Genomic DNA, 115,343 nt, shown 5'->3' on the forward strand with positions numbered 1-115,343 from the left:
CGCCCGCATGGCACACACGCTGACCCGGCGGGCGGCGCTCACCGCCGCCGGGCTCGCCGGGGTCGGCCTGGTCGGCGGCCTGGCCGCCCGGCAACTGTCCGGCCCCCGACCGGGTCCGGCACCGGCCCTGCCGGACGCGCCCGCCGGTGACGAGCGGATGATCCGCATCGCCTCCGCCGCCCGCGGCCGCGAGGTGGACTTCTGGACGGCGGTGCCCGACGGGTACGGCGACGGCCGCGGCCTGCCCGTCTGCCTGGTGCTGCACGGCGCGTCGGCCACCCCGCGCGACTACGGCCGGTTCGGGCTGGCCCGCTTCCTCACCGACGCGGTACGCCGGGGCGCCCCACCGTTCGCGCTCGCCGGCGCCACCGGCGGGCGGCTGTCCTGGCGTGCCTCGGGCGACGACGACCCGCAGCGGATGGTGCGCGAGGAGGTGCCCACCTGGTGCGCCCGGCGCGGCTTCGACAGCAGCCGGCTGGCCGTGTGGGGCTGGTCGATGGGCGGCTTCGGCGCGTTGCTGCTCGCCGAGGCGTACCCGAAGTGGCTGCGGATGGCGGCGGCCTTCTCCCCCGCGGTGAGCCCCGGCGACGCGGTCTTCACCGGCGTCGGGAAGGTGCGCGGCACCCCGGTCGGGCTGTGGTGCGGGCGGCAGGACAACTTCCTCAAGGATGTCCGGGCGCTGGCCCGGGCGCTGCCCGAGGAGCCGGTACGCGCCGCCTGGGCCGACGGGCGGCACAACTTCGGCTACTGGGGCACCGTCATCCCGGACGCGTTCGCGCTGCTCGGCGCCGCGCTCAGCCCGCCCCGGACGTGAACCGCCCCCGGCCGCGCGGGCCGGGGGCGGGACGGCCCGGTCAGTACGAGTAGAAGCCCTGGCCGGTCTTGCGGCCCAGGTCGCCGGCGGTGGCCATGCGCTGCAGCAGCTCCGGCGGGAAGAACTTCTCGTCGGCGGTGTCGGTGTAGATGTTGCGGGTCGCGTTCAGGAGCACGTCCACGCCGGTCAGGTCGACGGTGGCCAGCGGGCCCATGGCGTGGCCGAAGCCCAGCTTGCAGGCGGTGTCCAGGTCCTCGGCGGAGATCACGCCGGACTCGACGAGCTTGACCGCCTCCATCGCCAGCGCGCAGATCAGCCGGGTGGTGACGAAACCGGCGATGTCCCGGTTGACCACCACCACCGTCTTGCCGATCTCCTCGGCGAACGACTTGACGGTGTCCATCGTCGCGTCGCTGGTCTTGTAGCCGCGTACCAGCTCGCAGAGCTTCATCATCGGCACCGGCGAGAAGAAGTGCGTGCCGACGACCGACTCCGGGCGCTCGGTGGCGGTGGCGATCTGGGTCACCGGGATGGCCGAGGTGTTGGTGGCCAGCACCGCGTCCGCCTTGCAGATCTTGTCCAGCGCGCGGAACACCTCGTGCTTGATCTCGATCTTCTCGAAGACCGCCTCGACCACGATGTCCGCGTCGGCGGCCGCCTCCAGGTCGGTGGTCGGGGTGATCCGGCCCAGCGTCGCCTCGACGTCGGACGCCTCGATCTTGCCCTTCTCGGCGAACTTCGTCAGCGACTTCCGGATGCCGTCCACGCCCCGCTTCGTGGCCGCGTCGTCGATGTCGCGCAGCGTCACCTGCCAGCCCGCCTGCGCCGCCACCTGGGCGATGCCCGAGCCCATCAGCCCGGCACCGACGACCGCGAGTCGACCCGCCATCTGCTTCTCCCTCGCCGTGTTCTGCAACGTCTGCCAGAACCCTACTTAACGACGGATAAGCACCGGCTGTCAGATGGCCAGGTCCGGCTCCTCCGGCGCGGTGCCGCGTTCCACCTCGACGCCGAGCGCCCGCAGGTCCGCCACGAAGTCCGGGTAGCCCCGGTCGACGTGGTGCACGTGCGAGACCTCGGTCAGCCCGTCCGCGCAGAGCCCGGCGATGATCAGGCCGGCGCCGGCCCGGATGTCGGTCGCGCGTACCGGGGCGCCGGACAGCCGCTCCCGGCCGCACACCAGCGCGTGGTGGCCGTCGGTACGGATCTCCGCGCCCAGCCGCATCATCTCGTTGGCGAACATGAACCGGCCGTCGAAGATGTTCTCGGTGATCAGCGAGCCGCCCTCGCTGACCGCCGCCAGCCCGATCGCCATCGGCAGCAGGTCGGTGGCGAAGCCCGGGTACGGCAGCGTCACCACGTCCACCGCCCGGGGGCGGTCGTCCATCCGTACCCGGAAGGCGTCGCCCCGGGTCTCCACCAGGCCGCCGGCCGCGACAAGCTTGTCCAGCGCGACCTCCAGGTACGCCGGGTCCAGGCCGGTCACCGTCACGTCGCCGCGGGTCATCGCGGCGGCGAACGCCCAGGTGCCGGCCACGATCCGGTCCCCCACCGTGGCGTGCCGGACCGGCCGCAGCTCGGGTACGCCGACGATGTGCAGCGTCGACGTGCCGGCCCCTTCGATCCGGGCGCCCATGTTGTTCAGCATCGTGCAGATGTCGACGATCTCCGGCTCCCGGGCCGCGTTGTCGATCGTCGTGGCGCCCCGGGCCAGCACCGCCGCCATGACCAGGTTCTCGGTCGCGCCCACGCTCGGGAAGTCCAGCAGGATGTCGGCGCCGTGCAGCCCGTCCGGGGCCTCGGCGATGACGAAGCCGTGCTCACCGGAGATCTCCGCGCCCATCCGGGCCAGCCCGGCGATGTGCATGTCCAGGCCGCGTGAGCCGATCGCGTCGCCGCCCGGGTGGGCCACCCGGACGTACCCCCGGCGGGCCAACAGCGGGCCGAGCACGCAGATCGACGCGCGCAGCCGCCGCACCAGGTCGTAGTCGGCCTCCGCGCCCGGCCGTTCCGGCACGTCGATGAGCACCGAGCGGGACCGCTCCACACCGCCGTGGGCCACCATCGGGTCGACCGGGTCGTCCGGGCCGAAACGTACGCCGCAGCCGAGCCGCCGCAGCACCTCGCCCATGATCGCGATGTCGGTGATCCGGGGCACGTTGGTGATCAGGCTGCGGCCGGGCGCGAGCAACGCGGCGGCCATCAGCTTCAGCGCGGAGTTCTTCGCACCCACCACGTGCACGGCACCGGCGAGCCGGGCGTCACCGCGTACCCGGATGACGTCGACGTCGTTGAGGGCCGGATCTCCCGCGTCCCCCGGCCCTACCGGGCTCGGCCGGGCCGGGATGGTCAGGTCGGGTATCCGTAGGCTGTGCGTCATGGCCGTCCACCTCACGCGCATCTACACCAAGGCCGGCGACGCCGGCATGACCAGGCTGAGCAACAACGAGCAGGTGCCGAAGACCGATCCGCGCATCGCCGCGTACGCGGACGTGGACGAGTGCAACGCCTCGATCGGCGTCGCGCTCGCCCTGGGGCAGCTCTCCGACGAGCTGCGAGCTGTGCTGGAATCCGTGCAGAACGACATGTTCGACGTCGGCGCGGACCTGGCGACGCCGGTGGAGCCGGACCCGAAGTACCCGCCGCTGCGGGTGACCGAGGAGTACGTCGAGTGCCTCGAGGGCTGGTGCGACGAGTACAACGCGCGCCTGAGCAAGCTCGACTCCTTCATCCTCCCCGGCGGCACCGCGGGCGCGGCACTGCTGCACGTGGCACGGACGACCGCCCGGCGCGCCGAGCGTGCGGCATGGGCGCTGGTCGCACACGACCCCGATCGGACCAGTCCCCTGCCGGCCAAGTATCTCAACCGGCTCTCCGATTTGCTCTTTATCCTGTCAAGAACGGCAAATCCGGACGGCGACGTGCTATGGGTTCCGGGCGGGAAGCGCTGATCATCCGCATCACGTGGAGGGCTGGGTACCCGGCCTGACGCCGGCCAGTCCTTCGCGGGGCCGGCTTCTCGCCGAGCTTTTGGATACGTGAAAGGCCGGCACCCCGTCTTGGGGGTGCCGGCCTTTCACGTGTGTCTGTTACTTGTTCCAGTGTGCGGCGACGAGGTCGGCGGCCTGCTGCTCCCACTGGGCGTAGTGGTCGGGGTAGGCGGAGACCTGGACGGTCTGGGCGGCCTTGGTCAGTGGCATGTCCTGCCAGCCGTCGACCTGCTTCAGACCCTTCAGGAACGCGGTGGTGGAGTATTCGGGGTCGGTGATCTGCTCGACCGTGCCCCACCCGCTGGAGGGGCGCTGCTGGAACAGGCCCTGCGAGTCGTGGTCGTTGCGGTCACCGAGGTGGCCGAGGTTCTCCAGCTTCGACTCCTGCAACGCGGTGGCGATGGAGACGACGGCGGCGCGTTCGTCCATGCCGGCCTTCTTCGTGGCCGCGATGATCGCCTTCACATTCGCGGTCTGCTCGTCGTTCAACTCGATGCGCGACTGGTTGCCCTGCACACCGTGCGGGATCAGCTTGTCCGACTGGACGGTGGCCGTGACCGGCTTGGCGTTGGCCGTGGTGTCAGCCGCGTGCGCGGCGACCGGGCCGGCGAACACGCCACCGGTGAAGGCCAGACCAGCAATACCCAGGACGCTCTTACGCAGAATCGTGTTCATGATGGGGCTCCATTCGGGGGATCGACGCCCACACCGACAGGGGGTTCGGCGCGGGTGCGAGCACCGTCAGGCGCTCAACAGAAGTCTTCGCGGGGGATCTCGGCTGCTCGCGGGGCGCGGGGGGCCTCGGCGCGGCGCCGGAAGGATGTCCAACGACCGGCGGCCCGGCGTCATTCCCGGGCACCTCGCGCCACCGGCGGGGCGGCGCGGGTTCACGTCGTCGGAACCATGCTCAACGACCGACCGGGCGAGATGATTCCCGGCTTGCGGATGCCGCCTCGCTCGGGGAGCGAGCCGTTGCTCGGTCGTTCACCCGGTTACAACGCCCCGCACCTGCCCACGATTCCGCCACCAGAGTGCCGCCCACCACCCCCCGAACCGGACACCCACCCCACACACGCCAGATCTTCACCGCGCCCAGCCGGGCACCTCACTCTGCGCTCCGTGATCAAGGAGATTGCGGCACCTCCAGCGACCACGAGGGCCACAAACTCCTTGATCACCCCTGAAGAGGCCCTCTCCCGGCACCCACCACAGGGTTGATCATGAGGTTAGCGGCGACAAAACGGACACCGAGCGCCGCCAAGTTCATGATCAACCCGGCCGGGCGAGAGCAGGTCGGGGCGTAGCGGGCATCGGGAGCCACCCGAGCCTTCCGATCCCGTGGCGACTCAACGATCTTGGAGTTGTGGCACCTCGCGAACCTCGCTAAACCGGCATCGCGGGCGCCACAACTCCAAGATCGACGCTCAGAAGAGGGCTGCCCAGCACGCGCAGCCGAACTGGACGGGACCCGGGCAGCGGGTCCAACCGAGGATCAAAAGCTCGCCAGGCCCCACCAAGGTGTGGGAGCGCCGCCACTTCGGGGAGGTAGGCGTATCCCAGGCGCTGCGACACCGCCACTTCGGCGAGGTGGAGTCGATCAAGGAGCGGGGACCGCGGGGAGCCCGGCGACTCAGGGCCGAACGACGGCCAGGCGAACAGGCGAAAGCGTGAGGCCAGGGTCAGGCGGCGGGCCAGTCCTGGGAGGCCAGACGCGGCGAGGCCGCCCCGGGTGGGGCGGCCTCGAGCCAGGACAGGAATCCGGTGACCGTGGAACGCGCCATGGCGATCTCGACCGGCGCGTGGTGGCTGGTACAGCGCAGGATCACCCACTCGGCGGGCATCGACATGCGCTCCTGGCCCTCGGGCAGCCGGCGTCGCTCGACCGCCAACCCTTCGCGGGAGAGCACCCGCTTGGGGCGCAGCGCGAAGCTGAACATGCGGTACCAGCGAAGTTCGTCGCCGACGAAGCGACCGAACCCGGGCGACCAGCCACGACCGTCGAGCATCGTGGAGACGCGGACGCTCAGCCGGATGGTGCCACCACTACGGGTGAACAGTGCCCGCCGGATGAAGAGGATCAGAATGGCGACGACGATTACCGCTACGCCGATTCCGAACCCTTCGACGATCTCCATCGGCGGGTCGGCTCAGCGGGCCGGAGTGGCGGGGGTCGCGCTCTCGGCGAGCACCGTGACGCCCTCGCCGGTCACCGACAGGAAGCCGCCGGGTACGTCGTAGACGACCTGCTGGCCACCGGCCTGCTTGATGCGTACCTGGCTGGGCTCCGCGAGCTGGCCGAGCAGCGGTGCGTGCCCCGGCAGCACACCGAGCTCACCCTCGGTCGTCCGCGCGACGACCATTTCGGCCTCGCCGGTCCAGACCTTCTCCTCGACGGCTACGAGCTCGACGTGAAGCTGCTGTGCCACGCTGTCTCCTTGCTGCGGCGGCGGATTGCCGAAAGTCTAGTCGCGCCCCCGCGGCCCACCCAACGCGGGTGGTGAGACCCGGACCACCACGGCCCCGCACCCGCTCAGGCTACTTGGTCTTCTGAATGAAGTCGGGGTGCTCCAGGAGGAAAGCGTCGAGCTGTTCGGTACGCAGAGCGGTGAAGAAGTCCTCCGCCGGTTCGAGCAGCTGCTCACCCCGGTACGCGTTGCCGGTGCCGATCGACCCACCCGGCAGCTTGATCGTCTCGATCGCGTTGGGGCGGATGTCCTTGAGCGCCAGCCCGAAGTCCACCACGCTGTTGCCGCGCCCGTTGAAGACCAGCGACTTGCCGGCCGCCCGCAACACCCGGTCGAGCTTGACCGGGTTGGTCACCACGTCGGCGCTGAACGCCTGGCTCGCCATCGCCTTGACGAACTGCTGCTGGTGCCGCTGCCGGCCGTAGTCGCCGTCGGGCACGCCGTTCTTCGGGTAGCGCTGCCGGACGTAGTCCAGCGCCTGCCAGCCTTCGAGGTGGGCGTTGCCCTTCTTGTACACCGCCTGCGGCCCGAGGTAGCCGCCGCCACCGGGCCTGAGCTGGCGGGGCGTGCCGTCCGGCTGGAGGTGTTCGGAGCGCACCTCCCGCTCGATGTACATGTCGACGCCGCCCATGGCGTCGACGATCTTCTTGAAGCCACTGAAGTTGATGATCGCGCCGGCGTCGAAGCGCTTGATGCCGGTGACCCCCTGCACGGTCTTGCCGAGCAGCTCGAAGCCCTGCGCGGTGCTCGGGTTCTGCCCCGGCACGTTGCTGCCGTGCGACATGGCGGCGTTGAGCCGGTCGTTGCCGCCGGAGTAGTCGGCCTTCGGGAAGGCCGGGATGTCCACCCGCAGGTCGCGCGGGAGCGAGAAGAGGTAACCCCGGTCCATGCTGGTTGGCACGTGCAGCACCATGATCGAGTCGGCGAGCGGCCGGGCGGTCGACGTACGCGGGTCGACGCCGACGAGCAGGATGTTGAGCGGGCCCTTGATGTTGCTCTTCTTCTCGTTGGCGCCGGCGGCCTGGTCGCCGAAGAGGTCAGCCTTGCCGACCGATCCCTCGTAGCGGGCGACCAGGGCGCGGGAGCCGATCAGCACGGAGCCGCTGAGCACCACCATGACGATGCCCAGGATCGTGCAGACGCGGGCCCACCGGGGCACGCCGCGCCATCGGGACCGCTTGCCGCGGTCAGTGCCGCCCTTACCGCCCACGAGCATCTCCAATCGTCGCGCCCACGGGTAAGAGACGGGCGCGGGGGTCCGTTTGGTTGCAGAGATCAACGGCCGGGATGTGAAGTCGTGTCAGGAACGGTACCGCGCGATCCGGCGAACCGCTTGCCGGAGAACCGGGCATCTGGTAGTGCAGTGGCCCGAAACGGCGAGGGCCGCCCCGGCTTTCGCCGGGACGGCCCTCGCCTGTGTGAGCGGGCTCTCAGCCCTCCTCACCCATCAGCTCCTTGGCCTTGGCCTTGAGGTCTTCCAGGCCGCCGCACATGAAGAACGCCTGCTCCGGGAAGTGGTCGAACTCCCCCTCGCTGATCCGGCGGAAGGCGTCGATGGTCTCGGAGATCGGGACCGTCGAGCCGGGCACGCCGGTGAACTGCTCCGCCGCGTACGTGTTCTGCGAGAGGAACCGCTCGATCCGGCGGGCGCGGCCGACGGTGAGCTTGTCCTCCTCGGAGAGCTCCTCGATACCGAGGATGGCGATGATGTCCTGCAGGTCCTTGTAGCGCTGCAGGATCCGCTTCACCTCGGTCGCGACGGCGAAGTGCTCCTCGCCGACGAACTCCGGGGCGAGAATCCGGGACGAGGACGCCAGCGGGTCCACGGCCGGGTAGATGCCCTTGTCGGAGATCGACCGCTCCAGGTTGGTGGTCGCGTCGAGGTGGGCGAACGTGGTGGCCGGCGCCGGGTCGGTGTAGTCGTCGGCGGGCACGTAGATCGCCTGCATCGAGGTGATGGCCTGGCCCCGGACGGAGGTGATCCGCTCCTGGAGCTGGCCCATCTCGTCGGCCAGGGTCGGCTGGTAACCCACGGCGCTCGGCATACGGCCGAGCAGCGTGGACACCTCGGAACCGGCCTGGGTGAAGCGGAAGATGTTGTCGATGAAGAGCAGCACCTCCTGCTTCTTCACGTCGCGGAAGTACTCCGCCATGGTGAGTGCGGAGAGCGCGACCCGCAGACGGGTGCCCGGCGGCTCGTCCATCTGGCCGTAGACGAGCGCGGTCTTGTCGATGACGCCCGACTCGGTCATCTCGGCGATGAGGTCGTTGCCCTCGCGGGTGCGCTCACCCACGCCGGCGAAGACCGAGGTACCACCGAAGTTCCGGGCCACCCGGGTGATCATCTCCTGGATGAGCACCGTCTTGCCCACGCCCGCGCCGCCGAACAGGCCGATCTTGCCGCCCTTGACGTACGGGGCGAGCAGGTCGATGACCTTGATGCCGGTCTCCAGCATCTCGGTCTTCGGCTCCAGGTCCGCGAAGGCCGGGGCCTTGCGGTGGATGCCCCACCGGTCGTCGGCCTCGATCGTCTCGCCCTCGGCGAGGTTGAGGCACTCGCCGATCGCGTTGAAGACGTGGCCCTTGACCGCGTCACCCACCGGCACGCTGATCGGCGCCCCGGTGTCACGCACGTCGGTGCCGCGGACCAGACCGTCGGTCGGCTGCATCGAGATCGCGCGGACCAGGTTGTCGCCCAGGTGCTGGGCGACCTCCAGGGTCAGCGTCTTCTCACCACCGGAGAGGGTCACGTCGACGTGCAGAGCGTTGAACAGCTCCGGCATGGCGTCGCGCGGGAACTCGGCGTCGACGACCGGGCCGATGACCCGGACCACGCGACCCGTGGCCGTCTTGGTCTCAACTGCGGATACAGTCATCACACTTCACTTCCCGACGCGGCCAGCGCGTTCGCGCCGCCGACGATCTCACTGATCTCCTGGGTGATCCCGGCCTGACGGGCCGAGTTCATCTCGCGCGTGTACTTCTCGATCATCTCTTCGGCGTTGTCGGTGGCGCTCTTCATCGCCCGCCGACGGGCGGCCGACTCGCTCGCCGCCGACTCCAGCAACGCCGCGAAGATCCGCGTGTTGATGTATTTCGGCAGCAGGGCGTCGAGCAGCGACTCCGGCTCCGGCTCGAACTCGTACGCCGGCAGCGCGCCCTCGGTCCGCGGCCGGTCCTCGACCTGCATCGGACCGATGATCCGGGTCACCGGGTTCTGCGTCATCAGGGACTTGAACTCGGTGTAGACGATGTGCAACTCGTCCACGCCGAGGATCCCGTCGGCACCGGCATCCCCGTCCACGTCGTCCGCGCCGGCGGTGAACGCCTTGATCAGCGTGTCACCGACCTCGCGGGCATCGGCGAACGTCGGCTGCTCCGAGAAGCCGGTCCAGCTTCCGGCGATCTGCCGGCTGCGGAACCGGTAGTACGCCACGCCCTTGCGGCCGATGACGTAGAGCACCGGCTCCTTGCCGTCGGCGCGCAGCCGGGCGATCAGCGACTCGGCGGTCCGGATCGCGTTCGAGCTGTACCCACCGGCCAGACCCCGGTCGGCCGTCACCAGCAGGACGCCCGCCCGCCGCACCCGCTCGCGCGGGGTGAGCAGCGGGTGGTCGATCCGCGCGTTCGAGGCCAGCGCCGTCAGCACGCCGGTGATCGCCTCGGCGTACGGCAGCGAGGCCGCCACCTTGGCCTGGGCCTTGGCGATGCGGCTCGTCGCGACGAGCTCCATCGCCTTGGTGATCTTCTTCATCCCCTTGGCGGAACGAATCCGCTGCCGGAGAACGCGTACCTGGGCGGCCATCGGATCAGCTCTCGGCCGGGCGGTCGACGCCGTCGCGCAGGCGGGTCACCGTCTCGCGGGACTGCTCACCCTCCAACGGCTTGGCCGGCGCCTCGTTGATCCGGACCTCGTCCTCCTTGCCCAGGAAGAGCTGCTTGAACTCGGCGATGGCCGAGTCGAGCGAGGCGATGATGTCGTCGCCCCACTTGTGGTCGGCGATCGAGGCCAGGACGCCCTCGTGCTTGTGCCGCAGGTACTGCAGGAACTCCGACTCGAAGCGGCGGACCTCGCCGACCGGGACGTCGTCCAGCTTGCCCTCGGTGCCGGCCCAGACGGAGACGACCTGCTCCTGCACCGGGTACGGCGAGTAGTTCGGCTGCTTGAGCAGCTCGACCAGCCGGGAACCGCGGTCCAGCTGGGCCCGGGAGGCCCGGTCCAGGTCGGAGGCGAAGGCGGCGAACGCCTCCAGCTCGCGGTACTGGGCCAGGTTCAGCCGCAGCGAGCCGGCGACCTTCTTCATCGGCTTCACCTGCGCGGCGCCACCGACCCGGGAGACCGAGGTGCCGACGTTGATGGCCGGCCGGACGCCCTGGTTGAACAGGTCGGTCTCGAGGAAGATCTGGCCGTCGGTGATGGAGATGACGTTGGTCGGGATGAACGCCGAGATGTCGTTCGCCTTGGTCTCGATGATCGGCAGGCCGGTCATCGAGCCGCCACCCAGCTCGTCGGAGAGCTTGGCGCAGCGCTCCAGCAGACGCGAGTGCAGGTAGAAGACGTCACCCGGGTAGGCCTCACGGCCCGGCGGGCGGCGCAGCAGCAGCGACACGGCCCGGTACGCCTCGGCCTGCTTGCTCAGGTCGTCGAAGACGATCAGGACGTGCTTGCCGCCGTACATCCAGTGCTGCCCGATGGACGAGCCGGTGTACGGGGCGAGGTACTTGAAGCCGGCCGGGTCGGAGGCCGGGGAGGCGACGATGGTGGTGTACTCCATCGCGCCCGCCGCCTCCAGCGTCCCCTTGATGGAGGCGATGGTGGAGGCCTTCTGGCCGATCGCGACGTAGATGCAGCGGACCTGCTTCTTCGGGTCGCCGGAGCGCCAGTTCTCGCGCTGGTTGAGGATCGTGTCCAGCGCGACAGTGGTCTTGCCGGTCTTCCGGTCACCGATGATCAGCTGACGCTGGCCGCGGCCGATCGGGGTCATCGCGTCGATGGCCTTGATGCCGGTCTGCAGCGGCTCGTCGACCGACTTGCGGGACATCACGTTCGGGGCCTGGAGTTCCAGCTCGCGGTAGCCCTCGTTGGCGATGTCACCGATGCCGTCGATGGGCTCGCCGAGCGCGTTGACCACGCGGCCGAGGAACGCGTCACCGACCGGCACGGAGAGCACCCGGCCGGTGCGCTTGACGCGCTGACCCTCTTCGATCCCGCCGAAGTCACCGAGGACGACGACACCGATCTCCCGGACGTCGAGGTTCAGCGCCACACCGAGCGTGCCGTCCTCGAACTCCAGGAGCTCGTTGGTCATGGTCGAGGGGAGCCCCTCGACGTGGGCAATGCCGTCGCCGGCATCGGCGACGGTGCCGACCTCCTCGCGGGAGACGTCGGCCGTGTAGGAGGAGACGTAGCGCTCCAGGGCGCCGCGGATCTCCTCCGTCGAGATGGTCAGCTCGGCCATCCTCTGCTTCCTTAAGTATCAGGGGCCCGGGATACCTAGTACCGACCGGTCCGATGGCGTCGAATCAGGGCTGCTAAGACGCTGGTCAGCGCTTCGCGAGCGCGTTGCGGGTCTCGTTGATGCGGCGCAGGACGGTGCCGTCGTACAGGTCGGAGCCGACCTGTACGCGCGCTCCGCCGAGCACGTCGGGGTCGACCGTCTGCTTGACGGAGACCTCCCGACCGTACATCTCCGAGAGGCGGGCACCGAGGCGTCGCTCCTCGTCCTCGGTCAGCGCGGCCGCCACGGTCACGTACGCGACCTGACGGTCCCGCCGGTCGGCGGCCAGCTCGACGAGCCGGGTGAGCGCACCGGTGAAGGAACGTCCCCCGAAACCGGCGAGCGCGGCCTCGACGAGGCTGACGGTGACCGGCTGGGCCTTGCCGGAGAGCAACTGCCGGGCCAGTTCGGCCCGGCGCTCGACCGAGGCCATCGGGTCGGAGAGCGCGTTCGACAGCTCGGCGGAACCACCGACGACCTGCCCGAAGCGGAACAGCTCGTCCTCCACCTCGCCCAGGTCTCCGGACAGGTCCGCGCTGGCGAGCAGCGCTTCCACGCCGAGGCGCTCGACACCGTCGAGCAGCTCGGACGGGACCGACCAGCGGCCGGAGACCAGCGTGGCGAGCAGGTCGAGCGCTTCCGCGCCGATCCGGCCGCGCAGCATGTCACCGAGCAGGCCGGACCGGTCGGCGCCGGTCCGGGCCGGGTCGGAGAGCGCCCGGCGCAGCCGCGGCTCACGCCGCAGCAGGGTGGCGACGGAGAGGATGTCGTCGGCGGTGGAGGCCACCGCCGACGGCTCCGCGCCGCGGACGTACGCGTCGAGGCGCTCGGCCCCGGCCCGGTACGACTCCCGGCTGGCGGCCTGCATCAGCGGGCCCCCGTGCTCTCGAGATCGCTCAGGAACCGGTCGACGGTGCCCTTGCGACGCGCCTCGTCGGCGAGCGACTCACCGACGATCTTGCTGGCCAGGTCCACCGCGATGGTGCCCACCTCGGTGCGCAGCTCGCGCACGATGGTGGCCCGCTCGGCGGCGAGCTGCTCCTTGCCGGCGGCGATGATCCGGTCGGACTCCTCACGCGCCTTGGCGAGGATGTCCTGCCGGATGCCGTCGGCGTCGGCCCGCGCGTCGTCGCGGATCTTGGCGGCGTCGGTACGCGCCTCCGCGAGCTGGGCCCGGTACTGCTCGAGCAGCTGGTTCGCCTCGGCCTGGGCCGCCTCGGCGCGCTTGATGCCACCCTCGATCGCGTCGACCCGCGCCTGGTACATCGCCTCCATACGGGGCATGACGAACTTCAGCAGGACGAAGACGAGCAGGGCGAAGGAGATCGTTCCGACGACCATCTCCTGCCAGATCGGCAAGATCGGATTGTGCGCGCCTTCGGCGGCGAGATACATGTCAGACCTCCGGGTCGGGAGAGCTCGCGTCAGCTAACGGCGAAGGCGAGCACCAGGCCGAACAGCGCCAGCGCCTCGACCAGGGCGAAGCCCAGCACCAGCCAGGTGCGGTTGTAGCCGGCCGACTCGGGCTGGCGGGCGCTCGACTGGATGTAGGCCGCGAAGACCAGAGCCACACCGATACCGGGGCCGATGGCGGCGAGGCCGTAGCCGATGGTGTTGACGTTGCCACCGATCTCGGCAAGAACGTTCATTGCGGGTATTCCTCCTAGTTCACACGTGAGGGCTCACGTGTACGCGGTCGGTACCAGATGCTTGGCCGGGCCGGGTGCCCGCCGAGCCGGATCTCAGTGCTCGTCGGCCAGCGACGTGCCGATGTAGTTGGCGCTCAGCGTGACGAAGACGTATGCCTGCAGCACCGCCACCAGCGCCTCGAAGAAGGCCATCACGATCGCCATCGCGAAGGAGAAGACCGAGGTCGCCTGGACGAAGATGCTGCTCGACCCGAGCATCACGAAGCCGCCGACGGTGAAGACCAGCAGGAGCAGGTGGCCGGCGAACATGTTGGCGAAGAGCCGCAGTGCCAGGGTGACCGGGCGGACGACGAAGTTCTGCAGGAACTCGATCGGAATCAGCAGGAAGTGCATCGGCCACGGCACGCCGGGCAGGATGAGGCTCTGCTTGAGGTACTTGCCGAGGCCGTGCTTGCGGATGCCGACGTAGTTGTACATGACGTACGAGATGGCGGCGAGCACGATCGGGAACGCGATGTGCGAGTTCGGCGAGATCTGCAGGCCGGGCACGATGCTGAAGATGTTGGTCAGCAGGATGAAGCTGAACAGCACGGTGAGGTAGGGCGCGAAGCGGATGCCAGCGTTGCCCATCTGCTCACGGGCGATGTTGTCCCGGACGAGCCCGTAGACCGCCTCCGCGGCCCACTGGCCCTTGCCCGGCACCAGCTTCGGCTTCCGGTACGCGGTCACGAAGAAGACGATCAGCAGCGCGACGGCGATCCAGATCATGATGCTGAACTTGGTGACCCAGGGGCCGGCCACGTCCGGCGGGTAGAAATCCCCGACGCTGGGGGGCCAGGGAAGGTCCTGGGCGACGACCAGCTGTCCGCTCACCGTGTCATCCTCCGCACTCAACAGACCCGCGCGTGCCGGAACTCAGGCACTGAGCCTCTTCATGATCAGGTAGATCGCCCCGGCCGCGCCGAGCATCATGCCGACGGCGACCCCGATGCCGGCTGGCAGACCGAGGAACTGTTCCGCCAACCAGCCGAGGCCACCCCACATCAGAATGCCGGCGAGCAGGTAACCCACGACGGCACCTGCCACACCCTCCGACGAGTGCTCGTCGGACTTGCGGGAGTGGGGGTCATCGGCCATGACGTGGCGAACAATATCAGCAGGGGCGCGCGGGGATGTGCGGCACCCCCCACACTGCGGACAGCGTGCGGGCCGTACTGCGGGCGCGTCAACCTCACGCCACGGTACTCCTGTCGCGCCCGTCAGGGCACCCGCCGTACCGGACACGATTCAGCAAAGTCACTCGCTGTCGTCGCGGCGCTCGAATGTGGGCAGCGGGGACCTCATCGCCCAGGTCAGGTGGGCGCCGGTCCACACCACCACGGCCGCGATGATCGCCACGCCCATGTCCGGCAGGCCGGGCCAGCCGGTGGCCGCCACGGCGGCCATCACCACGCCCAGGATCACGATCTTGGTGGCGTAGGTGACCAGGCCCACCGACATGATCATCCGAGGGTGGATGGCGTCCGCCCAGGCCACCGAGAGGCTGGAGATCAGGTAGCTGACGATCACCAGCGCCACCCCGGCCGCAAAGCCGGCCGCCCCGGTCGCGCCGCGCAGCAACGCCGCCGCCGGCACCCCCACCACCGCGAGTGCCGCGCATGCCAGCAACGGTAGCCGCAGATGGTCCAGCCGGGCCCGGATCGCGCCGGGCTCACCCGCCCGTGGCGCCGTCATCGGGGGTACGCCGGGAAGGCGGCGACCAGCTCGGTGACCTCGCGGGCCACCCCGGCCAGCGTGTCGACGCCACCGGGAGCGCCGGGATCGGTGCGTACCGCGCGCGCGATCAGCCCGGCGATCCGTCCCATCTCCCCCTCGCGCATGCCCTGGGTGGTCACGCTCGGCGTACCCACCCGGATGCCGGAGGCGACGAGCGGCGGCTGCGGGTCGTACGGGATGGCGTTCTTGTTGAGCGCGATGCCGGCGGCCTCGCAGCGGGCCTCGGCCTCGGCGCCGGTCACGCCCGTCTCGCGCAGGTCGAGCAGCGCCAGGTGGGTGTCGGTGCCACCGGAGACCGGCCGCAGGCCCTCCGCGGCCAGACCGTCGGCGAGCGCCCGCGCGTTCGTCACCACCTGGGCGGCGTACGTGCGGAACTCCGGCTGCGCGGCCTCGCGCAGCGCGACCGCCTTGGCCGCCACCGCGTGCATCAGCGGGCCGCCCTGGGTGAACGGGAAGACCGCCTTGTCGATCCGCGCGGCCAGCGGCTCCCGGCACAGGATCATGCCGCCGCGCGGGCCGCGCAGCACCTTGTGCGTGGTCGCGGTGACCACGTCGGCGTGCGGCACCGGGGACGGGATCGCGCCGCCGGCCACCAGGCCGACGAAGTGGGCGGCGTCCACCATCAGGTACGCGCCGACCTCGTCGGCGATCTCGCGGAACCGGGCGAAGTCGATGAGCCGGGGGTACGCGGTCGCGCCACAGATGATCAGCTTCGGCCGGTGCGCCCGGGCCAGGTCACGCACCTCGTCGTAGTCGATCGTCTCGGTGTCCGGCCGGACGGTGTAGCCGACCGGGTGGAACCACTTGCCGGAGAAGTTCACCCGGCTGCCGTGCGTCAGGTGCCCGCCGTGCGGCAGGTCCATGGCCAGCACCGTGTCGCCCGGCTGCGCCAGGGCGGCGTACGCGGCCAGGTTGGCGCTCGCGCCGGAGTGCGGCTGGAGGTTGGCGTGCTCGGCGCCGAACAGGTCCTTGGCCCGGGCGATGCCCAGCTCCTCGGCGCGGTCCACCTCGGCACAGCCGCCGTAGTAGCGCCGGCCCGGGTAGCCCTCGGCGTACTTGTTGGTGAGGGTGGAGCCGAGCGCGGCCAGCACCGCGGGCGAGGTGAGGTTCTCGCTGGCGATCAGTTGCAGGCCGCCGCGCAGCCGGTCCAGCTCCCCCAGCACCACCTCGGCGATCTCCGGGTCGACGGTACTGAGCTGCTGGAAGTCCGGCCCCCAGAAGGTGTCCCTCGCGTTCTCCACAGCGAAGGAGTCTACGGAGCCGCAGACTGGAGACCGTGAGATGCCTCGTCACCGGCGCGACCGGCTACATCGGCGGGCGCCTCGCGCCCCGGCTGCTGGCCGAGGGCCACACCGTACGCTGCCTGGCCCGCACGGCCGGGCGGCTGCGGGACGTGCCCTGGGCGGCCGACGCGGAGGTCGTCGAGGGCGACCTGCGCCGCCCGGAGACGCTGCCGTCCGCGTTCGAGGGCGTGGAGGTCGCGTACTACCTGGTCCACTCGCTCGGGCAGCGCGGCTTCGAGGCGGCCGACCGGGAGGCGGCGACCAACTTCGCCGAGGCGGCGCGCGCCGCGGGCGTACGCCGGATCGTGTACCTCGGCGGGCCGGAGCCGGCGGAGCGCGACGGCCTGCCGTCGGCGCACCTGCGCTCCCGGGCGGAGGTCGCGCGGATCCTGCTGGACAGCGGCGTGCCGACGGCGGTGCTGCGCGCCGCGGTGATCATCGGATCCGGCTCGGCCTCGTTCGAGATGCTGCGGTACCTGACCGAGCGGCTGCCGGCGATGGTCACACCACGCTGGGTACGCAACCGGATCCAGCCGATCGCGGTCCGGGACGTGCTGCGCTACCTGGCCGGATGCGCGCACCTGCCGCCGGAGGTGAACCGGGCCTTCGACATCGGCGGCCCGGACGTGCTGACCTTCACCGAGATGATGCAGCGCTACGCCCGGGTGGCCGGGCTGCGGCACCGGGTCATCCTGCCGGTACGCCCGCTCACGCCGTCGCTCTCCTCGCACTGGGTCGGCCTGATCACGCCGGTGCCGAACGCGATCGCCCGGCCGCTGGTGGAGAGCCTGGTGCACGAGGCGGTGGCGCACGAGCACGACATCGCGGCGTACGTGCCGGACCCGCCCGAGGGGCTGACCGGCTTCGACCAGGCGGTCGCGCTGGCGCTGACGAAGGTACGCGACGCGCAGGTGGAGACGCGCTGGTCGAACGCGAGCGGCCCGGACGCGCCCGCCGAGCCGCTGCCCTCGGACCCGCGCTGGTCCGGTGGCACCGCCTACACCGACCTGCGGGAGCGGGCGGTGGACGCGCCACCGGAGGCGCTGTGGCGGGTCATCGAGGGCGTCGGCGGCGAGAACGGCTGGTACTCGTTCCCGCTCGCCTGGTCGGTGCGCGGCTGGATGGACCGGCTGATCGGCGGCGTCGGGCTGCGCCGGGGCCGGCGCGACCCGCACCGGCTCCAGGTCGGCGAGGCGCTGGACTTCTGGCGGGTCGAGGAGATCGTCCCGGGCGAACTGCTCCGGCTGCGCGCCGAGATGCGACTGCCCGGCCGGGCCTGGCTGGAGATGCGCGCCGAGCCGGACGGGGACGGCGGCAGCCGCTACGTCCAGCGCGCCGTGTTCCTTCCGCGCGGCCTGCCCGGCCATCTCTACTGGGCCTCGGTGGCGCCGTTCCACGCCGTCGTCTTCGGCGGCATGGCCCGCAACATCGCCCGGGGGGCCGAAAACCCTGGCAGTTAGGAAGGAGAGCCGTTCTGCAGCGCGGGGCCGAGGAGCAGTCCCCCGTCGATGACGTACTCGGCGCCGGTGATGAAGGCCGCGTCCGGCGACGTGAGGAACAACAACAGCGCGGTGATGTCGGCGGGCTGCCCGAGTCGCGGGACGGCGAACGGCTCGGGCGAGTAGAAGTCGGCGATCGGGGTGTCGCTGCCGGCCGCCGGCTCGGTGATGAACGGCGTGGCGATCACGCCCGGGTGGATCGCGTTGACGCGGATGTTGTCGCGGCCCAGCTCAAGGGCGGCGGTCCGGGTGAGCCCCCGAACCGCCCACTTGCTGGCCACATAGGGCGCGTAGAAGGCGGTACCGCCCATGCCCATTGTGGAGCCGATGTTGACGATCGCTCCTCCCCCCGCCCGCCGCAGCGCCGGGGCGGCTGCCTTGATGCCGAGGAACGTGCCGGTGAGGTTGACGTCGAGGATGCGAGCCCACGTGGCCCGGTCGGTGGACTCGATGAGGGCCGGCGGGTTCTGCACCCCGGCGTTGTTGACCAGGATCGTGAGCGCACCGAATGCCTTCTCGGTCTCCGCGACGGCGGCGGCCCACGACTCCTCCCGGGAGACGTCCAGGCGGACGAACCGTGCCCGGGGTCCCAACTCGGCGGCCAGGTCGGCGCCACGCTCGGCACTTGTGGCGCCGATGACCACATTGGCGCCTTCGGCGTGCAGGGCGCGTACGTGGCTGGCCCCCTGCCCGCCGGTGCCGCCGGTCACGAGAACGGTCTGATTGGCGAAGCGGGACATCGGATCCTCCGGTAGGTGCGAGACGACAACCCGGGGACCGGGTGGTGAGTCAGGCGACTCACCACGTCGAAGCTACGCCTCCCGCAAGTGGTGAGTCAACCCACTCACCTCGCTATGATGGCCGCATGACCCCAGCGCCGTCGGCCTATCACCAGCGCGTGGCGGAGGAAAAGCGCGCGCTGATCGTGCAGGCCGCCACCGAGCTCTTCCTGGAGTTGGGCTACGACCGGGCATCACTGGCGCGCGTCGCCGCCGGTGCCGGCGTGTCGAAGGCAACGCTGTTCAAGCAGTTTCCGACGAAGGCAGCACTGTTCGATGCCATCGTCATCGACTCGTGGGCCAGGAACGACGTGGCCGACGTGCCGCCCCCCGGTGACCTGGCGGCGGGCTTGACGGTTCTCGGGCGGCGCTACGCGACGCTGTTGAGCCAGCCGGAGATGACCGACCTGTTCCGCATCGTGATCGCCGAACTGCCACGCTTTCCCGAACTGGCCAGAGCGCATTTCTCCCAGGGCAAACTGCCGTACTTCGAGTCCGTCCGGCTCTACCTCGTGACCGAGCACGAGGCGGGAGCCGCGGACATCGCCGACCCGGAGATGGCCGCCACGCAGTTCCTCGGGATGATCTCCAATTACCTGCTCTGGCCGCGCCTGGTCCTCCCGGACTGGACGGTCACCGCTGACCGCACGACAGCGGTCGTCGACGAAGCCGTCCGAACCATGGTTGCGCGGTACGGCAGGTCGACGAGCTGACTCTCAGTCGCCGGTGCGAGGGCTGGTGTGCTGGAAGGCGACGGCCTCGCCGGGCGGGACGAAGTCGCGTACCGGCTCGTCGCGCAGCGCCCACGCGAGGATGCGGCCCACCGCGGCGATCTGCCGCTTCTGCACGCCGCCGCCGACCGCGTCCCGGGGGTCGTCCGGGTTCGCGGCGATCGTCGCCACCGAGAGCTGCGGGGTGAACGCGACAACCGTCTCCGTGGCGTTCCGCTCCGAGCTGCCGGTCTTGCCGGCCACCGGACGGCGCAGGCCCGGGGCCAACTCCTCGGCCGTGCCGCCGTCGCAGCGCCGGTACATGGACTGGTCGCCGACCGGGCAGCGGCTGGCGTCGGCCGCCGCGCGGGCGACCTCGGTGTCGAGCACCTGCCGGCAGTCGGTGTTCCCGGCGGCGATCTTCCGGCCGGACGGGTCGGCGATGGAGGTGACCGGCGTGGGCCGGCACCAGGTGCCCTCGGCGGCCACCGCGGCGTACGCGCCGGCCAGGTCGAGCGGCGTGGTGGCGGAGACGCCGAGCGTGAACGGCCCCCAGCTCTTGGCGCCCTCGCGGGCCATCCGCTCGTCCTGCGGGGCGCGGAACACGATGCCCAGCCGCTGGGCCATCTCGACCACCCGGTCCGCGCCGACCCGCTCGGTCAGCCAGGCGAAGTACGTGTTCACCGACCGGCCGAACGCGTCCCACATGTCCCGGTCGCCGTCCATCCAGTAGGTGTTGGCGTTCGCCGGGCACCACCGGCCGCCACAGCTGGCAGGGCCGGCGCCGACCGGGTACTGGGTGACGTAGACGCGCGGCGCGTCGAACACGGTGTCCAGCGGCAGCCCGGACTCCAGCGCGGCCAGCAGGGCGAACAGCTTGAACGTCGAGCCCGCCTGGTAGCCGGTGATGCCGCCACCGCCGGCCACCAGCTGGTTGACAGTGTTCGGGTAGTTCTGCTGCCCGTCCGGGTTCGCGGCCACGCCGTACGTGCGGTTCACCGCCATGGCCAGCACCCGTCCGGTGCCCGGTTGCACCACAGCGGTCGGCGCGGCGCGCGCGATCGTCTCCGGGTAGACCTCCCGCACCTGCTCACTCGCCTTGGCCTGCACGTCCGGGTCGAGTGAGGACACGATCGACCAGCCGCCGCGGCGCAGCGTGCGCTGCCGCTCGTCCACGGTCTTGCCGAACGCCGGCTGGGCGTTCCACCACTGGGTGAACCAGTCGCAGAAGAATCCCCAGTCGTTGTGGTCGGCGGGCACCGCGGCGCAGTCGTTCGGGGTGGTGTTGGGCTTGAGGGCCAGCTCCGTCGCCTTCGCCGCCTCGGCGTCGGCCGCGCTCGCCCGGCCGGTCTCCACCATCCGGTCCAGCACGTACGCCCGCCGTTGCACCGCCGAGTCGGCGTCGCCGTTGATCGGGTCGTCCGCCGGGGACCGGACCAGCCCGGCGAGCAGGGCGGCCTGGGCCAGCGTGAGCCGGTCCGGCGTCGTGGCGAAGTAGCGCTTGCTGGCGGCGGCGATGCCGTACGCCCCGGCGCCGAAGTACGCGATGTTCAGGTAGCGCCCGAGGATCTCGTCCTTGCCGACCTGCCGTTCCAGCGTCAGCGCGTACCGCATCTCGCGGATCTTGCGTCCGACGGTGATCTCGGTGGCGGCGGCGCGCTGCTCCTCGGTCAGCCGGGGGTCCCCGGCCAGCGCGTTGCGCACGTACTGCATGGTCAGCGTGGAGGCGCCCTGGCGGGTGCCCTCGCGGCGGTTGGCGGTGAACGCCCGCGCGACGCCGCGCACGTCGACGCCGTGGTGCTCGTAGAAGCGCACGTCCTCGGCGGCCACGATGGCGTCGCGCATCACCGGCGCCACCTCGGCGACCGGCACGTCCACCCGGTCCTCGACGTAGAACGAGGTGATGAGCGTGCGGCCGTCGTTGGCGTACAGGTTGGAGCGCTGCGCCGGCTGTGGCGCCTTGAGCGCCTCCGGCAGCGCGGTGTACGGCATCAGGTTCTTCAGGCCCAGCCCGAAGACCAGCGCGGCCGGCAGCGCCGCGACGGCCAGGACCAGCCCGGCGAGCACGCCGGCGAGCACAACGGTGAACAGCTTGTTGAGATAGGCCCGGTTCATCAGCTCTCCCCGCAGGAGCCGGCCGTACGGACCTGTTCAGAATGACCGGAATGTTCGCTTTTACCGCCACCTTCCGAGAAAGGCGCAGGAAGTTCGCGAGGAAGGATGAATCTCAGGGCAACAGCGCGGCAGCCAGCGGCTGCACCGTCTCCTCGATCTCGTCCGCGACCCGGCTGAAGCACTGGTCGCCCCGGCCCCACGGGTCGTCCAGATCGTCGGTGGGCAGCGCGGAGGCGTTCTGCCGGGCCGCGTCGGCGGCCGCCACCAGCGCGACGCCGCGCGCGTACACGGCGTCCGGCGTGGGCTCGGCCGGCGGCAGGGCGGACCGGTCCAGCCCGCCGAGCAGGCGGCCGAACTCACCCAGCACGAACGTGCGCGCGGCGGCGTCCGGCCGCAACGCCACCACGTACTCCTGCTGGTCGGCGGTGGCGGTGAGCACCAGGTCGGCGGCGTCGATCAGGTCGGAACGCAGCCGCCGGGCGGCGAACCCCTCGGTGTCGCCGCCGCGCGAGATCACCTGGCGGGCGGCCGGCGGATTCATCTCCTCCCCCGCGTGCCAGCCGCCGGTGCCGGCGCTGTGGCTGTGCACGAGGGCGTCCGACCCGGCCGGTTCGACGTCGAGGCGGGCCAGCCGCTCCCGGACCGCGAGCAGCAGCAGCCGCTCGGCCATCGGCGACCGGCAGATGTTGCCCATGCAGACGTGCAGGACGGTGAAGGGCGGCACTCAGACCCCCCGCTCGTCGAGGATGTCCGGCACGACCTCCCGCAGCTTCGCCAGCGTCACCGCGCCCTCGCGCAGCACCCGCGGCACGTCGCCGGTCAGGTCGACGATGGTGCTCGGCACCGGGTCCACCGCCGGCCCGGCCTCCAGATAGGCCCGGACGCCGTAGCCCAGCTGGTCACGCGCCTCCTCGGCGGTGAGCGCGGCCGGCTGGCCGACCTTGTTGGCCGACGCCACTGCCATCGGCCCGGTCTCCCGCAGCACCTCCAGCGCCACCGGGTGCAGCGGCATCCGTACCGCCACCGTGCCGCTGCTGTCGCCCAGATCCCAGGCCAGGCTCGGCGAGTGCTCCACCACGATCGTCAGCGCGCCCGGCCAGAACGCCTCGACCAGGTCGCGGGCCGCGCCGGGCAGCGAGAACACCAGGCCGTCGAGCGTGTGCCGGGAGCCGATGAGCACCGGGGGCGCCTGCCGGGCGCCGCCCTTGGTGTCCGCCAGGGCCTTCACCGCGTACGGCGTGAACGCGTCCGCCCCGATGCCGTAGACCGTGTCGGTCGGCAGGACGACGAGTTCCCCGTTCTTGACCGCCTCGATGGCAGCGGCGATGCCGCGGTCCCGGTCGGCGGGCGACCGACAGTCGTAGAGCATCACGAGGAGTCAGTCTGCCACGCCCGGGCGGTCTCGGCGTGGGTGCCGTCCGCCCGCCGGGACGCGCTCGCCCAGCGGGGCCGCCCGGCCAGGTCCCGGTGCTCCTCGACGCGGTCGTAGCGGCCGTCGCCGCGCAGCAGCGCGGGCACCGCCGTCGCGTGCGTGTCGTCGTGCTCGATCCCGATCTCGCCGCCCGGGCGCAGCAGCGCGGCGGCCCGGCGCACCACCGGGCGGATCACGTCCAGCCCGTCCGCGCCGCCGAAGACCGCCTCGTCCGGGTCGTGTCCGGCCACCTCCGGCGGCACCGTCACCGACCTCGGCACGTACGGCGGGTTGCAGAGCAGCACGTCGACCCGCCCGGTCAGGTCGGCCAGCAGCTCCGGACCGGTCACGTCGGCGGCCACCACCTCGACCGGCCGGTCCCCCGCGGCGGCCCGGTCGGCCGCGTTGCGCCGCAGCCACGCCAGCGCGGCCGGGGACCGTTCCACAGCCACCACCCGGGCCGAGGGCACCTCCTGCGCCACGGCCAGGGCGATCGCGCCGGAGCCGCTGCACAGGTCGACCACGAGCGGCGCCCGACGCTCCCGGGCCCGCTCGATCCCCCAGCCGGCCAGCAGTTCGGTCTCCGGGCGGGGCACGAACACGCCCGGCCCGACCGCCAGCTCCAGCAGCCGGAAGCCCGCCGTGCCGATCAGGTGCTGCAACGGCTCCCGGGTCACCCGCCGTCCGACCAGCGCGTCCAGGCGGTCGCGCTGCGCCGGGGTGAAGCCGTCGGCCAGCGCCAGCCGGCCGCGCGGCACCTGGAGGACGTACGCGGCCAGCTGCTCGGCCTCGGCGCGCGGCGCCTCGACGCCCGCCGCCGCGAGCGCCCGGGCCACCCGGGCGATCACCAGCGAGGGCCGTTCGCGTTCTGTCCCTTCGGACGGGTGTTGCGGGAGTGCTGTCACGCAATAATCATGAAGCGTCGCGGCCCACCTCACGAGCGGGTGCGTCCGGGCGCACACGGCAGGGAGGTCGCGAGTGGGCTGGCTCGACCAGGTCGAGGACCAGGTTGACGCTCTCCGACGCGCTCGGTCACTGCAGGAGGCCAGCCGGTCAGCGGAGGCCTGCGCCCTGCTCGACCGCGTCATCCGCACCACCGACGACCCGTACGCCCGCGCCGACGCGCTCGTGCAGCGGCTGTCCGCGCTGATCAATCTCGGCCGGACCGCCGAGTTCACCCGCGCCGTCGAGGACGCCTCCGCCGCCGTACGCGACCTCGCCGAGCCCTACCTGCACGGGCACCTCAACGCGCTCGCCGCGCTCGCCGCCCACCACCAGGGCGCGCTGGACCGGTGCGTGATGCACCTGGTCCGGGCCGCCCGCGCGCTGGGCGCCGACGACACGCCGGACCGGGACACCGCCTGGGGCTGGCACGACCTCGCGATGGCGTACTCGTACCTGAGTTTCCACGGCCACGCGCTGGGCGCGATCGAGCGCGCCCGCGAGGTGGGGCTCAGCGCCGGCATTCCGGAGGAGACGTTCGCCGCGCCGGGGATCCGGCTGCGCAACGCGGTGGCGCTCGACCACAACGGCGACAGCGACGGCTGCCTGCGGGTGCTGCGCGACGTCGCCGGTGACCTGGCCCGGTTCCTGCGCGGCGGGCGGGCCGGCAACCTGCGCCCCAGCAGCCTCGCCGCGTACGGCTACGCCGCCGCCCGGCGGGCCGCGCTCGGCGACCGGGTGGAGTCCGCCGGGGACGCCGACCCGAAACGGCTGCTCGGCCACGGCGGCGACAGCGCCCGCGCCCGCGACCTGCGCCAGCTCGGTCAGGTCTGCCTGGCCGTCGCCGCCGACCGCCCGATCGAGGCGGTCACCCGGCTGGACGCGCTCCAGGTCTCCGACGAGACACTCGGCGCGGCCGAGGCGCCCCGGCTGCGCAGCGTCGCGCTGGCCCGGGCCGGCGACCACGCGGGCGCGCACCGGGCCGACCGGCACGCGTTCCGGCTGGCCGCGCGGCGCAGCGACCGGCTGCGGGACGTCTACATCGACGGCATCGCCGCCCGGATCGACCACGAGGAGATGCGCCGCGAGGCGGCCCGGTACGAGGGCGAGGCGCTCACCGACCCGCTCACCGGCCTGCCCAACCGGCGCCGGCTGGAGCGCTACCTGGGCGCTGTGGTGTCCCGGGGCGAGCGGGTGGTGATCGGCGTCTGCGACCTCGACGGGTTCAAGGCGGTGAACACCCGCCACGGCCACCACTCCGGCGACCTGGTGCTGCAACGGGTGGCCGGGGTGATCAACCGGGTGATGCGGCGCGGCGACTTCGTGGCCCGCTACGGCGGCGACGAGTTCGTCGTGGTGCTGCCCGACACCGTCATGCCGGAGGCGGTCGAGGTGGCCCGGCGGATCGAGGCGGCCGTCCGCACCGAGGACTGGGAGTCCCTGGTGCCGGGCACCCCGGTCGGGGTGACCATCGGTTTCGCCGAGGTCGACGGCAGCACCACTGTGAGCGTGCGGGAGGCGCTCGGCACCGCGTTCGAGCTGGCCGACCGGGAGATGCTGCGCGCCAAGGCGCGACCGCGCGCGAGCTGAGCGGTAAGGAGGGGCCCCCTGTTAACGCCTCCGGTAGAGGAGGGGCCCCCGCTCAACACCCCAGCGGTCAGCGGCGGGACAGCTCGGTCTCGCCGGCCAGGCGGGCTGCGCGGTCCGCCTCGGCCAGCGCGTCGAGCACCCCGTCCAGCTCGCCGGCCAGCGCCAGGTCCAGGTTGTACGCGGTGTAGCCGATGCGGTGGTCGGTGATCCGGTTCTGCGGGAAGTTGTAGGTGCGGATCCGCTCGGAGCGGTCCACGGTGCGGACCTGCGCCTTACGGGCGTCCGACGCCGCCGCGTCGGCCTGCTCCTGGGCCGCGGCGAGCAGCCGGGCACGCAGGATGCGCATGGCCTGCTCGCGGTTCTGCAGCTGCGACTTCTCGTTCTGGCAGGAGACCACGATGCCGGTCGGCACGTGGGTGATCCGTACCGCCGAGTCGGTGGTGTTCACCGACTGGCCACCGGGGCCGGACGAGCGGAACACGTCGATGCGCAGCTCGTTCGGGTCGATGGTGACGTCGACGTCCTCCGCCTCGGGCAGCACCAGCACGCCCGCCGCGCTGGTGTGGATCCGGCCCTGCGACTCGGTCACCGGGACGCGCTGCACCCGGTGCACGCCGCCCTCCCACTTGAGCCGGGACCAGACCCCGTTCCCGCCCTCCGGAACGCCCTTGCTCTTGATCGCCAGCGAGACGTCCTTGACACCACCCAGGTCGGAGTCCTGGGCGTCGATCACCTCGGTGACCCAGCCGTGCCGTTCGGCGTACCTGGTGTACATCCGCAGAAGGTCCCCGGCGAACAGCGCGGACTCCTCGCCGCCCTCGCCGGCCTTGATCTCGACGATCACGTCCTTGGCGTCGTGCGGGTCGCGCGGGATGAGCAGTTCCGCGAGCCGTTCCTCCAGCGCCGGCAGGGAGGCGGCGATGGCCTCCGCCTCGGTGGCGAACGTCGCGTCCTCAGCGGCCAGCTCGCGCGCGGCGGCCAGGTCGGCGCGGGCCTGCTCCAGCTCGCCGGCCGCCTTGTGCAGCGGGACCAGTTCGGCGTACCGACGGCCGACCCGCCGGGCGGTGCCCTGGTCGGCGTGGAGGGCCGGGTCGGCCAGCCGCCGCTCCAGCTCGGCGTACTCGTCGAGGAGGGCGGCCAGGCGCTCACTGCTCATGCTGCGGATGCTCCTTGGGGATTAAACCGGCGCAAACGGACGAACGCCCGTGTCCGGCGGGAGCCGGACACGGGCGTCGTCGACGGAGCTACTTGGCCTTCTTGGCCTGAACCTTGGCGTACTTCTGCTGGAACTTCGCGACCCGGCCGGCGGTGTCCAGCACGCGCTGCTTACCGGTGTAGAACGGGTGGCAGGCGCTGCAGGTCTCGACGCTGATGGCGCCGCCCTTGGCGGTGCTGCGGGTCGTGAAGGAGTTGCCGCAGGAGCAGCGGACCTCGGTGGTCGCGTACTCCGGGTGGATGTTGGGCTTCATGTCGCCTCGGTCCTTTCGTCGGTGGTCGCCGGGTCGCCGTCGGTGCTCCCCGTCGTCCGCGACGGGCTCGGGCGTGAACCGGAACCGGTGGCCGATTGACCAGTGTGCCATGGGGCTCGCCCACCCGGCACAGGAGGTCCGCCACCCGTAACGCCCGCCCACACTCCGGCATTCCCACACCCACCCCACCCACACCCACCCTCCTCGCTCGCCCTCACCCGCCCCCACCCGCCCCCACCCGCCCTCAGCCCGGCGATCATGAACTTGGCGGCAATTCCTGTCGCTTTTGTCCAGGCCAACTTCATGATCAGCGGAGCAAGGCGGGCGGGGAGGGCGGGCGGCGGGGGGTGCGGGGGCGGGGCTCCTCCCCCAGGATGAGGAGCCCCGGCCCCGGGTCAGGCCGCGGGGGCGCGGACCGCTGCGGCGGTGGTCACCGTCGTCTCGGCCTTCACGCCGTTGACTGTCACCGCCAGCAGGATCTGCGCGCCGGGACGCAGCGCGGTCAGCCGGCCGGTGGCCGGGTCGAACCGGGCCACGTGCCAGGGCCGTACGCCCGCGGCACCCCCGATGTGCAGGTTCGGCGAGCCGGACCAGTCGGCGCTGACCGGCGCGGCCACCGGCACCTGCCGGCCGCTGGGCTGGGTGAGCGTGGCAGTGACGTCCACGGGCGAGCCCTGGCGCGCCTGCGCGGGCGCGGTCAGCGCGAGCCGGTCGACGTGGGCGTGCATCTCCGCGCCCACCCACCGCGGCCCTTCGGCCAGCGGGTCACGCCGGGCCCGCTCGGCCTCGCCGGGCGTCACCGGGTCCACCCCGAACTCGGTCCAGCCGGTGAACCCGCCGAGCGCGGCCGGGGTGGACGGGTCCTTGCCCGAGTTGCCGTTGATCACGTACGGCACGCCGTCCACCCGGTCGGCGTGGAACGTGCCGACGTGGCCGTTGACCATCAGCGCGCCCTTGCCGGTGCGGTGCTGGAAGTCGGCCAGCCACTGCTCGACCAGCGCCGCTTCCTTCCGGTCGCCGAGCTGGCTGGCCTTGGCCGGGCTCGGGTCGCGCGGCGGGTGGTGGAACAGCACCGCCACCGAGCCCACCGAGCGGTCGGCGGCGGCCTGGTCGAGCGTCCGGCGCAGCAGCTCCACCTGGTCGAACCCGCCGCCGCGCAGCGACCCGGTGGCGGTGCTCAGCGTGAGGAACCGGGTGCCCCGGTGGTCGAAGACGCGCGAGGTGTCCCCGAAGACGCTGCGGAAGTTGTCGATCGGCGCGCCCATGATCTCGTGGTTGCCCGGTACGTAGTGGTACGGCACCTCGCCGCCCAGTTCCTCGTCCAGGATGCGCTTGGCCAGCGCGAAGTCCGCCGGGTAGGCGGTGTCCACGAAGTCACCGTTGATGATCAGGAAGTCCGGCCGGGCGGCGCGGACCTCGCGCAGCGTACGGCGGGCCTGGGCGACCAGGTCGCTGTCCGGGTTCGCGGCGACGAACTGGGCGTCGGAGAGCACCGCGAAGCGCCAGGGCGCCCCGTCCACGGTGCCGTCGCGCACCACCACCCGGTCGGTGCGGTTCGGCTCCGGCGGCGCCTGCACGTCCGGCGGCACCCGGGCGACCAGGTCGTCGAGGACCACCTCGCTGCGGTACTGCTTGGCCGGGTCGGTCTCGGCCACGTAGAACCGGCGCACCCGCACCGGGTACTGCACGCCGGGCGGTACGGCGAACTCGACGTACTTCCAGCCGGTCCAGTCCAGGTACGGGCCGCGGAGCACGAACTGGGTGTCCTGCGCGTCGTGCAGGTGCAGGCTGGGCCACTCGCCGGTGCCGTTGGCCTTGATCCACATACCGAACGCCTGCGGCTGGCCGGGCACGTCGATCCAGGCCGGCGGGTCGGCGTACGCGGCCCGGGTGCCGGTGGACTGGCCGAAGTCGTACGACATCCGCAGCCCGGTGCCGGTGTGCCCCTCGGCCGGCGCGACCGCACCGGAGGCGCGGGCCTGGCTGAACTTCCACGACGCGGCGTCGTCGAAGCCGGCCACCGGCACGTCGGTGAGCCCGACAGTCACCGGCAGGACCGTGCTGTGGTTGCCGACCCGCGCGGTGACCAGCGCCGAGCCGGTCTCGCGGAGCGCCTCGACGGACAGGTTGCCGTCGGCGGTGGGGGTGACCGAGAGCAGGTCGCTGTCGTACTCCAGCTTCAGGTCGGCCGGCTCGATCGGCGCGGTGTTGCCCTCGGCGTCGTAGCCGACCACGCCGAACAGGCCGCTGTCGCCGGCCCGGTCCAGGCCGACCCGGTCGACGGTGCCGTCGATCCGCGCCAGCGGACCGAGCACTGTCAGCTCGATCGTGCCCCGGGCGCGTCCGCGCGCCGCGGTGACAGTGCTCCGGCCGGGGACGGCGGCCCGGAACACCCCGTCGCCGTCCACCCGTCCGTGGGTGGCGTGCCAGCGCGGCTCGCCGGCGGCCGGGCCGTACGTCTCGTCGTAACCGGCGGCGGTGAGCCGGCGGGTGAGGCCGGGAAAGACCCGGTCCGGTCGGCCGCCGCGCACCGGCGCCACGCCCGGCGCGGCGGTCGGGTCGCTGGCGGTCTCCAGCCAGTAGCCGGTGAGCCGGCCGCTGCCCTTCGGGGCGTAGACGGCGAGCCCGTTGGGCACCGGCCGCTCGCTGCCGTCGGACGGGCTGTTCTCCACCTGGACCGTGGCCGCGCCCGGCTCCCGGGCCAGCAGCGTGGACGAGCCGCCGCCGTCGAGGTTGAGCGCGTTCGCGGCGCCCAGCTCGGCCATCATGCGGCCCATCTCGGTCTGGGTGACGCCACGGCTGTCCACCTGCCGACCGTCCACCGTCAGCATGATCATCTTGCGTCCGTCGGCAGAGAAGCCGACAGCGGTACGCGGAGCCAGCGACTGGTCGGCGATGGCCTGCACCACGCCGTCGCGGACCAGCACGTTGCCGCCGCCCACCGCGGCGCGCAGGTCACCGCCGTCGGAGGTCCGCGGCCGCCAGGACACGTCCACCTCGTCGCCGGGACGCAGCGCGGCGAGCGCGTCGGCGCCGGCCTCGCGGCCGAGCAGCACGGTGCTGCCGGCCGGGATCGGACCCTCGCCCGCCGTGGCGGCCACGCTCGCCACCCGGCCGCCGGTCAGCGTCACCTCGACCGTCCGGGCCGCGCCCTCCACGGCCCGCTTGCGGGTGTACGAGCCCCAGAGCGGCGTGAAGACGCCCACGCCGTCGCGCTGCACCATGTTGTTGAACTGGGTGAGCGGCACCGGCCCGGTGGGCAGCGTCGCGGCGCCCTCGAAGCCGACCTCGACGACCCGGCCGATGCCCTGGGCGCTGACGCCCACCGCGTTGGGGTGCCCGGCGATCGGCGACTGCACCAGCTCGCCGGAGCGGATGCCGACGCCCTGGGCGGCGCCGGAGGCGTTGATGTCGAAGAAGTCGCCGTTCACCGCCGCTACCGCGCGGGACCGGTCCACCGCGGCGCGCAGCGGCTCGTCCCGCGTCACCTCGCCCGAGTTCACGTAGTCCACGGTCAGCCCACCGCTCAGATCCGCGGTGAGCGCATCGGCGCGCAGCCAGCCGGCCGCGTCGTACCTGTCGAAGGAGGTCAGGTTCAGGCCGGGCGCGACCGGCCGGGTGCTCTTGGCGGTCTCCAGGCCGCCGGCCGGCTCCACACCGGCCAGCGCGACGGCGGGGTCGGGACGGGACGAGGCGCGTGGCGCGTCCTCGGCGGCGGTGGCGGCCGGCGGCGCGACGGGCGACGGCCCGGCGGCCGTCGCGGCGGACGGCGTCGGCGCGGTGATGGTCAGCAACGGCGTCAGCAGCAGGACGCCGGCGAGGCGGGCGGGTCGACTGCGGGTTCGCATGGACGACAGTCAACCCGACGATGAACAGAAGTTTCAATACCTCTCGGCTGAACCGAAGGAAAACTTCACCGTGGGCGGTGCCGGGAACGCGACGAGGGGCACGGCCGCATTCGGCCGTGCCCCTCGTTCGCCGTCCGGCAGCTCACTCGCCCGGAGTGGACTTCGCGATCTGCATCAGGAACTCGATGTTGGTACGGGACTGCTTGAGCCGGTCCAGCAGGAGGTCGAGCGCCGCCTGCGAGTCCAGCGAGTGCAGCACCTTGCGGAGCTTGTGGATGATCGCCAGCTCCTCCGGCGCGAGCAGGACCTCCTCCTTGCGGGTGCCGGAGGGGTTGATGTCGATCGCCGGGAAGACCCGCTTGTCGGCGATCTTCCGGTCCAGCTTCAGCTCGGCGTTACCGGTGCCCTTGAACTCCTCGAAGATGACCGTGTCCGCCATGGACCCGGTCTCCACCAGCGCGGTGGCGAGAATGGTCAGCGAGCCGCCGTTCTCGATGTTGCGCGCCGCGCCGAGGAACCGCTTGGGCGGGTAGAGCGCGGTGGAGTCGATACCACCCGACATGATCCGGCCGCTGGCCGGCGCCGCCAGGTTGTACGACCGGCCGAGCCGGGTCACCGAGTCGAGCAGCACGACCACGTCGTGCCCCAGCTCGACCAGGCGCTTCGCCCGCTCGATCGCCAGCTCCGCCACCGTGGTGTGGTCCTGCGGCGGACGGTCGAACGTGGCCGCGATGACCTCGCCCTTCACCGAGCGCTGCATGTCGGTGACCTCTTCGGGCCGCTCGTCGACCAGCACCACCATCAGGTGGCACTCCGGGTTGTTGCGGGTGATCGCGTTCGCGATCGCCTGCAGCACCATCGTCTTACCGGCCTTCGGCGGCGACACGATGAGCGCCCGCTGGCCCTTGCCGATCGGCATGACCAGGTCGATCACCCGGGTGGTGAGGATGTGCGGCTCGGTCTCCAGCCGCAGGCGCTCCTGCGGGTAGAGCGGGGTGAGCTTGTAGAACTCCGGCCGGCGCTTCGCCTCGTCCGGCTCCATCCCGTTGATGGTGTCCAGCCGGACGAGCGGGTTGTACTTGTCGCGCCGCTGCTCGCCGTCCCGCGCGGCCCGCACGGCGCCGGTGATCGCGTCACCGCGGCGCAGGCCGTACTTCTTGATCTGGGACATCGAGACGTACACGTCGTTCGGGCCGGCCAGGTAGCCGGTGGTCCGGACGAAGGCGTAGTTGTCGAGCACGTCGATGATGCCGGCGACCGGGACGAGCACGTCGTCCTCGCCGACCTGCGGCTCGCGGCCGCCACCGCCACCGCTGTCGCCCTCGCCCCGCTCGCCACGGCCGCGACGGCGGTCCCGGAACCGGCTGCGCCGGCCCCGCCGGCCGCCGCCCTCGTCGTCGTCGCCGTCGTTGTCCCGCTCGGCGCGCTGACCCCGGTCGTTGCGGTCGTTGCGGTCGCCCCGATCGTTGCGGTCGTTGCGGTCGTTGCGGTCGTTGCGGTCGTTGCGCTCCGCACGCTCGCCCCGGTCGGCACGCTCGTTGCGGTCGCCACCGCGCTCGGCCCGGTCACCACGGTCGCCGCGCTCAGCCCGGTCACCACGGTCGTTGCGCTCGGCACGCTCGCCGCCGCGCTCGGTCCGCTCGGCACGCTCGCCGCCGCGCTCGGTCCGCTCGGCACGCTCGCCGCCGCGCTCGGTCCGCTCGGCACGCTCACGACCCCGGCCCTCGGCGCGCTCGCCGGTCTCGGCGGGAGCCTCCTCGGCGCGGGTCTCGGCCGGCCGCGCCTCGGCCGCCGGCGTCTCGGCCGGCCGGGCCTCGGTGGTCGCGGCGGCGGCCCGGCTGCGGCGGCCACGGGTACGACCCTCGGTCGCCTCGGCGGGCGCCTGCTCGGCGGGGCGCGCCTCGGCCCGCTCCTCACGGACCTCCGCGTGCACCTCCTCACGGGCGGGAGCAGCAGCCGCGGCCGCTACCTCGGCGCGCGGTCGAGGGGTCCCGGCGGCGGCGCCGCCCTGCTGCCGCTCGGTGATGGCACTGATCAGCTCGCCCTTGCGCATGCGGGCCGTACCAGAGATGCCGAGCGACGCGGCCAGGCTCTGCAGCTCCGGCAGCAGCATCGCCGACAGGCCGGTGCCGCTCCGGCGGCGACGCGTGGGGGCGGCGGTGGTGGCATCGCCAGCGACGTTGGAAACATCCGACGTCACGTCGGTGGTGTCGCTCAATGGATTCCTTCCCTCGATAGGCCGGAGCTGCCCGGAGTCGTGGAACCAGGTGGCCGGGCGGCCTCGGTGCACCCGCCTCGCATGGACGCGTCGCGGGAGTCTGTGACACAGCAGCCGGTGGTTTCCCGACTCACCACCATCGGTGAGCAGGTCTCGCCGCCTGCGGCGACCTGTGGAAACTGCGGTGCGGCGTGGGCCTTGGGCAGGGGTGACGGGCTGACCGCCGAGAGCTTCGGGGGTGCGCCGAACCGCAGGAAGATCGCATGCTTCGCGGCTGTGCTAGGTCTAGAGCGTAATCAACTCTTCCGACCTGCGGCAACAGGGCCCCGCTCGGCGTGTCAAAGTCTACCCCGGATGACCCGGGCACCGCTGACATCTATCGGCAACTCCCACCGGCGCCAATCTGTTCCCGCCTCGAATCCCACCGGGACCTGGGAAAGTGCCAGCACCGTCGGGCCCGCCCCACTGACCACAGCCGCCACACCCGACGCACGCAGCGCGCCGACCAGCGCCGCGGTGGCGGGCATCCCCGGCGCCCGCTGCTCCTGGTGCAGCCGGTCGACGGTGGCCGGCAGCAGCAGCGCCGGATCGGCCGTCAGCGCGTGCACCAGCAGGGCCGCCCGGCCCGCGTTGAGCGCCGCGTCCGCGTGCGGCACGGTGGCCGGCAGCGCGGCCCGGGCCACCGAGGTCAGGCCCCGCTCGGCGGGCACGAAGACGGTCGGGTGCACGGCCGGCGCCACCGGCAGCGAGACCGCCCGAGCGCCACCCGGCTCCGTCCAGGCGATCGTGAAGCCCCCGAGCAGGCAGGGCGCGACGTTGTCCGGGTGCCCTTCCAGTTCGGCGGCCAGCCGCAGCGCGGCGTCGTCGTCCATCCGCTGCTCGCCGTCGGCCACCAGCGCGCGGGCCGCCAGCACCCCGGCCACGATCGCGGCCGAGGACGAGCCGAGCCCGCGGGCCTGGGGGATGCGGTTCTCGCACTCCAACGCCAGGCCGGCCGGCTGCGCGCCGAGCGCGTCGAAGGTGGCCCGCATAGCGGTCACGATCAGGTGCCGCTCGTCCGCCGGCAGCTCACCGGCGCCCTCGCCGGTCACCGACACCTGCACGCCGCCGCCGGTCACCTCGGCCGTGACGTCGTCGTGGCGGCCGAGCGCCAGGCCGAGCGCGTCGAAGCCAGGGCCCAGGTTGGCGCTGGTCGCGGGCACCCGGACCTGGACCGGGCCGGGGATGAAGGTCGTCGGCACCGGCTCATGCTAGGGCGTCCGACCGACAAGCCGGCCGTACCGCCCGGAGCGTGAGACCGACGTGTCATCCCGCCCGGTCCGGCACCGGCGCGTCCACCGGGTCGGTGAGCGAGAGCCGCCGGGTCGCGAACCGCCAGCCGAGCGCGTAGACGACGGTGACCAGGCCGCAACCGGCCAGCACGGTGCGCTCGTCCACCCGGTCCACCACGAGCGCCACGACCAGCTGGCTCACCGCGATGGCGAGTGTGGCCAGCATCATGTCGGTGGCGAAGACCCGGCCGCGCAGCCGGTCCGGCACCTCGCCCTGCAGCGCGTAGTTGGACAGCACCCAGTTGCTGCCGCCGCCCAGGTGGGCCAGGAAGACCAGGACCAGCACCAACGGGAACCAGGACACCGCCGAGGCGCCCAGGTAGGCCAGGCCGTACAGCGACATGGACAGCGCCAGGCCGGTGAGCAGCCAGGCCCGGTTGCTCAGCACCCGGCGCATCAGGATCGGGCCGACCAGGGCCCCGGCGCCCCGGGCGGCGAAGAGCAGGCCCGCGCCGACCGCGCCGACGCCGTACACGCCGGCGAGCAGCGGGAAGACGGTCAGCACCCCGTTGCCCAGGCCGACCGCCGACTTCACGGTGACCAGCGCGAGCACACGCGGGCGCTGGACGATGTAGCGCAGCGCCTCCCGGATCGCCGCCCAGGTGCGCGGCACGGCCGCCGCCGGGTCGCGCGGCGCCTGCAACGGCCGGCGGATCGACGCGGCCAGGAAGAAGGCGGCGAGCAGGCCCGCGGCGGCCACCCAGAAGCTGACGTACGGGCCGGACGCGGCGCTCAGGATGCCGCCGAGCGAGGCGCCGACCACTGTCATCGTGCCCCAGGCCGAGCCGGCGACCGCGTTCGCCGCCGCCAGGTCCGCCGGGTCGACCACGTTCGGCAGCGCGGCCTGGGCGGCCGGCGAGTAGAATGCCTTCGCCACCGCCACCAGCGCGATCGCCGCCAGCGCCAGCCAGGCCGTCGCGGAGCTGCGCACACCGAGCAGCAGCAGGACACCGGCCAGGGCGGCGACGTTCGCCCCCATCATCACCTTGCGGCGGTCGAACCGGTCGGCCACGGTCCCGGCGTACGGCAGCAGCAACGCGGTGGTGCCGGTGTCCACGGCCAGCACCAGCGCGCCCCACACCCCGCTGCCGGTCAGTTCCGGCAGCAGCACCAGCAGTGGCACCATGACGAACCAGTCCGCGCCGAACACCACCAGCTCAGCGATGAACAAATGGCGGAAGTCGCGGTTGCGGACGAGGACGGAGAGGGTGGGCGACACGCGGGCACCCTATCGGGCCGCTCCCCCGCCGGCAGCTCGGCGCAGCAGGTCGGAGACCGTGACGAAGGTGTATCCCCGGGCCCGCAACCCGTCGATCATGTCGGGTAGGCCGCGGAGCGCGACAAGCCGCCGGTCGTCGCCCACGTCGTGCCCGAGCACGATCGTGCCGGGGCGCACGTCGGCCACGATCCGCCGGGCGTGCCCGGCCGGGTCGTGCGGGAACTCGCTCTCGACCATCTGCAGCGTCCAGAGCACCAGCCGGTAGTCCAGCCGGGCCGACGCGTACAGCACCGCCCCGCCCAGGTGCCCCCAGGGCGGGCGGAGCAGGCGCGGGGGCGATCCGGTGGCCGCCGCGATCGCGTCGTGGCTGCGGCGCAGGTCGTCGTAGACCGTCGCGGCGTCCATCCGGGCCAGGTCGCGGTGCGCCCAACTGTGGTTGCCGACCTCGTGGCCGTCCATCCGGCCCCGGACCAGCGGGGCGTGCCGGCGCGCCCGCTCACCGACCAGGAAGAAGGTGGCCGGCACCCGGTGCTCGGCCAGCGTGTCCAGCACCATCGGCGTCCACTGTGGGCGGGGGCCGTCGTCGAAGGTGAGCGCCACCAGGGGTTCGTCGGTGCGTACGCCCCAGAGGACCTGGACCCCGCCGCGACCGACGTCCTGGTGGCCGTTGCCGAGCGTGGCGCTGGCCGGCCCGCCCGCCAGCGGGAGCCGGCGGTCGGCCACCCAGGTGCTCTCGACGGTGGCGGCGGAGCCGACTGCGGCGCCGCCGAGCAGCAGCGCGGACCGGCGCAGCACGGTGCGCCGATTCCACCGGCCCGCGACCCCCATCGCGCCCCCGCACCCCACGTAGGAATCAGATCACCGAGCGTACCGCCGGACGGGGGTCCGGTGTGCCCCGTGCGCCGAGGTGTCGGGAGGGGCCACGCGGGCCCCTCCCGACCCCGTCACTCGGTGGGGGGAAGCGGGGAACGACGCGTCTTGGGCAGGCGGAGCACCTCGAACTGGTCCGTACCGTCGATCAGCGCGCCCGACGGGCGGGCCTGCGGCGGCGCGGCCCCGGCCCGCTCCTCGGCCCGCTCCTCGCCGCCGCCGACCGGCACCGGCACCGGATCGGCCGCCGGCTCCGGATCGACCGGCTCCGCGGCACCCCGGCGCCGGGCCCGGAACGAGCCCTTGGTGTGCTCCACCATCGTGTAGAGCGTCGGCACCAGCACCAGCGTCAGCAACGTCGAGCTGAGCAGGCCGCCGATCACCACGATCGCCAGCGGCTTGGAGATGAAGCCGCCCTCGCCGGTCAGCCCCAGCGCCATCGGCAGCAACGCGAAGATGGTGGCGACGGCTGTCATCAGGATCGGCCGGAGCCGGCGGCGACCACCCTCGACCACGGCCTCGGTCACGTCCATGCCCTGGGCCCGGTACTGGTTGATCAGGTCCAGCAGCACGATCGCGTTCGTCACCACGATGCCGACGAGCATGAGCACGCCGATCAGCGCCGGCACGCCCAGCGGCGTGCCGGTGACCAGCAGCAGCCCGATCGCCCCGGTCGCCGCGAACGGCACCGAGATCAGCAGGATCAGCGCCTGGGTCAGGCTGCGGAACGTGGCCACCATGATCAGGAAGACGATCGCGATGGCGGCCAGCACCGCGAGACCGAGGTCCGCGAACGCGTCCGCCTGGTCGGCGCTGACGCCGCCGATCTCGTACGTGGCGCCCGGCACGTCCAGCGCGTCCAGCCGCTTCTGCAGCTCCTGCGTGGTGGCGCCGAGGTTCGAGCCGGTCGCCGTACCGGTGACCGAGACGCTGCGCTCGCCGTCGATCCGGGTCACCTGCTGCGGGCCCTCGACCTGGTTGACGTCCGCGATCGCGTCCAGCGGCACCGCGCCGACCGGCAGCGCCCGCAGCTCCTCCACCGTCAGCGGCGGCCGGGCGCCGCTGCTCAGCACCACGGTCTGGGCCGTGCCGTCGAGCGTGACCTGGCCGAGCGGCGCACCCCGGTACGTCTGCGCGACGAGCTGCCCGACGGCCGCCTCGGTGAGCCCGGCGCGGGCCGCGGCCAGCCGGTCCACCGTCACTTCGACGCGCGGCACCTGGGTGGCCAGGCTGGTGGTCACGTCCTCCACGCCCGGCGTCTCGGCCATCGCGGCCCGTACCGCCTCGGCGGCCCGGGTCAGCGTCTCCTGGTCGGCGGCCTGCACCACCACCTCGACCTGGTTGGCGGAGGCGTTCTGCCCGCCGCCGAACGTCAACTCGCCGACCTCCGGGCCGAGCGCGTCGAACTCCTTGCGCAGGCCCTGGCGTACCGTCGCGGCGTCCGTGTCGTCGGAGAGCGACAGCGACCAGGTGGCCCGGTCGCTGCCGCCGCCGGCGAACGGATTGTCGCCACCACCGGCGCTGACCTGGTAGGTCTCCACCCCGCGGGTACGCCGCAGCACCTCCTCGATCCGCGCGGCGGCCCGGTCGGTGCCGGCGAGCGAGGTGCCGGCCGGCATGTCCTGCCGGATGGCGAGCGTGTCCTGGCCCGAGTCGTCCAGGAAGTTCGTCTCCAGCTTCTGCGCCAGCCCGAACGTGCCCAGCAGCACCAGCAGGCCCAGGCCGACGGTCGCCCACCGGGTCTTCCGGGAGCGGGTGGCGAAGTCGATCACCGGCAGGTACGCCCGCTGCAACGGGTTGCGCAGCTCCTTCTCCTCGGCGGCCCGCCGGGCGGCGGCGTCGTCAGCGCCGCCGCGCGGCCGCAGGAACCAGTACGCCAGCACCGGGATGACGGTCAGCGACACCAGCAGCGAGGCGAGCAGCGCCACCGTCACGGTGATCGCGAACGGGGCGAAGAGCTGCCCGACGAAGCCGCCCACCAGGGCGATCGGCGCGAACACGGCCACCGTGGTGAGCGTGGAGGCGGTCACCGCGCCGGCCACCTCGCGTACCGCGGTGAGGATGGCGTCCCGCTTCGGCTCGCCGTACTCCAGGTGCCGTTTGATGTTCTCCAGCACCACGATGGAGTCGTCCACCACCCGCCCGACCGCGATGGTCAGCGCGCCCAGGGTGAGCAGGTTCAGCGAGTAGTCGCCGGCCCAGAGCACGATCAGCGCGACCAGCACGGACAGCGGGATGGAGACCGCGGTGACCACCGTGGAGCGCACCGACAGCAGGAAGACCAGGATCACCACCACCGCCATGACCAGGCCCAACAGGCCCTCGGTGGTCAGGCTCTCGATGGACTTCTCGACGAACGGGGCCTGGTCGAAGACCACTGTCAGCTCGGCGTCCGCGGCGGCGCCCAGCTCGTCCAGCCGGTCCCGGATCTCGTGCGAGATCTCCACCGCGTTGCCGTCCGGAGCGGCGGTCACCGCGATGCCGAGGCTGGGCTTGCCGTTGGTACGGGTCAACGAGGTCGCCGGCGCGAGCTGCTGCTCCACCGCCGCGACGTCGCCGAGGCGTACCGGGGCGGCGGGCGCCGTGGTGAGCACGATGCCGCGCAGGTCGTCGAGCGTACGGATCGGCGTGCCCACCTGCACCGGCAGCGACCGGTCACCGTCGGCGAGCGCGCCCGCCGGCACCGCCACGCCGTTGCTCTTGAGCGCCGACGCGATGGCTGTCGGCGCCACCCTGGCGGCGGCGAGCTTCGCCGCGTCGGGGGTGATCGTCACGACCTGGTTCCGGGCGCCGGTGACGTCCACCGAGCGGACGCCGTCCAGCGCCTCCAGCTCCGGCACGACGGCGGTGCGCAGCTTCTCCGCCAGCGCCCGCTCGTCACCGTCACCGGTCGCGGCGACCACCACGGCGGGCAGATCGTCGGTGCTGCCGGCGATCACCTGCGGATCGACGCCCTCGGGGAGCTGGGCGTCGATCCGGTTGAGCGCCGTCTCCATCTTGTTCACGACGTCGTCCAGGTCGGTGCCGAACTCGTACTGCACCTGGACCGTGGCCGAGCCCTCGCGCGAGGTCGAGGTGACCTTGTCCAGGCCCGGGATGCCCTTGAGGCTGTTCTCGATCGGCTCGGCGACCTGGGACTCGACGATCTCCGGCGCGGCGCCCGGGTACGTCGCCACGATGAACGCGGCGGGAAACTCCAGCGACGGCAGGAGCTGCTGCTTCAGCGACGGCACGGCGAACAGGCCGAACGCCGTCGTCACCAACGCGACGAGGGCGATCAGGCCCCGGTTGGCGAGACTGAATCTGGCGAGCAGCGACATCGGCGTTATTCACTCCTGAAGAGGGGTTTGCGGGGCCCTGAGTCTGCCGCACGCCCCGACACTCCCGGCATCCGCCCCAGCCGATGACATTGCCGCCCTCGGGGGTCGCCCGTGCCCGCCTTGATCGAATCCACCTCGCCGGGGTGGCTGCATCCCACCCGCTCCGACCTCGCCACCACCCCGAAGTGGAGTGGATCAAGGTTCGACCCGGAAGCGCGGACACGCGAGGCGGGCGGGGATGCCCTCGGGCCGACCCAGCCCCACCCGGCCCTCAGGTGGTGGCCACCCCGCCCCACCTCAACCGGCCCGCCGGGCACTCGGCCCTCGGCCACCACCCCCACCCTTGATCCACTCCACCTCGCCGAAGTGGCTGCATCCCACCCGCTCCGATCCCACCACCACCCCGAAGTGGAGTGGATCAAGCTCGGGGATGCCACCACCTCCCCGAGCTGGTGTCGGGAGAGCACGCCTGCCAGGGCGAGGGGCGCCATGCGCTGTTGCATGCCGGTTTTGGAAGCACGGGAGCGAGGCGAAGTGCGGGCGCGGGAGGCGGGTCGGATGCCACAGTCGGGTCGGCCCGCCACCACTCGGCACCTGATGCGGCGGCACGGCCACCCCACCCACCTCGATCGGCCCGCCCGCCCGAGCACATCACTTCCGGCCACGAGCCCACCCTTGATCGACTCCACCCCGCCGAAGTGGCTGCATCCCACCCACGCCGATGCCACCACCTCCCCGAAGTGGAGAGGATCAAGGAAGGGGATACCACCACCACCCCGAAGTGGAGAGGATCAAGGAAGGGGGTACCACCACCTCCCGGAACTGGTGTCGATCAAGCGCGGAGGATGCCGCCACGTGCCCCGAAGTGGCGTGGATCAGGAAGGAGGAAGCCGCCACGTGCGCCGAAGAGGCGTGGATCAGGGAGGTGGGATGCCGCCACCTCCCCGAAGTGGCGGCGATCAGGGCGGAGAAGGCCCTCGAAGTGAGGTCCGGGAGGGATGCGCGGAGCCCTCGTGAGGTCCAGCAGAGTGTGCGTCGGCAAAGGGCCCCGGAAGGTGTGAATCGGGCCGGGGAAGCCGCCGGGACGGAGAGATCAGGCCAGGTCGAGGGAACGCGCGGCGGCCAGCGCGTCGTTGGCGATGGTCACCGGCGCGGGCGCGGTCGAGATGGCCCACTCCGGGTCCTTCAGACCGTGCCCGGTGACCGTGCACACCACCCGCGAACCGGCCGGCACCTTGCCGGCGGCAGCCTGCTGGAGCAGGCCGGCGATGCTCGCCGCGCTGCCCAGCTCCACGAAGACGCCCACCTCGCGGGCCAGCAGACGGTACGCCGAAAGGATCTCCCGGTCGGTGACCGCGGAGATCAGTCCGCCGGAGGCGTCCCGCGCGTCGATGGCCTTCGTCCAGCTCGCCGGGTTGCCGATCCGGATGGCGGTGGCGATCGTCGACGGCTCCGGCACCACCTGGCCGGTGACGATGGGGGCCGCGCCGGCGGCCTGGAAGCCGTACATCCGGGGGGCCTTCGTGGCGTTGCCGTCGCGCAGGTCCTCGGAGTAGCCCATCCAGTACGCGGTGATGTTGCCGGCGTTGCCGACCGGCAGGCAGTGAATGTCTGGCGCGTCGCCGAGCGCCTCGACGATCTCGAAGGCGGCGGTCTTCTGCCCGTGCAGCCGGTCGATGTTGACGGAGTTGACCAGCGCGACCGGGTAGTCCTGGGCGAGCTTGCCGGCCAGCCCGAGGCAGTCGTCGAAGTTGCCCTGCACCTGGAGCAGCTTCGCGCCGTGCACGAGCGCCTGAGCCAGCTTGCCCAGCGCGATCTTGCCCTGCGGCACCAGCACCGCGCAGGTGATCCCGGCGCGGGCCGCGTACGCGGCGGCGGAGGCGCTGGTGTTGCCGGTGGACGCGCAGATGATCGCCTTGTCACCGGCCTCGACGGCCTTGGAGACGGCGACCGTCATGCCCCGGTCCTTGAACGAGCCGGTCGGGTTGGCTCCCTCGACCTTGAGCCAGACGTCCGCGCCGACCCGGGCGGAGAGCACCGGCGCCGGCAGCAGCGGCGTGTTGCCCTCGTGCAGGGTGACGACGGGAGTCGCGTCGGTGACCGGCAGCCGGTCCCGGTACGCCTCGATCAGTCCCCGCCACATGTCGCGCTCCTCGCCTCTGTCGCCCCGCTCCGGGGCCTGCCAACAGCGTGGACCAGCCTGCCCGGCCGGCCACCGGCACACCCTGCCTTAACCATCAGGCGGGACGCCCGGGTTACGCGCCGCCCTCCACCCGCAGCACGCTCGTCACCGAGCGGACGATGTCCAGTCCGCGCAGCTCCCGGACGGTGGCCGCGAGCGCAGCGTCGGGCGCGACGTGGGTGACGATAACCAGTTCCGCGTCGCCGCCGGCCGGGCCCTGCCGGACCGTGGCGATGGACACCTCGTGCCGGGCGAAGACACCCGCCACCCCGGCCAGCACGCCCGGGCGGTCGGTCACGTCGAGGCTGATGTGGTAGCGGGTGAGCGCCTCGCCCATCGGCCGCACCGGCAGGTCGGCGTACGCCGACTCGCTCGCCGCGCGTACCCCGGCGAGGCGGTTGCGGGCCACCGCCACCACGTCGCCGAGCACCGCGCTGGCGGTCGGCGCGCCACCGGCGCCCCGGCCGTAGAACATGAGCTGCCCGGCCGCGTCGGCCTCGACGAACACCGCGTTGAACGCGTCGCCCACGCTGGCGAGCGGGTGCGTCAGCGGGATCATCGCCGGGTGCACCCGGACGTTCACCGTCTCCCGGCCGCCCGGGTCGACGCCCCGGGCGGCGATGCAGAGCAGCTTGATCGTGCAGCCCATGGCCTTGGCGCTGGCCACGTCGGCGGCGGTCACCTCGGTGATGCCCTCGCGGTGCACGTCGGCGGCGGTCACCCGGGTGTGGAACGCCAGCGAGGCGAGGATGGCGGCCTTGGCGGCGGCGTCGAAGCCCTCCACGTCGGCCGTCGGGTCGGCCTCCGCGTACCCCAGCTCGGTGGCCTCCTCCAGCGCCTCGGCGAAGCCGGCACCGGTGGCGTCCATGGCGGAGAGGATGAAGTTGGTGGTGCCGTTCACGATGCCGGTGACCCGGGTGATCCGGTCGCCGTGCAGCGACTCGCGCAGGGGGCGCAGCAGCGGGATCGCCCCGGCGACGCTCGCCTCGTAGTAGAGGTCGGCGCCACCCTCGGCGGCGGCGTCGTGCAGCGTCGCGCCGTCCTCGGCGAGCAGCGCCTTGTTGGCGGTGACCACGCTCTTGCCCGCGCGCAGCGCCTCGACCAGCCACCCGCGGGCCGGGTCGATGCCGCCGACAACCTCGACCACCACGTCCACGTCGTCGCGTTTGACAAGCCCGAGCGCGTCGGTGGTGAACAGGGCCGGGTCGACCGGCAGGTCACCGCGGTCACGGCCGAGCCGGCGTACGGCGATCCCGGCGATCTCCAGCGGGGCGCCGATCCGGGCGGCGAGGTCGGCCGACTGCTCGTGCAGCAGCCGGACCACGTCGCTACCGACCGTGCCACAGCCGAGCAGCGCCAAGCGAACCGGTGAGGTCATCCCACATCCAATGCCAGCAGGTCGTCTTCGGTCTCCCGGCGGACGATCAGCCGCGCCCGACCGTCACGGACGGCGACGACCGGGGGCCGCGGGACATGGTTGTAGTTGCTGGCCATGCTCCGGCAGTACGCCCCGGTGCCGGGCACCGCAACAAGATCTCCGGGCTGCACGTCGGCGGGCAGGAATTCATCCTTCACCACGATGTCCCCGGACTCACAATGCTTTCCCACCACGCGGGCGAGCATCGGCTGCGCGGACGACGTGCGATTCGCCATCGTCGCCGAGTACGAGGCGTCGTAGAGCGCGGTACGGATGTTGTCGCTCATCCCGCCGTCCACGCTCACGTACGTGCGCAGGCCGTCCACGTCCTTGACGGTTCCGACCCCGTAGAGCGTGAACACGGCCGGGCCGACGATCGCCCGGCCCGGCTCGACCGACAGATGCGGCACGGCCAGGTTCTCCGCCGCGCACTCCCCGTCGACGATCTTGCGCAGCCGCTTCGCCAGCTCGTGCGGCGACGCCGGGTCGTCCTGGGTGGTGTACGCGATGCCGAAGCCGCCGCCCAGGTCCAGCTCGGGCAGCTCCACGCCCCGGGCGTCGCGGATCTGCGACTGCAGGGCGAGCACCCGGCGGGCGGAGACCTCGAAGCCGCTGGCGTCGAAGATCTGCGAGCCGATGTGCGAGTGCAGGCCGCGCAGCTCCAGCACGTCCTCGTCGAGGATCTTGAACGCGGCCGCGGCGGCGGCCCCGCCCGCGAGCGAAAAGCCGAACTTCTGGTCCTCGTGCGCGGTGGCGATGAACTCGTGGGTGTGTGCCTCCACGCCCACGGTGACCCGGACCAGCACCTTCGGGCGTACCCCGCGCTCGCGGGCCAGCTCGGAGAGCCGGTCGATCTCGGTGAACGAGTCGACGATGATCCGGCCCACCCCGGCGTCGACCGCCCGGGTCAGCTCCGCCACCGACTTGTTGTTGCCGTGGAAGCCCATCCGCTCCGGCGGCATCCCGGCCGACAACGCCGTGGCCAGCTCGCCGCCCGTGCAGACGTCGAGGAACAGGCCCTCCTCGGCGATCATCCGGACCACCGCGCGGCAGAGGAACGCCTTGCCGGCGTAGTAGACGTCCGCGTCCGGGAAGGCCGCGCGGAACTCGCGGCAGCGCTCGCGCAGGTCGTCCTCGTCCAGCACGTACGCCGGGGTGCCGTACTCGGCGGCCAGGTCGCGGACGTCCAGGCCCGCGACGGTGAGCGCGCCGGCCGGGCCGCGCGCGACGTTGCGCGGCCACAGCTGCGGCACCAGGGCGTTGACGTCGACCGGGGGACGCAGCCAGGCCGGCCCCCGGCTGCCGATCTCGCCGTGCAGCGCTCCTGCCTCGTGTGCCCGCATGCCGTTACATCCGCTCCGGCGCGGACACCCCGAGCAGGCGCAGACCGTTGGCGATGACCACCCGGGTGGCGTCGTTGAGCCAGAGCCGGGCCCGGTGGGTGTCGGTGATCTCCTCGTCGCCCTGCGGGGCGATCCGGCAGTTGTCGTAGAACCGGTGGTACGCCTGCGCGACGCTCTCCTCCAGGTAGCGCGCCACCCGGTGCGGCTCGCGCAGCTCGGCGGCGGTGGCCACCACCGCGGGGAACTCCGCGAGCGCCTTGAGCAGCTCGTTCTCCTTGTCGTGGCCGAGCAGCTCGGGCTGGAACGCGGCGGCGTCACCCCGGGTCAGCCCGATCTCGGCCGCGTTGCGGGCCACCCCGGCGGTCCGGGCGGCGACGTACTGGACGTAGTAGACCGGGTTGTCGTTCTTGGCCCGCGTCCACAGCTCCACGTCGATGTCGATGGGCGAGTCGGCCGAGTAGCGGGCCAGCGCGTACCGGGCCGCGTCCACGCCGATCGCGTCGACCAGGTCCTCCAGCGTGACCACGGTGCCGGCCCGCTTGCTCATCCGCACCGGGGCGCCGTCACGGACCAGGTTGACCAGCTGGCCGATGAGGATCTCCAGGTTGCGCGCCGGGTCGTCGCCGAAGCAGGCCGACATCGCCTTCATCCGGCCGATGTAGCCGTGGTGGTCCGCGCCCAGCATGATCACGACACGGTCGAAGCCGCGCTCCCGCTTGTTCAGGTAGTAGGCGCAGTCGGCGGCGAAGTACGTCCACTCGCCGTTGGACTTGCGCAGCACCCGGTCCTTGTCGTCGCCGAACTCGGTGGTGCGCAGCCAGGTCGCGCCCTCGGACTCGAAGACGTGACCCTGCTCCCGCAGCCGGGCCAGCGCCGCGTCCAGCGCGCCCTGGTCGTGCAGGTCCTTCTCGTTGAAGTAGGTGTCGAACTCCACCCCGAAGTCGCGCAGCGAGGACTTGATCTCGGCGAACATGAGCTGGACGCCCTCGGTCCGGAACACCGCCTCGGCGGCGTCCGGGGCGAGGTCGAGCACGTCCGGCCGGCGGCGGACCACCTCGGCGGCGATCTCGGCGATGTACGCGCCGCCGTAGCCGTCCTCCGGCGCGGGCTCGCCCTGCGCGGCGGCCAGCAGCGAGCGGGCGAACCTGTCGATCTGGGAGCCGGCGTCGTTGAAGTAGTACTCCGTGCCGACGTCGGCGCCGGTGGCGCGCAGCAGACGGCTGAGCGCGTCGCCGACCGCCGCCCAGCGGACCCCGCCGATGTGCACCGGGCCGGTCGGGTTCGCCGAGACGAACTCCAGGTTGATCCGCTGCCCGGCGAGGGTGTCGCTGCTCCCGTACGCCGGGCCGGCCTCGACGATGACCTTGGCGAGCTGGCCGGCGGCGGCCGCGTCGAGGCGGACGTTCAGGAAGCCCGGCCCGGCGATCTCCACCGATTTGATCCCCGGCGCCTTGGCCAGCTCGTCGGCCAGCGCGGTGGCCAGCTCCCGCGGCGGTACGCCGACCTTCTTGCTGAGCTGCAGCGCCAGCGTCGAGGCGTAGTCGCCGTGATCGGGATTACGGGGTCGCTCGACGGTGGTCTGCGCGGGCAGCGCGGCGCGGTCCAGCCCTCGCTCGTCGAAGACGGCGTGGGCTGCGGCGAGGACGACCTCGGCGAGTTCTGCGGGAGTCACTGATCCATGTTATCGGGGGTAGACTCGGGCACCGCGGGAGCGACCCAGCATGTGAACCGGCCCCGCGGTCCCCCTGACCGACCGACCTGACGAGGCACGATGAGCATCAGCACCCCGGGCGGCCCGGAGCGCCGTCCCACCGTGGTCAGCACCGGCAAGAAGCCGGCGGCCGGCCGGCCCGCGGCTGCCGACAAGCCCGCCGACAAGCCCGCCGCGAAGGCCGGCGCGGGCAAGGCCGGGGGTGGCAAGGGCACGCCACGGCCCGGTGCCGGCGGCAAGGGCCGCAAGCCGATCGCCCCGGTGAAGGTCAGCCAGGGTCGCTCGTGGGGCCCGATCGCCCTCTTCGTCGCGGTCGGCGTGCTGGCCGTGGGCATCGTCGGCGCCGGCGCCTGGGCGGTCTACCAGGGCGGCCAGCCGTGGGAGAAGCGGGCCCAGGCGATCGACGGCATCGTGGACTACCGCGAGAAGGACAAGGACCTGGTCAAGGGCGGCAACCACCAGCCCGGCGCGATCAAGTACGACGTCCTCCCGCCGGTCGGCGGCCCGCACAACCAGGCCTGGCAGAACTGCATGGGTGACGTCTACGACGCCCCGATCGCCAACGAGCACGCGGTGCACAGCCTGGAGCACGGCACGGTCTGGGTCACCTACCGCCCGGACCTGCCCGCCGACCAGGTGGAGAAGCTCAAGAGCAAGGTGCAGGGCAAGGAGAAGCTGATGCTCAGCCCGTTCGAAGGGCTGGACAAGCCGATCTCGCTGCAGGCCTGGGGCTACCAGCTCAAGGTCGACAACGCCGACGACGGCCGCATCGACGACTTCATCAAGACGCTGCGGGTGAACGCCTCGATCGAGGGCCCGAACGCGCTCTGCGACCAGGGCATCACGGCCACCGGCACCTCGCCGCGCGACAACCTGCAGAACACCATGCCCCAGCAGCCCACCCAGTAAGGACGACACCGCGATGACCGCTCCGGTGACCACCGACAGCGAGCTGGACGAGGCTCCGGCCGCCGACCAGGGCGGCCGGGGGGCGATGCGCCGCTACGGCCTGCCGGCGGTGGTCGCCGCCCTCGTGGTCGGGCTGCTCCTCGGGTACGCCGGCGGTCTGCTCACCCCGACGCTGACCCGGCCCGGTGAGAACTCGGCGGAGGCCGGGTTCGCCCGGGACATGACCGCCCACCACAACCAGGCCGTGGCCATGGGCCTGCTGGCGTTCAACCAGGGCCAGGACCCGGAGGTACGCCAGGTCGGCGTCGACATCGCCACCGGCCAGCAGGGCGAGATCGGCACCATGCAGACCTGGCTACGGTCCTGGAAGCTGGACCCGACCGGTGAGCAGGCGCCGATGGCGTGGATGTCGGACGGCGGCGGGCTGGTGAAGAACGGCCTGATGCCGGGCATGGCCACCCCGGAGGAGATGGCGAAGCTGCGCGCCGCGAGCGGCCGCGAGTTCGACGTGCTCTTCCTCCAGATGATGATCCGCCACCACATCGGCGGGGTGCACATGATCGACGGCATCCTCGACCAGGGGCGCGACGACGACGTGCTGGCGGTCGCGCAGATCATGAAGAACACCCAGCAGAACGACCTGACCAACCTGAGCGCGGCGCTGAAGCGCCTGGGCGGCACCCCGTAACACCCGCCGCCCCGCCCAATCCCCGAGGCCCGGTCCCCCTTCCCAGGGGCACCGGGCCTCACCCGTCCCGCCCCGCCCCGCCCCGGCCCGGCCCGGCCCGGCCCGGCGATCTTGCAGTTACTGCCCCGACCATGCCGGATTCGCCCCGTTACGCGGGGGCCGCAAGTGCAAGATCGCGGGAGGATGGGCGAGGACGGCCCGGGGGTCGGCCCGACAGGGCATCCCCGCCCGCCTCTCGCGTCCGCGCTCCCGGGTCCGTGCTTGATCGACACCTGTTCGGGGAGGTGGCGGTATCCCCATTCTTGATCCACGCCAGCTCGGGGAGGTGGCGCGGTCAGGGTGGGCGGGATGCAGCCACTTCGGCGAGGTGGAGTCGATCAAGAACGGGGTGATGTGTTCGGGCGGGCGGGCCGATCGAGGTGGGACGGAATGGCCGCGTCGAGGGTGGGGTGATGCGGGATGAGGGGTTTGTAACGGTTTGGGGTTAACGGGTCATTGTGGGGGTTGGAGAGTTTTCTACCCACATATCGTGACCAGTTGCGATTCGGGCTCGTTGCCCAAGACGTGGGGGTTGCACTCAGAGACGCAGGGCGGTCGGTGACCAGCTGGTGCCGACGCCACACCATCGGCGGTGACGGAGCGGTGGCAGCCGTCCGTCGCGGACTGCGGCAGGGCGAGCCGGGAACGCTCAGCCGCGAACAGGAACTCGAACTGATCGACGTGCTCCGGGGCGTCCACCCCGACGAGTTCGGCCTCGACGAGGAGCTCTGGACACGGCAGAGCCTGACCGACCTCATCGAGCGCCGGTTCGGGCTGACGATGGACGCCGGCACCGTCGGGGCGTACCTGCGGGCCTGGGGGCTCGGGCCGCGCGAGCCGCGCGAGCGGGCCTGCGGCCTGTGCGTCAGCGCGGTCGAGCGCTGGGTACGCAGCGAGTACCCGGCGATCACGCGGGCGGCCCAGGAGCACGCCGCCGAGGTCTACTGGATCGGCCGGGTACGCCTGCGCGGCACCATGCCCGCTGCCGACGTGGTCTCGGCGGTCTCCTCGCGGGGACGGGTGCGGTTCATGGTCACCACGCCGTCGGTGGACCCGCCGCTGCCCCGGGACTTCGTGCTGCGGCTCAGCGGCGCCGAGGAACGCACGGTGCACCTGATAGTGGACGGCTCGTGGCCGCGCAACGAGTGGCCCCGCCGGCTGCCCCGGCGCGTCGTGCTGCACCCGCTGCCGAGCTGCGGTCGCGCCGTCGCCGCCGCCTGATCCGACGAAGATCGACTCGCGGGATACCGATTCGGTGATCCGGGAGGGGGTTTGCTACTCTTCTCGGGTCGCTGAGCCCCCGTAGCTCAGGGGATAGAGCACCGCCCTCCGGAGGCGGGAGCGCAGGTTCGAATCCTGCCGGGGGCACCAGATCGGATCACCGCAAGGCCCTTGACCAGCCCGGTCGAGGGCCTTCGTCGTCTCCGGGGTGTGTTGAGCAGTTGTCCCCGAATTCGGGAATGTACAGGTCACAAGCTGGCTAACCTCGCGGTGAACGGGTCGAACCCCAGCACCTGCGAAGGCGAGCCAGTTGCCCGAGACTCCGTTGACCAACCGCCCCAAGATGCACACGGGCGTTCCCTCCTCCCTGACCACCGCGCAACGGTGGGTCCTGCGCGGCACCGCCGTCGCCGACGCCCCCTGCGGGCTGTGGTTCCTCGAAGCGGTGGCCGGCCGTACCGGCACCACGCCGGACGAGCCGATCGACGCGACGGTGGAGGAGCTGATCTCGCGCGGCTTCCTCGTCGACACCGCCGCCGGGCTGCGGCTGGCCTCGATCGCGCTGCGCGACGACGTACTGCGGGACACCCCGCCCTCGGTACGTCAGGCGCTGCGCGAGGCGGCGGCCGAGGTGCTCGCCGACGCCGGGCGCCCGGCCCAGGCCGCCCGGCAGCTCCTGCGGGTCCTGCCCGCGGTGAGCCGGTCCGCCCGGGCGCTGGCCGCGCGGCTGGCGGTCGACCCGGCGGTCGGTCCCAGCCTCGCCGCGGATCTGCTGCTGGCCACCCCGGCGCCCGGAGCGGCCGACGCGCGCCTGACCTGGCTGGTCGACGTCGCCGACAACCTCTACCTGGCCGGCCGGGTGGACGAGACGCTGCGCATGCTGCACCGGGAGGTCGCCGCCGACCGGTACGGGCCACTTCAGCGGGCGATGCTGCTCGGGCGGCTCGGCGCCTACTACGCGACCCAGCGCCCCTCGCTGTCCCTGACGTACCTCGGGCGGGCGCTGAACCAGGAGCTGGACGTCGCGGGGCGGAGCTGGACGCTCACCATGCTGGCGTCGCTGGCGGCCCGGTTCGGGCACCCCGACGCCGCCGAGCTGGTGGCGGCGGCGGAGCGGGCGCACGAGCGCAGCCCCTCCCCCGGCGGCGCCATCCGGCTGGCCCTGGCGAACGCGGCCCGGGCCACCGCCACCGGCGACCTGCACCGCGCCGCGCGGATCCTGCGGGAGGTGGACGCGGGCGAGCCGGCCGCCCGTACCCAGGCGATCTTCCTGCGCGTCGACCGGGTGGCGAACCAGATCGCGCTCGGCCGGCACGTCGACGCGACGACCGCGCTGGACAGCGTCGCCGCGGAGATCGACATGCTCGGCGCGGTGGCGCAGCCGCTGGTGACGGCGCTGGACTGCGTCCTGCGGCTGACCACCGGCGAGCTGGCCGAGGCGGAGGCCCGGGCCCGCCTCGCCCTGACCGGACGCGGTGCGGCCCTGCCGGCGCAGGCCCGGGCGGACCTGCTCGCCACTGTCGTGGAGGTGCTGCTGCGCCGCGGTGAGGTGGCCGCGGCCCGGGAGCTGCTGGCGCGGGAACGCCCCGCGGTGGGCTGGCCCGACGACATGCAGTGGTTCCGGCTCGGCTGCGCCGCCGCCGGCGACCCGGACCCGGGCCGGCACGCCGCGCTCCTGGGCGCCGCCTTCGCCGTGCCGGACCGCTCGATGGCGCCGGTGCTGCTGGTACCGCACCACGGTCCGCGACTGGTCCGCGCGGCGCTGGCGCTCGGCGACCGGCGCCGCGCCGAGACTCTCGCCGATCACCTGAAGCGAGCCGCCGGCATGGCGAACAACGCGCTCTGGCGTGGGGTGGCGCACCAGGTCGACGGGCTGCTGACCGGCGATCCGGCGGCGCTGCGCGCGGCGGTGCGGCTGCTCCGCACCACCTCCGCCCGGCCGGCCCTGGCCGACGCGCTGCACGACCTGGCGCGGTCGCCCGGGCTGCCGCCCGCGGAGGCGCCCGGCCTGCTCGCCGAGGCCGCCGCGATGTACACCCGGATGGGCGCCGCGGGCGGCGGGGACGGGACCCGGGACCAGGACGGCACGGCCGCGACCACTGCGGGCGACGACGCCGGCCGCCCGGCCGTGGCCGCGCTGACCCCCGCCGAGGTACGGGTGGCCGAGCTGCTCGCGATCGGCATGACGAAGCAGGAGGCGGCCCGGGACCTGTTCGTCTCGTTCCACACCGTCGACACCCACCTGCGCTCGATCTACGCCAAGCTCGGCGTCCACAACCGGGTGGAGCTGGCGCTGGTCTGGGAGTCCCGGGACAACGGCTGAGCGCGGACGCCACCGGGTCGTGGCGTCCGCGCCCAGCCGCGTTCTCAGTGCCGCTGCAGCGGGCTCTTCGTCTTCGGAAGCGCCTCGATCAGCTCGCGTGGCACGTTGATCGTGTCCGCGACCACCTCCGGCGGGACGTTCGCCAGCCACTGGGCGAGCGACACGTCCTCGAACTTCGCGGTCCGGAACAGCTCCAGGTAGACGAAGGGCTTGTCGCCGATGTTCTCGATGTAGTGGCCCATCGAGATCGGCACGTAGCCCACGTCGCCGGTCTCCATGTTGAAGGTGCGTGCGGTGCCGTGGTTGGCGAAGACGCCCATGCGTCCCTTGCCCGAGATCACGTACTGCATCTCCGCGCCGTTCGGGTGCCAGTGCAGTTCCCGCATCGCGCCGGGCTCGATCTCCACCATGGCGACGGTGGTGGTGATCGCCGCGGCGAAGTTGCTCGAGTCGGCGATCCGTACGCTGCCGCCCTCGAACTTCTCCGGCGTCTGGGCGAGCAGGCTGTGCTTGAACGTTCGGGGTACGTCGCCGGTGGGGCTGAAGACCCGGTCCTCGGCCAGCGGCGGCGGACTCTGGCCCGGGAAGATGTACCGCTCGGACTCGGCCGGGAAGTTGGCCATCTGCTGCATCGTCCAGCCGAAGTTCTTGGCGATGACCTCCCTCGGCACGTGCGAGAAGAAGTCGGTCACCTGAAACGTCGCGTCCTCGGAGTAGCAGCCGTCGTCGAAGACGAGCAGGAACTCCACGCCCTCGTCGTGCGCCTGGATGTGGTGCGGGATGCCGGCCGGGAAGTACCAGAGGTCACCCGCCTTGACGTCCTCCAGGAAGTTGCGGCCCTCCTGGTCCACGGCGGCGATCCGGCAGCTGCCGGTGAGGACGAAGGCCCACTCGGACTGGATGTGCCAGTGCAGTTCCCGGTACGCGCCGGGGTTGAGCTTCATGTTCACGATCGCCAGGTCGTGGGCGATCGGCAGGAGACGGTTGGTGACCTCCCGGGTCCAGCCGCCGCTCTCCTGGCGGGTGTGCGACAGCGAGAACGGAAACACCAGGTTGGGCATGAGCCCGTTGTCGGTCGACGGCGGATTCACCAGGTCCGGATGTGACTTGTCGATCGCCGGATTGCGCGGGACCGTTCCGACCATCTGGTGGTCCTTGGGCGATCCCATTCTGCGGCCGTCAGTGGAACTGGGCATGACGAATTTCCTTCCGGGTGTGGGCTGCCTCGTCGGCGGCCCGGGACGGGACGAACAACGCCCGCAGGTGCTCTGGGCTCTGAAAGGCCACCGCGAGCGGAATCGCGACACAGAGGAACAGCGACGCCGCAATGCTCCAGACCGGAGCATCCGTGGCGACTCCGGCGACGGCCAGCGTCGCGATCGAATAGAACGTGACGCGGAGTCTGGCGACGGGGAGCACGAACATGCGCTCGGCCTCCTTCGGCTTCGAGTCTTGCCGCCGAGACGCAATTGCGATGCTGCCGAATCGGATACGAATGGTGAATAACGCGATCGCGCTATTCACCGGAAACGACAGGAAACACTTTTCCCGGCACTTCCGCGCATCGCGCGCACCAGCGGTTTCACGGGCGCAGCCAGGGGTAGGGAGGGCGATGTCCAACAACGCTGAGGATCGCTGGCGGGTGGGGGAATACGACTTCCACGTACCGTTTCTGGCGCTTGCGCTCGCCACCGGCCTCGCCGGTGTGGTCGACGCATTCTCATTCCTCAAGTACAAGGTGTTCGTGGGTATTCAGACCGGCAACGTGGCGTTCGTCGGAATGGGTGCCGCCGATCACTTTCCGCCCTGGCCGGCAGCGGTGGCGTCACTTGTCGCGTTCGGCCTCGGTGGCCTGCTCGGCGCCGGGATCCGCCGCCTGCGCCCGGCCGGCCCGCTGACTCCGCCGGGCATGGAACTGCTCGCCATGCTGGCGCTGCTGGTGCTCTGGGGGCTGGTGGACCGGTCCCTCGACTCGGGTCGCGACTCGCTGACCGAGCGCACCGTCCTGGCCGCGCTGCTGGCGTTCCCGGTCGGCATCCTCGGCGGGCTCATCGTCCGCACGTTCGGCGTGCAGACCGCCACGTCGTACCAGACCGGAACCGTGCTGCGCACCACGAAGGGCATCGCCGACTGGGTGTTCGAGCCGGAGGGCCGGGCCGCGGCCGGGCGGCTCGCCGCGACCGGCCTGCTCTGCCTGGTCAGCTACGCGATCGGCGGGTTCGTGGGTGCGGCCACCGAGACCCGCCCGATCTGGACCATGATCGTCACCTGGGGCCTGGCCGTCGTGCTCATCGCGTCCACCTGGGGCAAGCACCCGCCGGCGGCGGTGACCCGGCGGCGCTGACGCGCACCGGGCTCACCCGGCCTCGCGCCGGGCCTTGGCGCGCCGCTTGCCCTCGTGCATCGCCTGTACCCGGGCCACCGGAATGGTCCGCCCCTGCTCGACCAGATCCGCCGGCAGCCGCTGCGGCGCGGGCAGCGCCTGCGCCCAGGGATCCCGGTCGCCCAGCAGCGCGGGCACGCTCCGCACGGTGAAGTCGGCCGGGCTCGCGCTCTCCAGGTCGGTCCAGCCCACCGGGTACGACACCGGGGCGCCGGGCCGGATCCGCGGGCTGTAGGCGGCCACCACTGTCGCCCCGTACGCCCGGGTGGAGTCGACGAAGACGCGGCCGCCGCGGTCGGCGACGATGAACGCGGTGGTCGCGGCCGCCGGGTCGAGCCGTTCGGTACGGACGGCGAGCGCCCGCGTCGCGGCGGCGGCCTCCTCCGCCGTGGTGGCCGGGTCGACCGGCACGATCACGTGCAGCCCCTTCGCCCCGCTCGTCTTCACCGCGCCGACCAGCCCGGCGTCGGCGAGCGCCTGCCGGACCAGCAGCGCGACCCGCACGGCGGCCGGGAACGAGTCCCCCTCCGGCGGGTCCAGGTCGAGCACCAGGTGGGTCGGGTGCTCGGGCTGCCCGGCGCGGCCGAGCGTCGGGTGGTACTCGACCGCCCGCTGGTTGGCGAACCAGAGCAGCGTCCGCCGGTCGTCGCAGAGGGCGTACGAGATCCGCCGGTGCGACGCCTCGGCCCACACCTCGGTGCGGCGGACCCACTCGGGCGTGTACTTCGGCAGGTTCTTCTGCATGAACGGCTCCTGGCCGGGCCGCACGCGCAGCACCGACAGCGGCCGGTCGCGCAGTTCCGGCAGGATCCGGTCGCACATCGCGTCGAGGTAGTCGACCAGGTCGCGTTTGGTCGCGCCGGCACCGTCGAACAGCGGCTGGTCGAGGTTGGTCAGCGACACTCCGGCCCGGGTCTCGTCGGCTGCGCCCATCGGACCACCTTCCCGGGCCGGGCCCGGCTCGGCAACCCCGACACGGTGCCCGGCGCACTTCGGCGGCCGGCACCTGCGACGATCGGGGCGTGGGCGAGGAAGAGGCGAACCGGTGCGGGTCCGGCCCGGCGGAGCAGGCGAGCGCCTGCACGGTGCGGGAGGCGCTGGACCGGGTGGGCGGGAAGTGGGCCATCGGCATCCTGATCGCCGCCTCGGCCGGCCCGGTCCGCTTCACCGAGCTGGAGCGCCGGGTGGAGGGGATCAGCCGCCGGATGCTCACGCTGACGCTGCGCAACCTGGAACGGGACGGGCTGCTGCACCGGCACGTCCACCCCTGTGTGCCGCCGAAGGTCGAGTACACGGCCACCCCGATGGCCCGCGAGCTGCACGACTCTCTGGTGGCGCTGACCAGTTGGGCCGAGCGGCACCGGGAGGCGATCAGCGCGGCCCGGGCCGAGTACGACAGCAGGCACGGCCGCCCACCGGCCTGACTCAGTCCCGTACCCGCGTCGCCCAGTCGATGTGGTGGTCGAACAGCCAGGCCTGGGCGGCGCCGCCGTCGCGCGCCAGGTAGCGGGCGGCGAGCGGCATGCCCAGGTCCCGGACCAGCCGTCCGACAGGGCCGGCGACCTTCGTGGTGCTGGTCCGCCGCCCCTGCGCGACGACCCGCTCCACCCGGTCACGACGCAGCCGCTCGTAGGCCCGGAACGCGGCCGGCACGTCCGGCAGGTCGCGCAGGCAGCGGGCGAGCTGGACGGCGTCCTCGAAGGCCATCGCCGCGCCCTGCCCGGAGGAGGGGGCGGCGGTGTGCGCCGCGTCGCCGATCACGATCATGCGATCGCGGTGCCAGACCGGCACCGAGGGCAGGTCGTACGTCGGCCAGCCGTACTCGATCCGCGCGGTGTGGTCGAGGATCCGCGCCGCCGGTCCCGGATCGGCTGCGAGCAGCGCGCGCAGCCGGGACCGGGCCTCGTCCGGGCCGATCGCGGCGAGCTGCTCCCGGCTCGGCTCGACCGGCTGCGGCGGGTTGGCGAACCACCAGACCTCGTCCTCCCCCACCACGATCCAGCAGAAGAAGCAGCGCCGGCCGAACATCATCTGCATCACGCCGCGCTCGTCGGGCAGGCGCAGCCCTCGGGCGAAGCCACCGGCGTTCAGCAGCGGCACGTAGCGCGGCGCGGGCGCGGCCGGGTCGATCAGCGCGCGGACCCGGGAGCGCAGCCCGTCGGCGCCGACGAGCAGGTCACCGTGGGCGGTCCGGCCGTCGGCGAACCGGGCGGTCACCCCGCCGCCGGTCGTCTCGGCACCGGTCAGCCGCGCGCCGTGGACGAACTCGACGCCCCGGCGCAGCGCCTCGTCGCGCAGTGCCCGGTAGAGGTCGGAACGGCCGACGGTACGGCTGCCGGGGGCGCCGAACTCGGCGAGCCGGCGCCCTCTGTGGTTGTGCATGAGCATCCGGGGTGTCGGGTGTCCGAGCCCGGCCACCAGGTCGTCGAGGTCGATCGCGCGCAGCGCGTCGAGCCCGTTGGCCGAGAGCGTGAGGAACGCGCCCACCCCGACCGCGTCACGCGGGTACGCCTCGTACACCGAGGCATCGATGCCGGCGCGCCGCAGCGCCATGGCGGCGACCGGGCCGGCCAGCCCGGCGCCGACGACGACAACATTAGTCATGTAATGACTATACATAGAATGACTATGCCGCGACAGGGGGCACCTAGGGTGGGGCCATGACGGTTCGTCGCTCGCCGCTGGCGATGATGGTGCTGGCCCTCCTGGTCGAGGAGCCGATGCACGCGTACCGGATGCAGCAGCTCATCCGGGAGCGGGAGAAGCAGGACGTGGTGAACGTCGCGCAGCGCAACAGCATCTACCAGACCATCGAGCGGCTGCGCCGGGACGAGCTGATCCGGGTCGCCGAGACCAGGCGCGAGGAGGGACGGCCGGAGCGCACCGTGTACGCGCTCACGCCAGCCGGCCGCCGCACGCTCGACGGGTGGCTCGCCGACGCGCTCGCCACCCCCGCCCGGGAGTTCCCGGAGTTCCCCGCCGCGCTGTCGTTCCTGCCGATCCTGCCGCCCGAGGAGGCGGCCCGGCGGCTCGACCAGCGGGCCGCCGCCATCGAGGCACGGTTGCGCGAGCGTGAGGCGGCACTGGCCGGGGTACGACTGCCCCGGCTCTTCCTGATCGAGGACGAATACCAGCTCACAGTGCTCCGCGCCGAACTGGACTGGGTACGCGGGCTCGTCGCCGACCTGCGCTCCGGCACGCTCACCTGGTCGGGCGAGTGGCTGGCGGACTGGACCGGCACATCGTCCTGATCCTGCGGAAACGGGCCTTTGTGGCGAACACCACGCCCCTGATCTGACCGATCGGTCAGCACCTGACCGATCGGTCAGGCATGCTGGAGGACATGGCGCGCCCGACCCCGGCCACCCACGACGAGCTGCTCACCGCGGCGGCTCGCCGGTTCGCCGTCACCGGCTACAAGGGCACCTCGCTCCAGGACATCGCCCGCGAGGTCGGCTGCTCCAAAGCCACAGTGCTCTACCACTTCGCCAGCAAGGACGCGCTGCTCGGTGAGCTGATGGCCCCGGCCATCGCGATGCTGGAGGAACTCGACGCCCGGATCGCCGAGCACACCGGCGCGGACGCCCAACGCGTCGCGGCGGAAGGCTTCGTCGACCTGGCGGTCCGCTTCCGCCGCGAGATCGCGCTGCTGCGGGGCGAGTTCTCCGACCTGCTCCAGCAGCCCACGTTCATGCACATCCAGCAGATCTCCGAACGGCTGGTCGCGGCGTTCGCCGGCTTCTCCGACCGGCCCGAGGCCCGCGTCGCGGCGCTCGTCGTGCTCGCCGGCATCGCCGAGACCTGCGGCGAATTCCTGGACATCCCGGACGAACAGCTCCGTCCCGCGCTGCTCGCCGTGGCGTACCGCGCGCTCGAAGTCTCCAACTGATCCGAACCCCGAGGACAAGGAAGGTCCATGGCGACCCTGCTGTACCGGCTCGGCCGGGCATCTCTGCGCCGACGGCGACTCGTCGCCGTCATCTGGCTCGTCGTACTCGTCGGCCTCGGCCTGGCCGCGGCCACGCTGCGGGGCCCGACGGCGAGCAACTTCACCATGCCGGGCACCGAGTCGCAGAAGGCGATCGACCTGCTCGCCGACCGCTTCCCGGCCGCCAGTGGCGCCACCGGCACGATCGCGATCAAGGCGCCACAGGACGGCGCCCTCACCACACCCGCCGGTCAGGCGGTGGTCAAGCAGGTCACCGAGGAGGCGGCCACGCTGCCCGGCGTGGTCGGCGCGGTCGACCCGTACCAGGCGCAGGCGCTCACCCCGGACGGCCGGTACGCGCTGATCCAGGTGCAGTTCGCCGGCGGGGCCGACGAGGTCACCGACGAGCAGCGCGAGGCCTACGAGAAGGTCGGCGAGCAGGCCGAGGCGCAGGGCTGGCAGATCGCCCCCGGCGGCGAGGTGCTCAACGGTGAGCCGGAGGTCGGCTCGACCGAGGCGATCGGCGTGCTGGTCGCGGCGATCGTCCTGGTCATCACGTTCGGCTCGCTCGTGGCGGCCGGCATGACCATGCTGAACGCGCTGATCGGCGTGGGCGTCGGCATGGCCGGCCTGTACGCGCTCAGCGGCGCGATCGAGCTGACCAGCACCGCGCCCATCCTGGCGCTCATGCTCGGCCTCGCGGTCGGCATCGACTACTCGCTGTTCATCACCTCCCGGCACCGGCAGAACCTGCTCGACGGGCACTCCCCCGAGGAGGCGGTCGGCCGGGCGGTCGGCACCGCCGGCTCGGCGGTGGTCTTCGCCGGCGCCACGGTGGTGGTGGCGCTCGCCGGCCTGGCCGTGGTCGGCATCCCGTTCCTCACCGTGATGGGCCTGGCCGCGGCCGGCACCGTGACAGTGGCCGTGCTGGTGGCGATCACGCTGGCCCCGGCGCTGCTCGGCTTCGCCGGCAACAGGGCGCTCCCGCGCAAGCTGCGTGACCGCAAGGCGGTCGAGGACCCGGCCACCGGCTCGGAGGACCGCTCCGGCTTCGGCTTCCGCTGGGCGAACTGGGTCACGAAGCTGCGCATCCCGGTCATCCTGGTCGGGCTGCTCGGCCTCGGCCTGCTCGCGATCCCGGCCCAGGACATGCGCCTGGCGCTGCCGGACGCCTCCGCCGCCGCCGAGGGCACCCCGGCCCGGGTCAGCAGCGACCTGATCCGGGAGGGCTTCGGCCCCGGCTTCACCGGCCGGCTCGCGGTCGTGGTGACCGCCGACTCGCCGCAGGACACCCAGGCCGCCCTGCCGCAGGTCACCGCGCTGATCCAGAAGACCGACGGGGTGCTCGCGGTGGCTCCGCCGCAGGTCGACCCGTCGGGGCGTACCGCGCTGCTCGGCGTGATCCCGGAGACCGGGCCGACCGACGAGGCCACCGAGACGGTCGTGCACGACATCCGCAAGCAGGTCGCCGGCATCCAGAACGCCGACGTGCTGCTCACCGGCGTCACCGCGGTCGGCATCGACGTGTCCGAGAAGCTCTCCGACGCGCTGCCGGTCTACCTGCTGCTGGTGGTGGGCCTGTCGATCCTGCTGCTGATGCTGGTGTTCCGGTCGATCCTGGTGCCGGTCAAGGCGGCGCTGGGCTTCCTGCTCACCGTGGCGGCCACGTTCGGCATCACCGTCGCGGTGTTCCAGCAGGGCCACCTGGCCGACCTGGTCGGCCTGGACACCCCGGCCCCGCTGGTCAGCTTCCTGCCCATCCTGCTGATCGGCATCCTGTTCGGGCTGGCCATGGACTACGAGGTCTTCCTGGTCTCCCGGATGCGCGAGGACTTCGTGCACGGCGACACCGCGCAGCAGGCCACCATCAACGGCATGGGGCACGGCGCCCGGGTGGTCACCGCCGCCGCGCTCATCATGATCTCGGTGTTTGGCGGCTTCGTCTTCCTGGAGGACCCGATCATCAAGTCGATGGGCTTCGCGCTCGCGATCGGTGTCGCCATCGACGCGTTCGTGGTCCGGATGACCATCGTGCCGGCGGTCATGTCGCTGCTGAACAACGCGGCCTGGTGGCTGCCGCGCTGGCTCAACAAGATCCTGCCGAACGTGGACGTCGAGGGTGAGGGCCTGCGCGCCCACCTCGCCGACAAGCAGCACGCCGAGGTGTGAGCCGTACCGGGTGGGGTCCGACGGGGCCCCACCCGGTCACACCCCCGCCGGGTACGTCTCCATCTCGCCCGGCGTCACGTGCGCCGGCAGCGGGTGCAGCGCCGTGGTCTCGTCGCACCAGACGAGCGCGTCGTAGCGCTCGCCCAGCCGGGTCGGCACGTAGTTGCCCCAGGACTCGAAGCTCGGGTCGTACACCACCCCGATGGCCCGGTGGTCCGCCTCGCCGGTCACCCACTCCGGCTGGTCGTCGCCGCCGAAGACCAGCACCGCCCGGTCCGGCATCAGCTCGTGCAGCCGGTGCTCCACCGAGCCCTCCCGGGCCGGCGGCACCACCATCGCCTCGGCCGGGGAACCCCAGCGCGGTGCGGCTATCACGCTGCCGCGCCAGCTGCCGAAGCCGACGAGCGCCACTGCTTCCCGGCCGTGCCGTTCCCGGCCGAGCTGCCCGATGTTGACCATCCCGTCCGCCGCCATGTCGGTGGCCCGCGCGTCGCCGACGTGCGTGTTGTGCGCCCACACGATGCCCCGCGAGCCCGGCCCGTACCGGTCGAGCAGCCGGTCGAGCGTGTCGGCCATGTGGATGTCCCGGACGTTCCACGACTCGGGGCCGCCGCCGACCATGGCCCGGTAGTACCGCTCCGCGCCGGCCACCACCTCCGCGTTCTGCCAGGCCGAGAAGCGGTCCGGGCCGTCCGCGGCGGCCTGTTCCCGGGTACGCGCCAGCAGCCGGACCACCTCCTCCTCACACCGGGCGGAGACGAACCGGCTGGCCATCCCGTACTCCTCGACGCGCTTGCCGTACGGCTCGAAGCAGCGGTACGCCTCCTGGGCCGCCTCCAGCGAGGCCGGGTCCTCCTCGCCCAGGTAGTCGAAGATGGCCTGCATCGACTCCCAGAGGGAATACACGTCCAAGCCGTGGAAGCCGGCCCGCTCCCGCTCCGGGCGTTCCAGGTTCCACGCCCGCAGCCAGCGGCAGAAGCGGGCCACCTCGGCGTTCGCCCACATCCAGGTCGGCCAGCGTTCGAACCGTTCCAGCGCGGCCAGCGGATCGGCCGACCCTCCGGGGGCTCCCACCACCGACCGGTGCACCCGGTCGCAGTCCGGCCAGTCCCCCTCCACCGCGACGAAGTCGAAACCCTGTTCGGCGATGAGCCGCCGGGTCAACTGCTCCCGCAGCCGGTAGTAGTCGTAGCTGCCGTGCGTCGCCTCGCCGATCATCACCACGCGGGCGTCCCGCACGCGCTCCAGCAAGGGATCGAAGTCGCTCGGCGCGCCGAGCCGCTGTACCAGCATGTTCGCGGCTACCCCGGCCCTGCCGGGACAAACCGCAGCCCGGACCCGGCGGCGGGCATGCCGCCGGGCCCAGCGGGTAGCCGGGCGGCATGACAGTCACCGGCGCGCAGTTGCAGGAGTTCCTGGCCGGGCTGGACTACCCGGTCTCCCGGGAGGACCTGGTCCGCTGGGGCCAGGAGAACGGCGCCAGCACCGACGCGCTCCAGGCGCTGCGGACGTTGCCGGCCGAGGAGTTCGAGACCCCGGCCGAGCTGGGCGAGGCGATAGTCACGCTCGCCGGCTGAGCGGCGCGTGCAGCAGCCGGAACAGCACCAGCCACTGTTCCGGCCAGACCAGCCCGACCGGGGTGTCCGGCGCGATCCGCGCGGCCCGCAACGCGCCGTCGACCCGCGGCCGGGGGTGGCCCGCGCGCAGCGAGGCCGCGAGCGAGCCGCCGACTCCGCCGAAGCCCAGCTCCACCATCCGCCGGTACGCGGGCAGCGCCGCCGGTGCCACGAGTGGCGTCGTCCGGCGCTCCAGCCGCAGGATGCCCCCGTCCACCCCCGGCACCGGCCGGAACGCGGCCCGGGGCACCCGCCCGGCCAGCCGCCAGTGGTATTCCGGCCAGGTGAGCACCGCGAGCCGGCTCCACCGGCCGTGGTCGCCGGTGCGCTTGCGGGCGTAGTCGAGCTGGGTGAGCAGCGTCGCGGTACGCAGCCCTGGTGCGGCCAGGCACCAGCGGACCACCGCTGCGGTGAGCGACCAGGGGATGTTGCCCGCCACCGAGAACGGCCCGGCGGGCGGGGGCGCGGCCAGGAAGTCGGCCGCCCGTACCTCGACGTTCGGCAGCGGCGCGCAGGCCGCTGTCAGCTCGGGCAGCACGGCCGGGTCGACCTCGTACGCGATCAGCCGCCCGCACCGCGCGGCGAGCGGCCGGGTCAGCCGGCCGCGCCCGGCGCCGACCTCCAGCAGCAGGTCGTCCGGGTCGGGCCGGACCGCGCGGATCATCCGCGCGACGGCGGCCGGGTCGGCGAGGAAGTTCTGGGACAGTACGCGACGGGACCGGTCGCGTGCGGTGGTTCGGCGGGGCGCCACGGGTTCGTCCTGTCTGTCGCCGGACGGCGACGGGTACGGACCGCTGCGCGGGTGTCCCCCGCCGTCGAGGCGGCGTGGGGCGGATCGGGCGGGCGGTCCGAGCGGATCGGGACTCGGACGACCCTGGGGAGTGGCCGGGACGCGGCGCATGCTTGAGACGGCCACCTCAACGAGGTGGCGTGGTCGAACCACGGGTACCGCCACCTCGGCGAGATGGCACGACCGGCGCCCCTCGGGGCGGGTCGGGAACCGGCGGTCAGGTCAGACGCGGGCGGCGTACCGGCCGGCCAGGGCCGGGCGCCGGAACCGCGGACGGGCGTCCAGGAGGAGCCCACACGCGGCCGGCGCGGCGGCCACGCGGATCAGGGCATGCGTGAACATGCCGCCACGCTAACGACCGGGTCCCGCCCGGGCGACCGCTTTTCTACAGGTCGACGGTGCGTCCCTGCGCCCGGGCGGTCTGGGCGGCGTCGAGCACCGCCACCACCTCGCGGCCGAACCGCACGTCGCAGCGGTGGTCGCGGGTGCCCGCGTCGACCTCCTCCAGCAACTGGTCGAGCGCGGCGCCGAACGCCTGGAGCGCGCTGCCGTCGCCGGGCGGCACCGTCTCGGTGCCGTTCTCGCCGAAGAAGACGAAGTCCCGGGTGACCGCCTCGGACGGCGCGTCCAGGGTGAGCGACAGCGAGCTGGTGGCGCCGCCGTCGTGAGTGAGCAGCAGGTGCACCAGGCCGCTCGGGCCGTCCATCGCGGCGACCCGGGTGACCCGGCCGAGCACCGGCAGGATCAGCGACAACGCGTGCGGGCCGATGTCCCAGAGCGCGCCGCGCTCCCGCCGCCAGGTCGAGTCGCCGTACGGGTTCCCCGGCTGGAAGATCGACGCGAACATGGTGGCGCGGGCGTGCTGCCAGCCGCCGGCCGCGGCGGTCGAGGCGAGGAACCCGGTGACGTTCGGGTGGAAGCGCTGGGTGAAGAAGACCACCGAGGCCACACCGGACGCCTGAGCCGCGTCGACCACCCGGTCGGCGCCGGCGAGGTCGAGCGCCAGCGGCTTGTCCAGCAGCAGGTGCCGCCCGGCGGTGGCGGCGCGGACGGCGATGTCGGCCTGCACATCCGGCGGGAGCGCCACGGCGATCGCGTCGCAGGCGTCGATCAGCGCGTCCACGTCGGTGAAGGCCGGTACGCCGTGCCGGGTGGCCAGTTCCTCCGCCTTGGCGGGGTTGCGCCCCCACACGCCCGCGAGCCGGGCCCGCGGATGCGCCTCGATGGCCGCCGCGTGCGTCTGCGCCGCCCAGTAACCCGTGCCGAACAACCCGAACCGCACCCGGACCCCCTGCCGTCGACGCCCGCCACCGGCCTACGCCGGGACCGTGATCCACGCTAGTCCTCCAGCCCGTCCGGCGCGCCTCGACCCGGCGGGCGGGCAGCTACTACACCGGTTAGTAGGCTGTGCCGGTGAACGACACTGTGTCGACGACCGTCGCGGCGGCCGCCGGATCCCCGGTGGACGGGCCGCTCGCCACGGTCGCGATCGTGATCTCGCTGGCGGTCGCGCTCTGGGCCCTGGTGGCTGCGGTACGCCACCGGCCGCCGGACCGGATCCAGTTCGTCGGCCTGGCCGTGCTGGAGGTGGCGCTGCTCGCGCTGACCGTGGTCGCGCTCGTCGCGCTCGGCGGCGGGGAGCGGCCGGGCGAGCCCGGCGCGTTCTTCGGCTACCTGGCGACGCTCGTCTGCCTGCCGCCGCTGGCCTGGGTGCTGGCCCGGATGGAGCCGACCCGCTGGGGCTCGGCGATCGTCTGCGCGATCTGCCTGGTCACGCCGGTCGTGGCGGTCCGGCTCCAGCAGACCTGGGAGGCAGTCGGTGGCTGAGACCACGACGCCGCAGCGCGCCACCAACCGCGGTCCGGGCCGGCTGCTGATCGCTGTCTACATCGTCTTCGCCATCGCCGCGACCTCGCGGGCCGGCTTGCAGATCGCCACGAAGTTCGACGAGGCGCCGGTGGCGTACGTGCTGTCCGCGGTGGCGGCGCTGATCTACATCGTGGCGGCGGTCGGGCTGGCCCGGGCCGGGCACGCCGGCCGCCGGGTCGCGCTGGCCTGCTGCGCCGTCGAACTGGTCGGCGTGCTCGGCGTCGGCGTGCTGAGCATCGCCGACAGGGAGCTGTTCCCGGACGAGACGGTCTGGTCCGGCTTCGGCAGCGGCTACGGATACGTGCCGCTGGTGCTGCCGGTGCTCGGCCTGTTCTGGCTCTGGCGCACGCGGCGCGACCCCGCCTGAGCGGGATCGCGCCGGGAAGGGCTGGGCCCGGTCAGTCCTTCGGGCCGCCGGCGACGTAGATGACCTGGCCGGACACGAACGACGCGCCCTCGCCGACCAGGAACGAGATGGTGTGCGCGACGTCCTCCGGGCGGCCGGGGCGGCGTACCGGGATCTCGGCGGCGGCGTGCTTCTTGAGATCGTCGAAGTCGACCTTCATCCGCGCCGCGGTGGCGGCGGTCATGTCGGTGACGATGAAGCCCGGCGCGACCGCGTTGACTGTGACCCCGAACGGGCCCAGCTCGATCGCGAGCGTCTTGGTGAGGCCCTGGAGCCCGGCCTTGGCGGCCGAGTAGTTCGCCTGGCCCCGGTTGCCCAGGGCGGAGGTGCTGGACAGGTTGACGATCCGGCCCCACTTCGCCTCGACCATGTGCTTCTGCGCGGCCTGGCTGAACAGGAACGCGCCGCGCAGGTGCACGCCCATGACCGTGTCCCAGTCACTGTCGGCCATCTTGAACAGCAGGTTGTCCCGCAGCACGCCGGCGTTGTTGACCAGCACCGTCGGGGCGCCCAGTTCGGCGGCGACCCGCTCCACGGCGGCTTCGACCTGGGCCCGGTCGGACACGTCGGCGCCGACGCCGAGCGCCCGGCCACCGGCCGAGCCGATGGCGTCCACTGTCTCCTTGGTGGCGGACTCGTCGATGTCGACCACGGCGACGGCCATGCCGTCGGCCGCCAGCCGGCGGGCGGTCGCCGCCCCGATGCCGCGCGCGGCTCCGGTCACGATGGCGACGCGGGGCTCCTCCGACATGCTTACCTCCCGGTAACTTGTGGCTCGATCGAAGGAGCTTAACCCGCCGGTACGCCGCGCCTACCGCTCGTGGCCCCGGCGGAGCCGGATCCACCGGTAGCCGTACCCGCCGAGCTTGAGCCGGTCGAGCTTGCCCACGTCCTCGTAGTTGCGGTCGCTCAGCACGTCGATGGGCAGGTCCGCCTCCGGCGCCAGCGTGCTCAGGTCCACCTCGACGTCTTCAGTGCCGAGGTTGTGCAGGAAGACCATCGTCCCGGTACGCCCGTCGGCGCGGTGCGCGAGCACGCCCGGCGGCATCACCACGTCGATGTGGGTGGTGCTGCCCGAGCCGGTCTCCGGCGCCTCCCGCAGCGTCCGGATCATCCGCTCGAACCAGCCGAGCAGCGACCGCGGGTCCTTGCGCTGGGCGGTGACGTTGACCTTCTGGTAGCCGTACTCGCCCTTGTCGATGACCGGGCGGACCAGCTTCTCCGGCTCCGCGGTGGAGAAGCCGGCGTTGTCGGCGTAGGACCACTGCATCGGGGTACGGATCGCGTCGCGCCCGTCCAGCGACAGGTCCTCTCCCATCCCGATCTCCTCGCCGTAGCGCAGCACCGGCGTGCCGCGCAGCGAGAACTGGAGCGAGTACGCCAGTTCGATGTGCCGGCGGTCGTTGCCGAGCATGGGCGCGAGGCGGCGGCGGATACCCCGGCCGTAGAGCTGCATGTTCTCGTCCGGCCCGAACTTCTCCAGCACGTCGTTGCGCTGGTCGGCGGTGAGCTTCGACAGGTCGATCTCGTCGTGGTTGCGCAGGAAGGTCGCCCACTGGCCGCCGGTGGGCAGCTTCGGGGTGTCGCGCAGCGCGTCGATGATCACCTCCGGGTCCTCCCGGGCCAGGGCGAGCATCAGGCGGCCGTTGAGCATGAAGTCGAAGAGCATGTGGATCCGGTTGCCCGAGCCGCTGCCGTCGCCGAAGTAGACGGGCAACTCGTCCGGCTCGACGTTCGCCTCGGCCAGCAGGACCGCGTCGCCGCGCCGCCACTGCACGTGCTGCCGCAGGTCGGTGAGGAAGTCGAAGTCCTTCGGTGAGTTCGGGTTGCCCGGCTCGGTGCGCTCGATGATGAACGGCGCCGCGTCCATCCGGAAGCCGGCGACGCCGAGCTGGAGCCAGAACGACGTGATCTTCTTGATCTCCGCGCGGACCTTCGGGTTCTCGATGTTCAGGTCCGGCTGGAACTTGTAGAAGCGGTGGTAGAACCACGCCTTGGCGGTCCGGTCGTAGGTCCACGTCTCGTGCTGCTCGCCCGGGAAGACCATGCCCTGGTGGCGGTCGGCCGGCTCGTGGTCGGCCCAGACGTACCAGTCCCGGTACGGCGAGTCGGGCGAGGACCGGGCGGACTGGAACCACGGGTGCTGGTCCGAGGTGTGGTTGACCACCAGGTCGATGATCACCCGGATGCCCCTGTTGCTCGCCTGGTGCAGCAGCTCGGCGAAGTCGCCGAGCGTGCCCAGCCGCGGGTCGACGTTGTAGAAGTCGGTCGCGTCGTACCCGTCGTCCTCGTTCGGCGACGGATGGATCGGGTTCAGCCAGAGACACGTCACCCCGAGCCGGGCCAGGTAGTCCAGGCGCCCGATCACGCCCTGGAAGTCACCCACCCCGTCGCCGTCGGAGTCCGCGAAAGTGTCGACGTCGAGGCAGTAGACGACCGCCTCCTGATACCACCTGTCACCCATGCGAGGACTACTTCTCCGAACGCGCGCGGCGGCAAACCCGGTACGGTGCCGGGATGAGCGAGGAGGCTTACGACTGGTCCGCCGGCACCTGGCTGAACCCGCCCGAGCGGGCCGAACCGGACGGTCGCGGCCTGCTTGTCGAGCCGCGCGGCGGCAGCGACTTCTGGCGGCGCACCAGCTACGGCTTCGTGCACGACGACGGCTCGGCGCTGCTCGCGCCGTTCGGCGTGGACAGCGCCGTCGAGGTGTCGTTCCTGCTCGACTACTCCGTCCAGTTCGACCAGGCCGGCGTGCTGGTGCGGGTGGACGAGCGGCGGTGGGCCAAGGCCGGGGTCGAGGTGAGCGACGGCGTCGCGCAGGTCGGCGCCGTGGTCACCGACGAGTTCTCCGACTGGTCGGTGGCGCCGGTGCCGCAGTGGTCCGGCCGGGAGGTGACGGTCCGGGTGAGCCGGACCGGCGACGCGCTGACCGTCCGGGCCCGGTGCGACGACGAGCCGTGGCGGCTGGTCCGCGTCGCGCCGCTCGACCCGGCGGCGCAGGCGTCGGCCGGACCGTACTGCTGCTCGCCCAGCCGAGGCGGCCTGCTGGTCCGCTTCACCGGCTGGCGGCGGGGTCCGGCGGACGCCGCGCTGCACCCGGAGGGCTGAGTCACAGGTGTGACGGCCGCCGGTCCGGGTAACACCTTCGGATCCCCAGCTCTCGCGTGGAAGGACCGACATGGCCCTGGCCCAGGACGTCGACCCGAACCAGTTCACCGGGCTGACCGGCTGGGTGGCGAGTGTGATCGACTCGCTCGGCGCGGTCGGTGTGGCGTTCCTGGTGGCGCTGGAGAGCATCATCCCGCCGATCCCGAGCGAGATCGTGCTGGCGATGGCCGGCTACCTGGCCGCCGAGGGCCGGTTCAACCTGGTGCTCATCGTGGTCGCCGCGACGGTCGGCTCGCTGATCGGCGCGCTGGTGCTCTACTGGCTCGGCGCGGCACTCGGCGAGGAGCGGCTCAAGCGCTGGCTGGACCACATTCCGCTGGTCGAACTGGAGGATCTGGAGAAGGCCGACCGCTGGTTCGAGCGGCACGGCCGGTGGGCGGTGCTGATCGGCCGGGTGGTGCCGGTGGTCCGCAGCCTGGTCTCGATCCCGGCCGGCGCGAACCGGATGCCGCTCGGCGAGTTCGTCCTGCTCACCACGCTCGGCAGCGGGGTGTGGAACGCCCTGATCGTCGGCGCCGGCTACGTCCTCGGCTCGCGGTGGGAGGACGTCGACAGGTACAGCCAGTGGTTCAACTACGCGATCTTCGCCGTCTTCGGTTTCATGATCGTGAGCTGGGCGGTCAAGAAGGTGCGCCGACGGCGCGCCCGGCAGTCGGTGACCACCGGGCGCTGACCGCGGCGCGGGCTCAGAAGCCGGCGGTGATGCCGGTGAACTCCCAGGTGTTCTGCGCGATGCCGGAACAGTTGGCGACCACGCCGCCACCCGGGCAGGGCCGGTCCCGGTTGACCGACCAGAACGTGAACCGCGCCAGGCCGCGCGCCTTGGCCCAGTCGCGGATCTGCGTCCAGGTGGCCGGCGAGGTCAGTTCCTGCTGGTCGGAGAGGCCGTTCATCCCGGACAGGCCCATGTGCGCGTACGCGGTGGCGTCCGACCAGCCGAACGCGTTCTTCAGCGCGGTCTTCAGGCCCTCGGCCGCGTTCACCGTGTTCTGGTACATGTTCGCGCCGCCGCCGAAGTCGAACGGCATGATGGTGAACACGTCGATCCCGGCGCCCTTGGCCGCCGCCTGGTTGATCAGCCGGGTGCCGTAGTACGACGGCCCGGTGGTCGAGGTGCCGAACGTGATGATGGTCTTGATCCCCGGGTTGTTCTGCTTGACGATCTTCAGGGCGTCCAGGATGCGGTCCTGCACCACCTCGTTCTCGAACTCGTCGCTGTTCTCGATGTCGATGTCGATGGCCTTAAGCCCGTACGCGTTGATGACCTGCTGGTACGCGCCGGCCAGCGCGGCGGCGGACGAGCAGTTCGGGCCGAGCTTGTTGCCGCTCCACCCGCCGAAGGACGGGATGACGTCGCCGCCGGCCGCCTTGATCGCGGCGATGGTGGCGGCGTGCGTGCCGCCGGTCAGCGGGCCGTTGCCGTCCCAGGCCGGGGTGCAGCCGCCGCCGGAGAGCACGAACGCGATGGTGAACCACTTGATCCCGGTCGCGCCCATGACGGTGGACGGCGCGGGCGGGTCGCCCCAGCCCGGGTAGAGGTAGGGCGCGGCGGCCATCGCGCCCCCGCCGCCACCGGTGCAGCCGCTGGTGGTGGCCGCGACCGCCGCCGACTTCGCCGACTCGCCGCTGCCGTTGTAGGCGGTCACTGTGTAGCTGTGCCCGCTGCACGCGGCCAGCCCGGAGACGGTGGCCGAGGTGCCGGCGACGGTGGCCCTGACCGTGCCGCCCTCGTACACCCGGTAGCCGGTGACGGTGCCGGAGACCGCGTTCCAGGCGAGCGAGACCGACGACGCGGTGGTGCCGGTGACCCGCAGCCCGCCCGGCGTGGCCGGTGCGCCCGGGTTGCCGGGGCTGCCGCCGCCGGTGCAGGAGCCGCCGTTGACTGTGCAGTTGACCGGGTCGCCGGTGCCGCTGACGACGAAGCCGAAGCTGGTGCTGGCGCCGGGGGCGAGCGCGCCGTTCCAGGACTGGTTGACGGCGGTGACGTGCTGGCCGGAGGTGGTCAGCCGGGCGTCCCAGAACGAGCCGAGCGTACTGCCGGCGGGCAGGTCGAACTGGACGTTCCACGAGGAGATGGCGGCGGAGCTGTCGTTGGTGACTGTGAACCGGGCCTCGTACCCGCTGCTCCAGCTGGAGGTGCGGACGAAGGCCGCGGTGGCGGCGGAGGCGGGCGGCGCGGCCAGCAGGGCGCCGGCGACCACTGCGGTGGTCAGCGCGGCGGCGAGCGTCGCCAGGCGGGGGCGGAGTCTCACGGCGTCCTCCAGGGGACGGGCGGGGGTGGAGAGGGATTCACAACCGTCGACGTGTGCCCATTATTAAGAGTGTTAACTGTTTCTGTCCAGCACCGGTTCGACGCGACCCGGGCCGGGGCCCGGGTCGCGTCCCGACCGGGCTCAGCGGCGGAAGGTGAACCAGTTGACGTTGACGAAGTCCGACGGCTGGCCGCTGCTGAACGTCAGGTAGACGGTGTGCCGCCCGGTCACCGCGCTGACGTTGCCCGGCACCGAGCGCCAGGTCTGCCAGCCGCCGGTGTTGCCGACCGCGAAACTGCCGATCGGCGGCGCGGTCGGGCTGTCCACCCGGACCTCCACCAGCCCGCTCACCCCGGACGCCGCTCCGGAGGCCACCCGGGCCACGAAGTCGCGCGGCGGCGTGGAGCCGAAGTCGACGTTGTCGTAGCGGGCCCAGTCGCCGTTGGCGAGCCAGCCGATGTCCTGGCCACCCTCGGCGCACGTCTCCACCTGCACGCCGTTTTGCGCGTTGAACGACTCGGCCTGGATCGTCGCGTACGCGTCGCGCACCCCGCCCGGCGGCGGCGTGGTCGGGGTCGGCGACGGATTGCTCCCGCCACCCCGGGTGTAGACGGCCACGTAGTCGACGAGCATCGACCGGCCCGACACGGTCGACGCGGTGGGCGTCGCCGATCCGGCCACGCCGTCCGGGAAGCCGCCGCCCATCGCCACGTTGAGCAGCAGGAAGTAGCCGGCGTGGCTGGTCATCTGACTCCAGTACGGCTCACCGATCTGGTTCTGCCCGACGGTGTGGAAGAGCTGGCCGTCGACGTACCAGCGCAGTTGCTGCGGGCTGACCGAGGCGTCCCACTCGAACCGGTAGGTGTGGAACGCCGACTGGCAGGTGCTGCCCGGGCAGGCCCGGGACGCGCCGATGCCGTTGAACTCCCCGCACGGGCCGCCCGGCGCGACACCGCAGTGCAGCACGCCCCAGACCGAGTTGATCCCGTTGACGTTCTCCATCACGTCGAACTCGCCGATGCCCGGCCAGTTCTGGTAGTTGCCCCGGTACGGCGAGCCGAGCGCCCAGAACGCCGGCCAGTACCCGGACGCCGCCGCGCCTGTCACGTTCGGCATCTGGATCCGGCCCTCCAGGGCCAGCACGCCGCCGGCCGGCGCCTTGAAGTTCGAACGCACCGTCTCGATCCGGGCCGAGGTCCAGCGGCCGGCCGAGTCGCGCAGCGGCGTGATGCGCAGGTTGCCCGAGCCGTCGTGGGCCAGATTGGCGGTGCTGGAGGTGTAGGTCTGGATCTCGCCGGTGCCCCAGTTGGCCGGTCCGCCCGGGTAGCTGGTGCCGGTGTCGATGATCCAGTTGGCGGACGAGGGCAGCGTGCCGGCCGAGCCGGTGAAGTCGTCGCTCCACACCAGGCTCCAGCCCGACGGCGTCGGCGGCACTGCCGCCTGGGCGGTCATCGAGACGCCCGCGAGCGCTGTGGTGAGCGCCAGGACGCCCGCGGCGAGGGCAAGGCGGCGGCGTGCTCGGGGCACGGTGGCGGAGGCGGCCGGAGCCGCCGGGATCGGGTTCATTCGGGGTGCCTCTCTGCGGGGGACGGGTCCGGGAGAGCGCTCTCTGAGGCGATTTCTACGCCCCGCCCCCGCACTTGTCAACGCTTGTCGATGGCTGCCGCCGGCTGCGGGCGACGCAGCACCACCTGCTCCAGCGCGGTCCACGCCGTGGTGGTGACCAGATAGAGCACGGCCGCCAGCGGCACCACGAGCGCCACCAGCACCGTGCCGTACGGCAGCAGCGGCAGCAGCCGCCCGAGCACCGCCGCGCCCGGACCCTCGGTGGGCGTCCCGGCCACCGTGCCGGTGGCGGCCGCCGCCCGGCGCATCCGCCGCGACGACCACCAGGCCAGCGCGAGCAGCGCGGCCAGCAGCACCCCGAACACCAGCGGCACCGGGCCGGACAGCCCGTCGCCGAGGTGCCACCCCAGCGGTACGCCGGCGAGCCGCTCCCCCAGCAGCTGCGGCGCGCCGTCACCGGTGGCGAACACGCGGTACATGACCAGGAAGAACGGCGCCTGCAACAGCGCCGGCAGGCAGCCCGCGACGGGACTGGCCCCGGCGTTGCGGTAGAGCGCGAGCACCTCGCTCTGCAGGCGGGCCGGATCGTCGGCGTACCGGCGCTGGAGTTCCCGCACCTCGGGGGCGAGCGCGGTACGACGCCGCTCCCCGCGGACCTGGGCCACTGTCAGCGGCGAGATCAGCAGCCGGACGGCGGCGGTGAACAGGACGATGGCGGCGGCCGTAGCGGCGCCGCCGGTGAGCGGGGCGAGCACGTCGGCGAGCCAGGTGACGACGGTGGCCGCGGCCGAGGCCGCGGAGTGCAACGGTGCGAAGGCGAGCATGGGTGGACCCCTCGGTGGCGATTCCGGGTGTCCCGGGCGGCGACGTGCCGCGCGGCGGGACGGATGACGACGGAATCGGCCGCGAAAGCCGGGGCACAGGTGCCGGCGACCCGCCGATGCGGGCCGGGCGGTGGCTACGCGGCCGAGGGGCGCAGCCCCGGCGCGCGGGGGCGCGGACGGCCCGGGGCGTCGGGGTCGACCTGCCGGGGCACCCCGCGACGGCGGGCCCGGGCCCGCAGCGCGGCGGCGAACCGGGTGCCGGGCGGCGCGGGCAGTGCGCGGACCCGCAGCGCGAGCAGGGTGGCCAGCAGCAGCGCGGCGACGACCGCCGCGCCGGCGAGCAGCCCGACCGGCCGGTCGGCGAACAGGGCGAGGGCGTACGCCCACGTCCCCGTCAGCACCGCCAGCATCCCCGCCACGCGACCACGGTAGCCCGCCGTGTCACGCCCTGCTGCCCCCTGCGCGCACACCGGCGGCGCGCGGCCCCGAACGGACGAACCGGCGCCGACACGCCGCCCGGCGCGTTTCCCGGCACGGACACGGTGGGTAACAGGGCCTCGACCACGCGGCACGGTGCCGCGAGCGGTCCGGAGAGACGGTGGTGACGATGAGCGGCTCAGTGGCGGAGCGGGAACGGAGCGCCGAGACCGGCGGGACCGACCTGCTGACAGTCGGCGTCGAGGAGGAGTTCCTGCTCGCCGACCCGCACACCGGCACCGCCGTGCCCGCCGTCGACCTGGTCATGGAGCAGGTGCCGGCGGAGCTGCGCGGCCAGGTGGAGCGCGAGTTCCAGACCAGCCAGATCGAGATCGGCAGCCCGCCTGGGCTCGACCTGTCCTCGATCCGGCACTCGCTGTCGATGCTCCGCGCCGAGCTGGCCGACGCGGCCGAGCGGGCCGGCGTACGGCTGCTCGCGATCGGCACCGGACCGGTCGACGGGCCGGTGCCGCCGGTGGTGGACAAGCCCCGCTTCGACCGGATGATCGAGCGGTTCCGGCTCCTGGTGCCCGGCCCCGGCAACAACGGCATGCACGTGCACGTGGGCATCCCGGACCCGGACACCGGCGTGCAGGTGCTCAACCACGTCCGGCCGTGGCTGCCGATCCTGCAGGCGGTCACCGCGAACTCCCCGTTCGCCCGGGGCGAGGACACCGGGTACGCGAGCTGGCGCTCGGTCGAGTGGGAACGCTGGCCGTCGGTCGCGCCCACCCCGTACCTGGAGTCGCACGAGCACTACGAGCGGCTGATCCGGCAGCTCATCGCCAGCGGCGTGATGCTGGACGAGGGAATGCTCTACTGGTACGCCCGGCTCTCCGCCAAGTACCCCACGGTGGAGATCCGCATCGGCGACGTCTGCCCGTCCGTGGACGACGCGGTGCTCGTCGCCGCGCTGGTCCGCGCGCTCGTCGCCACCGCGCTCACCGACATCGCCGCCGGCCGTCCGGCGGTCAACACCGACCACCACCTGCTGGTGGCGGCGCACTGGCGTGCGGCCCACGACGGGCTGGAGGGCGAGGGCGTCGACCTGACCGACGGTGAGCTGCGCCCGGCCTGGGAGCTGCTGGACCGGCTGGTCGACCGGCTGCGCCCGGAACTGGAACGGCACGGCGACCTGGACCGGGTGACCGACCTGCTGGGCGGGCTGCGCCGGCACGGCAGCGGCGCGGCGCGGCAGCGCGCGGTGTTCGCGCGTACCGGACGGCTCGTCGACGTGGTCACGGACGTGGCACGCCAGACCCGTGGCTGAGCGGCCGCGCGGCCGGGGCCCGGCGTGACAGGATGGGCGGCGTGGCGGAGCGCATGATCGTCATCGGCGGCGACGCCGCCGGCATGTCGGCGGCGTCGCAGGCACGGCGCCGCCGCGACCGGTCCGACCTGGAGATCGTCGCGTTCGAGCGGGGGCACTTCACCTCCTACTCGGCGTGCGGCATCCCCTACTGGGTCAGCGGTGTGGTGCAGGAGCGGGACGAGTTGATCGCCCGCGATCCGAAGACCTTCCGCGACGAGTTCGGCATCGAGGTCCGTACCCGGCACGAGGTCACCGCCATCGACCTGGACCGCCGCGAGGTGCTCGCGCGGGACCTGGACGGCGGCGGCGAGGTCCGCGCCGGTTTCGACACCCTGGTGTACGCCACCGGCGCGTCCCCGGTGCAACCGGACTGGACGCGCGACGACGTGGCCGGGGTGTTCGGTGTGCAGACGCTGGACGACGGCGCGGCGCTCATCCACTGGCTGGAGAGCGAGCCCCGCCCCCGGCGCGCGGTGGTGGTCGGCGGCGGCTACGTCGGCGTCGAGATGGCCGAGGCGCTCGTGCAGCGCGGCCTCTCGGTCCAACTCGTCGAGCAGGCCGACCAGCCGATGGCCACAGTCGACCCGGACATGGGCGAGCTGGTGGCCGAGGCGATGCGCGCCACCGGCATCGGCGTCCGCACCGGCCTCACCGTCACCGGCCTGGAGGAACGGGACGGCCGGATCTCCGCGGTGGTCACCGACGAAGGGCCCGTCCCGGCGGACGTCGTGGTGCTGGGTCTCGGGGTACGCCCCAACACCGCGCTCGCCGAGGCCGCCGGCCTGCCGATCGGCCCCTCCGGCGGCGTCCGGACGGACCGCCGGATGCGGGTGCCGGGCGCGCCCGGCGTCTGGGCGGCCGGTGACTGCGTGGAGTCCCTGCACCGGGTCAGCGGCATGCCCGTGCACGTCCCGCTCGGCACGCACGCCAACAAGCAGGGCCGGGTTGCCGGCATCAACATCGGCGGCGGGTACGCCACCTTCCCCGGCGTGATCGGCACCGCCGTGACCAAGGTCTGCGAACTGGAGGTGGGCCGGACCGGGCTGCGCGAGCGGGACGCGCTGGAGGCCGGCTTCGAGTTCGTCACAGTGCTGGCGCAGTCGACGAACCGGGCCGGCTACTACCCCGGCTCCCGGCCGATGACCGTCAAGCTGCTCGCCGAGCGGCCCAGCGGGCGGTTGCTCGGGGCGCAGATCGTCGGCTGGTCCGAGGCGGCCAAGCGGATCGACGCGCTCGCCGTGGCGCTGTGGAACGGCATGACTGTGGACGAGATGACGGCGCTCGACCTGGGGTACGCGCCGCCGTACGCCCCGGTGTGGGACCCGGTGCTGATCGCCGCCCGCAAGGCCGTCGACGCCCTCGCCGCTGTGTAAGGAAGGGCCCCCTCTTAACGCCTCCGGTAGAGGAAGGGCCCCTTCTTGACACCTGGATTTGTCGGTGCCCGGCGTTAGCGTGTGCGCGCTGCCGGTCCGGCACTTCCCCTCGGAGGTATACCCAGATGTCCCAGGAGACGACCTACCTCGAACTGTCCGAAGTGGACGGTGGAGCGCACAAGTTCTACGAGGTGGTGGTCGACGACACCGCGATGACCGTGCGCTACGGGCGCATCGGCGACCAGGGCCAGGTGAAGACGAGCACCTACCCGGACAACGCCCGCGCCCGCGCCGCCGCCGCGAAGAAGATCGGCGAGAAGGTCCGCAAGGGGTACGCCCCGGCGGTGCCCGGCGTACGCCAGAAGCGGACGGTCTCGCGCCGGCAGATCGTCAGCACCCGCTCCACCGCCCGCACCGCGCCGGTCCTCTGGCGGTACGCCTCGGGCGCCCCCGCCTTCGGCATCTTCGTCGACGACCGGCACTGCATGGTCGGCAACGAGCACGGTGTGATCACCACGCTCGACCACGACGCCCGGCTGGTCAACCAGGTCCGGCTCCCCGACGGGGTGAAGTGCATCGTCGCCGACGACGCCTGGGTCTACGCCGGCTGCGACGACGGCAACGTCTACGACCTGTCCGGCAAGGTGCCGCGCGCGGCGTACGCGATCGCGCCGGAGATCGACATCTACTGGCTGGACATCCACGACGGCGTGCTGGGCGTGTCCGATCGCGACGGCGGCATCGCGGCGGTCGACCACGAGGACGAGTTCCTCTGGCGCCGGCCGGGACGGGGCCGGTCCGCGTGGATGGTGCGCTGCGACGCCGACGCGATCTACCACGGCCACTCGCAGGGGGTCACCGGCTACGACTGGCGTACCGGCCGCGAACTGTGGCACACCGCCACCGGGGCGGTCCTGTTCGGCTGGCAGGAGCGGGACGCCGTGTTCGCCGGCACCGGCACCCGCGAGGTGGTCCGCCTGCGTAAGGACGGCCGGACCGAGCAGACGTACCGCTGCGACGCCGCGGTCTTCTCCTGCGCCACCGCCGAGGGCGGCCGGTACGTGTTCGCGGGCGACAGCGCGTCCTCGATCTACTGCTTCGACCACGCCGGCAACCGGCTGTGGAAGCTGGGCACCGGCTGCGGCTCGGCGTACTCGATGCAGTACCACGACAACCGGCTCTACGTGGTCACCACGAGCGGCCACCTGGCCTGCATCGACGCGAGCGAGGCGGCGATCCGGGCGGCCGAGGCCGGCAGCGTGCCGGACGTGGTCGACGTCAAGGCGCCGGCCCGGCTGCCCGAACCGGCCGCCTGGACGTCTGTCGAGGTGACCACCGACGACCGCGACGGGGTGCTGGTGCAGTGCGTCGATCAGGGCGGTCGGCTGCGCGTCCACGTCCTGGCCGACGGCTACCGGCGGGACTGGCCGGTGCAGTTCCCCAAGGGCATCCGCGAGCCGGGCGCGCGCTTCCTGGTCACCGAGATCCGCGAGTCCGGCCGGGGCGGCTTCTACCGGGCGTACGGGGACATCCGCCGGCTGCGGTGAGCCGCCGGCCGGGTCGGAGGGCGGGTCGGCCGAGGGCCTCGGCCGACCGTCCCGGCGAATCGACAGGTCGACGGGGCAGCCGGCAACGCATCGACGGAGTACGGTACCGACAGGACAACTCTCCGTTACGGGTCGACCTCGGAAGGGGCACCGACATGCGAGTGTGGCGCGTGACTGCGACGGTTCTCCTCCTGCTACCCGGCGGAGTCGCCGCGGCTGCACCTCCCGCAACCGCCGGGCCTACCGCAGCCGCCACGGCTTCCCCGGCCGCCGCGGCGGACCAGACGCCACCGGTGCTTGTGGACGTCACGGTTTCCCCCGACGCGGTCTCCGTCGCGGGCGTCGACCTGGTGCCGGTGACGGTGAGCGCGCACCTGACCGACGACACCGGCGTCGTGCCGAGCACCGAGATGGACGGCACCATGGTGCCGTCGGTCGCTCTGCGTCTCGTCGGTTCCGACCGCGCCGACGGTGCCGAGCTGTCGCTCACCGCCGGCACCCCGCAGGACGGCACCTGGAGCGCGACGATCCAGGTGCCGTCGACCTGGAACGGCACCTGGGAGGTCAGCCGCCTGGTCGCCGTGGACGCCGCCGCCAACCGGCTCGACGTCGACCCGCCCGCCTCGGCGGACACCACCCTCGTCGTCACCGGCACCCACCGGCCCGCTGTCACCATGCGCCTCAGCCCGGATCCGCTGGTCGGTGACGGCCCGCTGACGGTGGAGGGGCGGTTCTACTACGAGGACACCGGCGAGGGCATCGGCAACCAGCCAATCTTCTTCGGCAGCGACAACGCCTGCTGGGAACTTCGCAGCGAGCCAAACGGCACCACCCGGGCCGACGGCACGTTCTCCCGCCTCTACCCGAAGGGCGACCCCTTCGTAAGGTGCGTCGGCATCGTGCGGCCCTCGAACACCGCGGTCGCACCGGACTACATCGTCGTCAGGACTCTCCACCCTCGGGTGAAGCCGATCGTCGCGGTGAAAGCGAACCGCACCACGGTCACTCCGGGCACCACAGTCACCTTCACCGGCATGGTCAAGCCCGCCGCCTCGTGGCAGCTCCAGCTTCAGCAACTTCAGGGCCGGACGTGGCGGAAGGTGGCCGGCACGTCGAGCAATGACCTCGGCGCGTATCGCATGGCCGTCACACCGAAAACGCCCGGCACCCTTCGCTACCGGGTGGTCATTCCCAACCAGGACCCGGCGCTGGTGGGCGTCTCCGAGGTGGTCACCGTACGCGTGTCGACACCCGGCGGCGAGCCGCGGCCCGACGGCGGCGGGGGCGGTGGCGGCGGCACCGCCGGTGGCGGCACCGGCGGGCTTCCGATCACCGGTGCCGCCACCGCCCCGCTGGTGGCCGGCGGCGCGGCTCTCATGATCGTCGGCGCCGGTTTGATGCTGCTGGCTCGCCGACGCCGCCCTACCCAAACCCCGAACGGGCGGTAGGCCGGACGCACGGCCGACCGGACGCACGGTAAGCCGGACGCACCGCAGGCCGGACGCGCGGTAAAGCCGGGCATGATTACCGTCCCGGACGGGCGGTGGACCGACGGGCACGGGCCGGGCACGACGACTTCCCCGGCCCGGCTCCCCGGCGTCAGGTCACACCGACACCCCCGCCCGGCCCACACCCCGCACCAGCCCCTCCATGCCCGCTAGTTGATCAAGGAGTTTGGGACGGGTTCCTCGCGCTCCGGTGACACGAACCCCTTGGTCGACACCGGTGCCGAGCGGTGCCCGCAGGCCAACAGCGCCGAGCTTGATCAACACCAGCTCGCCGAGGTGGTGGCATCAGCGGCTCCGCGACACCACCATCTCGCCGAACTGGTGGTGATCATGGGTGATGATGCCGCCACCTCGGCGAGGTGGTGGGGAGACGCGGCCATCTGGGCCACCTCGTCGCCGGTGAGCAGGTTCGGCGTTCCCTGAGAGGGCCGGGCGGCGCTGGGCGCCTCGCTGGGCCAGGATGGCCGGATGCGGTATGACATTCCCGAGAGCCTGCGCTGGGTCGAGCGGACGGAGACCGGGCGGGCGTGGCTCGCGGAGCTGCCGGACCGGCTCGCCGCGTGCGTCGCGCGGTGGGAGCTGACGATCGGGCCGCCGTTCGGGTACGCGTTCGCGTCCCTCGCGCTGCCCGCGACGATGCCCGACGGGACGCGGGCGGTGCTGAAGCTCCAGTACCCGGACGACGACAGCCGCCACGGGGCCACCGCGTTGGCGCACTGGGACGGCCGGGGCGCGATCCGGCTGCTCGCCCACGACCCGGGCCGGCGCGCGCTGCTGGTCGAGCGCTGCGACCCCGGCACCCCGCTGTACGGCCTGCCGCCCGACGCCGCGCTGGACGTGGCGGTCGAGCTGCTGCCCCGCCTCGGGGTGCCGGCCGGGCCGCCGTTCACTCCGCTCGCCGAGGAGGCGGCCGGCTGGGCGGAGCGGATGCCGGGCAACTGGCGGCGGGCCAACCGCCCGTACGAGCGGCGACTGCTCGACGCCGCGCTCGGACTGCTCACCGAACTGGCGCCGAGCCAGGGTGAGCAGGTGCTGGTCAACCAGGACCTGCATGCCGGCAACATCCTGGCGGCCGGACGCGATCCGTGGCTGGTCATCGACCCGAAGCCGCTCGTCGGCGAGCGGGAGTTCGCTGTGGTGCCGCTGGTGCGCGGCGCCGAACTGGGCCACTCTCCGGCGGCCGTCCGGCACCGGCTCGACCGCCTCAGCGCCGAGCTGGGCCTGGACCGGGAGCGGGTACGCGGCTGGGCGATCGGCCAGACGGTGGCCTGGAGCATCGGCGGCGACCAGGTCTTCCCCGGCAATGTCGAGGCGGCCCGCTGGCTGCTCGACGAGATGTGAGTCAGCCCGCCTGGCAGGTGGGGCACCAGTACAGGTTGCGCCCGGCCAGCGTGCCCCGGCTCACCTCGGTGCCGCAGACGTGGCAGGGCGCGCCGGGGCGGCGGTAGACGTACACCTCGCCACCGTGCCGGTCGACGCGCGGCGCCCGGCCGGTGACCTCCGGCAGGTCGGCGTCGCGCACCGTGTCGATCCGGCCCCGCTCGACCGCGCGGGTCATCAGCGTCACCAGGTCCGCCCAGAGTTCGACCCAGCCAGCCGTGCTCAGGTCGCGGCCCGGCAGCAGCGGCGGCAGGCCGGCCCGGAACAGCGCCTCGGTCACGAAGATCAAGCCGGTGCCGGCCACCACCGACTGGTCCAGCAGCAGCGCGGCGAGCGGGGTGGGGCTGCGCCGGATCCGCGCGTACGCCCGGTCGGGGTCGGCGTCGGTGCGCAGCGGGTCGGGTCCGAGCCGGTCGCGCAGCGCCGCCACCTCGGGCGGGGTCAGCAGTTCGCAGGCGGTCGGGCCACGCAGCTCCAGCCAGTTCCGATCGCTGTGCAGGCGCAGCCGCACCTGCCCGACGGGGGCCGGCGGCTCCCCGGCCCCGTCGGCGAACTTCCCGTACAGCCCCAGGTGGACGTGCAGCGTCAGCTCACCCGCGTAGTGGTGCAGCAGGTGCTTGCCGTACGCCTCGGTGCCGTCCAGGACGGTGCCGCTGAGGCGGGCCGCGCCCTCGGCGAAGCGCCCCTGCGGGCTGTCTGCGTGCACCTTGTCGCCCGCGAACAGCTCGGCGTGCCGGGCGGCGAGGCGGTGGATGGTGTGTCCCTCTGGCACAACGGCCAAGCGTAGTCAGCAGATCGGACCGCCGGCGACGTCGGGTCCTGGGACGACATTGAATCGATGTCCGTCGACTGAAAGACTGGCGGCGGTAGCGCTCGGGAGCCAGTGCGAGCCGCTCGATCTCGCCGGAGGGACAAGCGCGGGGTGATGCGCCACCCCGGTGCCGGGCAGTCCTCTCCGGCGCTCCGCCGTGCCGCTACGGCGGCGACATCGCGGTCCACCACCACTCCGGCGCCGACCGCCCCCGGCGCCCCCAGCTCGGGAGAAACAGATGCTCCGTACGCTCGGCGCGGCACTGGCCGCCGCCCTCACCCTGACCGGCTGGGCCGCCTCGTCCGGCGTCGTCCGGTCGCCCGCCACCACGACGGTGACGCCCGCCATGGCGGCGACGCCGACGCCCATACCCACGCCCACGTTCGCGTGCCCGCCGGCGCTGCCGGTCACCGGCCAGGTGACCGGGGCCACCACGACCAGCCTCACCATCACCTACTGGATGGTGCTCAGCCCGCCCTGCGGCTACGACCCGCCGCTCCTCGTCAGCCTCTTCACCAGCCGCGAGGACGCCACCGCGTGGCGCGACCCGGTGGCCGAGGCGGTCACCGGGCCGGAACGGTCGGGGACGGTGACGATCGGCGGCCTGGCCCCGGGCACCGAGTACTGGTTCCGGTTCGGCGACACCAAGGGGGGACGGGATCCGTACGTCATCGGCGGACCGGCCCGGACGTCGGGAACCTGCTCCGCGACGGCCACCATCGACAGCAGGTGGGGCAGCGGCTTCGTGGCCACGGTGACGGTGCGCAACGACGGCACCGAGCCGGTACCGGGCTGGCTGGTCTCGTGGCGGTGGTCCGGTGACGAGCGCATCCAGTCGATCTGGGGCGGGGTGGCCGAGGGCTCCGGCCAGGACGTCGCGGTCCGTAACGCCTCCTGGAACGGCACGCTGGCGCCCGGCGCTTCGACCACGTTCGGCCTGCTCGTGGCGGCCAGCGCGGCGCCCGCCACCATAACGCCGGTCTGCGGGCGGTGACCGGCATGGGGTGGAAGACGCGACCCGGCGGCACCGGCCGCCTCTTGGCGGCCGGGCTGGCGCTCACGGTGGCCCTGGCGGCGACGGTGCTGGGACCGGCGGCGGGCGCGCTGGCGGCGCCGGTGACGGTCACCAACGGCACCCAGTTCACCGACACCACCGGCGCCGTGGTGCACGCCCACGGCGGCGGCGTCCTCAAGGTCGGCGACTACTACTACTGGTTCGGCGAGAACCGCAACCCGGACAACACGTTCCGGGCGGTCTCCGTCTACCGCTCGACGGACCTGCGCACCTGGGAGTTCCGCAACAACGTGCTCACCCAGTCGTCGGCGGCCGAACTACGTGTCTCCAACATCGAACGGCCGAAGGTCATCTACAACGCCGCCACCGGCCGGTTCGTGATGTGGATGCACAAGGAGAACGGGTCCGACTACAACGAGGCGCGGGCGGCGGTCGCCTCGTCGTCCACTGTGGACGGCGCCTACACGTACCAAGGCAGCTTCCGGCCGTTCGGACAGCACATGTCCCGCGACATCACGCTCTACAACGACAACGGCACCGCGTACATGATCTCGGCCGCCGACGACAACTACGACCTGAACATCTACCGGCTCACGTCGGACTACCTCAACGTGGCCACTCTGGTGGGCAACTTCTGGGACGGCGCGCACCGCGAGGCGCCGGCGATGTTCAAGCGGGGCAGCACCTACTTCCTGCTGACGTCGGGGGCGACGGGCTGGAGCCCGAACCAGGCCCGGTACGCCACCGCGCCCAGCATCTCGGGACCGTGGAGCGGCTGGACCGACGTGGGCAACGGCACCACGTTCAACTCGCAGCCGGCGTTCGTGCTGCCGATCCAGGGCACCTCCGGCACCAGCTACCTCTATCTGGGTGACAGGTGGGCCGGAGCGTGGGGCGGCCCGGCCAACGACTCCCAGTACGTGTGGCTGCCGATCAGCTTCCCGACCGCCACCAGCATGAGCCTGACCTGGTACCCGTCCGTCACCGTCGACACGGCGGCGGGCACCGTCACCGGCAACTCGCCCGCGTACCACCGCGTCACGGCCCGGCACAGCGGCCGGGTGCTGGACGTGATCAACGGCTCCACGGCTAACAACGCCGAGGTCAAGCAGTGGAGCTGGAACGGCGGCGGGAACCAGAGGTGGGAGTTCCAGGACGCCGGCGGCGGCTGGTTCCGCCTCGTCAACGCCGCCAGCGGAAAGTGTCTCGACGTCGCCAACGCGAGCACCGCCGACGGCGCCAACATCATCCAGTACACCTGCGGCAGCGGCGCCAACCAGCAGTGGCAGTGGGCCGCGCGCGACGGCTGGTTCCAGCTGCGGGCCCGGCACAGCGGCAAGTGCCTGGACGTGGTCAACGCCGGCACCGGCGACGGCGCGGACGTCCAGCAGTACACCTGCGGTGCGGGCACCAACCAGCAGTGGTCACGCACCGTGTCCTGACCGGCGGCGATCTCCGCACGCTCCGGCCGGGTCGTCGGAGCGTGCGGAGCGACCGCGGGTGTCGATTTCGGCACACCTGGGTACTTCCTTCCTGTCATGCGCGGCCTCCGCGCCTGGATCAGGAGGTGCCATCGTGAATATCTTGTCCCGCCGGAACCCTCCGGCGACCAGTACCGATACCAACGGCGACGGCGTGGTCGACGAGCGCGACCGGACTGCCGAGCAGCCGGCCGACCGGCCCGTGGTCACCGACCGCGACGAGGAGCGGACCACGTACCGCAGCGCCGCCACCGCCACCGACGACGAGCGCGACCGGGAGGCGGCGACCGGCCGGGACGCACGCGACCTCGGCGCCGCCACCACCGACGGCCGGACGGCGACGACCGACGGCCGGACCGTGGCGGCCGACGACGAGCGGGACGCGGAGGCGCGGCGGCGGGCCGCGGACCGGGGCGCGGCGGCGCGTGCGGTCACCGGCCGCCGGACCGACGCCGACACGCGGACCGTTCCGGTGACCGACGCGCGGACTGCCGGCGCGGCGCCCGCCGTCGAGCGCACCACCGACCTGGACCGCGACGGCCGTGCCGACCGTACCGACCTGGACCGCGACGGCCGCCCGGACCGCACCGACCTGGACCGGGACGGCCGCCCCGACGGTACGGACACCGACGGCGACGGCCGGGTGGACCGGCCGGAGCCGTACACCACGAAGCGTCCCCGGGCCAGCCTGCTCGCCACGCTCGGCCTGATCGTGTCGGTGGTCGGCGCGCTGTTCGTGCTCTCCGGCACGCTCGCCGGGTACGGCATCGGCGTCGGCGCGGCCGGCGCCGTGTTGGCGGTGCTGGGCCTGATCGCCACCCGTCGCCGGCACGTGGCGGGCAAGACCGACGCGCTGATCGGCATCGTGGTCGGCCTGGCCGCTGTGGTGCTCGGCATCGTGGCGATGACCGGCCAGTTCGACTGGCCGACCACCGACGGCGACTGGGTGGGCCGCTTCCGCGAGTGGCTTGACTCACAGTTTGGCAGCTGGTTCTGACGGGCACAGTCCCGATCGCCGGCAGGGCCGGCGAGCCCGATCAGTTCTGGTGGTTCACCGGACGGGCAACACCTCTTTCGGGGGCGGCGGTTCGCCGCCCCCGAAGTGTGTCCGGCGTCGGCGCAATGATCGTTCGCTGCTGAGCGCTTCAACGCAACGATTCGCTGCCGAACGCAACTTCTCGCGGTGGATATCGTCTACCTGGGCCGCATAACGTTGGACCACGGCGCCAGCCCGTGGGCCGACGGTGGCCGGGCGCGCCCGACCCTGGGAGCACGACATGACGATGGACGCCATCCGCCAGCGCTTTTTGATGTGCCGGCCGACGTACTTCGCCGTCGACTACGCGATCAACCCGTGGATGGACCCGACCGCCCCGGTCGACGCCGACCTGGCGATCCGGCAGTGGGAGCAGCTTTGCCGCACGTACCTCGACCTGGGCCACGAGGTCGAGCTGATCGAGCCGGTCGCCGGCCTGCCGGACATGGTCTTCGCCGCGAACGGCGGCACCGTGATCGACGACAAGGCCATGGCGGTGCAGTTCCGCGACCCGCAGCGCGCCGACGAGGCGCCCGCGTACCGGGCCTGGTTCGAGGCCGCCGGCTTCGAGATGTACGACCCGAAGCACGTCAACGAGGGCGAGGGCGACGTCCTGCTGGCCGGTGACCACCTGCTCGCCGGCACCGGGTTCCGCACCGCGCACGCCTCGCACGCACAGCTCCAGGAGACCTTCGGCTACCCGGTGGTGACCATGCAGCTGGTGGACCCCCGCTTCTATCACCTGGACACCGCGCTCACCGTGCTCGACGAGCGCACCGTGGCGTACCTGCCGGAGGCGTTCTCCCCCGGCAGCCGGGCGGTGCTGCGCCGGCTGTTCCCGGACGCCATCCACGCCACCATGGCCGACGCCGAGGTGCTGGGGCTGAACGCGGTCAGCGACGGCCGGCACGTGGTGCTGCCCGCGCAGGCCACCGACCTCGCCGCGAAGCTGCGCGACCGGGGCTACGAGACCATCGGCATCGACCTGTCCGAGCTGCGCAAGGCCGGCGGCGGACCGAAGTGCTGCACGTTGCGACTCCGTCAGGGAAAGGCGAGCAAGTGATCATCGACGACATGCTGCGGACTCCGTCCGCGGTCCGGGACGCGGAGCGTCACACGGCGCACAACTACCACCCGCTGCCCGTGGTGATCTCGTCGGCCGAGGGCGCCTGGCTGACCGACGTGGACGGCCGCCGCTACCTGGACTGCCTGGCGGGATACTCGGCGCTGAACTTCGGCCATCGGCACCCGAAGCTGATCGAGGCCGCCCACGCGCAGCTCGACCGGCTCACGCTCACCAGCCGGGCGTTCATCCACGACCAGTTCGCCGACTTCTGCCGGGAGCTGGCCGCGCTCTGCGGCAAGGACCTGGTGCTGCCGATGAACACCGGCGCCGAGGCGGTGGAGACCGGCATCAAGGTCGCCCGCAAGTGGGGCTACCAGGTCAAGGGCGTCACGCCGGGCCAGGCCAACATCGTGGTGGCGGAGGGCAACTTCCACGGTCGTACGACCACCATCGTCAGCTTCTCCACCGACGAGGACGCGCGCGCCGACTTCGGGCCGTACACCCCGGGTTTCACAGTGGTCCCCTACGGCGACCTGGCCGCGCTGACCGAGGCGATCGACGAGAACACGGTGGCCGTGCTGCTGGAGCCGATCCAGGGTGAGCAGGGCGTCGTGGTGCCGCCGGAGGGTTACCTGCCGGGCGTGCGCCGGGTCTGCACCGAGCGGAACGTGCTGTTCGTCGCCGACGAGATCCAGTCGGGTCTGGGGCGCACCGGCGCGACGTTCGCCTGCGAGCACGAGGGCGTCGAGCCGGACATGTACCTGCTGGGCAAGGCGCTCGGCGGCGGCATCGTGCCGGTCTCGGCGGTGGCCGCGAACGCCGACGTGCTCGGCGTGCTCCGGCCGGGCCAGCACGGCTCGACGTTCGGCGGCAACCCGCTTGCGTGCGCGGTCGCGACCGAGGTGGTCCGGCTGCTGGCCACCGGCGAGTTCCAGCGGCGCTCGGCCGAGCTGGGTGAGCGGCTGCACGCCGGCCTGCGCGGCCTGATCGGCAAGGGCCTGGTGGCGGTACGCGGGCGCGGCCTGTGGGCCGGGCTGGACATCGACCCGGAGCTGATGACCGGCCGGCAGGCGTGCGAGCTGCTGATGGAGCGGGGTGTGCTCGCCAAGGACACGCACGGCTCGACCATCCGGCTCGCCCCGCCGCTGGTGATCACCGAGGACGAGATCGACCACGCGGTGGCGCAGCTCGCCGCCGTGCTGGCCGCCTGAGGTCGTACGCGAGAAGGCGCCGGGACCACGACGGTCCCGGCGCCTTCGCACGCGGGTCACTGACGCGGCAGCCGCATCGCCATGGTCGGCGCCTCGGCCATCACCGAGTTCGGGGTGTACGTGGCGTCGCTGCTCATCTGTGCGGCGCGGCCCACCTGCACACCCGGGTACAGCTCGACCAGGTCACCCTCGCCGAGCACCCGGGACTGCTGCGGAGGCAGGGCGATCCGCTCGTTCTCCGCCATCGAGCCGCCCGGTCGCACGCCGGAGCCGTTGGTGCTGGTGTCGGTGACCACCACCTCGCCCACCCGCAGCTCCAACCGGATGTGGCTGCGGCTGATCCAGCGCCGGGCCTCGTCGTTGAGCCACTGGCCGAGGGTCACCGCGCCCGGCCCTTCCGGCGCCCGGCCGACCGGCACCGGCTCGGTCTCGGTGAGCACGAACCGCTTGCGGACCAGCCCACCGATGCGCACCGCGAGCACCTCGGCACGTGGGCGCGGACCGGCGTCGGAGAGCCGCGCGCCGTGCCGGGGGCAGGTCGGCGCGCCGGTGCGCAGCGTGGGCGGCGGCTGCTCGGCCGGCACCCGGTCCACGGCGGCCAGGTCGGCGAACGCGCCGCCGCCCCCGCCGCCGCCGAACAGCGCGCAACCCGGCTCGGGGCAGCGCCACTTCCGGGAGAGCAGCTTGACACCCGCCGGTGAGCGGCTGCCGGTGGCCGGGTCCTGGCCGCCGCCGACGTGCGCGATGAAGACCGGCCCACCGGCGCCGGGCACCGGGGCGAGCACGCGGCCCGCCTGCCCGACCCACGGGTACCGGCCGACGAGGCCGTCCAGCCGGGCCCGGGTGAGCACCGGCAGGCCCAGCAGGTCGGCCACCTCAAGCATCCGGTCACCGGGCTGATCGAGCACCTCCACCAGGCCGTCGTCGGCCCAGCGGCGGACCACCATCCGCTCGTTGGAGGTCAGGTCGGCGTCGGACAGCAGCGCCCGGTGCACGATCGCGTAGACCGGGACGCTGTCCTCGCCGATCTGCCGGGACAGCGCGTCGATCACCATGCCGAGCCGCAGCAGGCTGGCCGGCCGACCGCCGTCCAGGTTCTGCCAGCGGATGACCTCGGCCAGGTCGACCACGGCCCGGGCCAGCGACGGATCGGTGCAGACCCGTCCCTCGATGGCGTCGAGCACCTTGCTGATCTCGAATCTCATGCCGCAGCTCCGCACGATGTCGTCCCGTGACGCGGCCGGGGCCGTCGGCCCCGGCGCGCCGCGCGCCACCGGCGTGGCGCGCCCTCCACCATGCGACGACCCTACCGGCAGCCGGTCGGGTCAGCCCGCGCGCAGCGGGCGGCCGACGTCGTGCAGGTGCGCCAGCGCCTGCCGGTACGACTCGATCAGCCCGGTTTCCGCGTACGGGACGCCCTGCTCGGCGCAGTACGCCATGACCAGCGGCCGGGCGCGGCGCAGGTTGGCGCGGGGCATGTTCGGGAAGAGGTGGTGCTCGATCTGGTAGTTCAGGCCGCCGAGCGCCAGGTCGACGAACCGGCCACCGCGGACGTTGCGTGAGGTGAGCACCTGCTTACGCAGGTAGTCGAGGGCGTCCTCGTCGGTCGGCATCGGCATGCCCTTGTGGTTCGGGGCGAACGAGCAGCCCATGTAGAGACCCCAGAGCCCTTGGTGCACGGCCACGAACAGCAGCGCCTTGGCCGGGGACATGACCGCGAACAGCAGCCCGAGGTAGCCGGCGGCGTGCGCGGCGAGCAGCAGCGCCTCCACGGCCCGGTGCCGCATCGGCACCCGCCACCGGCCGTCCGGCTCCCGGCCGACCAGCGCCTGCACGCTCGCCACGTGCAGCGCGAACCCTTCCAGCAGGAGCAGCGGGAAGAACAGCCACGCCTGGCGGCGGGCCATCCACCGGCTCAGGCCGCGCGTGGCAGTCGCCTGCTCGTACGTCCAGACCAGCGCGCCCGCGCCGACGTCCGGGTCCTCGTCGGTGTGGTTCGGGTTGGCGTGGTGACGGTTGTGCTTGTCCACCCACCAGCCGTAGCTGAGTCCGACGGCGAGGTTGCCGGCGACCAGCCCGGCTGCCTCGCTGGGCCCGCGCCGCCGGAACATCTGCCGGTGCCCGGCGTCGTGGCCGAGGAACGCCACCTGCGTGGTCGCCACCGCCATCACGACGGCCAGCGGCAACTGCCACCACGAGTCGCCGACGAGCGCCACGACGACCCAGCCGGCCACGAAGGCGCCCAGCGTGAGCGCGATCCGCAATGCGTACCGGCCGGGCCGCCGCTCGAGCAGTCCTGCCTCGGCGATCCGGCGGGACAGCCGCGCGTAGTCGCTGCCCCGCCGTCCCTCCGGTGCCGCCAACGTCGAAGAACTCATCCGATGTCGCTCCCCGGTGCCTCGAGCCGCGCTCTACTACGCGGCCCTCCGTCACTGATTCTGTCGTTGATCGTCGCCGTGGATAAGCCAGTAGGCCCCCGACCCGGGGGTGGTGCTGTCCCTACCCCTTCCGGACCGGAGCAGCGTTCACGATCTTCGTCACACCGTAGTGGGCCGCGCACCGGTGGGCGCACCCCCTCTGAGCAGCTAATCTGTACGTAAAGATGAGGGCCATTCATCCGAACGGTCAGCCGTGCCGGACGCACGGTCATCGACAGACGGGAGACAGCACAGTGCGTGGATTGACAGACAAGGTTGTGCTCGTGACGGGCGGCGGCTTCAGCCCGGACCAGGTCGGCTCCGGACTCGGCATGTCCATGTGCGTCGAGCTGGCCGCCGAGGGCGCGAAGGTCGTCGTCTCCGACCTCTCCCTGGAGCGCGCCGAGGCCACCGTCACGCGCGTCAAGGAAGCCGGCGGCGACGCGGTGGCGGTGGCGGCCGACGTCACCGACGAGGACTCGGTGCGCGCCATGGTGAGCGCCGCCCTCGACGCGTACGGGCGCATCGACGTGCTGGTGAACAACGCCGGCGTGTTCGGCGCGTACGTGCCGCTGCTGGAGATCGAGAACGGCCAGTGGGACCGCGTCATGGAGGTCGACCTGAAGGGCGTCTTCCTCGCGACCAAGGCCACGCTGCCGCACATGCTGGAGCGCGGCAACGGTGTGGTGATCAACGTGTCGTCGGCGTCCGGCGTGGTCGCCAGCGAGGTCGGCGCCGAGTACACCACCGCCAAGCACGGCGTCATCGGGCTCACCAAGCAGATCGCCTACGACTACGGCCACAAGGGCATCCGCGCGGTGGGCATCGGCCCCGGCGTGATCAAGACCGCCGCCTTCGAGGGCGCGGAGATCACCAGCGACTTCCCGTTCTACGACCTGACCATGCAGGCGCCCGCCGGCCGGTACGGCGAGCCGCACGAGATCGCCCGCGCGGTCTGCTTCCTCGCCAGCGACGACGCGTCCTTCATCCACGGCCACACCATCCCGGTCGACGGCGGTTCGCCGATCAGGTGAGGCGAGCGGATCGGGCATCCGTCCCGGTCGCGGAAGCCGGGTGGCGGTCGCACTCGAACGCCACCCGGCCCGCGAGCTCAGCCGGTCGCCACCGGCGAACTCAGAGCGTGGATCAGCCGAGCCGGGCCACGGTCTCACGCAGCCGGATCAGGTCGCGCCGGCGTCGCTCGTAGGTGGCGGCCAGCCCGATCAGCAGCAGCCCACCCACTCCCAGGAAGACCCAGCGGGGCGTCCGGTCCCAGCCCCGGGCCAGCTCGTGCAGCGCCAGCGGCACCAGCGTGGCCGCACCCAGCACCACCGGCGCCTGCCAGCGCCGGGCCGCCCCGGCGAACACCACTGCCACTGCCGCCGCGCCGAGCGCCAGCCGCCGCCACGGCTGCGGCTCACCGAGGACCAGCACCGACACGAGGCTCGGCAGCAACGCCGCGCCGAGCCCGGGGCCGAGCGCCAGCCAGCTGGTCAGCCCGGGCCGGCGCCGCAGCGCCAGCACCCCGGCGCCCAGGGCGAGCGCCGCCGCCGGCAGCGTGTACGCCTCCAGCACGACCACCCCGCGTGCTGCGAGCACCAGCCAGCCGCCGATCAGCTCGCTGCCCGCCGCGACCGCGGCCAGCACCCGACGCCCGTCCGGCGACTCGCCCCGGCGCAGCACCCGGACCGCGACGGCCACGCCCCACAGCACGCAGACCGCCGCCGCGTGCCGCAACGAGCCGCCCGCGAGCAGCAGCGCGAGCAGCGCCACGGCCTGCGCCGCCGCCTCCAGCGCCCACGCGCCGGCCCGCCCGACGCCGCCCGGACCGCCGGATCGGACCACGCGCAGCAGCGGCGCCGCGTGCAGCGTCACTGCTGCGACGGCAAGGACCGCGAACGCCCCGGTACGCAGCGACTGCCCGGCCGTGAGCGACGCGACGAGGGCGAACCCGGTGGCCGCCGCGACGGCGCCCAGCCACCCCACGATCCGGACCACCGCCGGCCGCCCGGCCGTCCCGGTCACCGCACCGGCCACCACCAGCACACCGAGCGCGGTGAGCGTCCCGGCCCGGGTGGCGAGCAGGCCGCCGAACCCGGGAACGGCAAGCACCACGGCCAGCGGCACGAGCACCGCCCGGTACGCGCCGGTGAGCGCGGCGGCCAGCAGCGCGGCCAGCCCGATCCCGAACGCCGTCGCCGGCACCACCGGCCAGGGCGCGCCGGCCGCCTCGGCCAGCACGGGCAGCGCCACCGCGCCGAACGGCGACGCGGCGAGCCACCACGCGACGCGGCGATCCGTCGCGGCGTACGCCCCGGCGGCGGCACCCAGGAGCAGCAGCACCAGCCCGGCGCGGGCGGTCTCGGCAGACGCCGTCGCGGCGGCGGGCACCCCGGATCCGGGCCGCACCGGCAGGTTCGCGAGCACCAGCAGCACGGTCCGCGCGCTGGCCAGCAGAGCCAATCCGGCAAGCGCGGCGCCCACCGCGCGCAGGGCGGCCGCCGGCCGGGAGCCGCCCCCGGCGGCGAGCGCCAGCAGGACCCCCGCCGTGGCGTAGAGCGCCACCGGTTCCCCGCCCGGCGCGACGAGCGGCACGAGGCCGACCCCGGCGAGCGCCACGGCGAGCCCCGTCGAGGCGTACCAGTTCAGGTCGGTCCACAGGCGACGGACGGCGAGGACCACGACGACCGGCACCACGACGGCGGCGGTGGCGCCCCGCAGTTGCCACCAGAGTGGCGCACCCAGGCCGAGCAGCGCGACGGCCGCCGCCGCCGGTACGGCGACCAGCGCCACTGCGAGCGAGACACCGCCGACGACCGGCTGCACGCCCAGCCCGCGCCGGCCCAGCCCGGCCACCGTCACGCCGAGCAGCGCCGTCACGGCGAGCACCGCCACCGCCCCGGCGGGCGCGGCGAAGCCGACCAGCAGCGCGTGCCCGAGCAGCACCGCACCGGCCGACGCGGCGACCGGGACGGCCACCCGTCCCGGGCGCGGCCGGGCCACCGCCGCCAGCAGCAGCGCGGCGGCCGTCGCGAGGTCCACGACCAGCACCAGCGGCCACGGCGTCGCCGTCACGGCCGGTACGGCGAGGGCGACCAGCCCGGCGGCGATCACGCCGACCAGCGGCCGGGCGGCCCGGGGCGTCAGCAGCGCTACCGCGCCGGCGGTCAGCAGCAGGGCCGCCGGGAGCTGCCAGCCCCAGGACGGGACCGGCACGTCCCGCCCGCCCTGCCAGGCCGGGAACGAGGCACTCGCGGTGGCCGCGCCGACCAGGCCGGTGAGCACGACAGTGACCTGGCCCAGCGCGGCGGCCACCGCGAGCGCGCCCACCCGCGGGCCGGTCCGGACCGACGCCGGCAGCGCCCGCACCGCACCGGCCAGCGCCGCGACCACGAGCGCGGCGGCGACCAGCAGCAGCCCGGGACGCAGCTCGGCGACCGGCCGGACCAGCGCGACCGCCAGCACCGGCACCAGCAGCCCGGCGGTCGTCGCCCGCCACGTCCGGCCACCCGCGGTGAGCGCGCCGACGAGCAGGGCCAGCGCCACCACCAGCAGCGGGCCACCGGCCAGCAGTGGCGTGCCCGCCGCGTGGCCGGCTGCCAGCGGCACCAGCGCGCAGCCGGCCGCCAGGACCAGCGCCGCGCCGTGCCCGATCCAGCCCAGCGCCTGCCCGGCCACCAGCGCGCCGCGCCTGTCGGAGGTCCGGCGGCGCAGCACGGCCACCACCGCGAGGTCGCCGAGCGCCACGGCGGTCAGCGTCAGCGCCCAGCCGGCGGCGGTCGGCCGGAACGCGGCCACGGCCAGGGGCAGCACCGGCTGCGCGAGCAGCCACGCCGCGAACCAGGGCGCGGTGAGGCGGCTGATCAGCCCGTATCCGGCCGCGACGGCCGCGCCGGTGGCCGCGACGAGCGCCGCGTACCGGCTGCCCGGCAGGCCGGTCACCCCGAACAGGTTCACCGACCAGGCGGCGTACCCGTCCAGGACCACCAGCAGCAACCCCACCGAGGCGAGCGTCTCGGCGGTGCCGCGCAGCCCGCGCGCCCGGGCGACGAGCGGCGCGGCCAGGGCCAACGCGGTGACCGCCAGCAGGACCAGCGCCCGGCCGGTCACCCCGAACGTGGCCCAGGCGACAGCGGTGAACACCACGGCGGCGGTGCCGAGCAGCAGTCCACCCAGGACGAAGAGCAGCCCCTGCACCGCCCGGGTGGAGGTTTCCGCGCCGCCGGGGCGTACCGGAGCGGTGGGCGGAACCACACGCGGCGGCGGCGCCGGCGCGGCGACCGGGAGCGGCGCGGGGCCGGCGGCCTGCGGCACGGGCGCGGCGACCGGGCCCGGCGCGGGGATCTCCTGACGGATCCGGGCGGCCAGCGCCGACCGCCGCTGCCGGGCCGTGGACAGGCGGCCGGACAGATCGTGGTACGCGAGCCGGGCCGCCTCGACGCGCGGCACCAGCTCGGTGATCTCCCGGTCCAGCCGGATCACCTCGGCGGCGGGCGGATAGGGCGGGCGGCCGCAACCGCGGCATCCGGCGACGAGGTCGGCCGGAGCGCCGCAGCCGGGGCAGGGGTAGCCGGTGTTCTCCACCCGGCCAGCTTCGCGGGCGGCGGGGCGGACGGACAGAGTAGGAGTACCTAGGGCCGGGTCTGCTCGTGCACCCAGGCGGTGTAACCGGGGTTGCCGCTGCCCTCCAGGCTGACCAGGATCTCCGGCACCTCGTACGGGTGGTTGGCGCGGAGCTGGTCGACCAGCGCGTCCACCCGGTCCGGCGCGGTCTTGAACCGCACCTGCCACTCGGCCGTGGTCTGGATCGCCGACTGCCACCAGTAGGTGCTGTCCACCGGCCCGCCGACCTGGGCGCAGGCCGCCAGCCGGCCGGCGACGGCCGCGGCCGCCAGCACGTCCGCGACCCCGCGGGCGTCCACCACAGTCGTCACCACGCAGATCTGGTCCACCAGCGCACCCTACGCGGCCCGCCACCGGCGCGCTGAACAGGCGCGGGGAATCGGCTCAGGCGTCGACAGTGCCGTTGCGGTTGTCCGCGATCCACCTGTCGATGCGGGCCCACCAGTCGAACAGCCAGTCGATGCGCTCCTGCTTGCCGGCCGGGATCTCCTCCGGCGGCACCGACCAGAACCGCATCACGATCCGCTTGTCCATCGGCAGCTCGCGCCACACGTCGGCGACCGTGAGCATCTGGTCCAGGCCGGTGTGCGCCACGAAGATCACCCCGGCGTCCGGCGCGGCGTCGAGCGCGGCGAGCAGCCCGCCCGGCTGCGGGGCGAGGACGTGCCGCATCCGCTCGGCGCGGCGTGCCATCCGCTCCAGCCCGAGCCTGCGGAGCCGGTCGATCGCGCGCAGCCGCCGCGACGGGGTGAAGTTGCCCCCCTCCGGGAAGATCACGAACGCGTCGTTGTCGTCCAGGCCGGTGGCCAGGTGCCCGATCTGCCGCACCACCGAGTCGCGCCCGTCCGGCCCGGCCGCGATGAACCGGTTGGGCAGCCGGTTGAGCAGCACGTCGATGGCCGGATCCCACTGGAGCGTCTCCTTGAGCACGATCCGGGGTTCCCGGTTGAACCAGTTCACCAGCGCGTGGATCAGGATGAACGAGTCGCCGGGCCCGGCGTGCCGGCAGACCACCAGCTCGGGGCGGCCGGGCAGGGCGGTGTCCGGGTCGGTGCCGACCACGTCGATGCTCAGCCGCAGCGTCCACCGGGCCTGCCAGAACATCACCCGCAGGAACCACCCGGCGAGCACGTAGTGGGCCCGCTGGAAGGCCGGCGCACGCTTGTACGCGCCGAAGCCCGAGGCCAGCCAGAGCAGGAAGAGGGCGAGCAGCGCGGCGGCGTCCCAGACCAGGTAGACGGTGCCGATCCAGAGCAGCCGCAGCGGGCGCAGCCGTCCCGGCACCAGCGGCGACGCGGCGAGCGCGAGCAGCGCCCAGACGGGCAGCGTGGTCACCACGAAGAAGGCGAGCAGCACCACTCCGGGCGCGAGCACCAGCCGGCGGAGCCAGCGGGGCGGCAACGGCATCAGCGCTCCAGCGCGGTGTCCAGGTATCGGCGGGAGGCAGTGTACGCGCGACTGATCCGCCGTCCCACCGCCGCGGTGTCCCGGTACGCCCACGGGCTGTCGTCGCGCGGCTCCAGCCCGCCGGTGGGCAGCACGTGCACCTCCACGCCCTCGGGCAGCGCCGCCATCTCCCGCGCGAACCGGTGCCGGCGGGCGATCTCGAACGCCACCTGGGCGATCTCCCACGGGCGGCGCGGCGGGCTCAGCTCGCGCTCTATCCGGCCCACCTGGAGCACGAAGATCTGCTTCGCGCCGAGCAGCACCGCCTCGCCGACCGGGATCGAGTTGACCACCCCGCCGTCGATGTAGTGCTGGCCGTCGATCTGGGTCGGAGGCAGCAGCCCGGGCACCGAGGCGGAGGCGAGCACCGCCGGCACCAGCGGTCCGCTGTGGAACCAGTGCTCGGCGGCGCGTTCGATGTTCGCGGCGCAGCAGCGGAACGGCACGGCCAGGTCGGCGAAGGTGGTGTCCTCGCCCAGTGTGCTCTCCAGCAGGCGGTACAGCGGCCGGGGCGAGTGCAGGTGGGTACGGGCGGCGAACCGGCGCAACTGCCGGGCGACCGAGTCGCCGTACACCTCGCTGGCCTCCGGGGAGGCCCAGAGCCGGACCAGCCGGTCGGTGACCGCCTCGGTCGGGTCGGCGGCCACCAGGGCGCCGTTGACCGCGCCGATCGACGTGCCCAGCACCAGGTCGGGTTTGATCCGGGCGCGGAACAGGGCGCGCAGCATCCCCACCTCGACCGCGCCGAGCACTCCCCCGCCGCCGAGCACGAACGCCACCGGACCCGCTGCCATGACGTTCATCCTGGCACGCGGCCCACAACCGGCCGGGCGGGCGTCCCCGCTGGTCCCGGCGGTGACCGGGAGCCATCGCGAATGCGCGCCCCGCAATCGGCGCCGCGAGGACTGTTGACAGGTAAGACACATTCACGCAACCTGATAGCGCTCCCGAGCCCAGGCAGGTGCGAGCTGATGGCGACACTCCAGGCCGGCCGTCTGCTGGCCCGTCGGTACCGGCTCATCGACCGGATCGGCGCCGGTGGCATGTCGGTGATCTGGCGAGCCCGGGACGAGGTGCTCGACCGGGTGGTGGCGGTCAAGGTGCTCGCGCCCTCACTCGCCGCCGACGCCCGGTTCCGCGACATGGTGCGCGAGGAGGCCCGCTCGGCCGCCCAGCTCGACCATCCACATGTCACGGCCGTGCACGACTACGGCGAGACGGTGGCGCCGGACGGCTCGATCACCTCGTTCGTGGTGATGGAGCTGCTCGCCGGCGAGGAGCTGGAACACCGGCTCACCGAGGGGCCGCTGCAGTGGCCGGCAGCGGTGGAGACCGGCGCCCAGGTGGCCGAGGCGCTCGCCGCGGCGCACCGGCTCGGCATCGTGCACCGGGACGTGACACCGGCCAACGTGATGATGACCCGCACCGGGGCGAAGGTCCTCGACTTCGGCATCGCCACCCGGATCGGCACGCCGGACGACGACGAGGACGGCGGCACGTTCGGCACCCCGGCGTACGTGGCGCCGGAACGGCTCGACGGCGCGCCCGCCCAGCCGGCCACCGACGTCTACTCGCTCGGCGTGCTGCTGTTCGAGACGCTGACCGGGCACCCGCCGTACCCGGCGGAGACCTGGGAGGAGCTGAGCGCCGCGCTCGCGGAGAGCCCGGAGCCCAGCCTCGACGACGTACCGGGGCTGCCCGGACCGGTCGCGGAGATCTGCCTGCGCTGCCTGGCCCGCGACCCGCGACGGCGGCCCAGCGCGCACCGGGTGGCGGCCGTGCTGCGCGACCAGATGCTGCCCGCCGACCCGCAGGCCGCCACCATGCTGTCGCCGACCATGACGCTGCCCACGCTGCCGCCGTCGCCTGCTCCACCGCCTGCTCCCCCGCCGCCCGGGCCGGCCTCGGCCCCGGCCCCGGTCCCGCCGGACAACCCGGCCGCCGCGCCGGGCCGGCGGCGCGTCCTCGTGCTGGCGGCGGCCGGCGTGGCGGTGGTCGCGGCCGCCGCGCTGCTCGTGCCCGCGCTGACGCCGGACCGGCCGGACGACCCCCGGGTGCTGCCGACCGCCGGGCCGGTCCAGCCGCCGACCACCGTCCCGCCCGCGGCGGAGCCGCCGGTCACCACGGCGCCGGCCGCGCCGTCGAGCGCGCCCCCCACCGCCGGCAACCGCCCGCCCGCGACCGGCCAGGCCGACGCCGCCGAACGGGTCGACGGGCTGATCGAGGCCGGGCTGGCGGAGGGCCAGATCCGCGAGGACGTCGGGGTGGACCTGCGCAACCTGCTGCGCAACGCGGTCGCCGCGAGCGGTGAGGGCGAGGTGACCACAGCCGTGGACCGGCTCCGCGCCAAGATCGACGAACGTCGGCGCGAGGGCAGCATCACCCCCGGGTACGCGCGGCGACTCGACGCCGCCGCCGCGGAACTCGTGGCCGGGCAGACCTGACGGGTCAGCCCGCGACTGCCGGCGCGACGGCCCGGGGCGCCGGCGTGCCCGCCCGCGCGGCCAGGAAGCCCCGGTAGACCGCCTCGTAGTCGGCGGCCATCCGCTCCACCGAGAAGTTCTCCGTGACGTGGGCGACGGAGTCGGCCGGATCCAGGTCGGCCGCCGCCAGCAGTGCCGCCGGCAGCTCGTCGGCGTCGTCGCAGACGAAGCCGGTGACCCCGGAGCGGACCAGCTCCGGCACCGCGCCCCGGCGCAGCGCCACCACCGGGGTGCCGGTCGCCATCGCCTCCACCATCACCATGCCGAACGGCTCCGCCCACTGGATCGGCATGATCAGGCAACGGGCCTCCAGCAGCAGCCGCCACGCGGCCTCGCGGTCGGCGTTCAGCACGAGCGTGACGTCCTCGCCCAGCAACGGCCGTACCACCTGGTCCAGGTAGCGGCGCTCGGCCGGCTCGTTGCACTTGCCGGCCAGCGTGAGCGGCAGCCCGGCCGCCCGGCACGCCGCGATCGCCACGTCCGGGCCCTTGTCCGGGCTGAACCGGGCCAGCCAGAGCACCGGTCCCGTCCCGGGCGCCCGCTTGCGCGGGACGTCCCGCAGCGGCATCGCGTTGTGCACGGTGCCGGCCCAGGGCAGCCCCGGATTCGCCCGGCGCTGCGCGTGCGAGATCGCGACCAGGCCCACCCCCCGGTCGGTGTTGCCGAGCACGGTGCCGTACTCACCCACCGGATTGCCGTGCACGGTCGCGACCGTGGGCACCCGGCGGCGTCCGGCCACCAGCGGGCCGATGGTGCTGTGGTCGTGCACCAGGTCGAAGTCGGCCGGGCCGACCAGGCGGTCGACGTGGGCCAGGTGCGCCAGCTCGGGCAGCGACTCGCCCATCCGCTCGTACTGCAGCTCGTCGCCCGTGGAGACGAAGTCGGCCGAGGTGCCGTGCCCAGTCCCGGCCCCGAACAGGGTCACCGCGTGCCCCCGCTCGACGAGCTCGTCGACCAGTCCCGCGACCAGCGTCTCCAGCCCGCCGTAGCCGGGCGGCGGCACCGACAGCCACGGCGGCACCACCATCGCGATCCGCAGCGGCCCGGCCCGCCAGCGCTCCGAGGACTGCTGGTTCACGGCCACGAGTCCTCCCCGCTCGGTCGCCGGCGTACCCGCTGGGTCGCGGGTTCCCGACCCGGCCCGCGGTAAACGACACGCGGCTCAGCCGGACACCACGATCCCGACGTGCACCTCGCGTACGCCCGGCAGGGCCCAGGCGGCCCGTTCCGCCTCCTCGCGCTGCCACCAGGCGCCCACGACGCCGTCGAGCACCACCGTGTCGCCGTCGACCCGGGCGTCGATCCGCTCGGTGCCGGTCCGTCGCAGCAGCAGGCGGCGCAGGTCGAGGCGCTGCTGCTCGTCGCTGGGCGGGGCCGGGGGCCGTACCTCGATCAGGTTCGTCAACCCGCGTACGCCGCGCAGCCGGCGCAGCTCACGTTCGGCGGTCCGGCGCTGGAAGCCGAACTCCACCTCGCCCCGGAGCATGACCCAGCCGTCGGCGACTGTCACGTCCAGCCGCTCGGCCGGCACGAAGCTGTCCCACTCCAGCGCCCGGCTGGCCGCGATCGCGACGTCGGCGTCGGTACGCCGGTCCGTGGCGGTCAGGTCGACCTCCAGGTCACTGGCGACCGCGCGCACTCCGCGTACCCGGTGGGCGCAGCGCTCGACGGCCCACCGCCGCGCGTAGCTGTCCACCCGCCCGGCCAGCGTGACCACGCCCCGGTTGACGGTGACGGCGACCTCGGTGGCCCGGGTCTGCGCGTCCCAGTCCAGTTCGGCGAGGACGTCGCGCTGGATCTGCTGGTCGGTACGCGCGGCGGACGTGGTGGTCATGCCCCCAGCCTGCCGTCGGTGCGGGTGAGCCGGGCTCACCCGCACCGGATGAGAAAGAGGAGGGGCGGCGGGCGACGGAGCCAACCCCCTTGGCTCCGTCGCCCGCCGCCCAGGAGGGAGGCAGGTCTTCGGGACTATGACGTCTCGGCGAGCGTCACGGTTGCGGTCTCGGTGGATCCGTTTCGCTTGTACTCGACCTCGACCCGGTCGCCGACCTTGCCGGCCTGAACCGCGCCGACCAGATCGTTCGAGTCGTTGATCATCTTGTCGCCGAACTTGGTGATCACGTCGCCGCGCTGGATCCCGGCCTTCTCGGCGGGGCTACCAGGGGTGATGGCGACGACGAGCGCGCCGCCGTCCTCGGCGCCGTTCACGCTCACCCCGAGCGAGGGGTGGCTGATCTTCTCGCCGCGCTGGAGCTTCTCGGCCACGTCCTTGGCCTTGTTGCTCGGGATGGCGAAGCCCACGCCGATGTTGCCGGTGCTGCCCTGCCCGGCGGTGGCGATGGCGGTGTTGATGCCGATCACCTCGCCCCGGGTGTTGACGAGCGCGCCGCCGGAGTTGCCCGGGTTGATCGGGGCGTCGGTCTGGAGCAGGCCCGAGATCGAGCTGGCGCCCTGCTGCGGGGTCTGCTGGCCGCTGCCCGCCTGGATGGTGCGGTCGCGGGCGCTGAGGATGCCGGCGGTGACCGAGCCCTGCAGGCCGAGCGGGCTGCCCAGGGCGAGCACCTGGTCACCCACCTGCATGGCGTCGCTGTCGCCGAACTTCGCCGCCTTCAGGTCGCTCACCCCGCTGGCCTGGACCACCGCGAGGTCGGTCTTCGGGTCGGTTCCGACGATCCTGGCGGACGCGCTCTTGCCGTTGGCGAAGACCACCCGGACGGTGTCGCCGCCGGCGCCGGCGACCACGTGGTTGTTCGTCAGCACGAACCCGTCGGCGCTGAGGATCACCCCGGATCCCTCACCGCTGCCCGTCATGATCGTGACGATGCTGTCCTGGACGGAAGCCGCGATCTTGGGCAGGTCGGCGCTGTTGATGATCGGAGCGGCGGAGTAGGTACGGGTCGGGCCGTCCCCGTCGAGCGCGAGGGCCAGCGCGCCGCCGGCCACGCCCGAGCCGAACATCAGGGCCAGCGCCAGCGCGCCGGCGCCGATGAACTTCCCGGCCCGGCTGGGCCGGGCCGGCTGCGGCGTGCCCCACGGCGGGGTCGGCTGCCCGGCCTGGTACGGCTGGTAGCCCTGCTGCGCGTGCTGCCCGTGCTGTCCCTGGTACGGCTGCGCCTGGTACGACGGGACCGGTCCGCCGCTGTGCGGCGCCGACGGGTAGCCGGAGCCGCCCTGCTGCTGGGCCCAGCCGTGCTGCTGGTGCTGCTGGCCGTACCAGGGGTGGTGCTGCTGCGCCGCGGCCTGGTACGGCGTCCCGCCCTGCGGCGGGTACGGGCCGGCCGGCGCGGCGGCGGGGTTCGTGGTTCCAGGCTGCGCCGTGGTTCCGGCGGCCGGGGAGTCGGCCGGAACCGGCGCTGCGGCCGGGGTGTTCGAGGAGTCCGACGTCCCGCTCTCGACGCGGGGCAGCTCGGCGGTGTGGTGCGACGGCTCGGCGTCGGCGGGGGCCGGCGACCGCTGCGGATCGGTCTCGTGGTCGGTCATACCGATAGCTTTCCCCGTGGCACTGTCATCAGCCTGGAATCCGCCTGGAAGTTTTCTGAACGTCACTCGCCCGGCTCCGGCGCCTCGGGCAGCAGCGGCAGCTTCACCCGGAACGTCGCCCCGCCGCCGGGAGTCTCGTCCACCTCGACGGTGCCGTGGTGCGCGGCCACGAGCGCGGCCACGATGGCCAGGCCGAGGCCGGTGCTGATCGGCCCGCCCGCCCGCCGGGTACGCGCGGCGTCCACCCGGTAGAACCGCTCGAAGACCCGCTCGGCCTGCTCCGGCGTGAGGCCGGGGCCGGTGTCCGCCACCTCCACCACGGCGAGGTTGCCCGCCTCCGCCCGCAGCCGCAGCGTCACCGAGGCATCGGACGGGGTGTGGGTGAGCGCGTTCGTCATCAGGTTGCCGATCACCTGGCGCAGCCGGGCGTCGTCGCCGAGCACCACCAGCGGGCCGGCGCCCGGCGCCCGCTCCAGCTCGATGCGCCGGTCCGGGTCTACCACCCGGGCCGCCTCCACCGCGTCCGAGGCCAGCACCGGCAGCTCCACCGGGGCCAGCGCGATCGGCCGTTCCCGGTCCATCCGCGCCAGCAGCAGCAGGTCCTCCACCAGCAGCCCCATCCGGGACGCCTCGTCCTCGATGCGGCGCAGCAGGTCGGCGGTCTGCTCCGGCGCGCGCGCCGCGCCCTGCCGGTACAGCTCGGCGAAGCCCCTGATGGTGGTCAGCGGCGTCCGCAGCTCGTGCGAGGCGTCGGCGATGAACTGCCGCATCCGCTCCTCGGACCGGCGGGCCCGCGCCTCCGACGCCTGCGCGTACGCGGCCGCGTCCCGCGCGCCCATCTCGGCGCTGCGCGCCGCCGCCTCGGAGGCGGCCCGCGCGGTGAACGCGGCCTCGATCTGGGCCAGCATCGCGTTCAGCGCCCGGGACAGCCGGCCCAGCTCCGAGGTCGGGCACGGCCGCCCCATCTCCGGGTCGGGCACCCGCCGGGTCAGATCACCGCCGGCAATGGCAGCCGCCGTACGCTCTATCTCCACGAGCGGCTTCAGGCTGGTACGCACGATGCCGGCACCGACCGACGCCAGCGAGATCAGCACCGCGCCGCCGACCAGGAGGTCTATCCACACCAGTCGCCCGACCGCGGAGTCGACGCCGGTGAGGTGCTGCCCGAGCGCGATGACCCTCCCGTCGGGCAGGGCGGTGTAGAGCATCCGCCACCGGCTCCGGCCGTCCTCGGAGCGCACGGTGAACGGGTCGCCCACCTGCTCCTGGTAGCCCGCGTAGTCGACGGGGAAGCGGGGCAGTTCCTCGTCGCGCAGGCCCTGGTAGCGGTACGGTCCGTCCGGGTCCGGCGGCTCGTCGGGCGCCACCGTGGACGCCACGTAGTCGGACGGAATGGTGATCTTGATCGGGCCGCCACCGGCCTTGTCGAGCGCGTTGGCCACCGTGTACGCGCCGCCGCGGAGCTGGTCGTCCGCCTGCCCGATCAGATAGTTCCGCAGCAGGAACGCCGTCAGGCCGCTGATCACGACGAGCGCCACGGCCACGAGCGCGAGGACGGCGGCGACGAGCTTCAGCCGGAGCGGGACGCTGCGCAGCCTGCCCTTCGCGTCGTGGACGACGTTCACGCCGCCGGCTTGCGTAGCACGTAGCCCACTCCCCGGAGCGTGTGGATCAGCCGCGGCTGGGTGTTGTCGACCTTGCGGCGCAGGTACGAGATGTACGACTCGACGATGTTGTCGTCACCGCGGAAGTCGTAGTTCCAGACGTGGTCGAGGATCTGCGCCTTGCTGAGCACCCGGTTGGCGTTGAGCATCAGGTAGCGCAGCAGCTTGAACTCGGTCGGCGAGAGCTGCACCCGCTGACCGGCGCGGTGCACCTCGTGCGTCTCCTCGTCCAGCTCCAGGTCGGCGAAGGTGAGCCGGGACGGGGTCTGGTCGCCGGTCGCGGTACGCCGCAGCACGGCCCGGATCCGCGCGGTCAGCTCCTCCAGGCTGAACGGCTTGGTGACGTAGTCGTCGCCGCCCAGGGTGAGCCCGCGGATCTTGTCGTCGGTGGCGTCGCGCGCGGTCAGGAAGACCACCGGGGTACGGGTGCCCCCCTCGCGGAGCATCCGGATGACCTCGAAGCCGTCCAGGTCGGGCAGCATCACGTCCAGCACGACCAGGTCGGGCCGGTGGTCCTTGGCGGCGTTCAGCGCGGCGCTGCCGCTGGTCGCGGTGGCCACGTCGAAGCCCGCGAAACGCAGGCTCGCGGAGAGCAGTTCGAGGATGTTGGGATCGTCCTCGACCACGAGCAGTCGAGCCTCCGTCTGGGTAGCCGCCATGAGCCCCATCATCCGCGCTCCGGCTGCGGCCGCGCTGGGTGGACCCTGGAAACAACCTGTGAGATCAGCGGAACAGCCGCCGCAGCCCTTCCAGCGCCCCGTCGAGCATCCGGATCGCGGTACGGAGCTGGTTGTCGCTGAGCCGCCGCGCCCGTACCAGCGCGCCGACCTCGACTGTGAAGGCGGCCAGCCGCTTGTCGAACTCGGCGAGCAGCGGCGAGTCGTCCGGACGGGCCGATCCCCCGTCGCTGCCGGGCCGGGCCGTGGCGGACGCCGTCCACGCCCCCTGCCGGGTCTGCCGGGCCACCTCACGCAGTTCGCGCTTCAGGTCGCGGACCGAGCCGCGTACCTCGTTGTGGATCTCACCGGCCAGCGCGGACAGGTCCTCGACGGCGGCGCCGATGTCGGCCTCCAGGGTCGACAGCTCGTCGGCGCGCTGCCGCAGCTCGGCGCGGCCCCCCTCGGTGATCTCGTAGACCTTGCGCCCGCCCGCGGCGGTGTGCGTGACCAGGCCCTCCGTCTCGAGCCGCTGCAGCCGGGGGTAGATGGTGCCGGCGCTGGGGGCGTACAGGCCGAGGAAGCGATCCTCCAGCAGGCGGATCAGCTCGTATCCGTGCTTCGGGCCGTCGTCGAGCAGCTTCAGCAGGTAGAGCCGGAGCCGGCCGTGGCTGAACACCGCGGTCACGGCAGCTCCTCCACGTCCTCGGCGGTCGCGACCGGGCGGGCGAGCAGCGCGATGCTGCCGGAGGTCGCGGAGGCCCAGAGCCTACCCGCGCCCCCACCGAGCACGCCGTGGCTGTCCTTGATCGGGCCGAAGCCCTGCTGACCGGCCCCCACCTGGGGGAAGCCGCTGGTGATGCGGCCGGAGGTGGTGTGCAGGTGCACGGTGAGGTCGCTGTCCTCGCGGACCCGCACGGTGATGCTGCCGGAGATGGCGCTGAGCCGGATCTCGCTGCCGCGCGGGTTGTCCAGGTCACAGGTGATCGAGCCGGAGACGGCGTGGGCGCGGACCCGCTCGGGCGCGCTGTCGGCGAGGATCAGCTCACCGGAGACCGTCTCCAGGTCGAGGTCGCCGCCGATGCCGAGCGCCTCGACCGGCCCGGAGATGACCTTGGCGCTGGTGCGCCCCCGCAGCCCTCGCAGGGTGACCTGGCCGGACGTGACGTCGACCTTGGTGTCCCCGCGCAGGCCGGAGGCGACGAGCGTGCCGTCCACCAGGTGCAGGTCGGCGAGGACCTCGGCCGGAACGGCGATCGACACCTCGGCGCGATACCGGCGGTGGAGCGGGCCGAAGGACCAGAGCACCCCCGGCCACCGGCTCGACCGCTCGTGCTGCACTGTCAGCCGGCCGTCGCGCATCTCGACCAGGAGTGGCCGCCGGCCGATCCGGGTGACGTCGACCCGCGCCGGGCCGTCCGTGGCGACCACGTTGAGCCGGCCGCTGACCAGCCGGACGTCGAGCCGGGTGACCGGCTCGTCCACAGTGATCCGCTGCGGGCTGTCGACCGTCCAGTTGGCCATGGCGTCCTCCCCTCGACGACGTACCGACCGACGGCACGTCGAGTGACGCGAGGAGCATAACGCGATACATCGCGACTGAACAAGAGCCTATCGCGACTGTGTCGCGTCTCCGACGCCCGCGCAGCCGCCTCCGCCCTCCCCTCCTCCCACTGGCAAGGATCACCTTTCCAGCCCTTGAGAAGCCGACAGATCTTGGTAGCAAAAGGCCCTCATAGGGGCCTCATAGGGGCCGTTTGCTACCAAGATCTCTGACGGTCCAGGTCCAGCGCTGCCGGGCAGCAGTCGGTGGCGGGCAGGTCGCGCGGCCGGGACCGGTGCCGTGGGTTGCCACCGGGCGGGGTGAGGGGTGTCGATCCGGTGAACGCCGGCCGGCGGCGTCGTGCGAACCGGGACGGCCGGTGCGGCGCGGGGGTGTGCGAGGCTGCCGGGCGGACCGCCGGCGAGGGCGCCGGCGGAGCTGAACCGGAGGTGCGCATGCTGGTCGAGGCCCGTTTCCAGGGACCGGACGGTTCGGGCAACGGCGGCTGGAGCGCCGGGATCTTCGCCGCGCTGATCGACGACCGGGGGCCGGTGGAGGTCACGTTGCGCCGGCCGCCGCCGCTGGACACCCCGCTGACCGCCGCCGACGGCGAGGTACGCGACCCGGACGGCCAGTTGATCGCCCAGGTACGCCGGGTGGCGCCGGTCGAGGCGGTGGTGCCACCGGTGGACCGGGCGACGGCGGAGGACGCCGCGCGGGCGTACCCCGGTCTACTGGACCACCCGTTCCCCCGCTGTTTCGTCTGCGGCCCGGCGCAGCCGGACGGGCTGCGGATCTTCCCGGGACGGCTGCCGGACGGGCGGACCGCCGCGCCGTTCGACGCCCCGGCGGAGGTGACGCCCGCGACGGTGTGGGCGGCGCTGGACTGCCCGGGTGGCTGGGCGGTGCTCGCGCCCGGCCGCCCGTACGTGCTGGGGCGGATCGCCGCGCAGGTCACGGCGCTGCCACGGCCCGGCGACGAGTGCGCGGTGACCGGCCTCGCGGTCGGCGGCGAGGGACGGAAGGCCGAGGTGCACACCAGCCTGTACGGTGCGGACGGCGCGTTGCTCGGCCGCGCCCGGGCCACCTGGGTGGCGCTGCCGACGGCCTGATCTCCTCCCTGAGGAGGACGGCGGGTACGCGTCCCGCCTGATTGACCCCCTTGCGCCGGGTTGGAAGGCTGTTGCGGGGCACCCCCGCAACGGCGCCCCCACCGGCGCGCGTCGAGCCCGCCGGGGCAGGAGAGGAGAATGATGTCCGACGGGCAGCCACGCCCCAGTGCCGGGACCGGCCAGATCATCGTGTCCGGCCTGACCAAGCAATACAAGACCGTCCGCGCGGTGGACAATCTGTCGTTCACCGTCGAGCCGGGCCGGGTCACCGGCTTCCTCGGCCCGAACGGCGCCGGTAAGACGACCACGCTGCGCATGCTGCTGAACCTGGTGACGCCGAGCGCCGGCACGGCCACCATCGGCGGCAGCCGGTACGCCGACCTGACCGACCCGCTGCGGACTGTGGGCGCGGTGCTGGAGGCGTCCAGCGCGCACAAGGGCCGCACCGGGATCAACCACCTGCGGGTGATCTGCGCGGCGGCCGGGCTGCCGAAGGAGCGCGCCGACGAGGCGCTCGCCCTGGTCGGGCTCTCGCCCGCGGCGAAGCGCAAGTTCAAGGGCTACTCGCTGGGCATGAAGCAGCGGCTCGGCATCGCCGCCGCGATGCTCGGCAACCCGCAGGTGCTGATGCTGGACGAGCCGGCGAACGGCCTGGACCCGGAGGGCATCCGCTGGATGCGCGGCTTCCTCAAGGGTCTCGCCGCCGAGGGGCGCACGGTGCTGGTCTCCAGCCACCTGCTCTCCGAGATGCAGCTGCTCGCCGACGACGTGGTCATCATCGCGGCCGGCAAGCTGGTCCGGCAGGGCCCGGTCGACCAGGTGATGGCCTCGATGACGCACGGCGCCCGGGTGCGGGTGCGCACCCCGCAGGCCGACGAGCTGGCCGCGGCGCTGCGCGAGCAGTCGGCCACCGTCGACACCGACCCGCACGGCGCGCTGCTGGTGACCGGCGTGGACGCGCCGACCGTGGGCCGGGTCGCGCTGGCCGCCAAGGTCGAGCTGCACGAGCTGACCACCGAGCGCCCCGACCTCGAAGGGGTCTTCCTGGAGCTGACGGCCGGAAAGGCGGAGATCCGATGACGCTGGTCCGATCCGAACTGCTCAAGATCCGTACCACCAGCACCTGGTGGATCTTCGGGCTGATCAGCCTGGCGCTGTGGGCGCTCACGCTGTTCTTCAACTGGTTGCAGACCGATGCGCTGGCCGGCGGTGACTTCGGCGAGGTGCCGGCCGACCAGTCCGACCAGTTGCAGGCCATCTCGGCGGCCGACAACCTGGCGGCCAACCTCTACACCAACGGCCAGTTCTTCGGGCTGCTCATCGTGCTGCTGCTGGGCATCGTGGTGGTGACCAGCGAGTTCTTCCATCAGACGGTGACCACCACGTTCCTCACCGCGCCGCACCGCACCGCGGTGATGCTGGCCAAGCTGGCCGCGGCCGGCGTGCTGGCGCTGCTGTTCTGGCTCGTCACCACCGTGCTGAACCTGATCATCTCGCCGGTGATCCTCAACTCGGTGGACGTCGGCTCGCAGCTCGGCAGCGGCGCTGTCTGGCGGGCGATCGCGCTCAACGGCCTGGCCTACCTGCTCTGGTCCGTGCTCGGCGTCGGGCTCGGCGTGCTGATCCGCAGCCAGATCGGCGCCACGGTGACCGGCATCCTGTTCTACCTGGGCGGCGCGATCGGCGCGGTCATCGTCCTCAGCCTCCTCGCGGCGCGGTACGGCGACTGGATCAACAAGCTCCAGCTGCTGGTCCCGTCGCTGGCCTCCGGGCTCATGGTGGGCGGCGACACGGACATCCCGGGCAACCCGCCGCAGTGGGCCGGCGCCCTCGTGCTGATCGGATACGCGGTGGTGGCCGGCGCGATCGGCGTGGCCACGATCCGCAAGCGCGACATCTCCTGACCTCGCGGTCGGGGCGGACCCCGGTCGATGACGGACGTCGTCGGCCGGGGTCCTGCTCGTCTAGCAGGAGTCGGCGGATCACGCAGCGTTTGCCGAACTTCTGGCATCTTCTGTGAAACGGACCACCAGCCGGAGGCGAGAATGCCTGCGCTCAGCGCACGGCGTAGCCTTGGCATCGGTTTACCCAGCGTCGGCAACCGGGGGTCACCGGGGGCCACCGTGACATTCACAACCGCGTGAAAGAGGCGATTAGCGGCCGTGTCGACCCAGCAGACTTCGCAGGAGAACCCACTGGCGGGTTTCGGCCCGAACGAGTGGATCGTCGAGGAGATGTACCAGCGCTACCTCGCCGACCCCTCGAGCGTCGATTCGGCCTGGCACGACTTCTTCGCCGACTACCGGCCGGCCCCGGGCGCCGCCACACCGCGCCCGGAGGCGTCGGCCAAGCCGGCCGCGAAGCCCGAGCCGGCCGAGCAGCAGGAAGCCGTGGCCACGGTGACCGAGCAGCCCGCCAAGGCGGAGCAGAAGGCCGCCCCCGCCAAGGCCGAGCCGAAGGCCGCCGCCAAGGCCGAGCCCGCACCGGCCAAGCCCGCCGCGAAGCCGGCGGCGAAGGCGCCCGAGCCGGCGAAGAAGGCCGCCGCCAAGCCGGCCGCCAAGGCGACCGGCCCCGGCACCACGCCGCTGCGCGGCGTCGCCGCCAAGATCGTGCAGAACATGGACGCGTCGCTGTCGGTCCCGACCGCCACCAGCGTGCGCTCCGTCCCGGCCAAGCTGCTGGTCGACAACCGCATCGTCATCAACAACCACCTCACCCGCGGTCGCGGCGGCAAGGTCAGCTTCACCCACCTGATCGGGTACGCGCTCGTCCGCGCCGTCGTCGAGCACCCGGAGATGAACAACTCCTTCGCCGAGGTGGACGGCAAGCCGGCGATGGTCCGCCCGGAGCACGTCAACCTGGGCATCGCGATCGACCTGGTCAAGCCGGACGGCTCCCGCAACCTGGTGGTGCCGTCCATCAAGGGCTGCGAGCAGATGGACTTCCGGCAGTTCTGGCAGGCGTACGAGGACGTGGTCCGGCGCGCCCGCCGCAACGAGCTGACCATGGAGGACTACTCCGGCACCACGATCTCGCTGACCAACCCGGGCGGCATCGGCACGGTGCACTCGATCCCGCGCCTGATGCAGGGGCAGAGCGCCATCATCGGCGTCGGCGCGATGGAGTACCCGGCCCCCTACCAGGGCATGAGCGAGGCCACCCTGGCCGAGAACGCGGTCAGCAAGGTCATCACGCTGACCAGCACGTACGACCACCGGATCATCCAGGGCGCACAGTCCGGCGAGTTCCTGAAGGTCATGCACGAGCTGCTGCTCGGTGAGCGCGGCTTCTACGACGACATCTTCACCTCGCTGCGCATCCCGTACGAGCCGGTGCGCTGGATGCGCGACGTGGCCGTGGACAGCGAAGGCCAGATCAACAAGACCGCGCGGGTGCACGAGCTGATCCACGCGTACCGGGTGCGCGGCCACCTGATGGCCGACACCGACCCGCTGGAGTTCAAGATCCGTAAGCACCCGGACCTGGACGTCCTCCAGCACGGGCTCACGCTCTGGGACCTCGACCGTGTCTTCCCGGTCAACGGCTTCGCCGGCCAGCAGCGGATGAAGCTGCGCTCGATCCTCGGCGTGCTGCGCGACTCGTACTGCCGCCGGGTCGGCATCGAGTACATGCACATCCAGGACCCGGAGGAGCGGCGCTGGATCCAGGAGCGGGTCGAGCGCAAGTACGAGAAGCCCAGCTCCGACGAGCAGAAGCACGTGCTGAACCGGCTCAACGCCGCCGAGGCGTTCGAGACGTTCCTGCAGACCAAGTACGTCGGCCAGAAGCGCTTCTCGCTGGAGGGCGGCGAGTCGCTGATCCCGCTGCTCGGCGAGGTGCTGGAGTGCTCCGCCGAGGCCGGGCTGGACGAGGTCGTCATCGGCATGGCCCACCGCGGCCGGCTCAACGTGCTGGCGAACATCGTCGGCAAGCCGTACGAGAAGATCTTCTCCGAGTTCGAGGGGCACCTCGACCCGCGCTCCACGCAGGGCTCGGGCGACGTGAAGTACCACCTGGGGCAGAACGGCAAGTTCACCACCCCGGACGGCGAGCACGCGGTCAAGGTGTCGGTGGTGGCGAACCCGTCGCACCTGGAGGCCGTCGACCCGGTGCTGGAGGGAATAGTCCGGGCCAAGCAGGACCGGATCGACCTCAAGCTGGAGGGCTACACCGTGCTGCCGCTGGCGGTGCACGGTGACGCCGCCTTCGCCGGCCAGGGTGTGGTCGCCGAGACGCTCAACCTGTCCCAGCTGCGCGGCTACCGCACCGGCGGCACCGTGCACGTGGTCGTGAACAACCAGGTCGGCTTCACCACCGCCCCGGAGTACAGCCGGTCCAGCCTCTACAGCACCGACGTGGCCCGGATGATCCAGGCGCCGATCTTCCACGTGAACGGCGACGACCCGGAGGCAGTGGTCCGGGTGGCCCGGCTCGCGTTCGAGTACCGGCAGGCGTTCAACAAGGACGTCGTGATCGACATGGTCTGCTACCGCCGGCGCGGGCACAACGAGGGCGACGACCCGTCGATGTCCAACCCGGAGATGTACAAGATCATCGACTCGAAGCGCTCGGTCCGGAAGCTCTACACCGAGGAGCTGATCGGGCGCGGCGACATCACCGTGGAGGACGCGGAGGAGCTGCTGCGCGACTACCAGGGGCAGCTGGAGCGGGTCTTCAAGGCCACCCGGGACGCCGCGACCACGCCGCGCCAGCTCAGCCGCCCGGCGCGGGAGGAGGAGCCGGAGCCGCAGGTCGACACCGCCACCGACGCCTCGGTGGTCAAGGCGATCGGCGAGGCGCACGTCAACCTGCCGGAGGGCTTCACCCCGCACAAGCGGATCCAGCAGCTGCTGGAGCGGCGCCGCAAGATGTCCGTCGAGGGCGGCATCGACTGGGGCTTCGCCGAGATCATCGCGTTCGGCACGCTGCTGCACGACGGCGTCACCGTCCGGCTCGCCGGGCAGGACTCGCGCCGTGGCACGTTCGTCCAGCGGCACGCCTCGGTGGTCGACGCCAAGACCGGCGAGGACTACCTGCCGCTGATGTCGCTCACCGCCGACGGCGAGCGGTCGCGCTTCTTCGTCCACGACTCGCTGCTCTCCGAGTACGCGGCCATGGGCTTCGAGTACGGCTACTCGGTGGAGAACATCAACGCGCTGGTGGCCTGGGAGGCCCAGTTCGGTGACTTCGTCAACGGCGCCCAGTCGGTCATCGACGAGTTCATCTCCTCCGGCGAGGTGAAGTGGGGTCAGCGCTCCGCGGTGACCCTGCTGCTGCCGCACGGCCACGAGGGCCAGGGCCCGGACCACACCTCCGGCCGCCCGGAGCGGTTCCTGCAGCTCTGCGCCGAGGACAACATGCGGGTGGCCATCCCGACCACCCCGGCGAACTACTTCCACCTGCTGCGCCGCCAGGCCCTGTCGCCGAAGCGCAAGCCGCTGGTGGTGTTCACGCCGAAGTCGCTGCTGCGGCACAAGCTCTGCGTGTCGCCGGTGGAGGACTTCACCACCGGCACGTTCTCCCCGGTGCTGGCCGACACCGCGGCTCCGGCGCCGGAGCAGGTCAAGCGGGTGCTGCTCTGCTCGGGCAAGGTCTACTACGACCTGTTCCAGGCCCGGCAGGAGCGGGGCGTCACGGACACCGCGATCATCCGGATGGAGCAGCTCTACCCGCTGCCCGTCGAGGAGGTCCGGGCCGCGCTGGCGCAGTACCCGAACGCCGAGGACTTCGCCTGGGTCCAGGAGGAGCCGGCCAACCAGGGCGCCTGGTCGTTCGTCGCGCTGAACCTGCTGGAGCACCTGCCCGAGGTCCGGCTGCGCCGCATCTCCCGGCCCGCCGCCGCGGCTCCGGCGGTCGGCTCGGCGAAGATGCACGAGGTCGAGCAGAACGCGCTGATCGAGGCGGCTCTCCCCCGCCCGTGACACCACCGGCAGCGGCCCGTCCCGACCCGGGGCGGGCCGTTGCCGTACGACGACGAGAGGAACACCGTGTACTTCACCGACCGTGGCATCGAGGAGCTGGTCGAGCGCCGGGGCGACGAGCAGGTGAGCCTGGAGTGGCTGGGCGAGCGGCTACGTGACTTCGTCGACCTGAACCCGGAGTTCGAGACCCCGATCGAGCGGTTCGCCACCTGGCTGGCCCGCCTCGACGACCCGGACGACGACTGACCGTCGCGGCCCGGCCTCAGCCGGTCGCGCCCCGCCCGGCGACCTGGAGGTTCCCGGTACGGCGCAGCTTCTGCCAGCCCAGCCGGCCCCCGGTCAGCGCGGTGCCGACGGCCTGGAGCAGCACCAGGTACATCACCTGCCGGTAGACGAACTGCTGCAACGGCAGCACCCAGAGCACGCCGAGCTTCTCCCGGTCCAGCCGGAAGGCCAGCACCGCCGTGACGAACTGAAGCGCGAGCATGACCAGCCAGGCCACCACCGTGTCGCTGCGGTCCAGGAAGATCAGCCCGTAGATGGCGAGCAGGTCGATCACCGGGGCGGCCAGCGGCAGCAGCACGCCGAACAGCGTGAGGAACGACAGGCACCGGCGGCCGAACCGGCCGGACGGACCGCTCTCGATCACCGAGCGCCGGTGCTTCCACATCGCCTGCATGGTGCCGTAGCTCCACCGGTACCGCTGCTTCCACAACTGGCCGATCGTGGTCGGCGCCTCGGTCCACGCTCGGGCGCTCTCCTCGTACACGATGTGCCAGCCGGCGCGGCCGACGGCGATGGTGACGTCGGTGTCCTCGGCGAGCGTGTCGTCGGTCATGCCGCCCACCTGCTCCAACGCCTGCCGCCGGAACGCGCCGATCGCGCCGGGGACGGTGGGCATGCAGCGCAGCGTCTCGTAGAGGCGGCGGTCGAGGTTGAAGCCGATGACGTACTCGATGTGCTGCCACTTGGCGATCAGGCCGCGACGGTTGCCGACCTTGACGTTGCCGGCGACCACGCCGACCCGGGGGTCGGCGAAGGGCTGGACCAGCCGGCGGACCGATTCCGGCTCGAAGATCGTGTCGCCGTCGACCATGACGATCAGGTCGTGCCGGGCCAGCGCGACGCCGGTGTTGAGCGCGCTCGGCTTGCCGCCGTTGGGCTTGCGGACGACCCGGACGTTCGGCAGCCCCAGCGCCGCGACGATGTCGGCGGTGCCGTCGGTCGAGCCGTCGTCGACCACCACCACCTCGATGCCGCCGGGGTGGTCGCCGCAGGCCAGCGAGCGCACGGCCGCGGCGATGCCCTCCCGCTCGTTGTACGCGGGCACGATCACCGAGACCGGTTCGGTGACCGGCGGGCCCCACGACCAGTCACGGCGACGGCGCCGGCGCGCGTGCCTTGTGGCCAGGACGAACAGCAGCAGCGACCGGCCGACGGTGAGCACCCCGACGAGCACGAAGAAGACGCCGAGCACCCCGAACATGCCGTCGGCCACCCGTACCGCGCCGACCAGGACGTGGCCCCGCAACCGCTCGTCGAGCGAGGCCGCCGTGTGCCCGCCCACCGGGCCGGACACACCCGCGGCCGCGAACGTCTGGTTGAGTCCCTCGCTGACGGTGGTGAAGCGGTAGCCGCGTTCCAGCATCGGCGGGATGTAGCGGTCCAGCGCGGCCACCGTGCTGGACCGGTCGCCGCCCGAGTCGTGCCAGAGCGCGACGATGCCGGCCGTCCCGTCCGGCGTGGCGTTCGCGATCATCTCCTCGACCGGGGGCAGCTCCCAGTCCCGGCTGTCGACGTCGTTGACGACCGTGAGGTAGCCCAGTTCGCCCGCCTGCCGCAGCATCGGCCAGTCCCGGTCGGTGTAGGCGTCCGCCCGGGACGAGTACGGGAAACGCAGCAGCGACGGCCGGACACCTGTGGTGCTGGCGATGGCGAGCTGCGTCTGCGCGTACTCCAGTTCGCGCCGCCACTCCGGCAGCGCTGCGAGGTCGGGATGGGTGAACGTGTGGACGCCCAGCTCGTGCCCCTCGGCCACCAGCCGGCGGGTCACCTCCGGGTTGCGGACGACCTGCGAGCCGACGACGAAGAAGGTGCCCTTGACCTGGTACTTGTCCAGGACGCGCAGCACCTCCGGCGTCCACCGCGGGTCGGGTCCGTCGTCGAAGGTAAGCGCCACGGTGCGCGGCGGCAGGCGGTGCGACTGGGTCCGGCCCTCCGCGCCGACGTTGACGATCGGGCCGCCCCCGACCACCGAGCTGGGAACCTCCCGCTGGCTGCCGGGCGTCACCCGGTTGTCCGGTACGAACGCGGCGTTCGTGTACGCCTCGACGACCAGCAGGCCGCCCAGGACGACCACGACCATGGCGACCAGGGCCCAGCTCGGCCGGGGCAGGAGACGCCGGCCGCGGGACCGGCGCGGGCCGGGGATCTGCGGCGCTCCGGGGATCTGCCGGACGTCCAGCACGACTGTGGGCGCGTCGTCCGGCTGCCGCCCGGCCCGGTGCCGGCGGGCGGCCCGCACACGACGGGCGTCCAGCGTGACTGTGGGCTGCTCGCTCGTCGGCGGGTTCGGACGGGCGGGCGCCTGGTCACTCATCGGCGGGCGCGGCGGGTTCGGCTGGCGGGTCGACGGCGGGCGGCGGGTCGACCACGGGCGGCGGCACCGCGGCGGTGGGGGCGGTGGGCGGCGCGGTGGTGGCCGGCGTCTGGACGGGCCGGGGCGCGGTCGGGGCGGGCCGGGTCGGCCGTTGAGACCGAGGGCTCGGCGAGACCGTGGTGGCGGGGGCGACGGAGGTGGCCGGCGCCCGCGCCGGAGCGGTACGGATGTCGGTGGGCGTGTCCGGCGTGGGAAGGGTCACCGCGGGCGCGTCCGACGGGTTCGGCGACGGTAGCCGCTGCTCGCTGGTCGGCTCGACGAACGGAATGACGGTGTCCGGGGTGATCGGCCCTCCGGCGAAGCTGGCTCCGACCATGACCGTGTAGATCACGCCCGCCGCGCCGGCGCAGTAGGCGAGACGGCGCAGCCGCCGGCGTCGCCGCCCGCTCGGGTCGACGAAGACGGGGGGCGATTCCGGTACGACAGGAATCAGTGCGGTCGGGCCTTCCACCAGCCAAGTGTAGATGCGAGAAATTCCCACCTTCTCCACCGGCTAGCCGTGCTGACCAGGCAGAACGG

Annotated in this window: 98 protein-coding genes, 1 tRNA gene and 1 pseudogene; 38 read left to right on the forward strand and 62 right to left on the reverse strand. The window is 72.8% G+C overall.

The window, feature by feature from the left end; all coding sequences use genetic code 11:
* The first annotated feature begins 7 nt into the window (after window positions 1–7).
* Complete coding sequence (locus tag FHU28_RS28980) at window positions 8–814, forward strand: alpha/beta hydrolase (RefSeq protein WP_184688014.1); 807 nt, start codon at window positions 8–10, stop codon at window positions 812–814.
* A gap of 40 nt (window positions 815–854) precedes the next feature.
* Here FHU28_RS28980 and FHU28_RS28985 read toward each other — a convergent pair whose 3' ends face one another.
* Window positions 855–1,703: a 3-hydroxyacyl-CoA dehydrogenase family protein gene (locus FHU28_RS28985; RefSeq protein ID WP_013475365.1), complete on the reverse strand. Its 849-nt coding sequence runs from the start codon at window positions 1,701–1,703 to the stop codon at window positions 855–857.
* A gap of 69 nt (window positions 1,704–1,772) precedes the next feature.
* A complete protein-coding gene (gene murA / locus FHU28_RS28990; protein ID WP_184688016.1) occupies window positions 1,773–3,194 on the reverse strand; it encodes a UDP-N-acetylglucosamine 1-carboxyvinyltransferase in 1,422 nt (473 codons plus the stop codon).
* Here murA and FHU28_RS28995 point away from each other — a divergent pair.
* Window positions 3,193–3,765, forward strand: a complete 573-nt coding sequence (locus FHU28_RS28995; protein WP_184688018.1) for a cob(I)yrinic acid a,c-diamide adenosyltransferase — start codon at window positions 3,193–3,195, stop codon at window positions 3,763–3,765. The genes murA and FHU28_RS28995 overlap by 2 nt on opposite strands.
* Before the next feature lie 138 nt (window positions 3,766–3,903).
* On the opposite strand, the gene FHU28_RS29000 is transcribed toward FHU28_RS28995, so the two are convergent.
* The 14 genes from FHU28_RS29000 to FHU28_RS29065 all read right to left on the reverse strand — a co-directional run bounded on the left by FHU28_RS29000 (window position 3,904) and on the right by FHU28_RS29065 (window position 16,433).
* Entirely contained in the window at window positions 3,904–4,479 is a 576-nt protein-coding gene (locus FHU28_RS29000) for a hypothetical protein (RefSeq protein WP_184688020.1), read from the reverse strand.
* 1,004 nt (window positions 4,480–5,483) lie between these two features.
* Window positions 5,484–5,939, reverse strand: coding sequence for a DUF2550 domain-containing protein (locus FHU28_RS29005; protein WP_184688022.1), 456 nt, complete (start codon window positions 5,937–5,939; stop codon window positions 5,484–5,486).
* Between the two features lie 12 nt (window positions 5,940–5,951).
* The gene (locus FHU28_RS29010) at window positions 5,952–6,230 is read right to left on the reverse strand and encodes a F0F1 ATP synthase subunit epsilon (RefSeq protein ID WP_073828657.1); all 279 of its coding nucleotides are present in this window, start codon (window positions 6,228–6,230) and stop codon (window positions 5,952–5,954) included.
* A gap of 109 nt (window positions 6,231–6,339) precedes the next feature.
* On the reverse strand, window positions 6,340–7,485 hold the full coding sequence (locus FHU28_RS29015; RefSeq protein WP_184688024.1) for an LCP family protein: 1,146 nt from the start codon (window positions 7,483–7,485) through the stop codon (window positions 6,340–6,342).
* 214 nt (window positions 7,486–7,699) lie between these two features.
* Window positions 7,700–9,145 carry a F0F1 ATP synthase subunit beta gene (gene atpD, locus FHU28_RS29020; RefSeq protein ID WP_184688026.1) on the reverse strand — a complete coding sequence of 482 codons (1,446 nt, stop codon included), beginning with the start codon at window positions 9,143–9,145 and terminating at the stop codon, window positions 7,700–7,702.
* Window positions 9,145–10,074, reverse strand: a complete 930-nt coding sequence (locus FHU28_RS29025; protein ID WP_030504728.1) for a F0F1 ATP synthase subunit gamma — start codon at window positions 10,072–10,074, stop codon at window positions 9,145–9,147. The genes atpD and FHU28_RS29025 overlap by 1 nt, the downstream gene beginning before the upstream one ends.
* A 4-nt stretch (window positions 10,075–10,078) precedes the next feature.
* A complete protein-coding gene (gene atpA / locus FHU28_RS29030) occupies window positions 10,079–11,728 on the reverse strand; it encodes a F0F1 ATP synthase subunit alpha (protein ID WP_184688028.1) in 1,650 nt (549 codons plus the stop codon).
* Between the two features lie 85 nt (window positions 11,729–11,813).
* Window positions 11,814–12,635 (reverse strand): F0F1 ATP synthase subunit delta, encoded by an 822-nt coding sequence (locus FHU28_RS29035; protein WP_184688030.1) that lies wholly within the window; start codon window positions 12,633–12,635, stop codon window positions 11,814–11,816.
* Window positions 12,635–13,162 carry a F0F1 ATP synthase subunit B gene (locus FHU28_RS29040; RefSeq protein WP_018789140.1) on the reverse strand — a complete coding sequence of 176 codons (528 nt, stop codon included), beginning with the start codon at window positions 13,160–13,162 and terminating at the stop codon, window positions 12,635–12,637. Before FHU28_RS29040 ends, FHU28_RS29035 begins: the two co-directional genes overlap by 1 nt.
* A 29-nt stretch (window positions 13,163–13,191) precedes the next feature.
* Complete coding sequence (atpE, locus tag FHU28_RS29045; protein WP_018789141.1) at window positions 13,192–13,416, reverse strand: ATP synthase F0 subunit C; 225 nt, start codon at window positions 13,414–13,416, stop codon at window positions 13,192–13,194.
* Between the two features lie 93 nt (window positions 13,417–13,509).
* A complete protein-coding gene (gene atpB, locus FHU28_RS29050) occupies window positions 13,510–14,289 on the reverse strand; it encodes a F0F1 ATP synthase subunit A (RefSeq protein WP_184688032.1) in 780 nt (259 codons plus the stop codon).
* 42 nt (window positions 14,290–14,331) lie between these two features.
* Window positions 14,332–14,553 (reverse strand): hypothetical protein, encoded by a 222-nt coding sequence (locus FHU28_RS29055; RefSeq protein WP_184688034.1) that lies wholly within the window; start codon window positions 14,551–14,553, stop codon window positions 14,332–14,334.
* A 159-nt stretch (window positions 14,554–14,712) separates the two neighbouring features.
* A complete protein-coding gene (locus FHU28_RS29060; RefSeq protein WP_184688036.1) occupies window positions 14,713–15,150 on the reverse strand; it encodes a Cg1360 family ATP-synthase-associated protein in 438 nt (145 codons plus the stop codon).
* Entirely contained in the window at window positions 15,147–16,433 is a 1,287-nt protein-coding gene (locus tag FHU28_RS29065; RefSeq protein ID WP_184688038.1) for a serine hydroxymethyltransferase, read from the reverse strand. The genes FHU28_RS29060 and FHU28_RS29065 overlap by 4 nt, the downstream gene beginning before the upstream one ends.
* Before the next feature lie 35 nt (window positions 16,434–16,468).
* On the opposite strand from FHU28_RS29065, the gene FHU28_RS29070 reads away from it, so the two are divergent.
* On the forward strand, window positions 16,469–17,935 hold the full coding sequence (locus FHU28_RS29070) for an SDR family oxidoreductase (protein WP_184688040.1): 1,467 nt from the start codon (window positions 16,469–16,471) through the stop codon (window positions 17,933–17,935).
* Here the strand turns inward: FHU28_RS29070 and FHU28_RS29075 are convergent.
* Window positions 17,932–18,714 (reverse strand): SDR family NAD(P)-dependent oxidoreductase, encoded by a 783-nt coding sequence (locus tag FHU28_RS29075; protein WP_184688042.1) that lies wholly within the window; start codon window positions 18,712–18,714, stop codon window positions 17,932–17,934. The two genes, FHU28_RS29070 and FHU28_RS29075, sit on opposite strands and share 4 nt — an antisense overlap.
* 125 nt (window positions 18,715–18,839) lie before the next feature.
* Here FHU28_RS29075 and FHU28_RS29080 point away from each other — a divergent pair, with 125 nt between their 5' ends.
* Complete coding sequence (locus tag FHU28_RS29080) at window positions 18,840–19,466, forward strand: TetR/AcrR family transcriptional regulator (RefSeq protein WP_184688045.1); 627 nt, start codon at window positions 18,840–18,842, stop codon at window positions 19,464–19,466.
* Between the two features lie 3 nt (window positions 19,467–19,469).
* Here FHU28_RS29080 and FHU28_RS29085 read toward each other — a convergent pair whose 3' ends face one another.
* The 4 genes from FHU28_RS29085 to prmC form a co-directional block, all read right to left on the reverse strand.
* Entirely contained in the window at window positions 19,470–21,578 is a 2,109-nt protein-coding gene (locus FHU28_RS29085; RefSeq protein WP_184688047.1) for a transglycosylase domain-containing protein, read from the reverse strand.
* 112 nt (window positions 21,579–21,690) lie between these two features.
* Complete coding sequence (locus FHU28_RS29090; protein ID WP_184688050.1) at window positions 21,691–22,302, reverse strand: arsenate reductase/protein-tyrosine-phosphatase family protein; 612 nt, start codon at window positions 22,300–22,302, stop codon at window positions 21,691–21,693.
* Window positions 22,303–22,947 carry an L-threonylcarbamoyladenylate synthase gene (locus FHU28_RS29095; RefSeq protein ID WP_073829317.1) on the reverse strand — a complete coding sequence of 215 codons (645 nt, stop codon included), beginning with the start codon at window positions 22,945–22,947 and terminating at the stop codon, window positions 22,303–22,305.
* Window positions 22,947–23,837 carry a peptide chain release factor N(5)-glutamine methyltransferase gene (prmC, locus tag FHU28_RS29100; protein WP_376700883.1) on the reverse strand — a complete coding sequence of 297 codons (891 nt, stop codon included), beginning with the start codon at window positions 23,835–23,837 and terminating at the stop codon, window positions 22,947–22,949. Before prmC ends, FHU28_RS29095 begins: the two co-directional genes overlap by 1 nt.
* A 130-nt stretch (window positions 23,838–23,967) precedes the next feature.
* On the opposite strand from prmC, the gene FHU28_RS29105 reads away from it, so the two are divergent.
* Window positions 23,968–25,521: a GGDEF domain-containing protein gene (locus FHU28_RS29105; RefSeq protein ID WP_184688055.1), complete on the forward strand. Its 1,554-nt coding sequence runs from the start codon at window positions 23,968–23,970 to the stop codon at window positions 25,519–25,521.
* 67 nt (window positions 25,522–25,588) lie between these two features.
* Here the strand turns inward: FHU28_RS29105 and prfA are convergent, their stop codons facing one another.
* From prfA to argS, 12 genes are all read right to left on the reverse strand, one after another.
* Window positions 25,589–26,677: a peptide chain release factor 1 gene (gene prfA, locus FHU28_RS29110; RefSeq protein ID WP_184688057.1), complete on the reverse strand. Its 1,089-nt coding sequence runs from the start codon at window positions 26,675–26,677 to the stop codon at window positions 25,589–25,591.
* A gap of 88 nt (window positions 26,678–26,765) precedes the next feature.
* Entirely contained in the window at window positions 26,766–26,990 is a 225-nt protein-coding gene (gene rpmE, locus FHU28_RS29115) for a 50S ribosomal protein L31 (RefSeq protein WP_184688060.1), read from the reverse strand.
* A 395-nt stretch (window positions 26,991–27,385) separates the two neighbouring features.
* Window positions 27,386–30,838: a phosphodiester glycosidase family protein gene (locus FHU28_RS29120; RefSeq protein WP_184688063.1), complete on the reverse strand. Its 3,453-nt coding sequence runs from the start codon at window positions 30,836–30,838 to the stop codon at window positions 27,386–27,388.
* Between the two features lie 142 nt (window positions 30,839–30,980).
* Entirely contained in the window at window positions 30,981–33,056 is a 2,076-nt protein-coding gene (rho, locus tag FHU28_RS29125; RefSeq protein ID WP_184688065.1) for a transcription termination factor Rho, read from the reverse strand.
* A gap of 338 nt (window positions 33,057–33,394) precedes the next feature.
* Window positions 33,395–34,297, reverse strand: a complete 903-nt coding sequence (gene thrB / locus FHU28_RS29130; protein ID WP_184688068.1) for a homoserine kinase — start codon at window positions 34,295–34,297, stop codon at window positions 33,395–33,397.
* 64 nt (window positions 34,298–34,361) lie between these two features.
* On the reverse strand, window positions 34,362–35,606 hold the full coding sequence (locus FHU28_RS29135; protein WP_184688070.1) for an MFS transporter: 1,245 nt from the start codon (window positions 35,604–35,606) through the stop codon (window positions 34,362–34,364).
* Between the two features lie 9 nt (window positions 35,607–35,615).
* Complete coding sequence (locus FHU28_RS29140; protein ID WP_184688072.1) at window positions 35,616–36,434, reverse strand: polysaccharide deacetylase family protein; 819 nt, start codon at window positions 36,432–36,434, stop codon at window positions 35,616–35,618.
* Between the two features lie 116 nt (window positions 36,435–36,550).
* Entirely contained in the window at window positions 36,551–39,796 is a 3,246-nt protein-coding gene (locus tag FHU28_RS29145; RefSeq protein WP_184688074.1) for an efflux RND transporter permease subunit, read from the reverse strand.
* A 1,093-nt stretch (window positions 39,797–40,889) separates the two neighbouring features.
* Window positions 40,890–41,939, reverse strand: coding sequence for a threonine synthase (gene thrC, locus FHU28_RS29150; RefSeq protein ID WP_184688076.1), 1,050 nt, complete (start codon window positions 41,937–41,939; stop codon window positions 40,890–40,892).
* Between the two features lie 112 nt (window positions 41,940–42,051).
* Window positions 42,052–43,356 (reverse strand): homoserine dehydrogenase, encoded by a 1,305-nt coding sequence (locus tag FHU28_RS29155; protein WP_184688078.1) that lies wholly within the window; start codon window positions 43,354–43,356, stop codon window positions 42,052–42,054.
* Entirely contained in the window at window positions 43,353–44,738 is a 1,386-nt protein-coding gene (gene lysA, locus FHU28_RS29160) for a diaminopimelate decarboxylase (RefSeq protein WP_184688080.1), read from the reverse strand. Before lysA ends, FHU28_RS29155 begins: the two co-directional genes overlap by 4 nt.
* Before the next feature lie 4 nt (window positions 44,739–44,742).
* Window positions 44,743–46,410 carry an arginine--tRNA ligase gene (gene argS / locus FHU28_RS29165; RefSeq protein WP_184688082.1) on the reverse strand — a complete coding sequence of 556 codons (1,668 nt, stop codon included), beginning with the start codon at window positions 46,408–46,410 and terminating at the stop codon, window positions 44,743–44,745.
* Between the two features lie 99 nt (window positions 46,411–46,509).
* Between argS and FHU28_RS29170 the strand changes: the two genes are divergently transcribed.
* The 5 genes from FHU28_RS29170 to FHU28_RS29190 all read left to right on the forward strand — a co-directional run bounded on the left by FHU28_RS29170 (window position 46,510) and on the right by FHU28_RS29190 (window position 51,629).
* Entirely contained in the window at window positions 46,510–47,358 is an 849-nt protein-coding gene (locus FHU28_RS29170; protein WP_184688084.1) for a thioredoxin-like domain-containing protein, read from the forward strand.
* 13 nt (window positions 47,359–47,371) lie between these two features.
* Window positions 47,372–48,046: a DUF305 domain-containing protein gene (locus tag FHU28_RS29175; protein WP_184688086.1), complete on the forward strand. Its 675-nt coding sequence runs from the start codon at window positions 47,372–47,374 to the stop codon at window positions 48,044–48,046.
* A 564-nt stretch (window positions 48,047–48,610) separates the two neighbouring features.
* Window positions 48,611–49,306: a winged helix-turn-helix domain-containing protein gene (locus FHU28_RS29180; RefSeq protein ID WP_184688088.1), complete on the forward strand. Its 696-nt coding sequence runs from the start codon at window positions 48,611–48,613 to the stop codon at window positions 49,304–49,306.
* A 75-nt stretch (window positions 49,307–49,381) separates the two neighbouring features.
* Window positions 49,382–49,456 (forward strand) — tRNA-Arg (locus tag FHU28_RS29185).
* A 160-nt stretch (window positions 49,457–49,616) separates the two neighbouring features.
* Window positions 49,617–51,629, forward strand: a complete 2,013-nt coding sequence (locus tag FHU28_RS29190) for a helix-turn-helix transcriptional regulator (protein WP_260413188.1) — start codon at window positions 49,617–49,619, stop codon at window positions 51,627–51,629.
* A gap of 44 nt (window positions 51,630–51,673) precedes the next feature.
* Here FHU28_RS29190 and FHU28_RS29195 read toward each other — a convergent pair whose 3' ends face one another.
* Complete coding sequence (locus tag FHU28_RS29195) at window positions 51,674–52,774, reverse strand: cupin domain-containing protein (protein ID WP_116511663.1); 1,101 nt, start codon at window positions 52,772–52,774, stop codon at window positions 51,674–51,676.
* A gap of 34 nt (window positions 52,775–52,808) precedes the next feature.
* Window positions 52,809–53,249 (reverse strand): hypothetical protein, encoded by a 441-nt coding sequence (locus FHU28_RS32920; protein WP_260413189.1) that lies wholly within the window; start codon window positions 53,247–53,249, stop codon window positions 52,809–52,811.
* Between FHU28_RS32920 and FHU28_RS29205 the strand changes: the two genes are divergently transcribed.
* Window positions 53,242–53,973 (forward strand): DUF1275 family protein, encoded by a 732-nt coding sequence (locus tag FHU28_RS29205; protein ID WP_184688089.1) that lies wholly within the window; start codon window positions 53,242–53,244, stop codon window positions 53,971–53,973. The genes FHU28_RS32920 and FHU28_RS29205 overlap by 8 nt on opposite strands.
* 12 nt (window positions 53,974–53,985) lie before the next feature.
* Here FHU28_RS29205 and ligD read toward each other — a convergent pair whose 3' ends face one another.
* Entirely contained in the window at window positions 53,986–54,945 is a 960-nt protein-coding gene (ligD, locus tag FHU28_RS29210) for a non-homologous end-joining DNA ligase (protein WP_184688091.1), read from the reverse strand.
* A gap of 89 nt (window positions 54,946–55,034) precedes the next feature.
* Between ligD and FHU28_RS29215 the strand changes: the two genes are divergently transcribed.
* Complete coding sequence (locus FHU28_RS29215; protein ID WP_184688093.1) at window positions 55,035–55,436, forward strand: winged helix-turn-helix transcriptional regulator; 402 nt, start codon at window positions 55,035–55,037, stop codon at window positions 55,434–55,436.
* A 1-nt stretch (window position 55,437) separates the two neighbouring features.
* Here the strand turns inward: FHU28_RS29215 and FHU28_RS29220 are convergent, their stop codons facing one another.
* Complete coding sequence (locus FHU28_RS29220; RefSeq protein WP_184688095.1) at window positions 55,438–56,616, reverse strand: FAD-dependent oxidoreductase; 1,179 nt, start codon at window positions 56,614–56,616, stop codon at window positions 55,438–55,440.
* 56 nt (window positions 56,617–56,672) lie between these two features.
* Here FHU28_RS29220 and FHU28_RS29225 point away from each other — a divergent pair, with 56 nt between their 5' ends.
* The 3 genes from FHU28_RS29225 (at window position 56,673) to FHU28_RS29235 (ending at window position 60,109) form a co-directional block, all read left to right on the forward strand.
* The gene (locus FHU28_RS29225; protein ID WP_221453324.1) at window positions 56,673–57,263 is read left to right on the forward strand and encodes a PadR family transcriptional regulator; all 591 of its coding nucleotides are present in this window, start codon (window positions 56,673–56,675) and stop codon (window positions 57,261–57,263) included.
* 92 nt (window positions 57,264–57,355) lie between these two features.
* A complete protein-coding gene (locus FHU28_RS29230) occupies window positions 57,356–57,901 on the forward strand; it encodes a TetR/AcrR family transcriptional regulator (RefSeq protein WP_184688096.1) in 546 nt (181 codons plus the stop codon).
* 27 nt (window positions 57,902–57,928) lie between these two features.
* A complete protein-coding gene (locus FHU28_RS29235; RefSeq protein ID WP_184688098.1) occupies window positions 57,929–60,109 on the forward strand; it encodes an MMPL family transporter in 2,181 nt (726 codons plus the stop codon).
* Window positions 60,110–60,145: 36 nt separating this feature from the next.
* Here FHU28_RS29235 and FHU28_RS29240 read toward each other — a convergent pair whose 3' ends face one another.
* Window positions 60,146–61,402, reverse strand: coding sequence for an erythromycin esterase family protein (locus FHU28_RS29240; RefSeq protein WP_184688100.1), 1,257 nt, complete (start codon window positions 61,400–61,402; stop codon window positions 60,146–60,148).
* An 89-nt stretch (window positions 61,403–61,491) separates the two neighbouring features.
* Between FHU28_RS29240 and FHU28_RS29245 the strand changes: the two genes are divergently transcribed.
* On the forward strand, window positions 61,492–61,686 hold the full coding sequence (locus tag FHU28_RS29245) for a DUF2795 domain-containing protein (protein ID WP_184688102.1): 195 nt from the start codon (window positions 61,492–61,494) through the stop codon (window positions 61,684–61,686).
* Here FHU28_RS29245 and erm read toward each other — a convergent pair.
* Both erm and FHU28_RS29255 read right to left on the reverse strand, forming a co-directional pair.
* Complete coding sequence (gene erm / locus FHU28_RS29250) at window positions 61,670–62,476, reverse strand: ErmE/ErmH/ErmO/ErmR family 23S rRNA (adenine(2058)-N(6))-methyltransferase (protein WP_184688104.1); 807 nt, start codon at window positions 62,474–62,476, stop codon at window positions 61,670–61,672. The two genes, FHU28_RS29245 and erm, sit on opposite strands and share 17 nt — an antisense overlap.
* Window positions 62,477–62,900: 424 nt before the next feature.
* A complete protein-coding gene (locus tag FHU28_RS29255; protein WP_184688106.1) occupies window positions 62,901–63,797 on the reverse strand; it encodes a Gfo/Idh/MocA family protein in 897 nt (298 codons plus the stop codon).
* A gap of 131 nt (window positions 63,798–63,928) precedes the next feature.
* On the opposite strand from FHU28_RS29255, the gene FHU28_RS29260 reads away from it, so the two are divergent.
* Both FHU28_RS29260 and FHU28_RS29265 read left to right on the forward strand, forming a co-directional pair.
* On the forward strand, window positions 63,929–64,342 hold the full coding sequence (locus tag FHU28_RS29260) for a hypothetical protein (protein ID WP_376700845.1): 414 nt from the start codon (window positions 63,929–63,931) through the stop codon (window positions 64,340–64,342).
* Window positions 64,335–64,810, forward strand: a pseudogene (locus FHU28_RS29265) (hypothetical protein). Before FHU28_RS29260 ends, FHU28_RS29265 begins: the two are co-directional and overlap by 8 nt.
* On the opposite strand, the gene fabG reads toward FHU28_RS29265, so the two are convergent.
* Complete coding sequence (gene fabG, locus FHU28_RS29270; RefSeq protein ID WP_184688112.1) at window positions 64,783–65,541, reverse strand: 3-oxoacyl-ACP reductase FabG; 759 nt, start codon at window positions 65,539–65,541, stop codon at window positions 64,783–64,785. The pseudogene FHU28_RS29265 and the gene fabG sit on opposite strands and share 28 nt — an antisense overlap.
* Before the next feature lie 60 nt (window positions 65,542–65,601).
* Window positions 65,602–67,254 (reverse strand): alpha-amylase family protein, encoded by a 1,653-nt coding sequence (locus FHU28_RS29275; RefSeq protein ID WP_184688114.1) that lies wholly within the window; start codon window positions 67,252–67,254, stop codon window positions 65,602–65,604.
* Window positions 67,255–67,307: 53 nt separating this feature from the next.
* On the opposite strand from FHU28_RS29275, the gene FHU28_RS29280 reads away from it, so the two are divergent.
* Both FHU28_RS29280 and FHU28_RS29285 read left to right on the forward strand, forming a co-directional pair.
* Entirely contained in the window at window positions 67,308–67,901 is a 594-nt protein-coding gene (locus tag FHU28_RS29280) for a DUF1349 domain-containing protein (RefSeq protein WP_184688116.1), read from the forward strand.
* Window positions 67,902–67,971: 70 nt separating this feature from the next.
* A complete protein-coding gene (locus tag FHU28_RS29285) occupies window positions 67,972–68,634 on the forward strand; it encodes a DedA family protein (protein ID WP_184688118.1) in 663 nt (220 codons plus the stop codon).
* A 13-nt stretch (window positions 68,635–68,647) separates the two neighbouring features.
* Here the strand turns inward: FHU28_RS29285 and FHU28_RS29290 are convergent, their stop codons facing one another.
* From FHU28_RS29290 to FHU28_RS29305, 4 genes are all read right to left on the reverse strand, one after another.
* Window positions 68,648–70,213 (reverse strand): cellulose binding domain-containing protein, encoded by a 1,566-nt coding sequence (locus tag FHU28_RS29290; protein ID WP_184688121.1) that lies wholly within the window; start codon window positions 70,211–70,213, stop codon window positions 68,648–68,650.
* A 141-nt stretch (window positions 70,214–70,354) separates the two neighbouring features.
* A complete protein-coding gene (locus tag FHU28_RS29295; RefSeq protein WP_184688124.1) occupies window positions 70,355–71,779 on the reverse strand; it encodes a carbohydrate-binding protein in 1,425 nt (474 codons plus the stop codon).
* 77 nt (window positions 71,780–71,856) lie between these two features.
* On the reverse strand, window positions 71,857–72,603 hold the full coding sequence (locus FHU28_RS29300) for a YidC/Oxa1 family membrane protein insertase (RefSeq protein WP_184688126.1): 747 nt from the start codon (window positions 72,601–72,603) through the stop codon (window positions 71,857–71,859).
* A 134-nt stretch (window positions 72,604–72,737) separates the two neighbouring features.
* The gene (locus FHU28_RS29305) at window positions 72,738–73,013 is read right to left on the reverse strand and encodes a DUF6412 domain-containing protein (protein WP_184690024.1); all 276 of its coding nucleotides are present in this window, start codon (window positions 73,011–73,013) and stop codon (window positions 72,738–72,740) included.
* A 188-nt stretch (window positions 73,014–73,201) separates the two neighbouring features.
* Here FHU28_RS29305 and FHU28_RS29310 point away from each other — a divergent pair, with 188 nt between their 5' ends.
* The 6 genes from FHU28_RS29310 to FHU28_RS29335 all read left to right on the forward strand — a co-directional run bounded on the left by FHU28_RS29310 (window position 73,202) and on the right by FHU28_RS29335 (window position 80,161).
* Window positions 73,202–74,350, forward strand: coding sequence for a carboxylate-amine ligase (locus tag FHU28_RS29310; RefSeq protein ID WP_184688128.1), 1,149 nt, complete (start codon window positions 73,202–73,204; stop codon window positions 74,348–74,350).
* Window positions 74,351–74,391: 41 nt separating this feature from the next.
* Complete coding sequence (locus FHU28_RS29315) at window positions 74,392–75,765, forward strand: FAD-dependent oxidoreductase (protein WP_184688131.1); 1,374 nt, start codon at window positions 74,392–74,394, stop codon at window positions 75,763–75,765.
* Between the two features lie 125 nt (window positions 75,766–75,890).
* Window positions 75,891–77,312, forward strand: coding sequence for a WGR domain-containing protein (locus tag FHU28_RS29320; RefSeq protein ID WP_184688133.1), 1,422 nt, complete (start codon window positions 75,891–75,893; stop codon window positions 77,310–77,312).
* Window positions 77,313–77,605: 293 nt separating this feature from the next.
* The gene (locus FHU28_RS29325) at window positions 77,606–78,760 is read left to right on the forward strand and encodes a hypothetical protein (RefSeq protein WP_184688136.1); all 1,155 of its coding nucleotides are present in this window, start codon (window positions 77,606–77,608) and stop codon (window positions 78,758–78,760) included.
* Between the two features lie 213 nt (window positions 78,761–78,973).
* A complete protein-coding gene (locus tag FHU28_RS29330) occupies window positions 78,974–79,243 on the forward strand; it encodes a hypothetical protein (RefSeq protein ID WP_184688138.1) in 270 nt (89 codons plus the stop codon).
* 45 nt (window positions 79,244–79,288) lie between these two features.
* Window positions 79,289–80,161, forward strand: a complete 873-nt coding sequence (locus FHU28_RS29335) for an aminoglycoside phosphotransferase family protein (protein ID WP_184688141.1) — start codon at window positions 79,289–79,291, stop codon at window positions 80,159–80,161.
* Between the two features lies 1 nt (window position 80,162).
* Here the strand turns inward: FHU28_RS29335 and FHU28_RS29340 are convergent, their stop codons facing one another.
* On the reverse strand, window positions 80,163–80,972 hold the full coding sequence (locus FHU28_RS29340) for an Fpg/Nei family DNA glycosylase (RefSeq protein WP_184688142.1): 810 nt from the start codon (window positions 80,970–80,972) through the stop codon (window positions 80,163–80,165).
* Window positions 80,973–81,249: 277 nt separating this feature from the next.
* Here FHU28_RS29340 and FHU28_RS29345 point away from each other — a divergent pair, with 277 nt between their 5' ends.
* The 5 genes from FHU28_RS29345 (at window position 81,250) to rocD (ending at window position 86,820) form a co-directional block, all read left to right on the forward strand.
* On the forward strand, window positions 81,250–82,005 hold the full coding sequence (locus FHU28_RS29345; protein WP_184688144.1) for a cellulose binding domain-containing protein: 756 nt from the start codon (window positions 81,250–81,252) through the stop codon (window positions 82,003–82,005).
* Window positions 82,006–82,010: 5 nt separating this feature from the next.
* Window positions 82,011–83,468 (forward strand): RICIN domain-containing protein, encoded by a 1,458-nt coding sequence (locus FHU28_RS29350; protein ID WP_184688146.1) that lies wholly within the window; start codon window positions 82,011–82,013, stop codon window positions 83,466–83,468.
* 133 nt (window positions 83,469–83,601) lie between these two features.
* The gene (locus tag FHU28_RS29355) at window positions 83,602–84,504 is read left to right on the forward strand and encodes a thrombospondin (RefSeq protein ID WP_184688147.1); all 903 of its coding nucleotides are present in this window, start codon (window positions 83,602–83,604) and stop codon (window positions 84,502–84,504) included.
* A 286-nt stretch (window positions 84,505–84,790) separates the two neighbouring features.
* Window positions 84,791–85,606, forward strand: coding sequence for a dimethylargininase (gene ddaH / locus FHU28_RS29360; protein WP_184690026.1), 816 nt, complete (start codon window positions 84,791–84,793; stop codon window positions 85,604–85,606).
* The gene (rocD, locus tag FHU28_RS29365) at window positions 85,606–86,820 is read left to right on the forward strand and encodes an ornithine--oxo-acid transaminase (RefSeq protein ID WP_184690028.1); all 1,215 of its coding nucleotides are present in this window, start codon (window positions 85,606–85,608) and stop codon (window positions 86,818–86,820) included. Before ddaH ends, rocD begins: the two co-directional genes overlap by 1 nt.
* A 56-nt stretch (window positions 86,821–86,876) precedes the next feature.
* Here rocD and FHU28_RS29370 read toward each other — a convergent pair whose 3' ends face one another.
* Both FHU28_RS29370 and FHU28_RS29375 read right to left on the reverse strand, forming a co-directional pair.
* Complete coding sequence (locus FHU28_RS29370; RefSeq protein WP_184688149.1) at window positions 86,877–88,025, reverse strand: FHA domain-containing protein; 1,149 nt, start codon at window positions 88,023–88,025, stop codon at window positions 86,877–86,879.
* Window positions 88,026–88,145: 120 nt separating this feature from the next.
* On the reverse strand, window positions 88,146–89,198 hold the full coding sequence (locus FHU28_RS29375) for a fatty acid desaturase family protein (protein WP_184688151.1): 1,053 nt from the start codon (window positions 89,196–89,198) through the stop codon (window positions 88,146–88,148).
* Window positions 89,199–89,491: 293 nt separating this feature from the next.
* Here FHU28_RS29375 and FHU28_RS29380 point away from each other — a divergent pair, with 293 nt between their 5' ends.
* A complete protein-coding gene (locus FHU28_RS29380; protein ID WP_184688153.1) occupies window positions 89,492–90,271 on the forward strand; it encodes an SDR family NAD(P)-dependent oxidoreductase in 780 nt (259 codons plus the stop codon).
* A 112-nt stretch (window positions 90,272–90,383) separates the two neighbouring features.
* On the opposite strand, the gene FHU28_RS29385 is transcribed toward FHU28_RS29380, so the two are convergent.
* The 4 genes from FHU28_RS29385 to FHU28_RS29400 are packed head-to-tail and all read right to left on the reverse strand — an operon-like array spanning window position 90,384 to window position 96,100.
* Window positions 90,384–93,821, reverse strand: coding sequence for an SCO7613 C-terminal domain-containing membrane protein (locus FHU28_RS29385; protein WP_184688155.1), 3,438 nt, complete (start codon window positions 93,819–93,821; stop codon window positions 90,384–90,386).
* A gap of 47 nt (window positions 93,822–93,868) precedes the next feature.
* A complete protein-coding gene (gene cutA / locus FHU28_RS29390; RefSeq protein WP_184688157.1) occupies window positions 93,869–94,189 on the reverse strand; it encodes a divalent-cation tolerance protein CutA in 321 nt (106 codons plus the stop codon).
* A 55-nt stretch (window positions 94,190–94,244) separates the two neighbouring features.
* Complete coding sequence (locus tag FHU28_RS29395) at window positions 94,245–95,267, reverse strand: 1-acyl-sn-glycerol-3-phosphate acyltransferase (RefSeq protein ID WP_184688159.1); 1,023 nt, start codon at window positions 95,265–95,267, stop codon at window positions 94,245–94,247.
* On the reverse strand, window positions 95,267–96,100 hold the full coding sequence (locus tag FHU28_RS29400) for a patatin-like phospholipase family protein (RefSeq protein ID WP_073828718.1): 834 nt from the start codon (window positions 96,098–96,100) through the stop codon (window positions 95,267–95,269). The genes FHU28_RS29395 and FHU28_RS29400 overlap by 1 nt, the downstream gene beginning before the upstream one ends.
* A 177-nt stretch (window positions 96,101–96,277) precedes the next feature.
* On the opposite strand from FHU28_RS29400, the gene FHU28_RS29405 reads away from it, so the two are divergent.
* Window positions 96,278–97,750, forward strand: a complete 1,473-nt coding sequence (locus FHU28_RS29405; protein WP_184688162.1) for a serine/threonine-protein kinase — start codon at window positions 96,278–96,280, stop codon at window positions 97,748–97,750.
* A 4-nt stretch (window positions 97,751–97,754) separates the two neighbouring features.
* On the opposite strand, the gene FHU28_RS29410 is transcribed toward FHU28_RS29405, so the two are convergent.
* From FHU28_RS29410 to FHU28_RS29440, 7 genes are all read right to left on the reverse strand, one after another.
* Entirely contained in the window at window positions 97,755–98,816 is a 1,062-nt protein-coding gene (locus FHU28_RS29410; protein ID WP_184690031.1) for a glycosyltransferase family 4 protein, read from the reverse strand.
* A gap of 135 nt (window positions 98,817–98,951) precedes the next feature.
* The gene (locus FHU28_RS29415; RefSeq protein ID WP_184688165.1) at window positions 98,952–99,623 is read right to left on the reverse strand and encodes a BON domain-containing protein; all 672 of its coding nucleotides are present in this window, start codon (window positions 99,621–99,623) and stop codon (window positions 98,952–98,954) included.
* A gap of 134 nt (window positions 99,624–99,757) precedes the next feature.
* Window positions 99,758–101,269: a S1C family serine protease gene (locus FHU28_RS29420; protein WP_184688167.1), complete on the reverse strand. Its 1,512-nt coding sequence runs from the start codon at window positions 101,267–101,269 to the stop codon at window positions 99,758–99,760.
* Between the two features lie 62 nt (window positions 101,270–101,331).
* Entirely contained in the window at window positions 101,332–102,894 is a 1,563-nt protein-coding gene (locus FHU28_RS29425; RefSeq protein ID WP_184688169.1) for a HAMP domain-containing sensor histidine kinase, read from the reverse strand.
* Window positions 102,891–103,592, reverse strand: coding sequence for a response regulator transcription factor (locus FHU28_RS29430; protein ID WP_043328553.1), 702 nt, complete (start codon window positions 103,590–103,592; stop codon window positions 102,891–102,893). Before FHU28_RS29430 ends, FHU28_RS29425 begins: the two co-directional genes overlap by 4 nt.
* Window positions 103,593–103,656: 64 nt before the next feature.
* A complete protein-coding gene (locus tag FHU28_RS29435; protein WP_184688171.1) occupies window positions 103,657–104,277 on the reverse strand; it encodes a PadR family transcriptional regulator in 621 nt (206 codons plus the stop codon).
* Window positions 104,274–105,113, reverse strand: a complete 840-nt coding sequence (locus FHU28_RS29440) for a DUF4097 family beta strand repeat-containing protein (RefSeq protein ID WP_184688174.1) — start codon at window positions 105,111–105,113, stop codon at window positions 104,274–104,276. Before FHU28_RS29440 ends, FHU28_RS29435 begins: the two co-directional genes overlap by 4 nt.
* Window positions 105,114–105,587: 474 nt before the next feature.
* Between FHU28_RS29440 and FHU28_RS29445 the strand changes: the two genes are divergently transcribed.
* The 5 genes from FHU28_RS29445 (at window position 105,588) to FHU28_RS29465 (ending at window position 112,411) form a co-directional block, all read left to right on the forward strand.
* A complete protein-coding gene (locus FHU28_RS29445) occupies window positions 105,588–106,244 on the forward strand; it encodes a hypothetical protein (RefSeq protein WP_184688177.1) in 657 nt (218 codons plus the stop codon).
* Between the two features lie 138 nt (window positions 106,245–106,382).
* On the forward strand, window positions 106,383–107,324 hold the full coding sequence (locus FHU28_RS29450; protein WP_376700847.1) for an ABC transporter ATP-binding protein: 942 nt from the start codon (window positions 106,383–106,385) through the stop codon (window positions 107,322–107,324).
* Window positions 107,321–108,148, forward strand: a complete 828-nt coding sequence (locus FHU28_RS29455; RefSeq protein ID WP_091422372.1) for an ABC transporter permease — start codon at window positions 107,321–107,323, stop codon at window positions 108,146–108,148. Before FHU28_RS29450 ends, FHU28_RS29455 begins: the two co-directional genes overlap by 4 nt.
* Before the next feature lie 258 nt (window positions 108,149–108,406).
* Window positions 108,407–112,165, forward strand: coding sequence for a multifunctional oxoglutarate decarboxylase/oxoglutarate dehydrogenase thiamine pyrophosphate-binding subunit/dihydrolipoyllysine-residue succinyltransferase subunit (locus FHU28_RS29460; RefSeq protein ID WP_184688187.1), 3,759 nt, complete (start codon window positions 108,407–108,409; stop codon window positions 112,163–112,165).
* 66 nt (window positions 112,166–112,231) lie between these two features.
* Complete coding sequence (locus FHU28_RS29465; protein WP_030503218.1) at window positions 112,232–112,411, forward strand: DUF6104 family protein; 180 nt, start codon at window positions 112,232–112,234, stop codon at window positions 112,409–112,411.
* Window positions 112,412–112,427: 16 nt separating this feature from the next.
* Here the strand turns inward: FHU28_RS29465 and FHU28_RS29470 are convergent, their stop codons facing one another.
* Together FHU28_RS29470 and FHU28_RS29475 are read right to left on the reverse strand one after the other, a co-directional pair.
* Window positions 112,428–114,764: a bifunctional polysaccharide deacetylase/glycosyltransferase family 2 protein gene (locus tag FHU28_RS29470; RefSeq protein WP_184688190.1), complete on the reverse strand. Its 2,337-nt coding sequence runs from the start codon at window positions 114,762–114,764 to the stop codon at window positions 112,428–112,430.
* On the reverse strand, window positions 114,757–115,275 hold the full coding sequence (locus tag FHU28_RS29475) for a hypothetical protein (protein ID WP_184688192.1): 519 nt from the start codon (window positions 115,273–115,275) through the stop codon (window positions 114,757–114,759). The genes FHU28_RS29470 and FHU28_RS29475 overlap by 8 nt, the downstream gene beginning before the upstream one ends.
* Window positions 115,276–115,343 lie beyond the last annotated feature (68 nt).

It is taken from the genome of Micromonospora echinospora (genome assembly GCF_014203425.1).
In the GTDB taxonomy this organism is placed as follows: Bacteria; Actinomycetota; Actinomycetes; order Mycobacteriales; family Micromonosporaceae; genus Micromonospora; species Micromonospora echinospora_A.

Excerpts from the sequence above, each read along its gene's own strand:
- FHU28_RS28980 (WP_184688014.1), top strand. The coding sequence starts at position 8 with ATGGCACACACGCTGACCCGGCGGGCGGCGCTCACCGCCGCCGGGCTC.
- FHU28_RS28985 (WP_013475365.1), bottom strand. The coding sequence starts at position 1,703 with ATGGCGGGTCGACTCGCGGTCGTCGGTGCCGGGCTGATGGGCTCGGGC.
- FHU28_RS28995 (WP_184688018.1), top strand. The coding sequence starts at position 3,193 with ATGGCCGTCCACCTCACGCGCATCTACACCAAGGCCGGCGACGCCGGC.
- murA (WP_184688016.1), bottom strand. The coding sequence starts at position 3,194 with ATGACGCACAGCCTACGGATACCCGACCTGACCATCCCGGCCCGGCCG.
- FHU28_RS29000 (WP_184688020.1), bottom strand. The coding sequence starts at position 4,479 with ATGAACACGATTCTGCGTAAGAGCGTCCTGGGTATTGCTGGTCTGGCC.
- FHU28_RS29005 (WP_184688022.1), bottom strand. The coding sequence starts at position 5,939 with ATGGAGATCGTCGAAGGGTTCGGAATCGGCGTAGCGGTAATCGTCGTC.
- FHU28_RS29015 (WP_184688024.1), bottom strand. The coding sequence starts at position 7,485 with ATGCTCGTGGGCGGTAAGGGCGGCACTGACCGCGGCAAGCGGTCCCGA.
- atpD (WP_184688026.1), bottom strand. The coding sequence starts at position 9,145 with ATGACTGTATCCGCAGTTGAGACCAAGACGGCCACGGGTCGCGTGGTC.
- FHU28_RS29025 (WP_030504728.1), bottom strand. The coding sequence starts at position 10,074 with ATGGCCGCCCAGGTACGCGTTCTCCGGCAGCGGATTCGTTCCGCCAAG.
- atpA (WP_184688028.1), bottom strand. The coding sequence starts at position 11,728 with ATGGCCGAGCTGACCATCTCGACGGAGGAGATCCGCGGCGCCCTGGAG.
- FHU28_RS29035 (WP_184688030.1), bottom strand. The coding sequence starts at position 12,635 with ATGCAGGCCGCCAGCCGGGAGTCGTACCGGGCCGGGGCCGAGCGCCTC.
- FHU28_RS29040 (WP_018789140.1), bottom strand. The coding sequence starts at position 13,162 with ATGTATCTCGCCGCCGAAGGCGCGCACAATCCGATCTTGCCGATCTGG.
- atpE (WP_018789141.1), bottom strand. The coding sequence starts at position 13,416 with ATGAACGTTCTTGCCGAGATCGGTGGCAACGTCAACACCATCGGCTAC.
- FHU28_RS29055 (WP_184688034.1), bottom strand. The coding sequence starts at position 14,553 with ATGGCCGATGACCCCCACTCCCGCAAGTCCGACGAGCACTCGTCGGAG.
- FHU28_RS29060 (WP_184688036.1), bottom strand. The coding sequence starts at position 15,150 with ATGACGGCGCCACGGGCGGGTGAGCCCGGCGCGATCCGGGCCCGGCTG.
- FHU28_RS29075 (WP_184688042.1), bottom strand. The coding sequence starts at position 18,714 with ATGTCCCGCTTCGCCAATCAGACCGTTCTCGTGACCGGCGGCACCGGC.
- FHU28_RS29080 (WP_184688045.1), top strand. The coding sequence starts at position 18,840 with ATGACCCCAGCGCCGTCGGCCTATCACCAGCGCGTGGCGGAGGAAAAG.
- FHU28_RS29085 (WP_184688047.1), bottom strand. The coding sequence starts at position 21,578 with ATGAACCGGGCCTATCTCAACAAGCTGTTCACCGTTGTGCTCGCCGGC.
- FHU28_RS29095 (WP_073829317.1), bottom strand. The coding sequence starts at position 22,947 with ATGCTCTACGACTGTCGGTCGCCCGCCGACCGGGACCGCGGCATCGCC.
- prfA (WP_184688057.1), bottom strand. The coding sequence starts at position 26,677 with ATGAGCAGTGAGCGCCTGGCCGCCCTCCTCGACGAGTACGCCGAGCTG.
- rpmE (WP_184688060.1), bottom strand. The coding sequence starts at position 26,990 with ATGAAGCCCAACATCCACCCGGAGTACGCGACCACCGAGGTCCGCTGC.
- FHU28_RS29120 (WP_184688063.1), bottom strand. The coding sequence starts at position 30,838 with ATGCGAACCCGCAGTCGACCCGCCCGCCTCGCCGGCGTCCTGCTGCTG.
- FHU28_RS29140 (WP_184688072.1), bottom strand. The coding sequence starts at position 36,434 with ATGGGGGTCGCGGGCCGGTGGAATCGGCGCACCGTGCTGCGCCGGTCC.
- FHU28_RS29145 (WP_184688074.1), bottom strand. The coding sequence starts at position 39,796 with ATGTCGCTGCTCGCCAGATTCAGTCTCGCCAACCGGGGCCTGATCGCC.
- thrC (WP_184688076.1), bottom strand. The coding sequence starts at position 41,939 with ATGTGGCGGGGACTGATCGAGGCGTACCGGGACCGGCTGCCGGTCACC.
- FHU28_RS29155 (WP_184688078.1), bottom strand. The coding sequence starts at position 43,356 with ATGACCTCACCGGTTCGCTTGGCGCTGCTCGGCTGTGGCACGGTCGGT.
- lysA (WP_184688080.1), bottom strand. The coding sequence starts at position 44,738 with ATGCGGGCACACGAGGCAGGAGCGCTGCACGGCGAGATCGGCAGCCGG.
- FHU28_RS29170 (WP_184688084.1), top strand. The coding sequence starts at position 46,510 with ATGAGCATCAGCACCCCGGGCGGCCCGGAGCGCCGTCCCACCGTGGTC.
- FHU28_RS29175 (WP_184688086.1), top strand. The coding sequence starts at position 47,372 with ATGACCGCTCCGGTGACCACCGACAGCGAGCTGGACGAGGCTCCGGCC.
- FHU28_RS29195 (WP_116511663.1), bottom strand. The coding sequence starts at position 52,774 with ATGGTCGGAACGGTCCCGCGCAATCCGGCGATCGACAAGTCACATCCG.
- FHU28_RS29205 (WP_184688089.1), top strand. The coding sequence starts at position 53,242 with ATGTCCAACAACGCTGAGGATCGCTGGCGGGTGGGGGAATACGACTTC.
- ligD (WP_184688091.1), bottom strand. The coding sequence starts at position 54,945 with ATGGGCGCAGCCGACGAGACCCGGGCCGGAGTGTCGCTGACCAACCTC.
- FHU28_RS29220 (WP_184688095.1), bottom strand. The coding sequence starts at position 56,616 with ATGACTAATGTTGTCGTCGTCGGCGCCGGGCTGGCCGGCCCGGTCGCC.
- FHU28_RS29225 (WP_221453324.1), top strand. The coding sequence starts at position 56,673 with ATGACGGTTCGTCGCTCGCCGCTGGCGATGATGGTGCTGGCCCTCCTG.
- FHU28_RS29230 (WP_184688096.1), top strand. The coding sequence starts at position 57,356 with ATGGCGCGCCCGACCCCGGCCACCCACGACGAGCTGCTCACCGCGGCG.
- FHU28_RS29235 (WP_184688098.1), top strand. The coding sequence starts at position 57,929 with ATGGCGACCCTGCTGTACCGGCTCGGCCGGGCATCTCTGCGCCGACGG.
- FHU28_RS29240 (WP_184688100.1), bottom strand. The coding sequence starts at position 61,402 with ATGCTGGTACAGCGGCTCGGCGCGCCGAGCGACTTCGATCCCTTGCTG.
- FHU28_RS29245 (WP_184688102.1), top strand. The coding sequence starts at position 61,492 with ATGACAGTCACCGGCGCGCAGTTGCAGGAGTTCCTGGCCGGGCTGGAC.
- fabG (WP_184688112.1), bottom strand. The coding sequence starts at position 65,541 with ATGTCGGAGGAGCCCCGCGTCGCCATCGTGACCGGAGCCGCGCGCGGC.
- FHU28_RS29275 (WP_184688114.1), bottom strand. The coding sequence starts at position 67,254 with ATGGGTGACAGGTGGTATCAGGAGGCGGTCGTCTACTGCCTCGACGTC.
- FHU28_RS29280 (WP_184688116.1), top strand. The coding sequence starts at position 67,308 with ATGAGCGAGGAGGCTTACGACTGGTCCGCCGGCACCTGGCTGAACCCG.
- FHU28_RS29285 (WP_184688118.1), top strand. The coding sequence starts at position 67,972 with ATGGCCCTGGCCCAGGACGTCGACCCGAACCAGTTCACCGGGCTGACC.
- FHU28_RS29295 (WP_184688124.1), bottom strand. The coding sequence starts at position 71,779 with ATGAACCCGATCCCGGCGGCTCCGGCCGCCTCCGCCACCGTGCCCCGA.
- FHU28_RS29300 (WP_184688126.1), bottom strand. The coding sequence starts at position 72,603 with ATGCTCGCCTTCGCACCGTTGCACTCCGCGGCCTCGGCCGCGGCCACC.
- FHU28_RS29305 (WP_184690024.1), bottom strand. The coding sequence starts at position 73,013 with ATGCTGGCGGTGCTGACGGGGACGTGGGCGTACGCCCTCGCCCTGTTC.
- FHU28_RS29320 (WP_184688133.1), top strand. The coding sequence starts at position 75,891 with ATGTCCCAGGAGACGACCTACCTCGAACTGTCCGAAGTGGACGGTGGA.
- FHU28_RS29335 (WP_184688141.1), top strand. The coding sequence starts at position 79,289 with ATGCGGTATGACATTCCCGAGAGCCTGCGCTGGGTCGAGCGGACGGAG.
- FHU28_RS29345 (WP_184688144.1), top strand. The coding sequence starts at position 81,250 with ATGCTCCGTACGCTCGGCGCGGCACTGGCCGCCGCCCTCACCCTGACC.
- FHU28_RS29350 (WP_184688146.1), top strand. The coding sequence starts at position 82,011 with ATGGGGTGGAAGACGCGACCCGGCGGCACCGGCCGCCTCTTGGCGGCC.
- ddaH (WP_184690026.1), top strand. The coding sequence starts at position 84,791 with ATGGACGCCATCCGCCAGCGCTTTTTGATGTGCCGGCCGACGTACTTC.
- FHU28_RS29370 (WP_184688149.1), bottom strand. The coding sequence starts at position 88,025 with ATGAGATTCGAGATCAGCAAGGTGCTCGACGCCATCGAGGGACGGGTC.
- FHU28_RS29375 (WP_184688151.1), bottom strand. The coding sequence starts at position 89,198 with ATGAGTTCTTCGACGTTGGCGGCACCGGAGGGACGGCGGGGCAGCGAC.
- FHU28_RS29395 (WP_184688159.1), bottom strand. The coding sequence starts at position 95,267 with ATGCCGTTGCCGCCCCGCTGGCTCCGCCGGCTGGTGCTCGCGCCCGGA.
- FHU28_RS29400 (WP_073828718.1), bottom strand. The coding sequence starts at position 96,100 with ATGGCAGCGGGTCCGGTGGCGTTCGTGCTCGGCGGCGGGGGAGTGCTC.
- FHU28_RS29405 (WP_184688162.1), top strand. The coding sequence starts at position 96,278 with ATGGCGACACTCCAGGCCGGCCGTCTGCTGGCCCGTCGGTACCGGCTC.
- FHU28_RS29410 (WP_184690031.1), bottom strand. The coding sequence starts at position 98,816 with ATGGTGGTGCCGCCGTGGCTGTCGGTGCCGCCGCCCGGCTACGGCGGG.
- FHU28_RS29415 (WP_184688165.1), bottom strand. The coding sequence starts at position 99,623 with ATGACCACCACGTCCGCCGCGCGTACCGACCAGCAGATCCAGCGCGAC.
- FHU28_RS29420 (WP_184688167.1), bottom strand. The coding sequence starts at position 101,269 with ATGACCGACCACGAGACCGATCCGCAGCGGTCGCCGGCCCCCGCCGAC.
- FHU28_RS29430 (WP_043328553.1), bottom strand. The coding sequence starts at position 103,592 with ATGGCGGCTACCCAGACGGAGGCTCGACTGCTCGTGGTCGAGGACGAT.
- FHU28_RS29440 (WP_184688174.1), bottom strand. The coding sequence starts at position 105,113 with ATGGCCAACTGGACGGTCGACAGCCCGCAGCGGATCACTGTGGACGAG.
- FHU28_RS29445 (WP_184688177.1), top strand. The coding sequence starts at position 105,588 with ATGCTGGTCGAGGCCCGTTTCCAGGGACCGGACGGTTCGGGCAACGGC.
- FHU28_RS29450 (WP_376700847.1), top strand. The coding sequence starts at position 106,383 with ATGATGTCCGACGGGCAGCCACGCCCCAGTGCCGGGACCGGCCAGATC.
- FHU28_RS29455 (WP_091422372.1), top strand. The coding sequence starts at position 107,321 with ATGACGCTGGTCCGATCCGAACTGCTCAAGATCCGTACCACCAGCACC.
- FHU28_RS29470 (WP_184688190.1), bottom strand. The coding sequence starts at position 114,764 with ATGAGTGACCAGGCGCCCGCCCGTCCGAACCCGCCGACGAGCGAGCAG.